Annotated in this window: 85 protein-coding genes (1 of these 85 running past the window's edge); 24 read left to right on the forward strand and 61 right to left on the reverse strand. The window is 40.3% G+C overall.

Annotated features, from left to right (window positions below):
- The first annotated feature begins 503 nt into the window (after positions 1–503).
- The gene (locus tag LV92_RS11295) at positions 504–1,019 is read left to right on the forward strand and encodes a DUF456 domain-containing protein (RefSeq protein ID WP_111624116.1); all 516 of its coding nucleotides are present in this window, start codon (positions 504–506) and stop codon (positions 1,017–1,019) included.
- Positions 1,020–1,028: 9 nt separating this feature from the next.
- On the opposite strand, the gene LV92_RS11300 is transcribed toward LV92_RS11295, so the two are convergent.
- Both LV92_RS11300 and LV92_RS11305 read right to left on the reverse strand, forming a co-directional pair.
- Positions 1,029–1,580, reverse strand: a complete 552-nt coding sequence (locus tag LV92_RS11300) for a nitroreductase family protein (RefSeq protein WP_111623761.1) — start codon at positions 1,578–1,580, stop codon at positions 1,029–1,031.
- A 41-nt stretch (positions 1,581–1,621) separates the two neighbouring features.
- Entirely contained in the window at positions 1,622–2,515 is an 894-nt protein-coding gene (locus LV92_RS11305; RefSeq protein WP_111623762.1) for a LysR family transcriptional regulator, read from the reverse strand.
- A gap of 78 nt (positions 2,516–2,593) precedes the next feature.
- Here LV92_RS11305 and hutH point away from each other — a divergent pair, with 78 nt between their 5' ends.
- Genes hutH through LV92_RS11320 form a run of 3 tightly spaced genes read left to right on the forward strand, consistent with a single transcriptional unit; the run spans position 2,594 to position 7,507 of the window.
- Positions 2,594–4,174: a histidine ammonia-lyase gene (gene hutH, locus LV92_RS11310; RefSeq protein WP_111623763.1), complete on the forward strand. Its 1,581-nt coding sequence runs from the start codon at positions 2,594–2,596 to the stop codon at positions 4,172–4,174.
- A 51-nt stretch (positions 4,175–4,225) separates the two neighbouring features.
- On the forward strand, positions 4,226–5,476 hold the full coding sequence (hutI, locus tag LV92_RS11315; protein WP_111623764.1) for an imidazolonepropionase: 1,251 nt from the start codon (positions 4,226–4,228) through the stop codon (positions 5,474–5,476).
- Between the two features lie 15 nt (positions 5,477–5,491).
- A complete protein-coding gene (locus tag LV92_RS11320; protein ID WP_111623765.1) occupies positions 5,492–7,507 on the forward strand; it encodes a urocanate hydratase in 2,016 nt (671 codons plus the stop codon).
- A 152-nt stretch (positions 7,508–7,659) separates the two neighbouring features.
- Here LV92_RS11320 and LV92_RS11325 read toward each other — a convergent pair whose 3' ends face one another.
- The 3 genes from LV92_RS11325 to LV92_RS11335 all read right to left on the reverse strand — a co-directional run bounded on the left by LV92_RS11325 (position 7,660) and on the right by LV92_RS11335 (position 11,601).
- Positions 7,660–9,714, reverse strand: a complete 2,055-nt coding sequence (locus LV92_RS11325) for a tetratricopeptide repeat protein (protein ID WP_111623766.1) — start codon at positions 9,712–9,714, stop codon at positions 7,660–7,662.
- A 70-nt stretch (positions 9,715–9,784) separates the two neighbouring features.
- Entirely contained in the window at positions 9,785–10,972 is a 1,188-nt protein-coding gene (locus LV92_RS11330; protein WP_111624117.1) for a glycosyltransferase family 2 protein, read from the reverse strand.
- 62 nt (positions 10,973–11,034) lie between these two features.
- Positions 11,035–11,601, reverse strand: a complete 567-nt coding sequence (locus LV92_RS11335) for a class I SAM-dependent methyltransferase (protein WP_111623767.1) — start codon at positions 11,599–11,601, stop codon at positions 11,035–11,037.
- Positions 11,602–12,341: 740 nt separating this feature from the next.
- Between LV92_RS11335 and LV92_RS11345 the strand changes: the two genes are divergently transcribed.
- Both LV92_RS11345 and hutG read left to right on the forward strand, forming a co-directional pair.
- A complete protein-coding gene (locus LV92_RS11345; RefSeq protein WP_111623769.1) occupies positions 12,342–12,530 on the forward strand; it encodes a hypothetical protein in 189 nt (62 codons plus the stop codon).
- A 182-nt stretch (positions 12,531–12,712) separates the two neighbouring features.
- Positions 12,713–13,684, forward strand: coding sequence for a formimidoylglutamase (gene hutG, locus LV92_RS11350; RefSeq protein WP_111623770.1), 972 nt, complete (start codon positions 12,713–12,715; stop codon positions 13,682–13,684).
- A 48-nt stretch (positions 13,685–13,732) separates the two neighbouring features.
- Here the strand turns inward: hutG and LV92_RS11355 are convergent, their stop codons facing one another.
- Together LV92_RS11355 and LV92_RS11365 are read right to left on the reverse strand one after the other, a co-directional pair.
- Positions 13,733–14,890 carry a homogentisate 1,2-dioxygenase gene (locus LV92_RS11355; protein WP_111623771.1) on the reverse strand — a complete coding sequence of 386 codons (1,158 nt, stop codon included), beginning with the start codon at positions 14,888–14,890 and terminating at the stop codon, positions 13,733–13,735.
- A 401-nt stretch (positions 14,891–15,291) separates the two neighbouring features.
- On the reverse strand, positions 15,292–15,996 hold the full coding sequence (locus LV92_RS11365; RefSeq protein ID WP_111623773.1) for an NUDIX hydrolase: 705 nt from the start codon (positions 15,994–15,996) through the stop codon (positions 15,292–15,294).
- A 217-nt stretch (positions 15,997–16,213) separates the two neighbouring features.
- Here LV92_RS11365 and LV92_RS11370 point away from each other — a divergent pair, with 217 nt between their 5' ends.
- Positions 16,214–16,441 carry a hypothetical protein gene (locus LV92_RS11370; protein ID WP_111623774.1) on the forward strand — a complete coding sequence of 76 codons (228 nt, stop codon included), beginning with the start codon at positions 16,214–16,216 and terminating at the stop codon, positions 16,439–16,441.
- On the opposite strand, the gene LV92_RS11375 is transcribed toward LV92_RS11370, so the two are convergent.
- Both LV92_RS11375 and LV92_RS11380 read right to left on the reverse strand, forming a co-directional pair.
- Positions 16,434–17,336, reverse strand: a complete 903-nt coding sequence (locus LV92_RS11375; protein ID WP_111623775.1) for a universal stress protein — start codon at positions 17,334–17,336, stop codon at positions 16,434–16,436. The two genes, LV92_RS11370 and LV92_RS11375, sit on opposite strands and share 8 nt — an antisense overlap.
- A gap of 269 nt (positions 17,337–17,605) precedes the next feature.
- A complete protein-coding gene (locus LV92_RS11380; protein ID WP_245946357.1) occupies positions 17,606–18,292 on the reverse strand; it encodes a Crp/Fnr family transcriptional regulator in 687 nt (228 codons plus the stop codon).
- 122 nt (positions 18,293–18,414) lie between these two features.
- On the opposite strand from LV92_RS11380, the gene LV92_RS11385 reads away from it, so the two are divergent.
- The gene (locus LV92_RS11385; protein WP_111623776.1) at positions 18,415–20,796 is read left to right on the forward strand and encodes a heavy metal translocating P-type ATPase; all 2,382 of its coding nucleotides are present in this window, start codon (positions 18,415–18,417) and stop codon (positions 20,794–20,796) included.
- Between the two features lie 213 nt (positions 20,797–21,009).
- On the opposite strand, the gene LV92_RS11390 is transcribed toward LV92_RS11385, so the two are convergent.
- Complete coding sequence (locus LV92_RS11390) at positions 21,010–23,664, reverse strand: DUF7133 domain-containing protein (protein WP_211322964.1); 2,655 nt, start codon at positions 23,662–23,664, stop codon at positions 21,010–21,012.
- A 367-nt stretch (positions 23,665–24,031) separates the two neighbouring features.
- Here LV92_RS11390 and ccoS point away from each other — a divergent pair, with 367 nt between their 5' ends.
- The 8 genes from ccoS to LV92_RS11430 all read left to right on the forward strand — a co-directional run bounded on the left by ccoS (position 24,032) and on the right by LV92_RS11430 (position 31,288).
- Positions 24,032–24,238, forward strand: a complete 207-nt coding sequence (ccoS, locus tag LV92_RS11395) for a cbb3-type cytochrome oxidase assembly protein CcoS (RefSeq protein ID WP_111623777.1) — start codon at positions 24,032–24,034, stop codon at positions 24,236–24,238.
- Between the two features lie 2 nt (positions 24,239–24,240).
- Entirely contained in the window at positions 24,241–26,442 is a 2,202-nt protein-coding gene (ccoN, locus tag LV92_RS11400) for a cytochrome-c oxidase, cbb3-type subunit I (RefSeq protein WP_111623778.1), read from the forward strand.
- 3 nt (positions 26,443–26,445) lie between these two features.
- Complete coding sequence (locus tag LV92_RS11405) at positions 26,446–26,640, forward strand: CcoQ/FixQ family Cbb3-type cytochrome c oxidase assembly chaperone (protein ID WP_111623779.1); 195 nt, start codon at positions 26,446–26,448, stop codon at positions 26,638–26,640.
- Complete coding sequence (locus LV92_RS11410) at positions 26,637–27,515, forward strand: cbb3-type cytochrome c oxidase N-terminal domain-containing protein (protein ID WP_111623780.1); 879 nt, start codon at positions 26,637–26,639, stop codon at positions 27,513–27,515. The genes LV92_RS11405 and LV92_RS11410 overlap by 4 nt, the downstream gene beginning before the upstream one ends.
- 66 nt (positions 27,516–27,581) lie before the next feature.
- Positions 27,582–29,000: a cytochrome c oxidase accessory protein CcoG gene (gene ccoG / locus LV92_RS11415; protein WP_111623781.1), complete on the forward strand. Its 1,419-nt coding sequence runs from the start codon at positions 27,582–27,584 to the stop codon at positions 28,998–29,000.
- A 79-nt stretch (positions 29,001–29,079) separates the two neighbouring features.
- Complete coding sequence (locus LV92_RS11420; RefSeq protein WP_111623782.1) at positions 29,080–29,538, forward strand: FixH family protein; 459 nt, start codon at positions 29,080–29,082, stop codon at positions 29,536–29,538.
- A gap of 37 nt (positions 29,539–29,575) precedes the next feature.
- The gene (locus LV92_RS11425; RefSeq protein WP_111623783.1) at positions 29,576–30,277 is read left to right on the forward strand and encodes a sulfite exporter TauE/SafE family protein; all 702 of its coding nucleotides are present in this window, start codon (positions 29,576–29,578) and stop codon (positions 30,275–30,277) included.
- A 141-nt stretch (positions 30,278–30,418) separates the two neighbouring features.
- Positions 30,419–31,288: a PIG-L deacetylase family protein gene (locus LV92_RS11430; RefSeq protein WP_111623784.1), complete on the forward strand. Its 870-nt coding sequence runs from the start codon at positions 30,419–30,421 to the stop codon at positions 31,286–31,288.
- Between the two features lie 28 nt (positions 31,289–31,316).
- On the opposite strand, the gene LV92_RS11435 is transcribed toward LV92_RS11430, so the two are convergent.
- From LV92_RS11435 to hemN, 3 genes are all read right to left on the reverse strand, one after another.
- A complete protein-coding gene (locus tag LV92_RS11435) occupies positions 31,317–32,384 on the reverse strand; it encodes an amidohydrolase family protein (RefSeq protein ID WP_111624120.1) in 1,068 nt (355 codons plus the stop codon).
- 152 nt (positions 32,385–32,536) lie between these two features.
- Positions 32,537–33,358, reverse strand: coding sequence for a universal stress protein (locus LV92_RS11440; RefSeq protein ID WP_111623785.1), 822 nt, complete (start codon positions 33,356–33,358; stop codon positions 32,537–32,539).
- 53 nt (positions 33,359–33,411) lie between these two features.
- Positions 33,412–34,773 carry an oxygen-independent coproporphyrinogen III oxidase gene (gene hemN, locus LV92_RS11445; protein ID WP_111623786.1) on the reverse strand — a complete coding sequence of 454 codons (1,362 nt, stop codon included), beginning with the start codon at positions 34,771–34,773 and terminating at the stop codon, positions 33,412–33,414.
- A gap of 274 nt (positions 34,774–35,047) precedes the next feature.
- Here hemN and LV92_RS11450 point away from each other — a divergent pair, with 274 nt between their 5' ends.
- Together LV92_RS11450 and LV92_RS11455 are read left to right on the forward strand one after the other, a co-directional pair.
- The gene (locus LV92_RS11450; protein WP_245946359.1) at positions 35,048–35,938 is read left to right on the forward strand and encodes a nucleotidyltransferase family protein; all 891 of its coding nucleotides are present in this window, start codon (positions 35,048–35,050) and stop codon (positions 35,936–35,938) included.
- A 12-nt stretch (positions 35,939–35,950) separates the two neighbouring features.
- The gene (locus tag LV92_RS11455) at positions 35,951–37,024 is read left to right on the forward strand and encodes a phosphotransferase enzyme family protein (protein WP_111623787.1); all 1,074 of its coding nucleotides are present in this window, start codon (positions 35,951–35,953) and stop codon (positions 37,022–37,024) included.
- A 22-nt stretch (positions 37,025–37,046) separates the two neighbouring features.
- Here the strand turns inward: LV92_RS11455 and LV92_RS11460 are convergent, their stop codons facing one another.
- The 4 genes from LV92_RS11460 to LV92_RS11475 all read right to left on the reverse strand — a co-directional run bounded on the left by LV92_RS11460 (position 37,047) and on the right by LV92_RS11475 (position 41,882).
- Positions 37,047–38,063, reverse strand: a complete 1,017-nt coding sequence (locus LV92_RS11460) for a LacI family DNA-binding transcriptional regulator (protein ID WP_111623788.1) — start codon at positions 38,061–38,063, stop codon at positions 37,047–37,049.
- A 124-nt stretch (positions 38,064–38,187) separates the two neighbouring features.
- The gene (xylA, locus tag LV92_RS11465) at positions 38,188–39,513 is read right to left on the reverse strand and encodes a xylose isomerase (RefSeq protein ID WP_111623789.1); all 1,326 of its coding nucleotides are present in this window, start codon (positions 39,511–39,513) and stop codon (positions 38,188–38,190) included.
- A gap of 10 nt (positions 39,514–39,523) precedes the next feature.
- Positions 39,524–41,002 carry a xylulokinase gene (locus LV92_RS11470; RefSeq protein WP_111623790.1) on the reverse strand — a complete coding sequence of 493 codons (1,479 nt, stop codon included), beginning with the start codon at positions 41,000–41,002 and terminating at the stop codon, positions 39,524–39,526.
- A gap of 295 nt (positions 41,003–41,297) precedes the next feature.
- Positions 41,298–41,882 (reverse strand): precorrin-2 dehydrogenase/sirohydrochlorin ferrochelatase family protein, encoded by a 585-nt coding sequence (locus tag LV92_RS11475; protein ID WP_111624122.1) that lies wholly within the window; start codon positions 41,880–41,882, stop codon positions 41,298–41,300.
- Positions 41,883–42,402: 520 nt separating this feature from the next.
- Between LV92_RS11475 and LV92_RS11480 the strand changes: the two genes are divergently transcribed.
- Positions 42,403–44,670 (forward strand): GH92 family glycosyl hydrolase, encoded by a 2,268-nt coding sequence (locus LV92_RS11480; protein WP_111623791.1) that lies wholly within the window; start codon positions 42,403–42,405, stop codon positions 44,668–44,670.
- Positions 44,671–44,799: 129 nt separating this feature from the next.
- On the opposite strand, the gene LV92_RS11485 is transcribed toward LV92_RS11480, so the two are convergent.
- The 18 genes from LV92_RS11485 to LV92_RS11570 form a co-directional block, all read right to left on the reverse strand.
- Positions 44,800–46,002: a glutamate-5-semialdehyde dehydrogenase gene (locus tag LV92_RS11485; RefSeq protein ID WP_111623792.1), complete on the reverse strand. Its 1,203-nt coding sequence runs from the start codon at positions 46,000–46,002 to the stop codon at positions 44,800–44,802.
- A gap of 25 nt (positions 46,003–46,027) precedes the next feature.
- Positions 46,028–46,798 carry a glutamate 5-kinase gene (gene proB / locus LV92_RS11490; RefSeq protein ID WP_031442237.1) on the reverse strand — a complete coding sequence of 257 codons (771 nt, stop codon included), beginning with the start codon at positions 46,796–46,798 and terminating at the stop codon, positions 46,028–46,030.
- Between the two features lie 3 nt (positions 46,799–46,801).
- Positions 46,802–47,608: a pyrroline-5-carboxylate reductase gene (gene proC, locus LV92_RS11495; protein ID WP_111623793.1), complete on the reverse strand. Its 807-nt coding sequence runs from the start codon at positions 47,606–47,608 to the stop codon at positions 46,802–46,804.
- 400 nt (positions 47,609–48,008) lie between these two features.
- Positions 48,009–48,566: a helix-turn-helix domain-containing protein gene (locus LV92_RS11500; protein WP_111623794.1), complete on the reverse strand. Its 558-nt coding sequence runs from the start codon at positions 48,564–48,566 to the stop codon at positions 48,009–48,011.
- Between the two features lie 250 nt (positions 48,567–48,816).
- Positions 48,817–49,821 (reverse strand): metallophosphoesterase family protein, encoded by a 1,005-nt coding sequence (locus LV92_RS11505; RefSeq protein WP_111623795.1) that lies wholly within the window; start codon positions 49,819–49,821, stop codon positions 48,817–48,819.
- A 19-nt stretch (positions 49,822–49,840) separates the two neighbouring features.
- Complete coding sequence (locus LV92_RS11510) at positions 49,841–51,061, reverse strand: NAD(P)/FAD-dependent oxidoreductase (protein ID WP_111623796.1); 1,221 nt, start codon at positions 51,059–51,061, stop codon at positions 49,841–49,843.
- 112 nt (positions 51,062–51,173) lie between these two features.
- Positions 51,174–52,436 carry an MFS transporter gene (locus LV92_RS11515; protein WP_111623797.1) on the reverse strand — a complete coding sequence of 421 codons (1,263 nt, stop codon included), beginning with the start codon at positions 52,434–52,436 and terminating at the stop codon, positions 51,174–51,176.
- Between the two features lie 76 nt (positions 52,437–52,512).
- On the reverse strand, positions 52,513–53,625 hold the full coding sequence (locus LV92_RS11520; protein ID WP_111623798.1) for a 2-aminoethylphosphonate aminotransferase: 1,113 nt from the start codon (positions 53,623–53,625) through the stop codon (positions 52,513–52,515).
- 62 nt (positions 53,626–53,687) lie between these two features.
- The gene (locus tag LV92_RS11525; protein WP_111623799.1) at positions 53,688–55,115 is read right to left on the reverse strand and encodes an aldehyde dehydrogenase family protein; all 1,428 of its coding nucleotides are present in this window, start codon (positions 55,113–55,115) and stop codon (positions 53,688–53,690) included.
- Between the two features lie 18 nt (positions 55,116–55,133).
- Complete coding sequence (gene phnA, locus LV92_RS11530; protein ID WP_111623800.1) at positions 55,134–56,351, reverse strand: phosphonoacetate hydrolase; 1,218 nt, start codon at positions 56,349–56,351, stop codon at positions 55,134–55,136.
- 321 nt (positions 56,352–56,672) lie between these two features.
- On the reverse strand, positions 56,673–57,983 hold the full coding sequence (locus tag LV92_RS11535) for a TRAP transporter large permease (RefSeq protein ID WP_211322965.1): 1,311 nt from the start codon (positions 57,981–57,983) through the stop codon (positions 56,673–56,675).
- Positions 57,973–58,461: a TRAP transporter small permease gene (locus LV92_RS11540; protein WP_111623801.1), complete on the reverse strand. Its 489-nt coding sequence runs from the start codon at positions 58,459–58,461 to the stop codon at positions 57,973–57,975. The genes LV92_RS11535 and LV92_RS11540 overlap by 11 nt, the downstream gene beginning before the upstream one ends.
- Positions 58,461–59,435, reverse strand: a complete 975-nt coding sequence (locus tag LV92_RS11545; RefSeq protein WP_111624124.1) for a TRAP transporter substrate-binding protein — start codon at positions 59,433–59,435, stop codon at positions 58,461–58,463. Before LV92_RS11545 ends, LV92_RS11540 begins: the two co-directional genes overlap by 1 nt.
- Before the next feature lie 184 nt (positions 59,436–59,619).
- Positions 59,620–60,822 (reverse strand): mannonate dehydratase, encoded by a 1,203-nt coding sequence (uxuA, locus tag LV92_RS11550; protein WP_111623802.1) that lies wholly within the window; start codon positions 60,820–60,822, stop codon positions 59,620–59,622.
- 178 nt (positions 60,823–61,000) lie between these two features.
- On the reverse strand, positions 61,001–61,819 hold the full coding sequence (locus LV92_RS11555; protein ID WP_111623803.1) for an SDR family oxidoreductase: 819 nt from the start codon (positions 61,817–61,819) through the stop codon (positions 61,001–61,003).
- 153 nt (positions 61,820–61,972) lie between these two features.
- The gene (locus tag LV92_RS11560; RefSeq protein ID WP_111623804.1) at positions 61,973–63,349 is read right to left on the reverse strand and encodes a putative oxidoreductase C-terminal domain-containing protein; all 1,377 of its coding nucleotides are present in this window, start codon (positions 63,347–63,349) and stop codon (positions 61,973–61,975) included.
- Positions 63,350–63,450: 101 nt separating this feature from the next.
- The gene (locus LV92_RS11565) at positions 63,451–64,827 is read right to left on the reverse strand and encodes a Gfo/Idh/MocA family protein (RefSeq protein ID WP_111623805.1); all 1,377 of its coding nucleotides are present in this window, start codon (positions 64,825–64,827) and stop codon (positions 63,451–63,453) included.
- Between the two features lie 70 nt (positions 64,828–64,897).
- The gene (locus tag LV92_RS11570) at positions 64,898–66,124 is read right to left on the reverse strand and encodes a DUF6807 domain-containing protein (protein ID WP_111623806.1); all 1,227 of its coding nucleotides are present in this window, start codon (positions 66,122–66,124) and stop codon (positions 64,898–64,900) included.
- A 478-nt stretch (positions 66,125–66,602) separates the two neighbouring features.
- Here LV92_RS11570 and LV92_RS11575 point away from each other — a divergent pair, with 478 nt between their 5' ends.
- Both LV92_RS11575 and LV92_RS11580 read left to right on the forward strand, forming a co-directional pair.
- Complete coding sequence (locus tag LV92_RS11575) at positions 66,603–67,619, forward strand: LacI family DNA-binding transcriptional regulator (protein ID WP_111623807.1); 1,017 nt, start codon at positions 66,603–66,605, stop codon at positions 67,617–67,619.
- A 9-nt stretch (positions 67,620–67,628) separates the two neighbouring features.
- Positions 67,629–68,546, forward strand: coding sequence for a ThuA domain-containing protein (locus tag LV92_RS11580; RefSeq protein WP_111623808.1), 918 nt, complete (start codon positions 67,629–67,631; stop codon positions 68,544–68,546).
- Positions 68,547–68,648: 102 nt separating this feature from the next.
- Here LV92_RS11580 and uxaC read toward each other — a convergent pair whose 3' ends face one another.
- The 5 genes from uxaC to LV92_RS11605 form a co-directional block, all read right to left on the reverse strand.
- On the reverse strand, positions 68,649–70,055 hold the full coding sequence (gene uxaC, locus LV92_RS11585) for a glucuronate isomerase (protein ID WP_111623809.1): 1,407 nt from the start codon (positions 70,053–70,055) through the stop codon (positions 68,649–68,651).
- Between the two features lie 71 nt (positions 70,056–70,126).
- The gene (locus LV92_RS11590; protein WP_111623810.1) at positions 70,127–72,367 is read right to left on the reverse strand and encodes a DUF7133 domain-containing protein; all 2,241 of its coding nucleotides are present in this window, start codon (positions 72,365–72,367) and stop codon (positions 70,127–70,129) included.
- A 236-nt stretch (positions 72,368–72,603) separates the two neighbouring features.
- The gene (locus tag LV92_RS11595; RefSeq protein WP_111623811.1) at positions 72,604–72,999 is read right to left on the reverse strand and encodes a response regulator; all 396 of its coding nucleotides are present in this window, start codon (positions 72,997–72,999) and stop codon (positions 72,604–72,606) included.
- Positions 73,000–73,196: 197 nt separating this feature from the next.
- On the reverse strand, positions 73,197–76,232 hold the full coding sequence (locus LV92_RS11600; protein WP_170126310.1) for a PAS domain S-box protein: 3,036 nt from the start codon (positions 76,230–76,232) through the stop codon (positions 73,197–73,199).
- Between the two features lie 606 nt (positions 76,233–76,838).
- On the reverse strand, positions 76,839–79,385 hold the full coding sequence (locus LV92_RS11605; protein WP_111623813.1) for a phosphoenolpyruvate carboxylase: 2,547 nt from the start codon (positions 79,383–79,385) through the stop codon (positions 76,839–76,841).
- Between the two features lie 511 nt (positions 79,386–79,896).
- On the opposite strand from LV92_RS11605, the gene LV92_RS11610 reads away from it, so the two are divergent.
- Entirely contained in the window at positions 79,897–82,158 is a 2,262-nt protein-coding gene (locus LV92_RS11610) for a GH92 family glycosyl hydrolase (RefSeq protein ID WP_111623814.1), read from the forward strand.
- Positions 82,159–82,263: 105 nt separating this feature from the next.
- Here the strand turns inward: LV92_RS11610 and LV92_RS11615 are convergent, their stop codons facing one another.
- The 21 genes from LV92_RS11615 to LV92_RS11715 form a co-directional block, all read right to left on the reverse strand.
- Entirely contained in the window at positions 82,264–83,061 is a 798-nt protein-coding gene (locus tag LV92_RS11615; RefSeq protein ID WP_146613537.1) for a type 1 glutamine amidotransferase, read from the reverse strand.
- A 2-nt stretch (positions 83,062–83,063) separates the two neighbouring features.
- Complete coding sequence (locus LV92_RS11620; protein WP_111623816.1) at positions 83,064–84,236, reverse strand: iron-containing alcohol dehydrogenase; 1,173 nt, start codon at positions 84,234–84,236, stop codon at positions 83,064–83,066.
- 42 nt (positions 84,237–84,278) lie between these two features.
- Positions 84,279–85,664 carry an aldehyde dehydrogenase family protein gene (locus tag LV92_RS11625; RefSeq protein ID WP_111623817.1) on the reverse strand — a complete coding sequence of 462 codons (1,386 nt, stop codon included), beginning with the start codon at positions 85,662–85,664 and terminating at the stop codon, positions 84,279–84,281.
- Positions 85,665–85,668: 4 nt separating this feature from the next.
- Complete coding sequence (locus tag LV92_RS11630; protein WP_111623818.1) at positions 85,669–87,045, reverse strand: glutamine synthetase family protein; 1,377 nt, start codon at positions 87,043–87,045, stop codon at positions 85,669–85,671.
- A 228-nt stretch (positions 87,046–87,273) separates the two neighbouring features.
- Positions 87,274–88,764, reverse strand: a complete 1,491-nt coding sequence (locus tag LV92_RS11635; RefSeq protein ID WP_111623819.1) for an amino acid permease — start codon at positions 88,762–88,764, stop codon at positions 87,274–87,276.
- 176 nt (positions 88,765–88,940) lie between these two features.
- Positions 88,941–90,521, reverse strand: coding sequence for a SusD/RagB family nutrient-binding outer membrane lipoprotein (locus LV92_RS11640; RefSeq protein ID WP_111623820.1), 1,581 nt, complete (start codon positions 90,519–90,521; stop codon positions 88,941–88,943).
- An 11-nt stretch (positions 90,522–90,532) separates the two neighbouring features.
- Positions 90,533–94,054, reverse strand: a complete 3,522-nt coding sequence (locus tag LV92_RS11645) for a SusC/RagA family TonB-linked outer membrane protein (RefSeq protein ID WP_245946360.1) — start codon at positions 94,052–94,054, stop codon at positions 90,533–90,535.
- 180 nt (positions 94,055–94,234) lie between these two features.
- Positions 94,235–95,377, reverse strand: a complete 1,143-nt coding sequence (locus LV92_RS11650) for a FecR family protein (protein ID WP_170126311.1) — start codon at positions 95,375–95,377, stop codon at positions 94,235–94,237.
- A gap of 63 nt (positions 95,378–95,440) precedes the next feature.
- The gene (locus LV92_RS11655) at positions 95,441–96,025 is read right to left on the reverse strand and encodes an RNA polymerase sigma-70 factor (protein WP_170126312.1); all 585 of its coding nucleotides are present in this window, start codon (positions 96,023–96,025) and stop codon (positions 95,441–95,443) included.
- Positions 96,026–96,313: 288 nt separating this feature from the next.
- On the reverse strand, positions 96,314–97,324 hold the full coding sequence (iolG, locus tag LV92_RS11660) for an inositol 2-dehydrogenase (protein WP_111623823.1): 1,011 nt from the start codon (positions 97,322–97,324) through the stop codon (positions 96,314–96,316).
- 43 nt (positions 97,325–97,367) lie between these two features.
- Positions 97,368–98,273 carry a sugar phosphate isomerase/epimerase family protein gene (locus LV92_RS11665; RefSeq protein ID WP_111623824.1) on the reverse strand — a complete coding sequence of 302 codons (906 nt, stop codon included), beginning with the start codon at positions 98,271–98,273 and terminating at the stop codon, positions 97,368–97,370.
- 12 nt (positions 98,274–98,285) lie between these two features.
- Positions 98,286–99,761 carry a CoA-acylating methylmalonate-semialdehyde dehydrogenase gene (locus LV92_RS11670; RefSeq protein ID WP_111623825.1) on the reverse strand — a complete coding sequence of 492 codons (1,476 nt, stop codon included), beginning with the start codon at positions 99,759–99,761 and terminating at the stop codon, positions 98,286–98,288.
- 35 nt (positions 99,762–99,796) lie between these two features.
- Positions 99,797–101,395: a solute:sodium symporter family transporter gene (locus tag LV92_RS11675; RefSeq protein ID WP_245946361.1), complete on the reverse strand. Its 1,599-nt coding sequence runs from the start codon at positions 101,393–101,395 to the stop codon at positions 99,797–99,799.
- A gap of 19 nt (positions 101,396–101,414) precedes the next feature.
- A complete protein-coding gene (iolD, locus tag LV92_RS11680; protein ID WP_111623826.1) occupies positions 101,415–103,274 on the reverse strand; it encodes a 3D-(3,5/4)-trihydroxycyclohexane-1,2-dione acylhydrolase (decyclizing) in 1,860 nt (619 codons plus the stop codon).
- Positions 103,275–103,389: 115 nt separating this feature from the next.
- The gene (iolC, locus tag LV92_RS11685) at positions 103,390–104,403 is read right to left on the reverse strand and encodes a 5-dehydro-2-deoxygluconokinase (RefSeq protein WP_111623827.1); all 1,014 of its coding nucleotides are present in this window, start codon (positions 104,401–104,403) and stop codon (positions 103,390–103,392) included.
- A 6-nt stretch (positions 104,404–104,409) separates the two neighbouring features.
- Entirely contained in the window at positions 104,410–105,285 is an 876-nt protein-coding gene (iolB, locus tag LV92_RS11690; protein WP_111623828.1) for a 5-deoxy-glucuronate isomerase, read from the reverse strand.
- 9 nt (positions 105,286–105,294) lie between these two features.
- Complete coding sequence (locus LV92_RS11695; RefSeq protein ID WP_111623829.1) at positions 105,295–106,236, reverse strand: class II fructose-bisphosphate aldolase; 942 nt, start codon at positions 106,234–106,236, stop codon at positions 105,295–105,297.
- 141 nt (positions 106,237–106,377) lie between these two features.
- Positions 106,378–107,403 (reverse strand): LacI family DNA-binding transcriptional regulator, encoded by a 1,026-nt coding sequence (locus LV92_RS11700; RefSeq protein WP_111623830.1) that lies wholly within the window; start codon positions 107,401–107,403, stop codon positions 106,378–106,380.
- A 320-nt stretch (positions 107,404–107,723) separates the two neighbouring features.
- Positions 107,724–109,409 carry a RagB/SusD family nutrient uptake outer membrane protein gene (locus LV92_RS11705; protein ID WP_111623831.1) on the reverse strand — a complete coding sequence of 562 codons (1,686 nt, stop codon included), beginning with the start codon at positions 109,407–109,409 and terminating at the stop codon, positions 107,724–107,726.
- A gap of 18 nt (positions 109,410–109,427) precedes the next feature.
- Positions 109,428–112,376 carry a SusC/RagA family TonB-linked outer membrane protein gene (locus LV92_RS11710; protein WP_211322966.1) on the reverse strand — a complete coding sequence of 983 codons (2,949 nt, stop codon included), beginning with the start codon at positions 112,374–112,376 and terminating at the stop codon, positions 109,428–109,430.
- A 693-nt stretch (positions 112,377–113,069) separates the two neighbouring features.
- Positions 113,070–113,570 (reverse strand): hypothetical protein, encoded by a 501-nt coding sequence (locus LV92_RS11715; RefSeq protein WP_111623833.1) that lies wholly within the window; start codon positions 113,568–113,570, stop codon positions 113,070–113,072.
- 272 nt (positions 113,571–113,842) lie between these two features.
- Here LV92_RS11715 and LV92_RS11720 point away from each other — a divergent pair, with 272 nt between their 5' ends.
- Both LV92_RS11720 and LV92_RS11725 read left to right on the forward strand, forming a co-directional pair.
- Positions 113,843–114,967 (forward strand): sialidase family protein, encoded by a 1,125-nt coding sequence (locus tag LV92_RS11720; protein ID WP_245946362.1) that lies wholly within the window; start codon positions 113,843–113,845, stop codon positions 114,965–114,967.
- 18 nt (positions 114,968–114,985) lie between these two features.
- A protein-coding gene (locus LV92_RS11725; protein WP_111623834.1) for a phytanoyl-CoA dioxygenase family protein crosses the window boundary here: on the forward strand, positions 114,986–115,343 show its beginning. The gene runs 524 nt beyond the window's last position; only the first 358 of its 882 coding nucleotides appear in the window; its start codon is at positions 114,986–114,988; its stop codon lies beyond the right edge, outside the window.

Below are 115,343 nucleotides of genomic sequence, written 5' to 3' on the forward strand. Positions count from 1 at the left end.
TTTCGAAAAGCAACTAATAACATAATGACCACCCCTGTCATTTCGAACGACCGCTAGGGAGGAGAAACCGAAGGTTCACGAATACCCCTGAAATAAAATGTCATGAGCTAAATCGCACTAATAGCTCGACTTGAACTTTAATTGTGCACTACAATTCACTCCTAACGGCTATAACGAAAATGCATCCCACCAAAAACCAATATGTGCGACTTCTCGTCGTCCCGAAAAGGGACTCTGTCGAAGTGACTATCCCCTGTCATTTCGACCGACCGACAGGGAGGAGAAACCGAAGGTTCACGAATACCCCTGAAATAAAATGTCATGAGCTAAATCACACTAGATGCTCAACCAAAATTTGAAATATAAACTGGCCAAAACCAAGCATGTGCAACTTTCAATCATTGAGAAAAAGCAACCCATGTCCAAGGGACTGCCCCAGTCCTTTCCAATCCATGTAACAAATCCTTCCTATGTTCGTCAAACTAAGCAATCAAAAGATTCCTATGGATATTGCCTTATTAATTTTTGGGTTCATTTTAATGTTCGTTGGAGTATTGGGTAGTTTTCTCCCAGTCCTGCCAGGAACGCCTATAAGTTGGGTAGGCTTACTCCTACTCTATCTTACAAAGGCGATTCCCGATGATTGGATTTTTTTAGGAATTACCTTGGCCATAGCCATATTGGTTTTTGCCCTCGATTATATTATTCCCGTTTGGGGAACCAAAAAATTCGGGGGAAGTAAGTGGGGAATGATTGGGACCACCGTTGGACTTTTAGTAGCCCTGATTTTTCCGGTTCTTGGATTTTTTGGGATCATAATCTGGCCCTTTTTAGGCGCTTTGATAGGGGAATTGATCAACAAGGCCGATCAAAAAACGGCCCTAAAGGCCGCCTTTGGCTCTTTTTTAGGCTTTTTAACCGGAACCTTCCTGAAATTTATGGTTACTATAATTTACTTAGGCCTATTTATATATAAAGCCTGGGAATATAAATCGGACTTATTTCCCTTTTTTAATTAACCGGCATTGCTACATCCAAGTTACTTTTTCTTGCCAAGGTCTTTTAATGACCTCCGGAATTTCTTCGTCATAATAGCCCATATAGAAAAAGCCTAGGCACACCTCTCCTGAGTTCAGCTCAAAAAAATCGTCCATATATTTAATAAGGCCAGGAGAACTCCAATAACTACCTATGCCCATCTCAGTACAGCAGAGCCACATATTTTGCACTGCCATAGCCGTTGCAGCCACCTCTTCCCATTCGGGCAAACTTTCCAGGGGATCACGTTGCATACAAATGGCTATGACAGCCGCAGCCTTTTTAGGATTCTGTATTAACTTTTCTACCTTGAACTGCTTAGGTTTGGGATCGGTTTCCATATACTTCAACGACAGAAACAAACCCAGTTTTTCCTTGGTCTCCCCTTGTAGCACCCTAAAACGCCAAGGTTCGGTTTTCTTATGGGTAGGCGCAAAATTGGCGGCCTCCAAGACCTTTTCAATGTTCTCCCTACTTATAGGTTTATCATTATATTGGGCAGGAAAAACAGACCGACGCTTCTTAATTATATCAAAAATCATACTTTATCAATTTAAATATTACAAACTAAGGTTTTTAAAGCCTATTTTGTTTCGTTTAACAATAAATTAATACAATGTCGCAGGGCAGGGTTTCTATTGTCCTCCTTCCAACAAACGGACAACACCGCCCTTTGCGGAATGTTCTTGAGTTCAATAAATTTTACTTTCATCTGAAAACCATATTGCAAAGAAGTGGGTATTATAGCTATCCCCAAATTATTCTCCACCAGCTTAAAAATTGTCTGGGCATGTACAGATTTATGCGAAACCTTGGGGGTAAAACCAGCATCCTCACAAATGCTCATGACCGTATCAAAGTACAAGGGACTATAGTCTTGGGCGAACAAAATAAAATTCTCTGCCGCCAATTGCCCTACATCCGTAAATTCCCTGGTCAATAAAGGATACAATTCCGGTAAAACCACGGAAAAAGTATCGGTATAGACCGGTTGAATATTTAATCCATCCGGAACTCTGGCCGTACGTACAAAGCCCATATCCAATTTGTCCTTTAAAATGGCATTGACTTGGGCATTGTTGGACAATTCCTCCAAATTAGTCTGGATTCCAGGGAATTTATCCTTTAACTTAATCAGAAGATTGGGTATCACTTCCTGCATGGCTGAACCCAAAAACCCTATCCGGACCTCCCCAAAATTGCCATCCCTAATATGCCTCAACTGCTTTTTGGTGACTTCCAAATGGTTTAAGATAAACTCTATTTCACTTTTGAGATATTCCCCTGCAGCAGTAAGGCTTACCTTCTTCTTAGTCCTGACAAAAAGCTTTACCTCCAGTATCTCCTCCATTTGTTTAATTTGTCGACTTAAACCTGGTTGGGAGATACAAAGCTTTTCCGCTGCTTTTCTATAGTGCAATTCTTCGGCCACGGCCAAGAAATAATTGAAATGTCTGAGCTCTATTTGATAACCCATGGTTATTAAGTGTGTATATTAATAGTATTGGTGATTATCAAACTTAATCAATAATTTTATATTGATAAAAATAATCCCATGACTACTTCAAAAAAAACCTTTTTTTTCGGGGAAGATCATCTAACGGCAGGCCTAGCTCTGGGCATGACTCGGGGAACGATCCAAGGACAAATCTCAGAAAAAGCAAGAAAAAAAATTCGCGCCAGTTATGAAGTCGTGGCGCGTATTGTGGACATGGGAAAACCTGTTTACGGAATCAATACCGGTTTTGGTCCTTTGTGTACCACCAAGATCTCCAAATCCGAAACCAAAATATTACAAAACAATATACTTCAAAGTCATAGCGTAGGGGTTGGACAACCAATTGAAACCGAAATGGCCAAATTGATGCTCGTTTTAAAGGCCCATTCCCTTGCCAAAGGTTTTTCCGGCATTGCAGAAGCTACCCTGGACCGAATAATTTGGCATATTGATAACGATGCTATTCCAATAGTACCCTCTCAAGGCTCTGTAGGGGCATCCGGTGACCTTGCCCCCTTATCCCATTTATTTTTACCTCTAATAGGATTGGGAAAGGTTAGGTATATAAAAAAGGTGATCACCACAGCGCAACTCTATAAAATTTATGGCTTTGGACCTTTGGAATTAGGGCCTAAAGAGGGCCTGGCCCTAATAAACGGCACCCAATTTATTGCTGCCCATGCCGTAACGGCCATAGACAAAATGCACGCTTGCCTAACACATGCGGACATCATTGGAGCCATGATGATCGAAGGATTACAGGGTAGCGTTAAACCCTTTTATAAAGAGTTGCATGAGCTTCGCCCCTTTAAAGGCAATAGCCATGTAGCTTCAAGAATCCGTTTCCTATTGGAAGATTCCGAAATTATGCAGGACCACATAGATTGTGAACGGGTTCAGGATCCCTATTCCCTAAGATGTATTCCCCAAGTACATGGAGCATCCAGAAACGCTTGGCTGCATTTGAAGGAATTGTTGGAGATAGAATTAAACTCCGTTACGGATAACCCTATCATTATTAATGATGACTTAACCATTAGCGGGGGCAATTTTCATGGACAACCATTGGCCATGGCCCTGGACTATGCGTGCTTAGCCGCTTCCGAGATTGGAAACATCTCGGACCGCCGTATTTATTTGGCCTTGGAAGGCAATAGCCCAGGGGTACCCAAATTGTTGATGAAAGATACCGGAATCAATTCCGGCTATATGATCCTACAATACACTACTGCCGCTTTGGCAAGTGAAAATAAAGGCCTTTGCTTCCCGGCAAGCGCCGATAGCATCCCTACATCCTTAGGGCAGGAAGACCATGTAAGTATGGGATCCATCAGCGGTAGAAAAGCCCTTCAAGTATTGGAAAACGTAGAGAAAATATTGGCCATTGAACTCCTGACCGCAGCCCAGGCCTTTGAATTTAGAAAACCCATGAAATCTGGAGTCTTGCTGGATGAAGTCCATAAAACTATTCGCAAAAAAGTAGCCTTTGCCAATAAAGACAGAGTGTTTTCGGACGATATTGAAAAAGGAATTGAAATGATCAAAGGTCGCACTATAATACTTTCGGTACAACAAACAATGAAGCGCAAAAATCTTAAAATGGAAAGTCCATTTGAAGCGGAATTTGAAAAATATTAGACCATTGCAAAACATTAAGTACCTCCTGTACAATTCAGACATTCGATAAGCATGAAAAACTATACTCTTATAGGCCCCTTTACGCAAATCTTGACCATGGCAGGCCTACCGCTAAAAGGACCCCTATCCGACGAGCAATTACCGATATTGGAAAATGGGGGTATTATTATGATGGATGAAAAAATTCACGCCATAGGACCTTATCCTGAAATACAAGCGGAAGCAAACCTCCTAAATGCCGAAAATATACATATCCAATCCAACATGGTATGCCTTCCTGGCTTAATAGATGCCCATACCCATATTTGCTTTGGCGGAAGCAGGGCCAAGGACTATGCCCTACGCAATTCCGGCAAAACCTATCTCGAAATTGCCAAATCCGGTGGTGGAATCTGGGATACCGTTACCGAAACTAGAAAGGCCACTAAAATCTCCCTAATAGAGGGTGTCAAAAAAAGAGCGGACAGACATTTGACCCATGGAGTGACCACTATAGAAGTAAAAAGTGGCTACGGACTTTCGCTACAGGAGGAACTAAAAATGCTGAGGGCTATTGCACAAGCCAATGAAGAATGCCAGCCCGACCTGATTCCTACCTGCTTGGCGGCACATATGGTCCCCAAAGATTACCAGGGAAGTCCAGCAGATTATCTATCGGAAATCAGCACTTTACTGTTTCCAATTTTAAAAAAGGAAAAGTTAGCCAATAGAATCGATGCCTTTTTGGAGGAAGGGGCCTTTTCCCTTTCTTTGATAGCTCCCTATTTTGAAAAGGCAAGGGAAATGGGATTTGATATTACCGTACATGCCGACCAATTTTCGACAGGTGGTAGTGATGTTGCAGTTAAATATAAGGCAGTAAGTGCAGACCATTTGGAAGCCAGTACAGAAATAGAAATTCAGCTACTGGCCAAAAGCAATACCGTGGCCACTGCCTTGCCCGGTGCCTCTATAGGATTGGGTTGCAACTATGCCCCTTCCCGCCGATTGTTGGATGCTGGAGCAGCCTTGGCTATTGCAAGTGATTGGAATCCAGGTTCCGCCCCAATGGGCAATTTATTGCTTCAGGCCGCTGTTCTGGGCGCCTCTGAAAAACTCTCCAATACCGAGGTGTTGGCCGGGATTACTTTTAGGGCAGCTGCGGCTTTGAACTTAAAGGATCGCGGTATACTACAAACTGGATTATTAGCAGATCTTATTGCATTTCCAACCAAGGATTACAAAGAAATTCTTTACCAGCAAGGAATGATGCCACCTTCCCTTGTCTGCAAAAAGGGAAAATTAGCAGTCGGCAATAACTAAAAAAGGACCCGAACGATGACGAAAGAAAATTTAAAAACTCAAATACTTCAGGGTATTCCACAAGAATTGCCTGCCAAAAAAGTCTATCCCAAGCATGCCAATAGAGCTCCCAAACGTAAGGATATCCTCTCCTTAGAGGAGAAAAAATTGGCCATACGCAATGCCTTGCGCTATTTTCCTCCGGATTGGCATGAAATACTCGCTAAGGAATTTGCAGTGGAATTGAATACTCTGGGGAGGATATACATGTATCGCTTTAAACCAGATTATCCCATTTATGCCAGACCAATTGATCATTATCCCGCCAAAAGTACACAGGCAGCCAGTATAATGCTGATGGTACAAAACAATTTAGACCCCCAAGTAGCACAACATCCCGAAGAACTTATAACCTATGGGGGCAATGGTGCCGTTTTTCAGAATTGGGCGCAGTATCTTTTGACCATGCAGTATCTGGCCAATATGACCAACGAACAAACCCTGCACATTTATTCCGGGCATCCCATGGGGCTATTTCCTTCCTCCAAAGAGGCCCCTAGAGTGGTGGTCACCAACGGAATGATGATCCCCAACTACTCCAAGCAGGATGACTGGGAAAAGTATAATGCCCTAGGGGTTACCCAATACGGACAAATGACGGCAGGGTCCTATATGTATATCGGGCCGCAAGGAATAGTTCATGGCACTACCATTACCGTCCTGAATGCCTTTAGAAAAGTCTTACAAAAAGAGGAATCCTCCAAAGGGAAAATATTCCTCACTTCAGGATTGGGGGGTATGAGCGGAGCCCAGCCCAAGGCGGGAAATATTGCCGGCTGTATAACCATTTGTGCGGAGGTAAACAGAGCTGCTGCACAAAAAAGACACCAGCAAGGCTGGGTAGATGAGCTTTTGGAAGACCTGGACCAATTGGTAAATCGAACCAGACAGGCCATTCAAAAAGAGGAAGTTGTTTCCTTGGCCTACATTGGCAACATTGTTGATGTCTGGGAACGATTTGACCAGGAAAACATATTCATTCATTTGGGTTCCGATCAGACCTCCCTTCATAACCCATGGTCAGGGGGATATTATCCCGCTGGCCTAACGTTTGAAGAATCTAATCAGCTTATGAGGATCAATCCTGAATCTTTTAAGCAAAAAGTACAGGCTTCACTAAGAAGACAGGTTGCCGCCATTAACAAACATACCTCCAAAGGGACTTACTTTTTTGATTATGGCAATGCCTTTCTATTGGAGGCTTCAAGAGCTGGAGCGGAAATAATGGCTGAAAATGGGCAGGAATTTAGATACCCCTCTTACGTGCAAGATATTTTAGGTCCTATGTGTTTCGATTACGGATTTGGACCCTTTAGATGGGTATGCACCTCGGGAGACCCCATGGATTTGCAAAAGACCGATGATATTGCACTGCAAACTTTGGAAGAAATCAAGATTAACGCACCCGCTGAGATTCGACAGCAAATAAAGGACAATATAAAATGGATCCGGGAAGCCTCATCCAATAAATTGGTCGTAGGATCACAGGCCCGAATTTTATATGCAGATGCAGAGGGTAGGGCCGAAATAGCATTAGCCTTCAACGCTGCTATAAACTCCCGAGTAATCAGTGCGCCTATTGTTTTGGGACGGGACCACCATGATGTTGGTGGTACAGATTCTCCCTTTAGGGAAACGAGCAATATTTATGACGGCAGTAAGTTTACTGCAGATATGGCTATTCACAATGTCATAGGCGATAGTTTTAGGGGCGCCACATGGGTATCCATTCACAATGGTGGTGGTGTAGGTTGGGGAGAAGTCATCAACGGTGGTTTCGGTTTAGTCCTGGATGGTTCCGATGACGCCGCGAGGCGCTTAAAAAACATGCTTTTCTACGATGTAAATAATGGGATATCCCGAAGAAGTTGGGCCAGAAATAAAGAAGCATTATTTGCAATAAAACGGGAAATGGCCCGCACACCGGAATTAAAGGTTATTTTACCAAATTTGGTGGAAGATGACTTAATCAATGATTTGTTCAATTACTGATATCATTATCAACAAAAATTTATTATCAATTCCTTCGGAGTAGAAATAGCCTCTTTTGTTGAATTCAGTCCCCAATTATCTTTCTTGACAGTTTTCAAATGCCATATTAATAGCGGCGGGCCAAGGGTGAAACTTTTCTTATAAACTAAACGCTAAGGAGTTTCTAAGGGAAGGTTTTCCTTAACCCATACAAGATTATTTTTGGCTCGTTCAAATGTTGGGTCAATTTGCAATGCTTTGGTTAGAGCCGCTATGGCCTCTTTACGGTTCTTCAAAGCCATATAGGCACTTCCTATATTATTATAGGCAAATTTATTTTCTGAGTCCAATTCCAATGCTTTCTCCGCTGCAAGAATACATTTTTCATATAGCTGAAGATTATAATATTCCAAACTTAAATCAATATAATTTCCCACAGAAGGATTTTTTTCTACCAACTCTTCAGCCGATTTTAACGAATCCTTCTCTGTGTTTTTATTAGTCAGGTAAAAGTTGGCGAATGAATCTCCGGGCGTTATTTTTAAAGTTTCATCAACTAATGCTTCTAAATTTTCATATTCATGCAAACTGTCATATATTTTCATTAATAGATGCCTCGTTTTCAAATCGAGCTTACTTAATGAAAAAGCCATTTTCGCATTGGACAAGGCCTCCTGAAGGCGACCTTTCTTAAAAAGGAATTCAGCATAAAAATGATAACTTCGAGGATACTTGGACCCATATTCAATTGCTTTTTTATAATAGTTTTCAGCTACCTCTGGTTTATTCAGTTCATTGTTAACTATGGCCAGATTTATATATAAAGTTGAATAATACGGGGTATAGATAAGGGCTCTTGTAAAATAATCCAATGCTATATCGTATTTACCTATGGCCATTTGAGTTAAACCATAATTCATTAGTCCCCGTCCGTTTTGTGGGCTCTTTATAGTTACATCTTTCCATAAGCTTTCTTCTGAATGCCAGACTTCGTTACGTTGTCTTGTTCCTGTTATAAAAGCTGAGAGAACAATAACACCTAATAGTAGTACGCCGTATTTATAAATAGGTTTTGTATTTATGGTTGATTGACGGTTGATTATTAAAACTCCGATTGACCAAGCAACACTTAGCGATAATCCTACAAATGGAAAAAACATACGATGATCATTGGTAACCTCAGCAAGCGGTAGAAAACTCGAGGTAGGTATCAGAGAAATAAAAAACCAAATAATTCCAAAAGCTATGGGCTTGGTTTCTGCTTTTTTTGAGGTCTTGAATGCTATTACCATCATGGCAACAATAAAAGCAAGTCCCGCAAAAATTCGTTCATCAAACAAATTTGAAAAAGCTACCCAGTCAGTGTCGGCAGATAAATTAGTTGGAATGAAAAAGGTAAAGAAGTAACGGAATAAAACCCAAGGTTGAGTAATCAAATAATTCAATGTTGAAGTGCCACCTGGTTCAAATGCTGAATTTTGCATTTTTACAACAAAAAGACCCAAAAGGCCACAAACGAGAAAAGCAGGCAATGTTTGAAGAAATGCTTTCTTGATAACAGCCATTCCTTTTTTGCTAAAAATTTCGAACAAAGAATTTTCAGATTCAAATAGCAGCACGTAGAAAAATAAAATCGGAGCAAACATAGTTGCAGGTTCTTTGATAAGAATTCCGATTATTAATGGAACTAAATACAAAAAAAACTTACGCTTTACAGGATAGGCAATGTATACGTAGAATGCTGCAACTACACATAGCGTGGACAAAGAATCGCCCCGTTGATAGATATAATTTATCGTTTCTGCATTTGCAGGATGAAGTCCGTAAATAGCTACGGCGAAAAGTGCAAAATAATCCAACCATTCGCTTTGAGTAATTTTAGATAGTATTTCTCTGAACAGTAAAAACATGATTATCAGTTGAACCAAAAACCAAATAAACGTACTCAAGTGGAAATAAAAAGGGTTGTAACCTTTTCCTATATAATAGTCAATTGCTAAAGATGTCATTGTCAGGGGTCTATATACCTGATGGGTAGCCAAAGTAGAAGAGGTAGTGGCATCTTTGAAAAAAGATGGAATGTTTTTTATGTCTTGAACATATGGATTATCTACTATTTGATTAAAGTCATCAAATACAAAACCATTGTCAAAGTGGTTTGTGTAGGTGAGGGTAACAGCTATTAATATAAGCAACAATAGCAGTAGATTTTGTATTCTTTTATTCATAAGTTTTCATTAGAATTAAGTGGCTATCGATAAACTTCCTTATGGTTAAATACTATAAATGACTTAATTATTATACCCCATCCAAAAATTTAACGTTTTGGATAGTTCCGATAATACTTGAAAGGAAACTCAAAAAAATTGTCTGAATACCTATAATTATCATCACTATCGATGGAATCAAAATTCTGAATGATGCGCTCAGGTCGGTTATCCGGCCATAATCGTCCTGTCTCCAGTTCAAAAATAAATCTAAACTTAAATAAAAACCAACAACGAATATGAATAAGCCTGTAAGCACTCCTTTTTCAAGGTTAAAAAAGCTAAATATATTCAAGAAGCTTTTTTTAATTGGAATCAGACCTTGATTAATTGCATAAATTGTACTGAGATATGAAAAACTTAGCATCTGATAACTTAATACCATTCCGGCCCCACAATAGGTTAGTGTATGTAAATCAAACGTCAATTTATTGGCATGGATAGGATTCATGCTTATTATTACAAATAGAATTGTTGAAATCAAAAACAAGATCAATCCCGGGTAAAAGAATAACCATTTGGGGCTGTACATTAATAAAAATTTCAAATGTCTCCACCCGTCTCTCCATGTTCTTAAATGGGGAGGTCGGCTTCTACCATCTTTCGATAATATTGTTGGTACTTCTGTAATTTTTAATTTAAAAATGCTTGCTTTGACAATCATTTCGGAAGCGAATTCCATTCCTGTTGTCCTTAGTTCAAGTTTTTGAATACTTTCTTTTTTAAATCCTCTTAATCCGCAATGAAAATCCCTTATTTTAATTTTAAAAAAAAGTCGTCCAATGAATGAAAGAACCGGATTACCCAGGTATTTATGTAAAAAAGGCATCGCCCCTTTTTCAATACCCCCTTTGAACCTGTTGCCCATTACTAAATCATCCCCCTCTCTTAATTTTAACACAAATGGCATCAGGTTCGAAAAATCATAGCTGTCATCGGCATCTCCCATAATTATAAATTTGCCTTTTGAAGCTTCGATAGCTCCCATTAACGCCGCCCCGTACCCTTTTTTATCAATATGTACAACCTGAGCCCCGTTTCTCTGGCATATTTCAATAGAGCCATCCGTACTTCCATTATCGCCGACTACAACCTCTCCAGATATATTATTTTCTATTAATGAATTTTTTGCTTTTTTTATACATATTTCTATCGTTTCCGCTTCATTTAAACATGGAATTACTATAGATAATTCAATATTTTTTTTCTGTTCAACCATAGGTTTCATTTTTTGAAAGTTAAATGCAGTACATTTTTGCTACTAAATTTTTTTAGTTCCTTTTATTTGAAATTTTCCGGCTCAAGACGTTCAAATACAAACAAATTATTTAATCCAAATTGAAATTTTCGTTTCTTCACGAGCTTAAAAAACGGAGCCCTAAAAATCTGTTCTGTATGTTCGGGTATAAAGCCGTAATGCTCTTCCAAACTCATGCCATCAATCAATTTCAATTTGAGTAAAATGTCAAGGATGTAATCTACTTGTGGTGAAGGAACCGTAATAATAAGTCGACCATTAGGTTTTAGAAACTTATAGCAGCTTAATGCCATTGGGGTTTGCTGGGAAGATGGAATGTGCTCTAATACTGCCAACATCGTTATAATGTTGAATGTTTCCTCTTGAGGACAAGCTTGCGGAAAATAACCTGGGTATAAAGTATAAAGGTCCTTTTCAATTATTTCCTTTAAAGTTGGATCAACACCTACGCTTTTCCCTATTAATGTTCTAAGTTTTTCAAACATTATTCCATCCGCACTTCCAATATCCAAAATACTATCATTATTCCTAATATAGGCCTTAGCTTTCTTAATACGCATATTTCGTAAATAGCGGTCCAATAACTTCATAGTAAACAAATTTTGTGGTGAATTATTCTATTCGATTGCAAAGCACGTAGTATGTTCAGCTGATTCATAAACTTTGCCCTGTAAATCTGGCCAACGGCCTGTAAATTATCAAGTTTATACAAATAGATACCTATTTGAGCAAGTGGTTGTGACATATTTCCAATTAGCACTAAAATTCATTTAATAGTTGGACTGGTCCAATATTCAATCATCTACAGTCTCATTCAGAAAATGAAGATTCTTATTATCAGTTTCTATATCCATACTTTTTCTCAAACCGAAATATGGAGCCAAAGTTATGTGCGTAAATCCAGTCTTTAAACTTCTGGCCATTATTACCCCAGCTATAATCAAGTTTTGCGAAACTCCAAGACAAAGGATAAATATAGACCTTATTTCAAGTGAAAACCGCATTAAAATTCATTTTCCTTTTGTCCTTATTGAATTGTTCGCCGTGTCCAAAATTCAAAATAACAAATAAATTATCGACATACAAAGCGGGCACAAACAATCATTGATGACAGTGGCTTGCCTAAAAAACATATCGATTCAATTTATTGACCTATTGATATTAGACCAGAAAAGTATATTCCGTTCTAAAAATCCAATTCTGAATTTAGGAGACTAATAGCAATCTAGAGAGTCTCAATTTCGTCTAATAAAAAACCATTGAATCCTTTAAACACTCATATAACCTGGAATCCAGAAGTACATGTACCGATAATTTTTTATGGAGGTATTTGCGGGAGGAACTAAAAAATTTTGGAAAGCAAACGATTGCAGTAGATATTCCATATTACATTACCTCCATAAACACCTTTGCCCCTACAGCTACCAATATGACCGTTACCCTATCCATTATCTTAGGCTTTCAGCTTATCCTTCAGGCCATACAATACGACATAATCAATACCCCGAAAACACATTAAAAGACAAAGACTTTCTTACAAAAAATATTGCGGTTCAGTTGCTCCTGTCCAAGGGAAAAACACTAATATTGATAACGATATTTTCTAGGATAGCGAATAAGTTATTCAACCATACTGTTCAAAGTTCACGGAGTATCGATGAATTGGTCAACTAGGGCATCAACCTTTAAAATTCAGTAAAAATGCATACCTATTCCAAAACGGACCCTTTACTTTGGACAGGACGCAAGTCTGGCCAACAGCTTTATCTTCATGAAAAGGTGATTTGCGTTGATCTTAATTCCGAGGAAATCCCGAGCATAAATGAAAAGTCTTGGGCAATACTGGGATATGCCTGCGATGAGGGCGTAAAAAGAAATGAAGGGAGAATTGGTGCTGCTTTGGGCCCAGATGCCATCCGTAAACAGCTCGCCAAACTCCCAAACCACCTTACGGAAAACACTTTATTGATAGATACGGGAACGGTAGATTGCAAGGATGGCGATTTAAAAAAAACACAGACCGTCTTGTCGCGTACCGTCTCGCAACTGCTTAAGAAAAACACTTTCCCCATTCTTTTGGGAGGAGGACATGACATTGCTTATGGCCATTATAACGGTTTAAAAAAGTATCTCGCCACGGAAGGCAATAGTAAATCCATTGGCATCATTAATTTTGACGCCCATTTCGATTTACGAAGTAATCAAACCAATAATAATTCCGGCACACCCTTTTATCAAATTGCACAAGAATGCGAACTGGACCAGTCAAAATTCCGTTATATGTGTTTGGGAATCCGCGAAGATGCCAATAACAGGACCCTTTATGACACAGCAAAGGACCTAGGCGTCTCCTATTTTGAAAAAACAAACTTCAACCTCCTACATTTTAATAAAATAAAGGATAAAATAGCGCAATTTACCAAGGAGGTGGATTATGTATACACCACAATAGATTTGGACGGATTTTCCTCAGCCTACGCGCCTGGCGTAAGTGCCGCTTCCCCAATGGGTTTCTCCCCGGAAATTGTCCTGGAATGCCTGCAAGTTATAATTGCATCAAAAAAAATGATAAGCCTCGATATCGCTGAAATGAATCCCACTTACGATATTGACCATCAAACGGCAAAATTGGCCGCTTCCCTTGTTCATTTCGTGATCCACCAAAGCCAATAATATTGTATGTTCTTTTAACCCATTATTAATCCCAACAAGGAACAAGCCTTATTCCAACCAAGATTGGAAATACTTGCCATCATCAATAGCCAAGGCCGCCTTTGTAAGTTGCAAGGGCCTAAAAGTATCTATCATTACCGCCAACTCTTCGGTTTTGGATTTTCCAATACTGGCTTCATAAGTACCGGGATGCGGGCCATGAGGAATCCCTGCAGGATGCAACGAAATATATCCTTGGTCTATATTCTTTCTGCTCATAAAATCACCATCCACATAATACAATACCTCGTCCGAATCTATGTTGGAGTGATTGTAAGGTGCCGGTATGGATTGGGGGTGATAATCATACAAACGCGGCACAAAGGAGCAGACAACAAAGGCAGAAGTCTCAAAAGTCTGATGCACTGGAGGTGGTTGATGCACACGCCCGGTAATTGGCTCAAAATTATGAATGGAAAAACCATAAGGATAATTATAACCGTCCCAACCTACTACGTCAAAAGGGTGGGAAGCATAAACCAAATGATGTAACTGACCTTGTTTTTTAATTTTGATCACAAAATCGCCTATCTCATCATAGGTCTGTAAGTTCTGTGGCAATTTAAAGTCGCGCTCACAAAATGGAGAATGCTCCAAATGCTGTCCAAACCAGTTTCTATATCGCTTCGGCGTGTAAATGGGATGATAAGATTCCGCAATCAACAATCTGTTTTCCTGAGTATCAAAAGTAATCTGGTAGATCATTCCTCTTGGAATTACAAGATAATCCCCGTACTCGAACTTAATTTCTCCCAACATCGTTTTTAAAACTCCCGTACCTTTGTGCACAAACAGCAATTCATCCGCATCGGCATTTTTATAAAAATAATCTGTTAGGGATTTTTTGGGTGCCGCAAGCGAGATATGTACATCGGAATTGAACAACATTACACTTCTACTTTCCAAATAATCGTTCATGGGAACTACTTCAAAACCTTTTAGCAATCTGGACTTAATATTATGGGAGACCATAGCTTTTGGGGAAACATCGAATGACTTACCCGCTTCCTTTACCATTGTTGGTCTATGCAAGTGGTACATGAGCGATGACATTCCATCAAAACCAATGGTTCCGAACAATTGCTCATAATGCAGACTGCCGTCCTTTTTTTTGAAAATGGTATGTCTTTTGGGGGGAATTTTACCTAATTTGTGATACAAGGGCATAGTTATATCCTTATTAATGATTCCTTTCTAAAAATACGATAAATTAAGGAGTATCTGAAATATTAAATTTCAATTAATAATGATGCAATGATTGGATTTATGTATTTAATTGACTCATACAATTTTTCGTATTAACCTTGGCAGAAGATCAGAATGAATGATTTAAATCCCCTAAATCATCACTTTGGGAAGAATACAAACAAAAAAAGCCTCCCAAAATGGAAAGCCTTTCATCGGCGCTTGTCGGTCCAAATTTACATCCGGACAAATCGACAAATACAACCTTGCCTCAATTTGCATTGAGACACAACACAACTGGACAAAGATAGTAAAGGTTTTTAGATTTTCATTGTTTGGACACGCTTATTTGGACAATCCTTTTAGGTCCCAATATAGATTGATCAGAGTACAAAGTTAAATCCTGATTCTTCCAACTTTTTGTACTTGTCGTAATCGAACCTATACAAAAAAGCACCTTTTTTAGATGTGGATTTATCCTTCTCGTCCAATTTTATCAGCAAATCGAAGGATAGTAATTTTTTTCTAAAATTGCGATCATCCAATTTGGTCTGGTGGATGGCCTCGTATAATGATTGAAGCTGTGGAATAGTAAATTTTTCAGGGAGAAGCTCAAACCCAATAGGCTTGTGCGTAGTTTTCTGCCTTAGTCGGTCCAAGGCATCTGCGATCATAGCATTATGATCTAGTACCAGTTGGGGAATATCTTCCAAGGCAAACCATTTGGCTCCATGCAATTCCACCTGTTCCCTGTCATAGTCATTAATTCTGATCAATGCATATTGGGCCATGGAAATACATCTTGCGCCAGAATCCCTGTCCACATCACTATACACCCTTAGTTCCTCCAAAAAAATATTCTCCAGGCCAGTAAACTGTAAAAGAACACGGCGCGCAGCATCTGGGACACTCTCCTCTTCATTTACAAAACTGCCGATCAGGGACCACTCCCCTTTAAGAGGATCTATTCTCCTTCTAAAGACCAAGAGCTTCAAAATGCCCTCATCAAAACCAAAAACAATACAATCTGTTGCCACAAGTATTTTGGGCTGCGCAATATAAGGGCTATTATTCTCCAAGGCCGTCATTTAAACTATAATGCACTAAAATATCAAAAATATATATCAAATCATCAAAAGCCCAAATTTTAAACCCCTAAACCCATTCATAAGCAGCAAAAATTTATAGCTATGGCCAAATCCAACTTTCTATTTTCATCCAATTACCTACAATTTCCTCTAACACATTTAGCAGTCATTTAACAATAAACCTCCTTCATTTTGAATAACTTGTAGTAAAAAAAAGATGAAAAATACTGCTATGTTCTGGGTAGCCGCAACAACCATGGTCCTAATTTCCTTGACTATAATGGCGGCTATGAACTTTCCATTTAATTGGGTTTTTTACATTACCGTACTAGGGCAAATAATGCTCGTATATATGGTTTTCAGAGTGCTTACGGATAACTATACTACAGATAAGACATTTAAGGACTTCTATGAGGATTGTCCACTAAGGGGTGAAATTAATTAGAGGCCGATATTTCCTTTCCTTTTTTGCTATTTGGAGGGGTTCCCATACCCAATTCCGGTATTACCAATAAGGGGATTTGAGTGTGAAAGGCCAATCTTTTAATTACGGGTTCACGCGTCATTTTTTCCATATAACTATGCTGATAATTAAGCATGGCCAACAGGTGTATGTCCAATTCATTTGCAAAGACCTCCAAGGTCTGGGAAACCGAATTCAATTCTGAAACCGTATGCACATAATGCTCAACCTCACCAATGTACTTCCGCAACATATTAAGGTTGAATTGCTGGACTTCGGTGAGCGATTTAATTTCGTATTGTACATGTACTATCCTAATAGCGGCCTTAAAGGATTTGGCCATTTCCAATAGGGGCCTCAATTCAGAAGTCGTGTAAAATCTATTGAAATCTGTTGCAAAAGCTATTTCGGAAGGAGTCTTAAATTTAAAGTGTTGGGGAATTGCCAGTACCGGGCAGTTCTTTATAGATTTTATTATTCTAACGGTATTGCTCCCCATGAAAACTTCCTCCAATCCGGATGAACCTTTTGTTCCCGTAATTACCAAACCGATTTGATGGGTCTCTATAATATTCTTTATTTCATCTACCAATAGACTAAAGGAAGAAATAGCAATAAACTTATGTTTGGGATTATGGTACTTTTCCTGGATCTTTGACAAAAGCTGATCCAAACCTTTTTCGGAATTATGCTTCACTACATCTTCACAAGCTTTGCCTCCGGCACCTGTCGCCATAAACCTACTATGGGCTATGGTTGGGGTATATGTATTTAGAATATAAAACTCGCACTCTTCATGCTTATAAAGGGAAATTGCATATTTGGTTGCATTCCAAGCATTGGGAGAAAAATCTGTAGGTAATAATATCTTTTTCAAACTATTTTATATTTTATTAGAACTCTGGTTAGGAGCTAAAACCATGGGGTAAAATTATGGGAAGTCAAAAACCTGAACTATGACATTTATCAGCTTTTTGGGTTGATATTCCAAGGCTAAAAAACTTCGGAAGTAGGGGAATCTTGAAGGTAAGTATTACCCATTATCCGCAAAAAAATGAAGAAATAGAACTCACAAGTATTTGTGGAAATTAGGGAACCGAGCAATGTAGGCTACAATAGAAACAAGAAGAAACAGAATTACTGGAATCAGGACCCCTTGGCAACTTCATTAAGGCCATTTCTGTCAGCTATGGCCACTTTTTTTCCAAAGGCTTTAATCAACCCTAATTTTTTGAAATCTGAAATAATCCGTATGGCAGATTCTGTAGCCGTACCTACTACATTGGCAATATCTTCCCGAGATAATGTTAAGGCCAAATAGCCGTTCTTATCCTTTCCAAAATTTTCCTCTAAATATATAAATGCTTCGGCTATCCTTTGCTTCACGGTTTTTTGCGACATATTTACAATAACATCATCGGCCTCTTTTAAATCGTGGGCTATATGCCTCAATACTTCTACAGCAAAATTGGGATTGCTGTTAAGACTATCCATAATGGCATCTTTGGGAACAAAACAGACCTCCATATCGTTTACTGCAATTGCACTTAGGTTGGCCACTTCTTCGGTAATTACGGAACGCTGTCCCAAGACAGCACCTTTTGTCGCCAGTTTTACTATTTGATCCTTACCGTTTGGACTTAATTTGGACAACTTGGAAACTCCGTCCCTTACACAAAAAACACCATTAAGCTTGTCTCCTTCGCCAAAAATGGTTTCACCTTTTTTTACTAATTTGGTAGTTTTAGTATCTGAAACCCTTTTCAACTCTTCCTTGCTCATTGCCCGCAAGGAATTGAATTGACGAATAATACAATTTTCACATCTGCCCATAACTAAAAATTTACCTGATATGGCAAATTTAAAGGTTCTTGGCAGAGAAAAAACTGACAATTATCATGTTTATAAATGGCAATCATGAGCATCTTTGCATGCAGGTATTAAGCAAATAATCTATGGATAAGGCAACGTGCTATCATTGTGGTGACGATTGCGGGAACAATCCCATAAATCATAACGACAAAAATTTTTGTTGTGTTGGGTGTAAAACCGTTTATGAGATTTTCTCCAACAACGACCTGTCCTACTATTATGACCTGCAGTCTGCCGCAGGTGCATCCCCTAAGGAAGTGGAGGGTAAATATGACTTTCTTGAATCCCAAAGCATTGTAGAAAAACTGATCGAGTTTAACGATAATGGTACCCAGATTATTAATCTATACATTCCCCATATTCATTGCAGTTCCTGTATTTGGATATTGGAAAACCTGAACAAACTTAATAAGGGCATAAATAGTTCACAAGTAGACTTTCCCAAAAAGACCGTGAGGGTCACCTTTAACTCCAACAGGGTTTCACTTAAAGAGTTGGTGGTGCTAATGTCCAGGATCGGTTATGAACCTTATATTTCCTTGGACGATTATGACAAGACCAAAAAAGGAACGGACCGCAGTTTGTCCTATAAATTGGGTATTGCCGGTTTTGCCTTCGGAAATGTAATGTTTCTTTCCTTCCCTGAATATTTTGAGGTAGGGGAATTTTGGCTGGAACAATTTAAAGGGGTTTTTAGATGGCTTATGTTTGCCTTTTCCCTGCCTGTAGTTTTCTATGCGGCCCAAGATTATTTTATATCGGCATACAAGGGACTAAGATCTAGGTTTTTAAATATTGATATCCCAATTGCACTGGGTATTTTGGTTTTATTCCTTCGGAGCACCGTAGAAATCATTTTCGATTGGGGATCGGGTTTTTTCGACAGCCTTACTGGTTTGGTCTTCTTTTTACTACTAGGCAAATTCTTTCAACAAAAAACATATTCCTACCTGTCTTTTGAACGGGATTATAAATCCTACTTCCCTATTGCCGTTACCAGGATAACAAGTAAAAATACCGAAGAGAACACTCAGGTATACGATATTAAAGCTGGGGATAGGCTCCTTATAAGAAATGGGGAACTAATTCCTGTAGATGCTATTTTGATCAACGGAAATGCCAAGATCGACTACAGTTTTGTAACGGGCGAATCGGAACCGGTGGACAAGAAATCGGGAGACAAGGTTTATGCCGGCGGAAGACAGATAAGTAGTGCAATAGAAATTGAAGCTATAAAATCTGTTTCCCAAAGCTATCTTACACAACTATGGAGCAATGCCGTCTTCCAACAGGATAAATCGGGAAGCTTTCAAACCTTGACAGACAGTATCGGCAAAAGATTTACCGTTGCCGTCCTGACCATTGCTTTCGTCTCTGCAATAATATGGTTAATAATAGACCCTAGTAAGACTATAAATGTATTTACCGCCGTGCTCATTATTGCCTGCCCTTGTGCAATTGCTCTGGCAGCCCCTTTTACCTTGGGCAATATGTTGCGGATTTTTGGTCGCCACGGATTTTACCTAAGGGACACCCAGACCATAGAACAATTGGCTCAAATAGACACCGCTATATTCGACAAAACAGGTACTATTACCACTGCCGAAAAGGGAAACGTATACTATGAAGGTTTTGAATTGACCAGCGAAGAGGAGTCTTTGTTAAAAAACACCTTACGCTCCTCCAATCACCCATTGAGCAGAAAACTTTATGATATGTTGGCGGAACAAAACATTGTACCGTTAGAAGAATACGAGGAACATTTGGGCCAGGGAATAAAAGGTTCAACGGTTACGGACAGTGTTAAAATTGGCTCTGCCTCCTTTGTTGGCAATTCCGAAACGAACCATATTGACAGTACCTCGGTGCATTTAAGCTCTAACGACCAATACAAGGGCTGTTTTATTTTTCAGAACCAATACCGGGAAGGGGTTGGAGAAACTTTCAAAACCATGTCGCGCGACATTGAATTGGCAATCCTATCTGGAGATAACGCAGGGGAAAGAGCCAACCTTACCAAATTATTGCCTGAGGGAACACCGCTATATTTTAATCAAAAACCTGACAACAAGCTCCAATTTATAAAGTCGCTCCAAGATCAAAACAAAAAGGTAATGATGGTCGGGGACGGACTAAATGACGCAGGAGCTCTGGCACAAAGTAATGTAGGCATAGCCATTTCGGAAAACGTAAACGTTTTTTCCCCAGCCTGTGACGGCATTCTTGATGCCAAAAATTTCAAATCGCTATACCAGTATATTCTGGCCTCAAGAAAAGCCATTAAGATCATAAAACTTAGTTTCATTCTTTCCTTAATGTATAACGTGGTAGGATTGTACTTTGCGGTAACGGGAGAATTGCAGCCTGTTATTGCGGCCATCCTAATGCCTTTAAGTTCTATCAGTATTGTCATATTCACTACCGTAGCAACAAACCTTCTGGGAAGAAAACTAGCGCAGAAATAGTCATCCCAAAAACAACTTTTGCGGACAGGAATAACTTAGTTATCAAAAAGGCAACTGTTTTGCAACAGTTGCCTTTTTAATTATTTATTGTGCGCTCGAGGTGACAGAATCCTTAACTTTAATTAATTGATAATCATTTATTTGAATTACAATTTAAATCGAAATCACCTTATCAACATCTCAATTACTTTAAGTTAAGGAAGGACCCTTCTCTTATTTCTGTTGCTCTAAATACGCCACCAAGGAAGCCATTTCTTCATAACTCAGGGCATTCACCAAACCAGAAGGCATCATTGAAGTATCCAACTCCTTTCTTTCGGCGATGTCGGATTTTTTTAATTGGGTAGCAATACCTGCAATATTTCTTATGGTCAGGTCCGTGGCCGATTCCTGGGTTACAAAACCAACATAATTATCCCCTCCTTTTGTCTGTATCTGTACCGTTGAAAATCCTTGGGAAATGGAGGCATTGGGCTTCAAGATAGACTCAGCGATCTGTTCCCTGTTCATAATAGAACCTATTTGACCCATAAACGGACCTTTCATTACTTCCCCAGAAGATACACTATGACAGGTAAAACAAGCTTGGGTCTTGAAAATTTCCTTTCCTTTTTCAGGATCACCCTTTATGCTTTTCAAAGCGATCATGATATCCTCAATGGAAGCCTCCCCGATCTGTCCTTTTTTGTTTTTGATCTTTTCTAGGTCAACCGTTGGCATATCCTCTTTGGGAGCCGTAAAATCAACGGTGCCAAAATCATCGATCGCCAATCTGTACTTACTGTTTAATTCTGCGTAAAGTTCCTTTTCATCTTCCGAAGACTTTTCCCATTCCCCCATTAAAAATGAGCGTATCACAGGGGTGTAATCCCATTCTACAGTTTTATAATACGGGCCATGGGTATCCGGGCGGGTGCTCCACCACCAAGAAGTATCATAGGGTGCTTCTTTATGATAAATACGTGCCAAGGTATTGACTATTTTATTCTTGAAAACGGCTTCTTCCGTATTTTCATAGGCCTTTATCATTCCATCAACAGCCTTGGGGCTATGCATATATCGCATTGCCCAAAGTGCCATATCCCTCTGATCGGTACCTAAGGCACTGATGCAGGCGTCCACAGCATCTAATTTAACCAATGCCTTGACAGCCAAATGCGGTACAATAATTTCGGCATTAGGCCTGGCATGAGGCCCTTCAGTCCCCATTTCTGGAGCTGTAAATGAATTTGGAACTGGAATCTCCAGTAATTCATTGGCCGCTTCCTTCTTGCCCAATCTGCCCAAACCAACAATAGCAGCCGCCTTTACCCTATCAGAGTCGGACTTCAATGCATTTAAAAATGGTTCTGTAGGTACTTTTTCTATTGTCCCCAAACGGTCCGACAAGGCCCTTAAGGCAAATTCTTGAACCTGTGGGTCTTCAGTTAATGAAACCAAACGATCAATTCCGCCTTCCCCCGCCAATTGGGCAAAAGTGAATATGGCAGTGGCGCGTACCTCCAGTGGCAAAGAGCTGTCTTGGGCCAATTCCCAAACATTATCGCCCCCTTTCCCTCTTTTTATCAATTCATACTGGGCACTTAAACGAGCCTTGGCATTACCTGCCTTTAGAAGATCCACCAAACTACCTGTCCAGTAGAAATCCTGTGGATTGTGAAATGGCTCATAATTATAGTTTTCAGGTAAAACCCTAACCACATAGCCTTTATCAGGACTTCCGGAATAGCCTGCACCATCCCAAGCAGAAAGATACATGGCACCGGCAGCATCCACATCCACATCGGTTATCTGCGGCAACTGAATAAACTCTTCCTCATCCTGTATAAAACTGGCCTTGTTTTCAGTAAGCCTGTGAAAATATAGATAGCTTCTGCCCCAATCGGCCATCATGGGAACATTGTTGTATTTTTCCGGCCAGCGGTTATCGTTCATATAAAGGGACCCTGTTCCGGAGCCACCTCCAACATCCACTAAGGCAGGAAGGATCTCTTCCGTAAAATGCTTGAATAGGACAGGATATCCATATTCCCCTGATTGTATCTGATGAATAAATCTAATGTTCCAGCCCCCACCATCATTGGTATTGCCCCTGGTGTAAATATTCATAAAAGGGTCAATGGCAACGTCGTAAATATTCCTCAACCCATGGGTATACACTTCCATTTCAGTTCCGTCCGGACGTACGCGCAGGACACCACCGCCCAACATGGTCAATTGTGTTCCATCACGATCTGTGGCATTGTGAAAACCGAAGTCGCCCACGGCAATATATATCCACCCGTCTATACCCATCTGAATGCCATTGGTAGCATGATCTGTTCCTCTATCTGCTAGGTATTTGGAATTACTCAAATTCTTTATTAAAACCTTGGCAGGACCGTCGGCCACTCCATCCTTGTCCTTATCTTCAAATACCACCAAGTCCATATTAAAAGCTTTTCCCGTTTCGGGCGAAAAAGTAGTATGCAAAACAAATACTTCATCCCCAATGGCCAAAATACCCCGAGGGTTATCTACCTGTGCAAATTCCGTATAGGAATCCATTATTCCATCGTGATTACAATCTACCAAACGTTTTATAAACCCTTTGTTCATCTCCTTCCCAAGGGAACCCATCATGTCTACCCCAACAAAGACCTCTCCGGTAGCAGCTACAGACATACAGGCAGGACTTGGCGTTAATTCAGGACCTGAAAACCCAGTAATATTCAAATCTTCGGGCCAATTAAGGACCTGGGCCAAAGAATCGCTGGAAGGATAATTTATTGCCTCAGTACTTGGGGTACACGGGACCTCCCCATGCTTACAACTAAAAAATATAAAACTTGAAAATAAAATAAATCCTGCCTTTTTAAACATAATCATTTCCGTTAAAATTTGTAATTACACCCTAGGGTAGAAAAACCAGTAAAGGTTTACCGGATTTTCAACAAAGTAGCGGCAAAACTAAAAATCTTTCCCATAAATCCATGATTAAATTGAATTATTACGGGCAGGGGAACATTATTTTAGATGAATCCCCATTATAAAAGTTATGCCCAATCTCAAATGAAACCTTTAATTTTTTAAAGATTCCATAGAGGATATCACATTAAAAATCAGGATATTTGAAAGGAGGGCAATTTAAAAATGTATTTGGGGAAAAGAACTTGTAATATTTTATCAAAAGCTGATAAATGTCATATTATTCCATAACCCCCATGTTTAGTTTTACGCCTTAATTCAGATAGGTATGAGTGTAATTTATTTATTGCTGGCATTGAGTATTGTTATAGCCGTCATCTTTTTTGCGGCTTTTATTATTGCTACCAAGAATGGTCAATATGATGATTCCTATACCCCATCCGTTCGTATGCTCTTTGAGGATGAGCTTGTAAAAAGTTCTTCCGAGAAGACCGAAGAAATATCTAACCAAAAAAGTGAAAGTCAAAAATTGTAATTATGGAAGTACAACAGTTTTATTACGATAACAAAATCGTAAAAAAATTCCTTTATGCAACTATGTTTTGGGGAATTGTAGGAATGACAGTGGGCCTTATGCTGGCGTTTATGTTTATGTTCCCAAATTATACCGATGGGATATCGTGGTTGAGTTTTGGCCGTTTAAGGCCCTTACACACCAACGCGGTTATTTTTGCCTTTGTGGGAAATGCCATTTTTGCGGGCGTTTATTATTCTACCCAGCGTTTGTTAAAAGCGAGAATGTACAGCGATGCACTAAGTAAATTTAATTTCTGGGGATGGCAAGCTATCATAGTAGCAGCAGCAATTACCCTGCCCTTGGGCTACTCATCATCCAAAGAATATGCAGAGCTGGAATGGCCTATAGATTTAGCCATTGCGGTGGTCTGGGTAGCCTTTGGCTGGAACCTTATCGGGACAATGCTAAAGAGAAGACAACGTCATTTATACGTGGCTATTTGGTTTTATCTGGCAACCTTTGTAACAGTTGCAGTACTTCATATCTTTAATAGTCTTGCCCTTCCCGTTAGTGCCTTCAAAAGTTATTCTGTATATGCAGGCGTACAGGATGCCTTGGTGCAATGGTGGTACGGACACAATGCCGTAGCATTCTTCCTCACCACACCTTTCTTAGGATTAATGTACTACTTTGTGCCCAAAGCGGCCAATAGGCCTGTATATTCCTACAGACTATCCATTGTACATTTTTGGTCCTTGATATTTATTTACATCTGGGCCGGACCTCACCACTTATTATATTCTACCTTACCTGAATGGGCCCAAAATTTAGGGGTCGCCTTTTCTATAATGCTGATCGCACCATCTTGGGGAGGTATGATCAATGGACTACTGACTTTGCGTGGAGCCTGGGATAAGGTAAGAACAGACCCGGTTTTGAAGTTTATGGTGGTTGCCATTACAGGATACGGTATGGCCACTTTTGAAGGACCCATGCTTTCCCTTAAAAATGTAAATGCCATAGCGCATTTTAGCGATTGGATTATTGCACACGTGCACGTCGGAGCCTTGGCCTGGAACGGATTCCTGACTTTCGGGATGATCTACTGGATGGTTCCAAAAATGTTCAAGACCAGATTGCACTCAATACCCATGGCCAATTTTCATTTCTGGATAGGTACCTTAGGAATAATACTTTATGCCCTTCCAATGTATGTTGCCGGTTTTACCCAAGCCTTAATGTGGAAAGAATTTAACCCGGACGGAACCTTGGCCTACGGTAACTTTTTGGAGACCGTAAATGAAATTATTCCAATGTACTGGATGAGGGCCATTGGTGGCACCATGTATATTATTGGGGCAATTGTTATGATCTACAACGTAGTTGTTACCATTAAGCAGGGCACAAAGGTAGAGGATGAATTGGCAGAGGCGGCAGCATTGACTACCGTATCCAAGAAAAGAACCGCTGGAGAAACTTTCCACACTTGGTTGGAGCGTAAGCCAATTCAATTGACCATTTTGGCTACCATTGCCATTTTAATAGGAGGGATAATCCAAATTGTCCCCACTATTCTGGTGAAGTCGAACATTCCAACAATTACCAGTGTTAAGCCTTATACCCCTCTGGAATTGGAAGGTAGGGATTTGTATATAAGGGAAGGCTGTGTTGGCTGTCACTCCCAAATGGTAAGGCCTTTCAGAAGCGAGGTTGAACGTTATGGCGAGTACTCCAAAGCAGGTGAGTATGTGTACGACCACCCTTTCCTTTGGGGAAGCAAGCGTACCGGGCCCGATCTTTTAAGGGTAGGTGGCAAATATTCGGACAACTGGCACTTGAACCATATGTATGACCCACAAAGTACCTCTTCCGGATCTATTATGCCTTCTTATTCATGGTTGGTGCGCAATAAACACGACAGAGGTAATATTCAGACCAAAATGGAAACCATGGTTACCCTGGGAGTACCATATTCCGATGAGGAGATTGCAAATGCCGAACAATCTATGAACGAGCAAGCTACCAAAATAGAAAAAAATCTATACTCAGATCCGGATTTTGCCAAAGGGTATGAAGAGGACAAAAAATATGCCGCTGAAAACGGGGAAGAATTCATAGAAATGAAGGATAGGGAAATTGTAGCTATGATAGCCTATCTACAACGTCTGGGTACAGATATAAAAATTAAGGAAACGGACGAAATAATTTCACAAAACAAATAAGTCATGCTAAAATTCGTAAAAGGTTATATGGAAAGCATAGATGGCGTTGCCACCTATCCCATGATATCACTGTTAATCTTCTTTTTGTTTTTTACCATTCTTTTCTGGTGGGTCTTTACCGCCTCTAAAGAACATATCAAGGAAGTTAGCGAAATACCATTAGAAACAGAAAACCAACCTAAAGAAGAATCGTTATGAGAAATATGTCACCTTGGTGGATAAGAGTCCCCTTAATCTTTTTCCTAATCTTCGGATTGATGGAGTATTTTATTGACTCCGGGGACAAACCCGCATTTATTGAATATCCTATCACCCTCATGTTTATGTTGATGGTGTTGTTCATATTGGTGGGTATTGAATTGATCCTAAAATCGGTGGAAAATGTAATGTTCCAAACCTTATCCCCTGAAGCGCAAAAGCGATATTTGGAATCCAAATCCAAGCAATGGGAGTGGAAATGGGGCAAAGCCTTCTGGAAGAAAATTACCGGAAACAAACCTGTTGAGGAAGAAAAGGAAATTATCCTGGACCACAATTATGACGGAATCCGTGAATTGGACAACAATCTTCCGCCTTGGTGGGTGTATATGTTCTATGCCACCATTATTTTTGGAGTGGTTTATTTGGCCCGTTTCCACGTCTTTAACGACTATACCCAAGACATGGAATACGAACAGGAAGTGGCGCAGGCCCAGATTGCAATTGAAGAGTATAAAAAGACCGCAAAAGGTTTGGTTGACGCCAATACGGTGGAACTATTGACTGAAGCCTCCGATATTAAGGCTGGTGGGGCCCTATACGGCGCCAATTGTGTAGCTTGCCATATGCCGGACGGCGGTGGTGGTATTGGACCAAATCTAACCGACGAATATTGGATTTTGGGAGGCGGTGTGAAAAACGTTTTCCATACCATTTCCGAAGGCGGAAGGGACGGAAAGGGCATGATAGCGTGGAAACAGACTCTTAAACCAGCCGAAATAGCCCAGGTAGCCAGTTATATCCTCTCGGAAATAAACGGCAAGACACCTGCCAATCCAAAGGCCGCAGAAGGTGAAATCTGGACTGGAGAGTAAACACTTAAAATATTATTAGGCACATTTTTACGCTTACGATTAATTACAATAAAGTAGAAAAAAGAAATGGCACAGGACCAGGACAATTTTAGGGATTCCATAGGAACAATAAATGAGGACGGGAAAAGGGCTTGGATATATCCAAAAAAGCCTAGTGGCAAGTTTTATGAATATCGCAAGTATGTGAGTTATGTGCTTTTGGCATTTCTTTTTCTAGCTCCCTTTGTAAAAGTGAACGGCAACCAGTTCCTAATGTTCAATGTACTGGAAAGGCGTTTCAATATTTTTGGGTTTCCTTTTTGGCCACAGGATTTTCATCTCTTTGTAATTTCGATGATCATCGGGGTAATATTCATAGCCTTATTTACAGTTGCTTTTGGCCGTATTTTTTGTGGCTGGATGTGCCCACAGACAATCTTCATGGAAATGGTATTCAGAAGGATCGAATTTTGGATCGATGGTGACCGAGGAGCCCAAATACGGCTTAGCAAGCAGCCTTGGAACGCGGAGAAAATAAGGAAACGTGCCCTTAAACTGATTATTTTTTTCATTATCTCCTTTTTAATAGCCAATGTATTCCTAGCCTATTTAATTGGAAGTGACCGATTGATTGAATATATCACCGATGGCCCGTTACAACATGTAAGTACCCTGGTATCACTTTTAATTTTTACTGCGGTATTCTATTTTGTGTTTGCCTGGTTCAGGGAACAAGTATGTATCATAGCCTGCCCCTACGGACGTATGCAAGGCGTACTTCTGGACAATAAGTCTATTGTAGTGGCCTACGACCATAAACGTGGAGAGGCTGAAAACGGAAGAAAAAAGTTTAGAAAAGGAGAGGATAGGGCTGCCTTGGGACATGGTGACTGTATTGATTGTTTTCAATGCGTAAACGTCTGCCCTACAGGTATAGACATCAGAAACGGGACCCAATTGGAATGTGTTAACTGTACGGCTTGTATTGACGAATGCGACACCATAATGGAAAAGGTAAACCTGCCCAAAGGACTTATCCGTTATGCCAGTGAAGACAATATCGAGAAAAAGTCCAAGTTCAAGTTTACACCAAGACTAAAAGGCTACACCGCCGTTCTTGTTATTCTTACAGGAATTTTGATCGGAATGCTGTTTTTAAGAAATGAAGTGGAAGCAAATATCCTTAGACTTCCAGGACAACTTTACGAACATAAGGAAGACAATATTATCAGCAACGTTTACACGTATAAATTGGTAAACAAAACCACCAAGGATATTCCGGACGTAAGCTTTAAGCTGATGTCTCACAAAGGAACCATCAACCTGGTTAGACATCAACTTTTTAAGGTACCTGCACAGGGATTGGCGGAAGGCACCCTATTTGTAGAAATAAACAATTCGGCTTTGGAAGGTGACAAGAACAAATTGAGTATTGGAGTCTATAGTGGGGATAAATTAATTGAAACGGCAACGGCCAGATTCTTAGCTCCTAGAAGCTATAAGTAAATTAAAAAGGGTAGGTTAAAAACCTAAAAAACGAATAGATTTTCCTGTCAATAGGAAATCGAAACTAAAAGGAAAAGCCATGAAAATTAATTGGGGAACCGGAATTGTACTAGCCTTCATAGGGTTTATAAGTTTTATACTCTTTTTTGTAGTTCGCATGAGTATGGACAATAAGGCCAATCACGATTTGGTAATCGAGAATTACTATGGGGCAGAATTGGGATATCAAAAAGAAATTGATGCACAAAATAATTCACGCGCCAAAGAAGTTGACCTTACAATGGAAACAACCGATAAAGGTATAAAAGTGGTCTTCCCAAATAACCTGAATATAGAAGATATCAAAGGTACAGTGTCCCTTTACAGGCCATCTAACAAGCACTTGGATTTTGACTTACCTATAAGTCTATCCCAAGACTATTTGCTCATACCTGACAATCGTTTGTTGGATGGTCGCTGGGACATTAAAGTATCCTGGGAATACAATGATGAAGTCTATTTGTTTAAGAAAAAAATAACCTATCACCAAGTTAAATAAGGACTGTAAATATCACAAAGGTCAATACCTTTAAACTATGTTGTTATCTGCCGTAATATTGGGTCTAATGGGAAGCTTCCACTGTGTTGGAATGTGCGGTCCTATTGCCTTTATGTTACCAGTAGACCATAACAAACCGGCCAAAAAACTATTCCAGGTCTTTCTTTATCATATGGGCAGGCTTACCTCCTATAGCCTAATAGGTATCATTTTTGGATTTTTAGGCAAAGGACTTTATGTCTTTGGCCTACAGCAAAGGCTTTCCATCATCATCGGAGTCCTGATGATCGTCATAATCCTAATTCCGTACAAAACTTTTAGCAAATACAATTTCTCCAAACCCATATATTCTTTCTTGACCAAAATAAAAAGTCAACTTGGCAAGGAATTGCAAAAAAAGAGTCCGGACACCTTTCTCACCATTGGCTTTCTAAACGGATTACTGCCCTGTGGATTAGTTTATATGGCCCTTTTCGGGAGTATTGCGACCGCTAACCCGTGGCTTGGGGCACTGTTCATGGCCTTATTTGGACTAGGCACCATCCCTTTAATGACCACTGCCGTCTACTTTGGGAGTATGTTAAAAGGCTCGGCCAAAAAATCGGTGCAGAGATTGATCCCGGTATTCGTGATCCTTGTTGGATTACTGTTTATATTAAGAGGAATGGGACTAGGTATTCCCTATATTTCGCCCGAACCTGTCATGGAGGTTGTTGACAGCAATCTGGAATGCCACTAATAAGCCATTACCCCATCATTTTAGACTTGTCGTATATATGAAATTAATGTAAATTTCAAGCATATTGGAAATCAGCTTTCGTAAGCATGCCCAATCGATTTTTAGCATAATACATATTCACCCAACTACAAACATACTCCAATGAAGAAAATTATACTTCTATGTTACCTCCTTTTGAATTGGACGGTATTATTTTCACAGAACGAAAAAATAAACGTCATCGTTTTTGGCGCACATCCCGATGATTGCGATATCGACACTGGAGGTACGGCCATTTTACTGGCCAAGTTGGGGCATAATGTAAAGTTTGTTTCCCTCACCAATGGCGATGCCGGCCATTATGCCATGGGCGGAGGGGAGCTTGCCAAAGTAAGGATTGCGGAGGCCAAGGAAGCAGGTAAAAGATTTGGAGTAGAATATACGGTTTTGGATAACCATGATGGGGAATTGATGCCTACTTTGGAAAATCGACTTAAGGTGATACGTGAAATCAGAAAATGGAATGCCGATGTGGTCATTGCCCCCAGACCCAATGATTATCATCCGGACCACAGGTATACCGGGGTTTTGGTACAGGACGCCGCCTATATGGTAATAGTTCCAAATGTAGCCCCAGAAGTGCCCCCGCTACAAAAAAATCCAGTCTTTCTTTACTCGGAAGATGGTTTTCAAAAACCCAGCCCGTTCGAACCGGACATTGCCGTGATCATCGATAGTGTTTTTGATCAAAAAGTGTATTCCATGTCGGCACACAAATCCCAGTTCTTTGAATGGCTTCCATGGACAGCCGGAAATTTGGACAAGGTGCCCAAGGATGATAAGGGAAGATTGGAAATGTTGGCCAATTGGAGATCACAACCTCCCAAGGAGGTCCTCCTTAAATGTGCGGAAAAATGGTACGGTCCAAAAGCTTCCAGCGCCAAACATATAGAGGGTTTTGAAATATGTGAGTACGGCAAGCAGCCTACAGATGAAGAAATTGGGATACTTTTCCCCATGCTCCAAAAATAACCCCATCTAAGACTAAAGACAATATTGTCTAGTCCAGGATTTTTTTGGCATTTTCGCTATATAATTTCTTCAAAACCTCATCGCTAAGGCCCAACCCGTTGAACGACCAATGATAGGAAGATATATTCTTGTCATAAAAATGTTCATCCTCGCTTTCAAGGATGCGAAATGTTAATTCGTACATTTCCGGATCGGTACCCATATCAGTACCATAAACCAATTTATCCTGATACTTTTCATAAAAGCGCTTTGTGTAACGGGGAACGGCCGCTGTTTCCGCATATCTGGCCGAAATATCGGCAAACATATTATCGTATTTGTCCAAAAGTCTCCCAAGAATATCCAGATCATAACTACAATTAGCAAAATGACAGGCAATAAAAGTGGTTTTTGGATTTTCCCTAACTGCATTTTCCAAGGTAGTAATTAGTTCGGCATGCGTTAATAGCCCTTCCCGTGTAGTATCTATTCTCCATTTGTAGGCATTCATCAGCCCATCATTATGAACATCCATTGGTTCGTACATCCACATGGGATCCGCAACATGAATACTCACCGGCATGCCCAATTCACCACATTTTTCCCATAGTGGCCTCATCCTCTCATCATCCGCATGCATGCCTTCTGCCGGTGTTGGTTTAGAGTAAAAAAAACCAAAACCTTTGTCGCCCAATTCACCAACCCCTTTTGCTCCCATCTTAAAACATCTTTCCAACTCCTTTACGGCACGTTTGCTCCAGCCTTTTTCTTCGGAACCGGTAAAATCGAAGCCGCACCAAAGCTCAAAACGGTCCCCGTATTTGGAATAAAGATTAACAATACTATCAAAGGACTTCCCCGTCTGATAAGTGAGTACAATAGATTTGGCAACCCCTACCCGGTCCATTATCTTCACCCATTCGCTTATTTCCTGTTCCGATTTTGGATACAGATGTGAATGAAAATCCACCAAGGGAAATTTAGCTTTGGATATCTTGGTACTAGGGGTATTATAAATGGATACTGGATCGTAATCCTTAAGTAGAATGTCTTCCTGTGCTCTTACTGAAGTAGAAATAAAAGCAACGAATAAAAAAATGTGGTAGTAATTTTTCATATCGAGTTTCATGGGAATTAGACCGTGATGGTTGTCCCATGTATCTCAAATATAGCGATTTAAACATTACTTATTACAAGCAATTTAACCAATACTTGACCTAGACTATGATGGCCAGGTCGGGTTCCTGGCCTTATTGACTTCCAAGTCCTCTAAATTTTAAAAGTGATAACGGGTATTTTGGAATGATTGGCCACATCCTCCCCAATACTGCCCATTAGAAAGTGTGAAAGCCCTTTTCTCCCGTGGGTAGGCAAACCTATTAAATCGGCATTCCTGCTTTCACTAAATGCAAGTATTCCCCTCTCTACACCATAATCGTTATATATCTCGACTTCCAAACTCGCCTTGGCCAAATGCAGAAACTTATTAATTTTCTTAAAAGCATCCTTAGTGCTCAGAAAATTATCTCCAGGAGTATTGATATTTACCAAAATCAATTCAGCAGCAAGCTTATCCGCCAATTTCTTGGCCCTTTGGAATGCTTCCAGATTTTCCTCCTCAAAATCACAGGCAAAAACAAATCGTTTTACCTCAAAACCTTCAATATAATCCTTAATTACCAAAACCGGTATGTTGGAATTCCTTACCATTTTCTCAGCATTGGAACCCACAAAAATTTCTGCGATGCCATCTGTTCCGTGAGACCCCATAATAATTAGATCTGCCTGGTGCTTTTCTGCAACCTCATTAACTTCGCTGTACACTTTATGATGCTTTACAATAGGAGTAATCTTGATTCCCTTTAGATATGGCTTCTCCAAAAATGTCTCAAACCTTTTTTCTGCCAATTTTATTAAAAAGACGGCTTGCTGATAATGTGCCTGCTCATTGGCGGAAACAAGGGCCTCCGACAATTCCAGCATATGTAGGACAAAAATCTCAGATCCGTATTTTGTAGCAATGGAAGCGGCCGTTTTTAGGGCATTTTCAGATTGTTCTGAAAAATCGACGGGTACAATAATTTTTTTCATAGATTTATTTTTAATGATTATATTATCAAGAGGTTAAAAAATAGAAGGCACAATTAAATAGTCATCGAAAACAATCTAGTATCCGGTGCCTTGCGATGCAGGAACAAATCGAACGCCATACACACATTGCGTACAAAAGGCCTTCCTTTTTCGGTTACGTGAATTCCATTTGAAACAAATTCCACCAAACCGTCCAAAGCCATTTCCTTTAGTTTGTCCTTGACCTCATCCAATTCGACCAACCTTTCATTTTCATTCTCCCAGCTAGTCTTAAATTTACACATTAAATTTAAGATATGCTTGCGAATAACCCTGTCTTCTTCAGTTAAAATGTGACCTCTATAAATAGGAATAATGTTACTTTCCACCAAGTGGCGATACTCTTCCAGACTTTTTACATTTTGCGCAAAGCTATCCCAACTATCACTTATACTGGAAATTCCCAAACCTACCATAACCCTGGTCTTAGAGGCCGTATAGCCCATAAAATTCCTATGCAAGGTTCCATTCTCCATAGCCTTATAGAGCGAATCGGTCTTTAGTGAAAAATGATCCATTCCTATTTCAGAATAGCCCACCTCGGCCAACAAAGTCTTGCCCATCTCATACTGCTCCCGCTTCTCCTCCGCCGTTGGCAAATCTGAATCTTTATACCCTCTTTGTCCATTTCCTTTTAACCAAGGAACATGAGCATAACTGTAGAAGGCCAATCTATCTGGCATTAATTCCTTGGTCTTTAAAATTGTTTCGGCAACATCTTCCTTCGTTTGAAAGGGCAAGCCAAAAATAATATCATGACCTACAGAAGTATATCCTATTTCCCTGGCCCATTGGGTAACATTTTTTACATTTTCAAAGGGTTGCAGCCTATGAATAGCAAGCTGAACTTTCTTGTTATAATCCTGAACCCCATAACTTACCCTTCTAAATCCAACATCATAAAGCGCTTTTAAATGTTCTTTGGTGGTGTTATTGGGATGACCTTCAAAACTAAACTCGTAATTCTCCGCACGGGTGGCAGAGGTAAAAATACCATTGATAAGCCTTGTTAAATTCTCTGGCGAGAAAAAAGTAGGGGTTCCTCCCCCCAGATGAAGCTCCTTTATTCTTGGTTTTGTTTCAAACAAATCACAATAGAGTTTCCACTCTTTCAGGACATCGCTGATATATGGGTTTTCAACTTCATGCCGTTTCGTAATTCTTTTATGACACCCGCAAAAAGTACAGAGGCTTTCACAGAAAGGCAGGTGGATATATAGACTAATACCCTCCTCCCCGTTACTTTCATTAAAATTTTTTATCAAAGTATTTTGCCATTGTCGGCCAGAAAAAGATTCCAAATCCCAATAGGGCACCGTAGGGTAACTGGTATATCTGGGACCGGGGATATTGTATTTTTGAACTAAATTGGTCATATGCCATTGTTGTTTGCAATAGCCACAAAAATACCATGACGCAACCTTTAAAAATATGACACTTATCAGGTTTCACTATCGTCCAATAACTAAGGACCACAATTCCATAACCTTTAATTCCCGAAAAAATCTTTCTCCTCGAGGATTTGAAGTCGGACTTAATTTAAATAATCGTTAAAAACAGTACAATTAGAAACTAATTTTTTAATTAATCCGTTCTAGAGGCCCCTTTATGATAAAAACTATATTTTTGTAAACTTAAAAATAACCAATTATGACATTACTTTTAATGGCGGCCGGTAGCGGTAGCCGATATGGCAAGCTTAAACAATTTGATGACTTGGGTCCTAAAGACGAGTTCTTAATGGAATTCAGTATTTATGATGCCTTAAAAAATGGTTTTGACCACATAGTTGCTATTACAAAAAAAGAAAATGTAGATTTTTTGAAGGAGCACTTATCCAGCAGATTACCAAAAAATATTAAACTGGATGTTTTGGCCCAGGAAGTAAACGATCTTCCGGAAGGTGTAACTTATACTGGCGAAAGGGCTAAACCTTGGGGCACGGCACATGCTGTTTGGACCGCTAGGAATGTAATTGATAGACCGTTCGCCATAATTAATGCAGATGATTATTACGGCAAAAGTGCTTTTGAAAGTGCAGCCGACTTTATTAAGAACAATGGTAACAAAGAGACATTCGGTCTTATTGCCTATATACTAAAAAACACCCTATCCGAACACGGATCGGTTTCCAGGGGAGTTTGTAAATCGGAGGGCGGAAAATTGACTTCCATTCACGAGCATACCAAAATAGAAGCGCTGGATAATGTTATTATTGATTCCGATTCTGGAACCAAATTTACCGGGGAAGAATTGGTCAGCATGAACTTCTGGGTTTGTCAGCCTTCCATATTTCCTTTTATCACAGAGTACCTTAAAGACTTTATCGGAAATAAGGAGAACCATGCCAAAGGGGAAATATATCTTCCGTTTGCCATCAAGGAGATGATCGCAAAAAATCTGATAGATGCAGATGTAATTCCTTCTACAAGTCAATGGTTTGGAGTTACCTACGCCAGCGATAAAGATGTGGCCGTTACAGAATTACAGCGTATGACAGATAATAATGGGTATACCTCTCCGCTTTGGGACAATGTTTAGAACAGCCTTTCCATGATTGAAAATAAAAATGTTGAGCTCAACGAGCTGTTGAAAAACTTCTCTATAGATAGGAAAACCTATGAGTTTCAAGGAATAAATCAGGGTTATATCAATGACACCTATTTGGTCCTGGACAACCAGTACCCCTTGTATATTCTTCAAAGGGTAAACCATAATGTCTTTAAGGACGTACATGGCCTAATGGGCAATATTGCCAACGCATTTCAACATTTACAGGACCAAAATTACACGCCCATAGAACTCTTAAAAACGGAATGGGACAATTCCTATTTTAAGGATGAAAAAACAGGATATTGGAGATTGATGACCTATATCAACAACACTACCGCCTATGACAATGCCACGGATACGGACATTGCTTATGAAGCCGGTAGGGTGGTCGGAAAATTCCATCAACTTCTTGCAGAGGCACCCTTGGACAATTATGTGGATACCATTCCGCAATTCCATAATCTCCCTTTAAGGGAAAATCAATTTGAGGAATCCCTTCTATCCGCGAAAACAGAAAAGTTGGAAACGGCTAAAATGGCCATAAGCTTTGCCAAGGAAACCTTGGAAAAACTGAGAATTTTGGATAATTCCAAGTTGCCTTTACGGGTTTGCCACAATGACACCAAATTAAACAATATCCTTTTCTCGAAAGAAAACAACAAAGCCCTTTGCCTTATAGACTTGGATACGATTATGAAAGGGTATTTTTATTTTGATTTTGGTGATGCCATAAGAACCGTTGCCAATACCGCTGCGGAGGACGAACAGGATCACGGGAAGATTACTTTTGAGAAACCTTTATTCGAGGCCTTCATAAAGGGTCTAGAGAGTAACGGCCCCTTTTTATACAAAGAAGAAATAGACCTTCTGTCTTGGGGAGCTGTATTTATGCCCTTCATCCACGGTTTAAGGGCGCTTACGGACTATTTGAACGATAACATCTATTACAAGGTATCTTACGAAAACCAGAATTTGGACCGCTGTTTAAGCTTGTTCGACTTCACCAATAAAGCCCTTCAAGAAGTAGGGTATATGACCCAAGTAGTAAAAAAGGGGCTAACCCCTAAGGTTTAATTTTTTTGGGTGCAGGTAGCGATTAAACCCTCTTGGTGGAATCCCTAACAATTAGGCTGGTTTTAATTACCTTGGTGGTGCAATCCATATATTCCTTGCTCTCTATCCTTTCAATTAGGACCTTGGCCGCCGTTTCCCCTATATAAGTACCGTGCTGACTTACTGCGGTAAGAGCCGGACTTACGTAGCGCGATAATTTACCATTGGTAAACCCTATAACGGAAATGTCTTCCGGCACTCTATACCCCCAGGCCTTGATCAGTCTCAAGACTTCTACCGCCGTAATTTCATCCAAAGCCATAATACCCTCAATAGACTTATAATTTAACAAAAAAGTTATTAGAACTTCCAAATCATCATCCTTGCTTATTCTTAATATTAATTTATCATCAAAAGGAATATTAGCCTCTTCCAAGGCTTTTTTATATCCTTCCACCCGCAATTTACCTACACTGGAATGATCTATAGCGGTAACCAGGGCAACCGTTCTGCAACCGAGATTTATAAAATATTTGGTGGTTTTATAACCGGCCTCAAAATCATCAACCACTACCTTGTCACATATAATTACATCCGAAACCCTATCGAACATTACCAAGGGAATTTGCTCGTCCAGGATGTTTTGAAAATGTTCCAGTTTGTTCTTAAACTGTGTTTCTTCCGCCATGGACACAATTAATCCATCAACGGTACCACCTCCTAGAAACTCAAGGGTGGCAACCTCCTTTTCATAGGATTCATCACTGATACAGCTAAGTAGAATATACCCGCGTTCATTAGCTACTTTTTCAATCCCTGAAAATACCTGTGTAAAAAAATAATTGAGAATATTGGGAACTACAACTCCTATGGTCTTTGTCTTCCGCTGCAATAAACTAAGGGCCACTTTATTAGGCCTATATTTATTGTCCTTGGCAAACTGCCGTATTTTAGCCTTTAGTCCATCGCTGATTTCATGGCTATCATTAATGGCCTTGGAAACCGTTGAAATGGAAACACCAAAATATTGGGCAATCTCCTTTAGGGTTATTTTTTTCATAGAATTATCTTATCCCGAATTTCGGTAAAATAACTCCCTTTATAATATTATTAAAAGATTTTTTGTAAAAATCTTTAGATTAACCCAAGTCGATTGCCCAATAGCTTAGTGCTATTTATGCCTCTTATATGTATTGATTGATGATGTTCTCGAACAACTCCTGTTTCCCGCTCTGCAACTTCAATTCCCCATTTTCTTGGGCAATTTTGTAAAGGGCTTCCAAGTTCAACTTACCATTCTCAAAGTCCTTCCCTTTCCCTGAATCGAAGGAACTGTATCTTTGCGCAAGCATCTTCTCATAGGCAGAGGAAGAAATAATCCTATCTGCAGTAAGTAAGGCACGGGCAAAGGTGTCCGCACCACCAATATGGGCATGGAAAACATCATCCAAATCAGTAGAATTTCTTCTTATTTTGGCATCAAAGTTTACGCCACCACCTTGCAGTCCACCTGCTTTAAGGAATACCAACATTGCCTCGGTAGTTTCTTGAATATTGTTCGGGAACTGATCGGTATCCCATCCATTTTGGTAATCCCCCCTATTGGCATCTATACTACCCAACATTCCGGCCTTGGCTGCCACTGCCAATTCATGTTGAAAAGTATGCTGGGCCAAGGTGGCGTGATTCACCTCTATGTTTATTTTAAAATCTTTCTCCAATCCGTATTCACGAAGGAATCCTATAGCAGTTGCGGTATCAAAATCGTATTGATGCTTGGAAGGTTCCATAGGCTTGGGTTCTATAAAAAAGGTCCCCTTAAATCCTTGGGCCCTGGCATAATCCCTGGCCATCCCTAAGAATTGGGCCATATGATCCAGTTCGCGTCCCATATCGGTATTTAAAAGGGACATATAACCTTCCCTTCCGCCCCAGAAAACATAATTCTCGCCACCAAGGGCAATAGTTGCATCCAAGGCCAATTTTATCTGGCCCCCTGCCCTTGCCACTACATTAAAATCAGGGTTGGTAGCAGCCCCGTTCATATAACGTGGATTGGAGAAACAATTGGCAGTTCCCCACAATAATTTGATTCCTGAGTCGGCCTTTTTTTCCTTCAGATAATCGGTAATTATTGACAAACGTTTCTCAGATTCAGCAAAAGTGGCTCCTTCCTGGATAAGATCGAAATCATGGAAGCAAAAATAATCAAACCCCATTTTACTGATAAACTCAAAAGCCGCATCTGCCTTGTCTTTGGCCGCCTGCACAGGGTCCGAAGACTGGTCCCAAGCAAAATTCTGGGTACCTGGACCGAACGGATCCGCTCCCTGTCCGCAGAAGGTATGCCAATAGGCTATGGCAAACTTAAAATGCTCGCGCATGGTTTTCCCAGCAACCACTTGGTCTGGATTGTAATATTTGAATGCCAAAGGATTATCGGATTCCTTGCCTTCAAATTTAATATCACCTATTCCTTTAAAGTATTCTTTGTTTCCAATTATTGCCATCTCTTATTTATTATTTAATGATTAGTTCCAATTCTTTTTTCCAATTTTCATAGGCCAATTTATAAGCACTTTTATCGCTCAAAGGCTTAAAAGTCTTTACATGGTCGTTATTGGTAATATAGGTTCCAAATTTCTCAAACCCTCCTTCATTGATTCCTGCTGCCCTGGCCGCACCAATGGCCCCAGTGGTATTATAAATTTCAATGTCCTGCGACACTAAGGTAGATATAGTATCGGAAAAAATTTCCGACCTAAACAGATTGTCATTCCCGGCACGCATTACCTCAATGGATATTCCGTCCGATTTTAAGATTTCCATACCGTATACAAAGGAAAAGGCTATTCCTTCCAAAGCTGCCCTACAAACATGTGCCTTGGTGTGATTATTAAGGTTGATGTTGACCAGTCTGGTTCCAATATCCTTATTGTTGAGCATACGCTCTGCTCCGTTTCCAAATGGAATAAGACATACACCGTCCGAACCCACTGGAATTTCCGAAGCCAGGGAATTCATTTCCTCGTAAGAATCCACAGCCAGATTATTTAAAAGCCAGCGGTACTGAATTCCTGCACCATTGATATTCAACAATTTACCTACTCTTGGAGTCTGTTTACTGTAATTGACGTGGGCAAAATTATTTACCCTTGTACTTTCCTTTCCCGATAAACTATCGGTAACCGCATAGACCACCCCAGAGGTGCCTCCCGTGGCAGCAACTTCCCCGGGATTGAAGACGTTCAGTGCCAAGGCATTATTGGGTTGATCCCCCGCCCTGTAGAGTATAGGCGTACCAATGGCCAAACCACTTTCTTGGGCCCCCTTAGCATCCACTGCGGATTGAAGTCCAAAAGTATCCACAATATCTGGAATAAAGGACTTGGGAATGCCATAATGCTCCATGAGTAAATCTGCCTCCGTGTCTTCCTTGAAATCCCAGAGGATTCCTTCCGATAATCCGGAAATAGTGGTATTGATCACATTGGAAAAACGAAAAGCTATATAATCTCCAGGAAGCATTAGCTTGTCTGCCGTCTTATAAAGTTTTGGTTCGTTTTCCTTGACCCATTTTAATTTAGAAGCGGTAAAGTTTGCAGGGGAATTCAATAAATGGGCCTTACAGATGTCCTCCCCAATATCGCTATAAGCCTTCCGCCCTATTTCCACTGCACGACTATCGCACCAAATAATGGATTTCCTTACTGGCTCTCCCTGCTTGTCCACCAATACCAACCCATGCATCTGATAAGCAATTCCAATCCCCTTGATTTGATCTTGGTCAACAGCAAACTTCTGCTTAATTTTTTTTATTCCCTGACAAACATACCTCCACCATTCCTTGGGGTCTTGTTCTGCCCAACCATTTTTCAAGGCCAGCATTTCCATTTCCGTTTCCGGTTCCTGTACCACCCCAACACTTTTTCCAGTAGCCACCTCAACCAAAGCCACTTTAATTGAAGAGCTGCCAATATCCAATCCCAAATAATACATATGTCTTAAAATTTTATGGAATAAATTCCCAATATGAAAATTCTTGAAGAACCAATCAAATATATTAAAATCTATATCACGACAAGCATATTAAGGCACAAGGCATAAATAAATACAAAAATGGCAGACCCCAAATATTGATACCTTATCTTCGTAAGTAATTATAAATTAGATAGTTATAAATTAATCGTGATGGTACGAAACTTTTCGAAAACGCTTTCGTAGAAATAGACTCTTATAACTAGTGGCCCTCAAAATATGGACAAGGCTATTTAGCCAATACCCATGGTTTCATTTATTCCTTTTTCTTGCTCACCAGGCCTTTGGTAAACTCGTTCAAGGTATCTACTTTTTCTTCAAAATCACCTTTTATGGTTTTTCGGAATTCGTTTAAATTTTTCACCAGATCATCAATATTCTCTGGAATTACATCCTCAAAAAACTGTCGCAGGCGTTTTGCGGTTGTGGGCGATTTACCATTGGTAGAGATGGCTACCTTTACATTGCCCTTGGTGACGATACCTCCCATGAAAAAATCACAAAAAGGTGGGTTATCGGCTACGTTTACGAGGATATGCTTTTCCCTGCAGTCGTGATACACCTGTTCGTTTACAGCCACCTTATCTGTAGTAGCAATAACCATATGGCGACCTTCCAAGTAACTTTTCTTATATACGTCCTTGGTTATTTTTACTTGATGCTTTTTGGCAAGTTCCAATGTTTCGTCCAAGAATTCCGGCGCCACCATTTCTACTTGGGCATGGGGACTGGATTTAAGCATAAAGGTCAGTTTTTCCAAACCAACGTTGCCTCCCCCTACAATGAGGATATTAAGCTGTGATACCTTTAAAAAAATAGGGTACAATTCATTCCTTTCCATATTTCCCTCCATGTTATTTATAAGTTCATACATAATTATCATCTAGTAGATTACCCCATTTATTTACAAGGATTCTATACCTCCGCTGATAGAAGGGACTTTCTAAAATAATGTATTTCAAGCCATTAACCTTCATTAAGATCTCTCTTGATAGCTATCTGGATGCGCTCCACCGGACAATGTTTAATCAATTCCAACATGTCTCCTCGAGCGCAGTCGAGAGGTCATCGGTCTTGCCCTTTCCGTTAAATTTTTCGGAAAAAAAATCAATCTATTCAAAGATAAGGTACAAAATCCATGTCCATATTATAATTTTAAAGCATTTTACACCCCGTTTCTCGTCACTTTTTAAATGTTGGGAATATCCTTGGATTTTTTTTCAATGGGAATGACAAAAGTGCTATTTTCGAATTCTATAAAATAATTGCAGCGGATAATACGATTTTGCTTTAACTCAACTAAAATTCATGGCCAGTTCCATGTAGATTCCATTACCTAGATTATGATCAACTACAACCCTATGAAAAATCCAATTTTATCCCTTTTGTTTCTTTGTTCCTGTATATTGAGCGGACAAGAACCAGTAGACTACGTTAATCCTTTGGTAGGCACAGATTCCAAGCCTAGCATGTCTAACGGAAATACCTATCCGGCCATAGCTATGCCATGGGGAATGAACTTTTGGACCCCACAAACGGGAAAAATGGGTGATGGATGGGCATATTCTTACGCTGCCGATAAATTAAGGGGATTTAAACAAACCCATCAGCCTTCCCCATGGATGAACGATTATGGCCAGTTTGCCATTATGCCACTTACCGGAAAATTACGCTTCACGGAAGACGACAGGGCCAGTTGGTATTCGCATAAATCAGAAATTGTAAAGCCTCATTACTACAGTGTATATTTGGCCGATCATGATATAACCACCGAAATTACCCCCACGGAAAGAGCTGCCATGTTCAGGTTCACCTTTCCTGAAAATGAAAATTCACATGTAGTGCTCGATGCTTTGGACAAGGGTTCCTATGTAAAAATTATTCCAGGCGAGCGAAAAATTATTGGATATACCACCAAGAACAGTGGTGGGGTCCCTGATAATTTTAAAAATTACTTTGTGATGGTCTTTGATAAGGATTTCGAATCTGCCAAGACTTTTAGCGGAGAGCAACTATTGGAAGGCCAGGAGATTGAAACCGACCACGCCGGTGCCATTGTCAGCTTTAAAACAAAGAGAGGCGAGGTCGTGATTGCCAAAGTAGCCTCCTCTTTTATTAGCTATGACCAAGCCGAATTGAATTTAAAGGAGCTTGGTACCGATGATTTTGAGGCCATAAAACAAAATGGTAGGACAGCTTGGAACAAGGAACTAGGAAGAATTAAGGTAGAAGGCGGTAGTGTAGATCAATTTAGGACCTTCTATTCCTGTCTTTATAGATCCTTATTGTTCCCAAGAAAGTTCTTTGAATATGACGCTAACGGAAATGTAGTGCATTACAGCCCTTATAATGGTGAAGTACTTCCTGGCTATATGTTTACAGATACGGGATTTTGGGACACTTTTAGGGCGCTTTTTCCTTTCCTAAACCTTATGTACCCCGAACTTAATTCCCAGATACAAGAAGGTCTTGCCAATGCCTATAAAGAAGGTGGCTGGTTACCCGAATGGGGAAGTCCCGGTCTTAGAAACGTCATGGTAGGCAACAATTCCGCTTCCGTTGTAGCGGATGCCTATTTAAAAAATGGAAACAATCAAAATTATGACATTGCTACATTATATGAAGCCTTGATCCATGGTGCCAATAACGCAGGTCCCTTAACGGCAGTAGGACGTGCCGGAGTCGATTATTACAACAAACTTGGATATGTCCCCTATGATGTGGATATCAATGAAAATGCGGCCAGAACCTTGGAGTATGCCTATGACGATTTCACCATTTATCAGTTGGCAAAAGCCTTGAACAAACCTAAAAAGGAAATCAACCTATATAAAAAACGAAGTCTGAATTATAAAAACTTGTTCGACCCAGAGACCAAATTAATGCGCGGAAAGAATGAGAACGGCGAATTTATGACTCCCTTTAACCCCTTTAAATGGGGCGATGCCTTTACCGAAGGCAATAGCTGGCATTACACCTGGTCCGTTTTTCACGACATCCAAGGCTTAGCAAATTTAATGGGTGGAAACGAAGCCTTTGCTGCCAAGTTGGATGAAGTATTTTCATTGCCGCCAGTTTTTGACGAGAGTTATTATGGCTTTATAATCCATGAGATACGGGAAATGCAGGTGGCCAATATGGGACAATATGCCCATGGCAACCAACCAATACAGCACATGCCCTATTTATACAATTTTGCCGGTCAACCATGGAAAACACAATATTGGGTAAGGGAAACCATGGACAGGATGTACACCCCCGCACCAGACGGCTATTGCGGGGATGAGGACAACGGACAAACCTCAGCATGGTATGTATTCTCTGCCATGGGATTCTATCCGGTTTGCCCAGGGACAGATCAATATGTATTGGGAGCACCATTGTTCCAAAAAACAACGCTTACGCTTCAAAATGGAAAGGAAATCAGCATTAACGCCCCCAAGAACAGTGATACCAACAAATATGTGAATGAACTGACCTTAAACGGAAAGACCTATTCCAAAAATTGGTTGAGTCATAAGGAATTGATGCAGGGGGCTGTTTTGAATTTTGAAATGACAGACACTCCCAACAAGGCCAGGGGAACTAAAAGCGAGGATTTTCCTTTTTCACTTTCCAATGAAAAATAAGAACTATTAATGAAGGCATAATCAAACTCCTAACCTTATCCAAATCAATAAGCGGCGGCCCATAAAAGCAAGAAATTACTTTAGGACCGCCGCACCGATATTTGTCCCCTTTAAGGGATTATGGAATTTTTAGGACATTCTTACTTGCCCGTCCCCATAAACGTAATATTTATTGGTTACCAACTGCTCCAGTCCCAGTGGACCCCTATGGTGCAGTTTGTCCGTACTGATTGCCAGTTCCGCGCCAACACCCATTTGTCCACCATCGGTAAATCTAGTAGAGGCATTGTGGTATACAGCGGCACTATCCACTTGATCCATGAACTCCATGGCCAGTTCCTTATTCTGGGTCATAATAGTTGCGGAATGCCCTCCTGAATAGTTGTTGATCTTTTTTACAGCCGCTTCCAAATCCTCTACAGCCCCAACCACACACTTCATGGACAAGAATTCTTCATACCAAATAGAGTCTTCTTGCACAACGGTATTTTCAGGCAGCAGCTCGGCCACCTTACTATCTACTACAACTGAGACTCCCTGGTTGTTTAAGATAGCATTGAGCTCCTTTATCTTGTTGGAATAATCGTCAATATTTACATCGACCAAGATTTTATCCAGGGCATTACAGGCCGAAATCTTTTGGGTCTTCGCATTTAGGATTACCTCTAAACTTTTTGCCCAATCCGCATCCTTGTCTACAAAAAGGAAATTATTGCCCCTTCCGCTGACCAATACCGCACATTTGGCGTGTTCTTTTACAAAAGCGATTAAACGCTCCCCTCCCCGGGGTACGATCAAGTCCAGCTTTTCGGTAGGATTCCTCAAAAATGCCTGGGTCTCCTCCCTATTCATATGAAGAAGTTGGATCCATTGGGTATCCAGACCATTTTCCTCCAGCGCTAGGTGCCAGCATTTCTCCAAGATAATATTACTGTTTACGGCTTCCTTTCCACCCTTCAACAAAATTTTATTGTTGGCTTTAAAGGCTAAAACAGCCGCTTCTATGGTAACATCCGGTCTGGATTCATAAATAATCATTATGGTCCCAAAAGGCGCAGTTTTATTTTCAATTTTCAATCCGTTTTCCAGGGCCTGTTCCGATTTTATTTTGCCCACTGGATCTTGCTGTTGCAGCACCTCTCTGATAGCTGCAATCATTCCGTCTACCTTTTTATCATCCACAATGAGCCTATCGTACATGGCCCTATCCTTCTTATCAAAAAGATCAAGATCTTTCTGATTGGCAGCTATTATTTCGTTCCTTTTGCTATCCAAAATCTGCATCATGGAATGCAATACTTTATTTTTAATATCTGTATTTAATAATTTCATTCGTTTTATTTTTCGTTAGCTTCTGTTATACCGAAATCTTAGTACCCACGCTCTTCCCTTCCACGATATCCAGAATAACCCGCTTTCTTTTACCATTGGCAATATAGGTCGGGATATTCTTGGAGGCGGTCTGCTTGGCGATGTTTAACTTGGAGCCCATACCTCCCCTGCCTTCTGCTTCACCTTTATCTATGGTCTTTATATATTTCTCCACATTCTGGTCTACGCTCACATTCTGAATTACCTCGGTATCCTTATCATCTGGATGTCCCGTAAACAAACCATCCGTATCGGTAAGAATAATCAATTTATCCGCTTTGGTAAGTTCCGCCACTAGACTTGCCAACTCATCGTTGTCCGAGAACATGGAATTGGTCAAGGAAACAGCATCATCCTCATTGGCAATTGGCACCACACCTTCTGCCAATAGACCTTCATAACAATTAATCATATTATCGCGATGGCTTCCAGGGTTAAAATCCCTTTTGGTTGCCAATACCTGGGCACACTTCATTCCATAATCTTGAAATATATTATAGTAATGGCGCATCATCCTTGGTTGCCCAATGGCCGAATACACTTGTCGCCTTGTGGCCTTGTCCGTAATCTGACTCTCCCCCATCACCTCCATGCCTGCTATAACCGATCCCGAAGAGACCAGAACAGACATGATATTGCGTTCGTACAATTCTGCTATCTGTTGTACTAAATGATCAAGGACAGGTTTTACAATCCTGTTGTCCTTATTGGTCATTACATTGGTACCTACTTTTATAACTACTCTCTGTTTATACATATCTTATTTATCTTGTCCTAGTTCAACAGCGCGATTGAAAGCAGAGTAGGCAGCCTCCTTAATAAGCTCCTTTACATTATTGTCTTCCATGGAATCCAATGCCGCCCTGGTAGTGCCTCCTTTGGATGCCACTCTTTCCATCCAAGAATTGGGAGAAAGATCGGATTGATTAAACAAGTCTACGGCACCTTCGAAGGTGTGACTAACCAACATCTTGCTGTCATTGGCCGAAAAGCCCATTTTTAAAGCCGCCTCCATCATACTTTGCATAAAATAGAAAACATAGGCAGGGCCGCTACCAGAAATACCTGTGGAGGCATCGATAAACTTTTCGGAGCTTACCAAAATTGATTTTCCTGTTGTATCCAATAAATTCTCTATGGTCAATAATTCTATTCTTGACACTTCCTTAGAAGCCGTATATGAAGTTACCCCCTTACCTATTTGGGCCGGAAGGTTTGGCATGGCACGGACAATTTTTTGTAGTCCCAATTGGTCTTGCATCGATTTTATAGTTACCCCTGCCATTATTGAAATAACAATTTGCCCCTCATTGACAAGGGTTTTCATCTTCTTAAATAAATCCTCGCTATGGAAAGGTTTAACGGCAATAAAGATTAAATCTGCCTTAGGAACACAATCCTCCAAATGTTCATATACTTCAAAATGTAAAATCTTTTTTAAGGACAAAGTCTTTTCCTGTGAACTGTCCAAAATCATAAGATTTCTTTTCTTTAACAATTTTGATTTTGACATGGATTCTGCGTAGGTCAATCCCATATTCCCCGCCCCAATTACTAATACTTTCATGTATTGTTTTTAAGTTAATACTTTAATTTACAATCCCATTTGCACAATAACCATGCGATACCCCAGTATTCCATATAGAGTTTAACTGTTGATATGATTTTACCATAGACAAAACCTATACATTGCCCTTAGCCTATACTATTGTTGCAATTCGATTTTTAATCTGGATTGGAAAATTTTTGCTTCAAGGCCTTCAAGCGTAGAATAAATTATTGCAAAACCTGACAAAATGGTGTTTGCCCATAAGAATTGGCAAGAATGAACCATGCCAATCCACCCTTTCAAATAATATCAATTGTAGTAAATTGACCCTGTAATGGGTTAGATGTATGAAACAGTCCTATCCTTGCATAGAAGAACCGGCAAGTAATAATAAAAAGGGATATGGATTTACCCTTCCTTAATGTAAAAAGTAAATTTTCAACATGATGGCCTCCTCATTAAACTCATTGGACACTCCATGGGGTATAGACCCATCAAAATAAAGAAGATCCCCTTTTTCAATAAGTACCTTATCTTTCTTGAGTAAGTAGTTTACCTTACCTCCCAACACATATATCAATTCATTGGCATTGGTAGAGATAGGCTTCCTATAAGCTCCAGCTGCAACATTAACGATATACACCCTGATACTGCTATCCGAAGAAGGACTGGACAAGAGGTGAGTATATTCAAGGTTGACGGAATCTTCCCGGTCTTCCTTGGTGCCCGTTCCGTTTTTGATTACTATATAATCTCCAGTAACATTTGAGGATAGGTCCAACTCGGACAAATCTATACTCAAGGTCTGCATTATTTTTAAAAGTACTGGTAGGGATGGAGTGGTTCTTAAATTTTCAATCTTAGAAATAAGTCCGGCACTAACACCGGTCCTTTTTGCCACTTGTTGTAGGGTCAGGTCTCTTTTTTGACGGGCCAATTTCAATTGGCGCCCTATATTGATAAGAATGTCATCCATTTATTTACTATTGGTCATGTGCTTGCAAAGAGCTTGCTGCAAAGACGTTATAACAGCAAAAATAGGCATTTATTTTAATTGAAAAATACTAAAAACTACAGCATGATTTAAAGAGGACTCAATACATGGAACGTCGATTGAATTTAATTCTATTGGATTCCACCATTTTTTATAAAAACAACCTCCAAACATGTAAAGTACCCAATATCAATATGATATGTACTTTTTTTTTAAAGGCCTTGGTCTTGTGCTATCCTCTCTGTTTAAATTCCACATTTCTATCACTAATTGATGCCGAGAGCCTTGGAGCATCGGGGTGGCCTTTTTCCATAGGAGTGGGCTGCACGAATTGACTTTGTTTCCCTTCGATTGAAATTTGACCAGAGGGGTCCAAGCTTAGAAAGGCAAAAATGGAATCCTCGTACATAGCCCTACTACCATCGGAGCCATAACCCTCTCCTACATAAAAATATGAGGCACTGTTCATCTGAAAATAATGTACGTTGTTAATAAAACTGTGGTCATCTACATGATGGTGCCCACAAAAACAGGCAATTACTTTTTGATAATCCGTCCTGTTATTGGCATCATCAATAACTTTTCTAACCGCAAACCTACTTGGAGAGGACCAACCATCCCAAATTTCGTCGAAGGCCTGATGGGAAATAATAATGGTCTGTTTATCGGTTTTTTCCAAATCCTGTTTTAACCATTCAATTTGTTCAGGGTTGACCAAACTTCTATTTTGCTGTTCAATATAGAAATTGGCGTTACCGTAATCTTCATATTTCCCATTTTTCATAATATAGTTCCCGTCCATTACCACAAAATGAAAGTCACCTTTATCGAAAGAATAATAGTTCTTTTCCATTCCGAAAAAATCCATAGCTTCTTTTTTGGTCACCTTGTCCATATCATGGTTTCCCAACACATGATATTTTTCTCCCTTGTAGGTGTTCCAAAGGTCCATACATTCCTGTGCTTCTTCCGTTGCATAGCAAAAATCGCCCCCTTGAACAATAAAATCCAATTTGCGGGAGGAAGCCTCTTTGATAAAAACATCCAAGCGATCCAAAGCATCTGAACAATAGCCATGGTGGATATCGGTTATAAAACCAATATTGATCGAATTATTTTTGGTGATCTTATTTTTAGGTGCGAATGCGTAAGCCCCAGCATTTCCAAGTCCCAGGGCCAAAGTTCCCAATCCCATTTTGGCCATAAACTTGCGACGCCCTTTTGCTTTATTTTGCATGATATTCTTTCTTAATTGTTTAACCACTTACTTTGTTAGATCTGGCTGAAGCACATTTGTTAAGCCATTCTTCGCTAAAGGGATTTATATTTCCAAACCGCGAAATTTCAAACTCTGAAAAATCCATAGGATTGGACCTCCCAGAAGCCATTTCTGCAATTCCCAAGCCTACTCCCCCTGCAACCGAAATCCCGGCCCCGCAACATCCTGAAGCCACTAGAAAACCCTCAGTTCCTGGAACCCCTCCCAATACCAATTGGGAGTCTGGGGTGTAACCTGAAAATCCTGCTACATAATACTTAATCCCCATATCATAAAATGCTGGAAAAAAACGCGCAAGTCGCTCGCCATTTTCAAATAGATCGTCCATACCTTCATCGGCACTAAAAACAAAATCCGCAATATCCTTGGGCACATCTTGTGGCGAAGCTACCAGAGATTTCTTTTCGCGTATCCCAAATAACAAACTTCCTCCTTCAGGGCGTGCATAGGCCTGGGCGTCCGGCAAAAGGACCATGGGCGAATTTGTGGGAAAAATATCGGCGCGCTCCGTTATCCAATATTGACTTCGAACTGGAGCCATGGGAAGTCCGACTCCCATTTCCTTGGCAAGTATGGGAGCCCAAACACCTGCCGCATCCACAACGGTTTGTGCATATATCTCCCCCTCTGTGGTCCTTATCCCTTTAACGTTTTTGCCCTCATGTATCAAGCCCAAAACTTCAACTCCTTGACGAATTTTTGCTCCATGTTTTCTAGCACATCTAGCAAAGAATGTCCCCAACATATAAGGATCACAATAGGCCTCATTGGGAACAAATCCTATTTTCAATGCTTCGTCCAACTTTAGCCAAGGTGCTTTTTTCTTGGCCTCTTCCTTGCTAATGTAATATGCTTCCTGAGCGTACTCCTTGGCGATGCCCATTAGTTCCTCAAGATCTTTCACCTTGGCATCAGTGGCCGCTACATGCATCATGCCTACCACCTTAAAATCCAAGCTTTCTCCTAGCTCCTCCTCCATTTCCTTGGCTACCCTAAAAGTTTCAATAGTAAGCGGAATATAGGATCGCTTGGAGCGGACCATGGTCATTAGGGCAGCGGCTCTACTGGTAGCCGCGTTATTAAGTTCGTTGCGTTCAACCAGAATTACTTGTTTCCCTGGATTATTCTTACTGTAGTAATAGGCTATGGCACAACCAAATACTCCGCCCCCAATTATTACTAAATCGGTCTTTTTCACTGAATTGTATTTCTTTTATTGCGTATTATTTGTAGCCAAATTATTTTTATTCTCCATTGTAATTGGAATAAAATAAAATTGAAAATAACAGATTATATAACGCTCGTTTGATTTAATCCGAACTTTTAAGATTCCACTTTATGGCTGCCAATCCTCCACCAATGAACGACATGATTACGAAAAAGTAAAATAGATTGTCCCAGCCGTAATACTCATTGATGGCCACCACAATAAAACCGGAGAACATCTGTCCCACGGATCCCATTCCATTAATAATGCCAGCAGCCATTGCTGCACCCTTAGTACCTCCAACATCCATGGAGCCGGCAGTACAGATAAGGGAATCCGGCCCGTAAGTGGCTATCCCTATAAGGGCGATACTGATTATAGTCGCAATTTTCCCGTAGGGAACCATAAAGGGATGGGCCAGGCAGGCAAGCCCCAGTCCTATCATCATCAGGGACACCGTACTAAACCTATTGGACTTAAAGAGCTTGTCCGAACTATATCCTGCCAAAATAACCCCAAAAAAGCCGATCAATTCATATACAGATGACATATAACCTGCATCGCTGACCCCATAGTTTAAGGCTTTTTCCAAATAAACGGGCAACCAAAAAAGAAAGGCATATCTAGTCATTTTTAAGATCATATAGCAGCTGGAATAAATCCAAAGCGAACTATTCCTTAATAATAGACCCAATATTTTAAGCTTTTCGGCCTTGGCCCCACCTTCAAATTCGTACTTATTTTCAACGATTTTGGGAAGCCCAACATCTTGGGGATCGTTCCTAGTAAATAAGAGGTAGAGGATGGCTATAACAAAAAGAATAAGAGAGGGGAAAATAAAACCTCTTTTCCAACCCAGCTCCGAAAGGAACTCCATATCAAAAGCTGCATAGGTAGCAAAGATAGTCGCCAGGAAGCCTCCTGTAACATAACAGGTAGACCACCAGGACATCACTATACCGCGCTCGGTCCGTCTGAACCAAGGGGTCATATTCTTTATCAACCCACTCCAACCGGTAGATTGCCCATAGCCATTAACTGCTATCAAAAAAACAATTACCCCTGCAGAAAATGTCATTCCAAGAAATAAGTTTCCAATTGCGGCCAAAAACAAACCAACTGTAACCACCTTCCTGGGTCCAAAAGTATCGGACAGGTACCCATTAACAAATTGGCCAATGGTATATATCAAACTATATACAAAAATGATGGAAGCGTAGTCCGAGTTGTCCAGCCCCAAATCCTGCTCCATAGAACTCCATGTAACCGATAAGTTCTTCCTGCCAAAATAAAAGCCTGCATAGGCAAGCCAAGTGAGAATAAATATTCTTTTCCTCCAATACTTCTGATCTACGGTTAAACTCATGGTGGGACTTTACTCTAAATTAGGTAATATAAACAAGCTTGGACATCAGCGATAGGTAATTTATTTTCGAAAAAAATTAAGCGCTTATGAACCCAATTTTTAAAAGGTATTCCTTTAATACTTGTAGAAAATTCTGAATATCGGTATAATCTATCTGTCCTATATTGGAAATCCTGAACGTATCATAGTTATTTACCTTACCTGGGTATATAGTAAACCCTCTTTCGAAGAAAAAATCGTGCATTTCATCAAAATCATATTTATCATTCTTTGGCTCAATAATTGAGGTTATAATCTTAGAGTGATGTTCCTTATCTATTAAATATTCCAATCCCATTTCCTCAATACCGCTTAATAATGTTTCCCATGACTTGGCATATCTGTCATAACGCTTGGCAATGGTTTCTTCTTTGGTCTCGATAATGGCCTGCTTTAAGGCATAGAAGGTTTGTACTGGAGGGGTAAACCTAGTTTGATGTGTTTTTTCAAAATAGGCATACTGTGCATATAAGTTTAAATACAGGTTCCGCATGGGAATGGATTCTGTTTCCAACAAAGCTTTTTTATTACATATGGCAAAACCAATTCCTGCCATTCCCTGAATATTCTTATTGGAACTAGCTGCCAAATAATCAATATTCATAGCCTTCATGTCCACTGGAATAGCAGCAAAACCACTCATGGAGTCTACTATAAAACTAATATCATAGTTCGCACATAATTTCCCAACCGCTGTAATATCATTCAAAAGTCCTGTAGTGGTTTCATGATGTATCATGGCCAAGTGCGTTAATCCCTTTTCACGTTTGATTACTTCTTCCAGAGCCTTTAAATCAATAGGTTCTATGGAAGAAGATTCAAAAACCACGGTATCCAACTTATATATTTTGGTGATCTGACACATACGCTTACCATAGGCTCCATTATCTATTATAAGAATACGGCCATTGTCAGGGACTACGGAACTTAATATAGCCTCTACAGTAGCCGTCCCGGAACCACCGAACAAAACAGTGGCATAGTCCTTAGGGTCTCCTACAAATTTGGTAATCTCAGTGGCACAGTACTCCATAAGGTCTCCGAACTCCTTTTCCCTAGGACAAATATCGGTAACGACCTGGGCCAATTTTACGGAATCAGTGGTAGTTGCCGGACCAGGATTGAGCAACACATTTCTTTTTATTTGCATTTTGTATTTTCGATTAAGATTTTTGAATTACTTAAATTGGTTTAAAAATTATAAATACCTACTTAGGCTATATCCCATGGCAGGGAATAGGTCTTGACATAGGTATATCCTTTCATGGTCTCTATGACCCCTTCCTTGTACCCCAAGCCTGAATCCTTAACTCCTCCAAAGGGTGTCCATTCCAATCGGTAACTTGGTGCTTCGTTTACATTTACGGTACCAGTGTCCAATTCGGTAATAACCCTTTGAATGGATGGCCAGTGATTACTTACTACTCCCCCGGATAAACCATAAGGCGTGTCATTGGCAATATCTATGGCTTCATCCAACGTTTTAAAACGGATTATTGGAGCCACAGGTCCAAAGGTCTCCTTGGCCACCACCTCATGCGCATTTTGAACATGATCCAAAACCGTTGGGGCATATAACGCACCATCCCTTTTATGTCCGGCCAATAGCACCGCGCCATTGTCTATGGCATCTTGAACACGAGATTCCATCTCCTTGGCGGATTCTTCGGTAATAACAGTACCCATATCGTTTTCGGCATCATAAGGATCCCCATATTTCAAGGCTTTTACCCGTGTAGCCAATTTGGCAGCATAGGTATCCGCAATACTCTCATGGACCAAAATCCTTCTAATAGCGGTACAACGCTGGGCGGAATTTTTAAAGGTTCCGGACATAGTTACCTCTACGGCCTCATCTATATCGGCATCTTCTAGAACCAATAACGCGGAACTACCTCCTAGCTCCAGAACCAATTTTTTATAGCCTGCTTTGGAAGCAATTATTTTACCCACCTTGCTGCCTCCGGTAAAGGAAACCATGGTTATTTCTGGATGTATGGTCATCATTTCTGCCGTTGCCTGCACATCTGCACCATTAATTACATTCAACATATTGGGCGGCAGACCACAGTCCAAAGCCAATTGTGCAAAATAATAGGCGGATAAGGGAGTTTTCTCAGATGGCTTCAAGACCACCGTATTGTTGGTGGCAATTGCTGGGGCTATTTTGTGCACCACTTGGTTCATAGGATGGTTAAAAGGTGTTATACAACTAATGAGTCCCAAGGGAACACGAGTAGTGTAAATCCTTCTGGGTTTTCCATTTTTGGAAACATCACAGGGAAACACCTGGGAGTCATCGTCCAATGCCTTCATAGCGGAAAATCGCAACACATCGGAAACCCTACTGGCTTCATAGCGGGTATCCTTTAAACAAAGTCCGGTCTCATCGGTAATCATTTTACTAACCTCATCCACCCGCTCTTCAAGGGCATTGGCAATTTTGTTAAGTATATCATAGCGCTCATAGCGCGTAAGGGTCATCTTGGTATTTTTGGTATCCGTTAAAACCTTGTCCAAGGTTTTTGTATCCAAGGAAGCTACCCTGCCCACCTGCTTTTTGGTGTATGGATTATAAATATCTATCCATTCCCCACTTGTAACCTGCTTTCCATTAATTATACTTCCAAACTCGATCATAGTATTGTTTTAAATGGTTTAGTTGGAGAATCCGTTGCTCAAAAAGTGGAACAAATCGAAGTTCCTACTAGCGCCGGACGCCAATTTTTCACTGTATTCGGCGTTCAATTTCTTATTGAAAATCATGGGCACCACTTGACAATGCTCTCCCCCATGTGAGCGCAAGCCTTCCTTAACCTTATCCAATTCGTGCCAATCAGGTGTCCTACCAATGGTAGTGGCCGAATCTGCCAATACAACCAAATCTCCAATTCTATCTCCCGGAAGTTCGTATTCCTTAACGGCTTCGGAATTGGTAAGTACCTTTTCTATTCCGTCCAGGGACAACAAATAGTCCTTGGCGGCCTGCAACTGGGATTTATCTTCCAAATACAATGTGCCATAACCTCCCAAGGCCCCATGATGAACAACATAGGGATCAGTGATAGGCAAAATCACCCTCGATTTTATATTCTGGGCATCCAAAAGTTGTTCTATAAACTGCACTTTAGGACTGCCATCTGGATTGGTCTTGGCCTGCATACCATGATCGGCGGTAACCCCGATAATGGCACCCAACTTGTCCAATTCCCCTAACCAAAAGTCTATTTTAGATAAGAAATCGTTCGCATCCGGACTTCCGGGAGCATATTTATGCTGCACGAAATCGGTTGTTGTTAAATACATTACATCAAAATGTTCGCGCTTTAACAATTTGGCACCGGCCTCAATGCAGTACACAGAAATATAGGGATCATAGATACCTGGTCTTTCCTTGCCCATTAATCCTTGCTCCACGTTTTCAATACCGTTTTCCTCCAAAGTGGCCTGATTGGCAAATTCTGCCGAAAAGCAGATACCATCCAAATTGTGGGCAAGCATTTTTCGCAACTTATCCTTGGCGGTAACCACTGCCACTTTTCTTCCATTTTTACTTAACTCTGATAAAATGGTTGGCACCTTTAGATACTTAGGGTCGTTCATCATTACCTCTTCCTGAAGCTCGGTATCCCAATAAAAATTCCCGCAAATTCCGTTCACCTTAGGTGTAACCCCTGTAACAATGGCCATATTGTTCGGATTTGTAAAGGATGGGATCACACTTTTTACCATTCCCATGGAACCTTCCTTAATAAACCTTTGCAAATTGGGCATTACCTCCTTGGCTCCTTCATAATATGGATAAGAAGTTCCATCCATACATATTCCTATAATGGTCTGCTTTTGCTTAGGGTAATTTCTGTCGTTAATCTTCATGTTTTAAAAAGTCTTTGAGTTTCTCATTAAATTTGCACTAAAGTACAAAATATTTACTAATAGGATAATTTTTGTGATTAAAAATAAATGATACTTAAGCAAGGACAAGATGAGTGTAATTGCCTAACAAAAATCAATTTAATATGAAGTAAACCAGCTAATTTGAAATTAATTTATCGTTAGCTAAACACTAAATTCTTGGTATAAAACTGCCATTCTTTTCCAATAAAAATAGGACAGTCCTAGACCAACAAGGCCTAAAAAAAATCCCCATTTCATTTAAGAAATAGGGACTTGCAAAATTTTATACATGTATCCTTATTAATCGATCAACCCAAAAGCTCTGGGAAGCCACAAAGAAAGTTCCGGAACATAAGTTAGGATCAACAATACAGCAGTCATTGCTCCCAAAAGGGGCAATAATGGTTTGATCACTTTTGTGACCGGCACCTTGGCAACACCACTACCCACAAACAATAAGGTTCCCACAGGAGGAGTACAGACCCCTATACACAAATTGAGAACGATTACCATCCCAAATTGAACTGGATGCATTCCCAATGCCATAACTACGGGTAAAAATATAGGTGTAAAAATAAGTACCGCGGGGGTCATATCCATAAACGTACCTACCACAAGCAAAGTGATATTGATAAAGAGCAATACCAATAAAGGGTTTTTAACCGATTCCAAAAGGAAGCCTGTCAACGACTGCGGAATCGACTCGAACGAGAACAACCAGGACATGGCCATGGAAGTTGAAATTAAAAACATAACAATAGCGGTGGTCTTGGCACTCCTTAGCAGGATTGGCCTAAAATCACTAAACTTAAGCTCTTTGTTAACAAATCCGAGTAAAATGGCATAAACTACGGCAATTGCCGCGGCCTCAGTTGCTGTGAATATTCCGGCTACAATTCCACCAACCACGATAACCAATAAGGTCAAACTTAATATGGCGTTCTTGAAATCGTGGAACAGCTTTTTAAAACTTACCCTTTCTTCTTTGGGCAAACCCTTTTTTCTAGCATAAAAATAGACCATCAACATAATTGCAAGACCTACCAAAATTCCGGGTATATATCCTGCAATAAACAGTGCAGCTACCGATGCGGTGCCTCCACTGGCCAGGGCGAAAATTATTAAGACGTTACTGGGCGGAATCAAAAGACCCGTTGTTGAGGCACTGATATTTACGGCAGCACTAAACTCCCTAGGATACCCATCTTTCGCCATTTTTTCGGTTAAGGTACTGCCAATGGCCGATGCCGCTGCAATAGCAGACCCTGATATGGCCCCGAACAACATAGCGGAAATTATATTTACATATGCCAACCCACCCGGTAAACTTCCGATAAGCGATTTTGCAAAGTCGATCAAACGATTGGCAATGCCGCCCCGGTTCATTATTTCCCCAGCAAGTATAAAGAAGGGAATGGCCAATAACGCAAAATTATCGATACCCGTTGTCATTCTCTGGCTAACAGTTGTTGTAGCGGGCATATAGGCTATATTGATCAATAAGGTGATAGTTGTAGATATTCCGATGGCATATGCCACAGGAACGCCATAGGCCAATAAGCCCATAAAACTAATAAACAATACTATGATACTTATGGTTTCAATACTCATTGTTATTGGCGTTAAAGGTTATTTTAATGTGATACACGGAAAAGAAAATGATCATAAGACCACAAATAGGCACTATGGCGTAAACATAGCCCAGCGGCACCAATAAAGCCGGGGATAACTGCCCCAACTTTAAGGTGGTATACACCAAATTACCTCCGCCAATAACCATAATGACCAAGGCGAAAACAGCCATCACTATCTGTATTATTCTATGTCTCCTTTTTTGTTTGTCTGCCGTAAGTTTGGACAATAAAAAATCCATGGACAGATGTCCTTCCTTCTGTCCGTTGATATAAGCGGCTCCCAAAACCGTTAACCAGATCAATGAAAATCTGGCAAACTCCTCGGTAAAGGAGCTGGATTGGCCCACCACATATCGGGAAACTACCTGCCAAACAACGTCCAGTACCAATAAACTAAATATTAGTACCAACAATCCTTCAATGGCCTTATTCAATATTCTGTAAGTCGTATGCATTATTGATTGTTAATTTGGTCGATTATTTTTTTCATCTTTGGGTCCTGCATCAATTCCTCCAAAATAGGCTTGGTCTTTTCTACGAAGGGACTTTTATCAGGATTATAAATTTGCACATTGGCCTTTTCCAAGATTTCCATGCCTTCTTTTACGGTTTCCTGCCAATATATTTTTTGTTTTTTCACACTATCGTCCGCCGCATCCTGTAACCAACCCTTTTCTAAATCACTCAAAGTATCCCAAAACTTGGTGCCTACCACAACAACATCGGGTACCATACTGTGTTGGTCAAGCGTATAAAATTTACACACCTCATAGTGATTTGAAGTCACAAATGAAGGAACATTGTTCTCCGCACCATCCACCACTCGTTGTTGCAAAGCGGTATATAGCTCACCATAGGCCATAGGGGTGGCAGAGCCACCTAGGTCGTTTACCATATTAACGGCCATTTGGTCGTTCATTACCCTAATCTTTTTACCCTTTAAATCCTCTGGCGTCTTTATAAATCCGTCCAAGGTATAGAAGCTTCTACTCCCGGCATCATAAAAACAGAGACCGCGAAGCAGGTATTCGCTGCCCCCTTCCAAAAGTTCCTTGCCTATAGGCCCTTCCAATACCCCGAACATATGTTCACTGTCCCTAAACAAGTAAGGAACTCCCAAGACCCTATATTCCGGTGAAAAACTGGACATGGAGGCCGCACTTACCTTGGTCATTGCCACACTGCCTATCTGCAATAATTCCAAGACCTCCCTTTCTGTTCCCAACTGGCCATCGGGAAATATCTTGATCTGCAACTTTCCGCCCGATTTTTCATAAAGGGCCTCTTGCATGGCCAATATTCCTTTATGTACCGGATGGGTTATTGGCAGGGAGTGGGCAAAGAATAAGGTTTTGTGATCTGTAATTTCTGAACAAGAATATAAACCTAAACATGCCAAAACACCAATTGTAACAACTAATTTTCTCATTAGGGATTTATAAACTTGCATATACATTTTTTTAATTGGACGTTAACGTTAACGCAATTGACTTTTATATTTTATTTCCAAACCTTAAAAATACTCTTTTTTTAAAATTCAACAACAATTCACAACAATAATAGCAAATTACTTGCATCTTTATCAACAATTACACCTCTGTTTTACAGATTTACTAATCTGGCATTAACAACATTTCCCTAATGCCCTTTTCCAGGCCATAGAGTTCGGCCATACCAATAGCCCTTCCAATTAGCGAATATCCTGAGTAGAACTCGTCTTTTCTTTTTTTATCATCCAACAAAACATGTCCGTGATCTGGCCTGATGGGAATGGCTACCTCCCCAAATCCACTTTCATTTCTCCTTAATTGTTCCTTAACAATCTCCAGCATTATCTTGGGCATAGGTATGGACCCATCCAAATGGGCAGCTTCATAAAATCTACCGTCTTCTTCCCTAGACACATTTCTTAGATGTAAAAAATGAATTTGGGGTCCAAAATCCCTGATAATTTTAAGAAGGTCGTTGGAGTCTACCGCACCCAAAGAACCGGAGCAAAAGGTTAATCCGTTACTGGGTGAAGGAAAACAATCCAAAATATACTTTAAATCCTCATAGGTAGAGGCTATCCGGGGTATTCCAAATACGGGAAATGGTGGGTCATCCGGATGAAGGGCCAGTTTTATACCCAGCTTTTCGGCCTCCGGAATAACCGCTTTTAAAAAATAAGCCAAATTTTCCCTAAGCACGGACTTTTCTATCTTACTAACCTCTTCCAAGGTGGTCTTAAAATCGCCAAGTGGAATGGCCACTTTGGAACCAGGCATCCCTGCCAATATAGCACTTTTTAGCAGCTCACGTCCCTGCTGGTCCAATGCATTATAATACTTTTCGGCCTTATGGAGCATTTCACCACCATAGACCTCAGCCGCCTTATCCCTTTGCAGGATATACAAATCAAAAGCAGCAATAGCCACAGGGTCGTACAATAAACTTATAGCCCCTGTTGGAAGTACAAAATCCAAATGTGTACGGGTCCAATCTATCAATTGCATAAAATTATAGCAGACCACCCTAATGTTGTTTTCTGCTAAATTTTGGAGGGTTTCAATATAATTCCTAATATACAAATCCCTTTCCGGAAGGCCGTATTTAATAGCTTTGTGTATATTAACACTTTCCACAACGGACCATTCCAGGCCATTGGACTCTATTTCTTTTTGGACACCTCTAATGACTTCAGAAGACCAAACCTCTCCAATGGGCACTTGGTGACATGCCGTGACCACGCCGTCCACACCTAGTTCCTTGATATCCTTTAGGGACACTCCAAAACTGGGCCCGAACCACCTTAGTGTTTTTTTTAAATATTTCAATTATATGCCTTATTAAAAAGTTATTTCTTTGTAATAATGAAGACTTGCGGACAGTATTCTTAACATAACAAAATACTCAAGGCAATCCCTCCATGTGTGAATACACACCCCTAACCCTCTAATGAGGGGAATTTGATCTACCTTCTAATATATAGTGTTGTGTTTTAACTTGCAAAAATCATACCCCTGAGAAGGAACTAAAACCTCCGTCGATATCATAAATGGTACCAGTCACAAAGGAAGAGGCGTCACTGAGAAGATAATGCACCATTCCATTAAGTTCAGATGCATCCCCAAAACGGCCCATAGGGGTATTGGTAATAATTTTTTCTCCCCTATCTGTAAAGGAACCGTCTTCATTGGTCAAAAGTCTTCTGTTCTGATTTCCGATGAAAAAACCGGGTGCAATGGCATTCACCCTTATCTTATCACTAAACTTAGACGCCAGTTCATTGGCCATCCATTTAGTAAAGATATCCACTCCTGCTTTGGCCATGGAATATCCCAACACTCGTGAAATGGTCTGTTTGGCTGCCATTGAAGATATATTTACTATAGATCCAAAGCCTTGTTTTGCCATTATTTCACTTAGCACTATGGTTGGGATTACGGTACCGAACAGATTTATGTCCACTACTTTTTGGGTATCTCCAAGCTCAATATCGTAAATTGTCTGATCAGGTTTTAAAGTAGCCCCAGGGATGTTTCCTCCTGCCAAATTCACCAGTCCGTCCAATCTTTCAAACTTGGAAACAATAGTGTCCTTAAGTTCTGCTAATTGCTTTTCGTCCATCACATCCAAAACGAACAAATGTGAACTATTGGAAGCAATTGCATTCAATTCCTTGCACTTTTCCTCCAGTTTATCCAAGGACCTGCCCAAGAGCAACACCTTGGCCCCGTTTTCTACTAGATACTTGGCAATTGACCCTCCTAAAGTGCCAGTTGCACCGGATAAGGCATAAATTTTATTTTCAATCGAAAAAAGTTCACTCATCAATTCTATTTTTATAATTCTATTTTAGCAAAACCCAAATATAACACAAGGGCCAATAATAAACATAATATCCAATATTTACCCTTGGCCAATTGCGCAAAGATTTGCCTAGTTCAGCAAATACCTTTACGTCTTAATAAATATTTCAGGGTCTTATTTTTTTGCCATTTTATAACCTTCAATGGTTGTGTAATACTTGGTAATCATATTGGGCACCTCCCAAGCGGGCAATTTACCCTCTTCCAAATACCGTAAATAATTTTGGGTTACTTGGGCAAAATGTGCCTCATGACCAATTTTAAATTCATCGGGAATATTGATTTTCCACATATCCTCAGATACTTTTTCCGCTTTGGTACCCGCAAACTTCGAGTCTATATGCTGTTCTATTGCCTCGGTAATGACATTATCAAAATTTTCCCCATCCTTGGATTTGATATATAAAGTAGGCTTATAATTTTCTTCCTCCCCCTGTTTAATGATAAGGTCACTTTTAGTCCCTCTCATAATACTATAATGGGTATCCCCTGTTCCTTCGGGCGCCTCATAATTCCATATCACAGAAACCTTGGCATACTTGCCTTTAATTTTATACAACATTTCCCCATTGCAGTACACCTTAAGTTTATCTCCATCCAAATCCTTTTGAAGGTAATCCGGGTAACTCTCCAAGCCGGTAACCCTTTTAAATTCCTCTAGGGTCAAGACTGTTGGCCAACGCTTTGCCTGAACCATTTCTATGTCCGTGCGATTAATAATCTCATCCGGAAAAAGCTCCCATTGCACCAAATCTACCAAGTGGGTGGTTACATCCACAATTCCTTCACCCTCTTCATTCACATCAAAAAACCATGCCGGTCTAACCAGTGGCTGTCCTGAAACGTACTTGAAGAAATGATGCACACTTTCCTTTATGATGGCCGGTTCTTCCGAGCTTCCCTCCAAGACTTGACCAAAGACCTCCGGCAAAATGGAAAACTGCCTTTGCATTCCAGTGGTAACCTCAAAACGCTCTGTCATAATATCATAGATCATTACCCCTTTTTCTTCTGCAATTTTGAAGGCCTCCTCCAATTTCTGGAATCCCTCTGGGTTGATTACCAAAGGCTTATCGGCATAAACGTTCAACCCAGCCTTCACAGCTGCCAAAATATAGTCTATCTTTTTGGAGTTCTTACCTGCGACAACCATGACATTGCCCGGTTTTTGGGCAATCATTTTTTCTAAATAATCAGCTCCAAAATAACTATCCACCTTCCAATGTGTGGGGTTATCGGACCTTGTATTGTAGGATTCAATTTTATTCAAAAAATCGTTTACCTCTGGCCCTTCGGGTGCAAAAACATAGATGGCGGAGTCTACTCCCTTATACATCGTTTTTTGGACCAAGGCCGCATGAAAATGCCCTGGATCCAAGGTCATTAATCTAACCTGATCAGGATTAGCGTCCATAGTTGATTTCACCTCCTTTTTACTTTCCCCGCAACCTAGACATAAGACTACCAATAGGGCTAATACGTTATACTTCATTTTTTAAATTTATTATGGATAACAACAAGCCCTCCATTGTTCAACCTATTTTTGACCAAAGGAGGGATTATTTTCACATCATTAAATATATAACATGTTTCCTAAACTTTCACAAAGTCGGTCCCATAAGGTTTTCTCTGGTCCCTATGCAACATGGCATTAGCTTCATCATCGTTAATAAACATTTCTTTCGCGTTGTCCCACTCCAGTTTTCTATCGAATTGCATGGCGATATCACTGATCAAACAAGTTACACAGGCCTTATGTCCTTTTTCAATTGGTGAAATAGGTGCTTTTCTTGTTTTAATACAATCCAACCAGTTACCGTGCTGATCATCGATCTTCTCCAAATGAATTTCGTTATCTGCAATTACCGATTCCAATATTTTAGGGTCGGAGGCATTAAGGGCTTTACTGCTCTTTTCCTGATCTACAGGATCGGAGGCTGAAGCTTGATAAGCCCCGCGAGACACGAAGATCCAACCGTCCGTACCCTCATAACGTATTCCGTTGGTATAACCACCACTGGTATAAACTGTAATTCCGTTGTCATATTGGTGTTTCACAAAGAAATCGCCATGTACGTTCCACAGGCCTGATTTTGGAAACTCTGCCAAAGCCTCTACAGATTTCGGCCCTGAAAGTTCGGTATCCATTCCCCATGCCGCGGAATCATAATGGTGTTGTCCCCAACCGGTGATCATTCCTGCACCGTAGCTTCTTAGTCGAAGCCAACCCGGTCTACTGTAATCCTGTTGCGGGTGAACTCCGATTTCGGTGTAGGGAACTTCTGGGGTTGACCCCAACCACATATCAAAATTCAAATTTTTAGGCACTGACATTGCAGGCGCATCCGGTCCGGCCGGATCACCTGGAAGCCCTATCTTAACGGTATGTATTTTACCTATGCGTCCATTTCTGACCAACTCGGCCGCGACCCTAAATTGGGGCATTGCCCTTTGCTGGGTTCCTACCTGAAGTATTACGCCCGTTTTCTGAACGGCTTGACGCAACTGTTGGCCTTCCCTTACCGTAAGCGATGTAGGCTTTTGAAGGTATATATCCTTTCCTGCCAGGGCTGCCTCCATGGCCGGCTGGGAATGCCAGTGGTCCGGAGTACTGATTACTACCGCATCAATGTCCTTATTAAGTAACATTTCGCGATAATCATCGTAGATTTTGGTGTCCATATATTTGTCCTTCCCAGTTTTTTCCTTGTAGAATTTATCTACCAAAACCTTAGCGTCGGCAGCCCTTTTGGAATCCAGATCACAGACAGCGACATAGCGGGATTGATCAAATCTAATGGTATCGTGAATATCATGGTCGCGGGCAATACGTCCACAACCAATTTGCCCTATATTGATCTTGTTACTGGGAGCATTTTTTCCAAATACACTAGCAGGAACTATGGTTGGAAATCCAACCACGGCTGCAGTGGTCAATAGGGAGTTATTAATGAACTTTCTTCTTTGCATCTTTTTTGATTTTAATTTAATTCACAAATTATTTGGTTGAAAACACGGGTATTCCCCCCTGTCCCCATATTTAATTATTAACAATTCTGGGCATCTCCGCAAAACTCTTCCAATAAGATTCCGCTTCCTCAGCCGTAAGTTCGCCATCAAAAACCACCATCCTATATTTTAGACTGTAGTCTGTATTGGGCTCAATTTTCCATTCCTCATGACGTATCGGGCAAAATTCGAAAAACATATCTCCCCTGCCCCCATTTCCATCAATGGGCCATATACGCATTGGCTCTGGGTGGGACCTATTTTCCGGATAACTTAAAAACAAAACACCATTGGTTCCCTTACCATCTGCAGACTCCCCGGTTACCATACACCAGCGGGCGTTGGTACCATCAGCGGTGAGGCGATCGTTGCCTTCCGAAGTAAGCACGGAACAATTATCCTTATGCCAGCGTTCCGTAAAACGCATTCCTAAACCTCCTCCATAGCGATAGGCTTCAAAAAGAATACCGTTCTTTAAGGGGGAAGAAAAATTAGATGTGTAATCTACCATATACCTATCCGGGCGATCCAAGTCCCACACCTTAACGTCCAAATCTTCGTTCAAGGCTATTCGGTTATCCTCGGAAGCTTTTAAATTAATATGTTCTTGACGGGCATTGAAACCTCCATATACGACTCCAGAATAAGTATCATTAAAATCCTTAAAAAGGACCGTCCCTTGTCGTTCCACCAAATTCCAAAAGTCGACGCGTTCCCCCTCAATCTGGGTATGTGTCCACGGCCCCCATATGCCATAATGATGGTAATGGTCCGGAGGTTGAATTCGGCTAAGGGTATCTCCCGAGGGAGAAAGCAAAGGATGGAGGTATCCGGATTTCCGAAAGATGGAATCCACACCTTCTGGAGGATAGGTCATTCCATATCTATAGGTTAGCAACGGAACGGAACCTTTCAACAATTGAAGGTTTCCATTGTTTTTGTTGACTTTTATTAAAGTAGTATCCGCTGTGTCCCCCTCGGCTTTTTCAAGTTTATATTCAGCGGTATTTTGAGGTGCATGTAAAATCCAAAGGGATTTCCCATTTTCATCCAATTGGAAGGGAACTTTACGGCCTTCATAGGTCAAAGACATATTACCCAAAGTAGCCCAATCAACGTTACCTAAACTTTCCAACGGTACTGAGACAGGTGAGGCCTGTGAAATACCATCCTTTTCCGCTATATTAAACCTATATGATTCACTATGGTTACATGACTGCAACAGTAATAAAACATAACCAAAAAATACATACTTCATTTAAAATAGGTTTAAAGGATGGAATTTACAAAATCAAATTAACTCCATTAAACTAATATCAATTAGATATAGCGACAAGGACTTTGGATGAACCCGACCTCCCGGAGCCCCTTTCCAATTACCGGTAATACATCTTACAAAAAATCACTTTGGGTTAAATCACTTACAAAGCTATGACCCAACCTGTTCACTAATATTCAATACAGAAATTTCTGAAATTGATTGATCATATAATGATTGTAACAAGTAATAAATCTATAAAATGGTTCCAATTCAGACAAATCTAAATAATAGCAAGGTATTACGCAACCGATTGCATAACTATAATTATCAATTTTCGTTAAAAATGCCAATTATATTCAACTTTTTCCTTTTAAAACCTAAATTTATACATAATATTATTCCTATTTCTTTTAGGTGATTTGATAATTATATTTTATTCGTATTATTGTTGCATTTTTGAGCAACAAATAACGCTATGGACAAAAGAATAACTATTTACGATTTGGCAAAAACACTAGGTGTTTCCGCCGGAACCGTAAGCAGGAGTCTAAACGACCATCCATCCATAAGCCAAAAAACCAAGGATCGTGTAATTTCAAAAGCCAATGAACTGGGCTACAAAACCAATAAATTTGCAGTAAACCTCAGCAAACAGAAGTCCAATACCATTGGAGTCATTGTCCCCAAGCTCAATTCCATCTTTATGTCCACCGTTCTTGCGGGGATTGAAAAAATAGCCAATGAGGCCGGCTATAATTTGATTATAAGTCAGTCTTTAGAGTCCATGGAGAAAGAAAAAATAAATGCAAAAACCCTCTACGACAGTGGAGTTGATGCCCTTTTGGTATCATTGGCCTACGACACTTCCAATTTTGATCATTTTGCAAATTATATTAAAAACAAAATACCCCTTATATTTATTGATAGGGTAACCAATTTACCCAATTGTTCCACCATAATAATCGACAACAAATTGGCTGGATTTGTGGCCACCGAGCATTTGATAGCCCAAGGCTGCAAAAATCTTCTTTATATTAGCGGAAACCTTAAACAAAACGTTTATTCAGAACGATTAAAAGGGTTTCAGGAAGCGGTGGCAAAACACAATTTAATATTTAACAATGCCAACTTACTGGAATCCGACCTTAGTCCCGGTAGTGTTAAACAAGCTATAACCCATATTAAAGATACCGGCATACCTTTTGACGGTCTGTTCGTGGCCAACGATTCCTTTGCAGCACACTGTTTAAAAGAATTAAAAAAAGAGAATTATAAAATTCCACAGGACATAAAAATAGTCGGCTTTAACAATGACCCAATATCGGATTTAGTTACCCCCACTTTATCCACCATTAATTACCCTGGTTACGAAATGGGAATTTTAGCAGGACAAAGTGTAATAAGTCAGTTGAACGGGAGTATCGACTTTCAGGCCGCCAACTCGATTACCCTAAGGCATGAATTAATAATCAGAGAATCATCACTTAAATAAATATTATCAATGAACAAAGTAGCTTACACCCTAATCACCCTTCTTTTTGTTGGAACAATTTCCGCCCAAGGAATTCAAGAATTTCCAATAACGGAACAATGGCTTGCCAAAATAGAATCTTTGGCACCGTCCGCCCCAAGAGTTAAGACGGAGGTAAAAAAAATATTGGTTTTTTCACAACACACGGGATTTTACCATTGGACCATTCCCCACAATGATGAAATGCTAAAAATTTTAGCGACAAAATCCAGCGCCTTTGAGGTTACCATTGCCAGGGATATTGACAGTTTTGAGAAAAAAAATTTAAAACAATTCGATGCCGTAATCCTAAACAATTCCAATCCGGCAGGTCCTAAACGCGATTTATTTTGGGACCTTCTCAAGAAAAATTCTAACCTTGATGACCAAAGGATTACCGAATTATCGACACAATATGAAAAGAACCTGATGGATTATGTATCCAAAGGTGGAGGCCTAATGATTCTGCATGGAGCAATTACGGTACAAAACAACTCCAAGGAGTTCAGTAAAATGACAGGGGGCAGTTTTGACTACCACCCCAAACAACAGGAAATGCATTTGAAGGAGGTAAATCCGAACCACCCTATGGTACAAGCCTTTAAGGGAAATGGGTTTACCCATGTGGACGAGCCCTATTTCTTCAACAATGCCTATTCCGATTATAATTTTAGACCACTGCTGTACATTGAAGCCGACAAGCTTGAAGGTGTCAAGAAAGAAGTCAGTGACAATACAATATATGTTTCCTGGATAAAAAGACATGGTAAGGGCAGGGTATTTTACACCTCGCCGTCCCACAATGCCCAAAGTATGGATAATCCGGAACTGCTCCAGTTCTTCTTGGATGGCATGCAATATGTAGTAGGAGATCTGGAATGTGACGATAGTCCTATTGGAAAACCTTGATAAATTCCCCATCCTTAATATTCAAAAAAAAATGCGCAACTTTAAAAGTTGCGCATTTTTTTTCTTCCCAATATCTAATCGCTAGACCTTTTTTAAATCTTCTTATTTATTAAAATCGAAAAAGTTTTTGGCGTTGTAATAGGAAATATCACCCACAATTTTTCCCAATAATTTTTCATCTTTAGGCAACTCGCCATTTACAACATCATTCCCAATTAGGTTGCACAAGATCCTTCTAAAATATTCATGTCTTGGAAAGGATAAAAAGCTCCTGGAATCGGTCAGCATTCCAACAAAACAACTTAAGAGTCCCATATTGGATAAGACATTCATTTGTTTCTCCATTCCGTCTTTCTGATCTAGAAACCACCATCCAGAGCCAAACTGCACCTTTCCCTTAACGCTTCCGTCATTAAAATTACCTACCATGGTAGCTATTACTTCATTGTCGGCAGGATTCAGGTTATAGATAATGGTTTTTGCCAATTGATCTGTTCCATCCAGTTCGTTCAAGAAACCGCTCAATGCACGTGCCTGTGAAAAATCGCCTATAGAATCGAACCCGGTATCAGGCCCCAATTTGGACAACAGTCTTTTGTTATTGTCCCGGATAGCTCCAATATGAAATTGTTGCACCCAACCTTTTTTGTGATAACTCCTTCCCAAAAACAACAACACCTGAGCCTTAAAATATTGGACCTCTTGCTCAGAAATAACTGTCCCGTCCATTACTTTTTTAAATATACTTTCCGCATTATAGGTGCCTTCCTTGAAATAATACAACTGTTCCAACCCATGATCGGCCAGCCTACCCCCCTGCTCATGAAAATAGTCGACACGATTTTCCAAAGCTGCCAACAAATCCATATAAGAAGTAATGTTAATGTTCGCGGACCGGCCCAATTTTTCCATATAGGCCACATAGGCAGCCCCCTGTTCTATGGCAAATGTCTTATCCGGGCGGAAGGTTGGAAACACTTTTGGAGAAAGCCCTTTTTGCTTAATGCTTTTATGAAATTGAAGGGAATCTATAGATTCGTCAGTAGTACATAGAGACTCTACTTTTTGTTGTTGCAACAATCCTATGGTATGATGGGAACTTTGCTGTAGCATTGCCGAAGTACGATCATATATTTCCTCGGCATTCCCAGGCCCCAGCAACTCCTGCACCCCAAAATAACGCTGCAGTTCCAAATGGGTCCAATGATATAAAGGGTTTCTTACCGTATAGGGTACCGTATCTGCCCATTTAAGAAACTTTTCTTTGTCCGTGGCATTGCCGGTTATATAATGTTCATCTATCCCAAAAGCGCGCATGGCCCTCCATTTATAGTGATCTCCGGCCAACCAAGCTTGACTTATATTTTCAAAAACCCGGTTCCCATCAATTTCTTGGGGCGGTAAGTGATTGTGATAATCAATTATGGGCAATTCCTTTGCATAATTGTGATATAAAGTTTTGGCAAAGTCGCTCTGCAATAAAAAATCATCATTAATAAAAGTCTTCATTTTACTACCGAATTTATTTTTAATTCTAAATCTACCTACTTTATCCTAGAATACAGATAAATTTTCCAAGGTTATTTTCCAATCTGTTCGTACAATTCCTTTTCGGTATATTCCATACCGTCTTTGGACGTAACCTCCCTTAATTCCTTTATTTTGTCTGGTTTCAACCCTTTAGGGTTAACAGAAAATGCATTGGTCACATAGGATATTATATCCGATATGTCCTTATCGGAAAGATTTTTATTATACTTAAGGCCCGGCATTTGATGGTTGTTATCATACAATTCCCCATTTATTAGCAATGGTCCTTTTAGCCCATGAAGAATAATAAGCCCCAATTGTTCAAGATGGTTGGAAATATATTCGGATCCCACTAATGGCGGTGCCAATCCGTGGATACCTTCTCCACTAGTGGAATGGCAGGAAGCACATATCTGTCGAAAAAGTACAGCTCCATTAGTTCTGGAATCTGCCCTGGCAACCTGGGTTGAATAAATATAATTAGGCCTATTATTCTCTTGCCGTTCCAAACTTGTGGCCGTCATTACATTTAGGTCCGTATTTTTCAAATTATCCATCTGATCCAACTGTATCTTCAATGCCGGCATTACCCCTTCGGAACCACTTAGGATAGCCTCTTGAACTATAACATTATCTGTATACTTATTGGACAAATCATAAATAAAAGGGAAAAACACATCTTGATCATACTTGGCCCAAATTCCCAATGTTGTAGACAGATATAGATCCAGCATGGGTTCATTCCTTCTCAACAGCTCGGCAAAAAGAACTTTTGCTTTGGGCACATTTTTTTCAGAGGCATATTCCTCCATTAGGACAATAGCATGTGACGCAGCTTCCGGACCACCACTTTGGGCCAATTGTTGCAAGAAGTCGTAGGAAAGTGCATTAAAACCTTTTAAGACATAGAGAGCGTGCAATTGCGCCAAAGGGCTTTTATTGTCCAAAGCCATTTTTTTGAGCTCAGGCAAAACTCGTTTATCATTTGTGTGGATCAAATATTGCTGGGCCCTATCACGTATCCAACCATTGGAATCCTTCAACGAAGCCAACAATTGGGATACAGATAAAGTCTCCAGGTCAGGAATTTCCCTTGCCTGCTTGTCCTTGGCCCGAACCCTTAATATCCTTCCATAATCCAATATGGTATCCAATTTTTTCTCTGCCGATATTTTCTTTAAATAAGGGCTCAAAAATGCATAATGCTGAATTACACCCCGGTGCATATCCACAACATACATATTCCCATCCGGCCCAGTGGATAAATTTACTGGCCGGAAACCTTCGTCCGTAGAGGCTAAAAACTCTTTTCCCTGCCAGGCTTGTTTGGCCTCAACACGATCTCCGTAAAAGGATAGGATATTTCTTTTTATCAAATTGGCCTCAGGTACGCAAACAAAGACATTTTGATCATAATCAGCCGGGAACATTCCTCCCCTGTAGACCAATGGTCCGCAGGCCGCCGTAACATTGACCAATAGACTATCCTGGTCTAAAACCCCTTCTTCATATCCCCTATTCACAGAGGCAGCATGAAGCGGATAAACACGTTGATCTTTGGTCAAAGTTTCATCAACCCCTTTTCTGGGAACAAAATATTTATTGCGGACCAACCTATTTGGAAGTACATGATCGCCCAATAATTGGGTAGAATTGTTGTTGTAATAAAGCCTTCCAAAATTATCATGGGAAATACCCCACTGCCCTCTGTTGGTTGTAGGTTCCTTTTTCCACACTCCATCTTTACGCTGGTACCTGAAATTAGATTTGGCATTGTAGATCCAATTATCCAAATTCATCAATAAACCATTGGGTTGATGTTCAGGGTTGCCCACAGTAGCATAAAGAGAATCTACCAGTACCCTGTTTCCCGGCTTATCATTCTCAATTTCAACAAACCAAAGATTAGGGGATTCTGCGTATAGTAACCCGCCATACACAAGGGCAAGCGCCCTTGGCATTACCAGACTGTCCAAAAACGTTTTGGCATGGTCCATAGTTCCATCATTATCAAGATCTTCCAGAATTTTAATGGATCCACTGGGTAGATTTTCACCATCCCCTTCCAAATTAACCATAAATCCCGTCATTTCAGCGACCCAGATCCTGCCTTTGGAATCGAAATCTAGAGCTACGGGAGCCGTCAAAAGAGGTTCGGAAGCAACCATTTCCAGTTCAAAACCTTCTTCTACCCTGTAATCCTCCAGGGAAATTTGGGGTTCATGGAAAGACGGTTTACATGAAATAACGATGAGCGAAAGAGAAAGAAATAAACAAAAGGATAATCTCATTAATATTGGCGGTTTGTATTCTGAAATTTTGACAAGGCCACTAAATTAATACAGAGGCATTTAAAATACTAATGGATTAATATATATTTGGCAAAAAACGGACCAACAGAACAATCCTTTATTTATTTGGAGAATATTACAATTATAACACTAACAGAACCAAGCCAAAAATTAAAGACCAGCAAAATGTGGAATGCCCGGGATGGTGTGGTGAAACTGAAAGGCAAGAGGAATCCCTACCCTGCAATTTCTTGAGCCAATTCCTTAATTTTGGCATCGGTCAGGGGCTTGGCTATAAAACCATTGACCATACCATATTTTTTGGCGCGCTCCATGTCCCTAGAATCTACTGATGAGCTTAAAATATATATCCTAATGTCTTTTTCCTCGGATAATTTACCAAACTCGTCCAAAAACTCCCACCCGTCCATTATGGGCATATTCAAGTCCAAAAAAATAACCTCCGGCAATCCTTCTTCTGATTCAATTAGAGGTGCTATTACATCCAAAGCTTCTTTCCCATTTTGACAGACAAGAAAATCGGATGCGAAACTATTATTCTTTAAAAGAATTTTAGAACCAAAAACAAATATAGGATCGTCATCAATAATGCATATGGTATTAATCGTCATTCCTTATGTATATTAATTATTCATGCACCTAAAAAACGTATAATCCCCATACTCTATAGAATACGTTGGTTACTAATATAAATCATTTTTCTAAACTAGGACCTTTAATATTTATTAACAAAAAGTTAAATACCAAATAAAATTGCTTTAACGATGGGTCACAATCACGATTCCCCTGCGGCCTAATCGATTAGATGTTATAATACAATCCTGAAATATGCTGTGAATTTCGTGCCTTTATTTATTTCACTTTCTACCTCGATCTTACCTCCCATAGCTTCGATTTGATTCTTACTGATAAAAAGTCCGATGCCACGTGCTTCCGCGTGACTGTGAAATGTTTTGTACATCCCAAAAAGCTTGGAGCCATGCCGATCCAAATCGATCCCAAGGCCGTTATCTTCAAAACTCAAAAAAGCATATTCCCCCTTTATTCCACCGGTTATTTTCAATTCTGGAAGTCGTTCTGGAGATCTATATTTTATAGCATTGGTAATCAGGTTTAATATAATGCTCTCCATATAGGCATGTACTGCCAATACATTAATATCGGTTTCAACCTTCAAATGGATTTTAGCATTGTTTTTCTTGATTATTGGATCAACTGTCTTTATAGACTTCTGTACACTTTTTAATAAGTTTTGAGAGGTTAAGGTTGAACTCACTTTTGAATTTATCTCCACAATCTCGCTTAGCTGGTGGATAGTTTCGTTCATGTTATCCGAGACTAGTTTAATTTTTCGATAATATTCATTTTTAACCATATTGGGATCTTCCTGCAGGGCAAGGTCCAAAAGCATGGAAATGTTGCTTGTATGCGACCTTAAGTTATGGGAAACAATATGGGCAAAATTGATTAGGCGGTTGTTATGTTCCGTTAAGTTCTCGGTCAACTGCTTCTTATCCGAAATATCTTGGATTTGGGCCACGAAATGCATGAGTTCCCCCTTATCATTCTTTACAGCGGCTACAGCCTCATAAATCCAAATATAGCTTCCGTTCCTATGCCTGCAGCGCTTCTCCATTTTAAATCCTACATGTGTAGCAATGGTCCTTTCAAATTGCACTCTAGCTGTTTCCGCATCCTCAGGGTGAACAAAATCCAATACCGTTTTTTCAAGAATTTCCTTTTCCCCATAACCCAATATCTCACAGATTTTTGGATTGGCCTTTCGCAATCTTCCATTCAAATCTATGACAATCATACCTATTGCGGCATGCTCAAAGGTTTGCCTTAACTCCTCCTCCTTTATGGCCAATTCCCTAGTAGTCCTGGTTGCTTCGTCAATATCTTGAAAAAACCCGTAAAGCCTAACACATTCTCCATTCACGACTTCAGGAATGGCGATGGTCCTAGACCAAAATACCTTATTCGTTTTGGTAACTACTTTTAATTCACGATCAAAACCCTTTCCTTCATCCATTGCCAACCTTAAAGACTCAATGATGATTTCACGATGTTCCCCTTCCAGAAAAAACGGATAAACCTCCTCCAAAGTTGGAACATAATCTTCCGCCACCCCAACCATCTTTTTTATAGTAGGACTCCAGTAAACGGTTTTATCCGCTAAATCGAGCTCCCAAATACCTATCCGCACGGCCTCATTAATGCGTTGCATGATGTCGGCGTTATGAGCCAATAACAGTTCGTTGTGTTTGCGGTCTGTTATATCCTGAACTTGGGATACAAAATGAATTACATCCCCTTTATCATTATGTATGGCGGACATAGATATGTTTGCCCAAATTACCGATCCATTTTTGTGTATAAACCTATGCTCTAGCTTAATAAATTTATGGATGCCATGGAACAGTTCCTCAATATACTTTCTGTTGACTTTTAGGTCGTCCTGATGGGCTATGTTCACAAGATCCATTACCCGTAATTCTACCTCGTCATAACCGAAAATTTGACAAAAACTTTTATTTGCCCTTAATAATTTATTCTCATTATTTATCAAGGCCATACCGATGGCAGAATGATTAAAGGTTTGCCTAAATTGCTCTTCCCTAAATCTAATTTCCAATTGGACTTTTTTAATTTCATCAATATCCTGGATAAGTCCGTACAACTTTGCACGCGCATTGCCCCTATGTTCGGAGACACCTATTACCCTTACCCATTTTATGTGTCCGTCTTGAGTTTTTAATTGTAACTGCTCATCAAACTCCATGGGTGCCAATAGAGCCTTATCCACAATCAACTTTAAACGATCCCGATGCTTGCCTTCCAAATAAGAATCCAAACCTTTTTCCAGTGTTGGACTAAATTCCTCGGACACCCCGTGAATTTGTCTGGCAACCTTACTCCAGAATATAGTTCTTTCCTCTTGATCAACTTCCCAATATCCAATTTTTGCCGCTTCACTTGACCTTTCAAAGAGATTCTTATACTTTTTCAGCAATATTTCATTGGTTTTGCGACCGGTTATATCGTAATGAATACCGGACACAATTTCAGGAAGCCCGTTTAATCTATATTGGGTAACCTCTCCACGACTTAGTACCCAGACCCAATGCCCCATTTTATGAAGCATTCTAAATTCTATCTCATAAATGCCTTTCGCCCTAACATGTTTTTCCAGGGTTCCGTTTATTTGATCAACATCTTCTGGATGGACCAATCTCATAAAATCGGCGCGTGTAAGAGGTTGAAGCTCCGACAAGGTATATCCCACTATATCCGCCCATCTTTCATTGCATTTAACCATTCCCGTAACAAGGTTACCTTCCCAAACCCCTATATTGGCGCCCTTGATCACATTTTTGTAATAATTCTTGTTGACCTTTAATTGCTTTTCGCTTTCTATGTACTTGTGTATACATAATGCAGCCCCAATAAGCACTTGGAAATCCGGGGATTCGTCAGCAACAATGTTGCCCCTGAGGTTTAACCAAATATAATGTCCGTCCTCATGTTTCAATCGGATATCAATATTCAAAGGTTTTTTACAGGAATTGGTTAAAAGGCTTTGGCAAGAACTTTGCATCCGATCCAAATCCTCGACATGAACCAAGGATAAAAAATCTATCTCAATGGCGATATTTGAGCTTGAAGTGCAACCGAGTAATTGTGAAAATTTACCATTGATATAACCTCTTTCGGGATGTAGCAAATTCCAGCACCATAGGCCATCCACTAAACTATCCCCCGCAAAATTGAAAAAATCATTTTCCTTTTTTAATAGATCATTAAATGTTTTCTTGAGTGCAGTGATGTTGTTTTTTGGCATAAAATAATCCTTAAAATAATACATACAATCCTCTCATCATTCCAAGGAAGATGGAACTGCATTTTAATATATTGCGCAGAAATCCAATGAATTATTATAATGCACACTAAAACTGACAATGCACAGCCTCGTGGGGCGCATTATTAGCGACATTAAATTGCTACTTGAAAGGAAAGGGGGAGTACCTTGTAGTCGTAACAGATTTCCCTATTGCATTGGCCAATTACTATTATTGCGCTTTAACCAATTATAGTCAAAGATAAACAAAGTTAACATTAGTACATTAACGATTGAAAAAAGGACAAATTACATTTTAACATAAGATTTTAGCCAACAATCTGAATACCTGTCATTTTACAAAAGAATTCATAGCCAAAAATAGCCACTAACTTATAATAATAAAAATGGGATCTATGACCCCAGTAACATAGATTACGTACAAATTTTACAGGCACAAGCGCCGCCAATCCACCATAGATTAACTAGGCTAAAAAAAGATCCAACATATATGGTACCTCAATGTATAAAACACCAGTAAGATTTTATTCCCTGAATCCTCCCCTGATTTGGCTTTGATCAATAGAAATATCCCTTGGTGTTTTACCCTTAGGCGGAATTCCTACTTGCGTTAATGTTACCGTACAGAGACCTGATAACTATTTTCTCATACAATTCTTTATATTCCGTTTCCCTACTCATTTGCTGAAGGGCAAATTGTTGTATTACCAATAAAGGCAACACTATATTTTCCCTAATTTTAACAGATTCACGTGAAACCGACTCTTTCTCCATCAAAATCTTGGAATCTGAAATAAGTAAAAGCATTTCCTTGGAAAGCAAATATTCCTCATAAAGAATGTTCCAGAATTCACCATATTCCTCATCATCCTTCATGTAGCTGGTCAGTTCAAAATAACATTTAGCCAAGGACATCATACTATTGAGCATCAGCGCTTTAAATAACGGAACTTCTTTGAACAACCTTTTCAGATCCTCCAATTTTCCTTGGTCCTTTAGAATTTTAATAGCTGTTCCGATACCGAAATAGCCAGGGACATTCTGTTTAAGCTGGCTCCATGAACCTACAAAGGAAATGGCTCTCAAATCCGTGAGTTCCAGTTTTTTCTTGTGCCCTCTTTTACCTGGCCTACTCCCAATATTTGCCTTTTGGTAGTATTTTAATGTACTCTTGTTTTCCAAATAGGCAATAAACTTGTCGTGATTCTTTAAAGCATCGTATTTCTCGAAACTCAGATCGGACAACTCCTCCAACAATTGTCTTGACTCCTTGGAAATAACATTTTCTTTGCCAAAAAAGTTATTGGAAAGACCTGCTGTCAATAATTGTTCAGAATTATGAATAAACTGCTCCTTAGTTCCATAGGTACTGGTTATGGTCTGCCCCTGAATAGTTAATTGTATTTCATTATTGGCAATATCCTTAGTCTGTGCAGCATAAAATCTATGGGTTTTTCCTCCTCCACGGGCCGGTGGTCCACCACGTCCATCAAAAAATATGGCCTTTATATTGTTCCGATCGCATACGGCGGACAATTTTTCCTTGGTTTTAAAAATTTCCCAATTTGCTTTCACATATCCACCGTCCTTGGTGCCATCGGAAAAACCGAGCATTATGGTTTGCTTATTATGGCGTTGGGCCAAATGTTTTTTATACTCTGCAAGATCAAACAATTCGTTCATTGTATTTTCGGAGCTTTCCATGCCCTTCATGGTTTCGAACAACGGAATAATATCGAAAGTAATCTTATCCGATTCCCAACCACACCATCTAAAAAGTCCATATACAAAAAGTACAGAAAAAATATTCTCGGAATTACTTATAACATATCGGTTACAACCTTCCTCGCCATTTTTCTCCTGAATCCCCCTTAATTGTAAAATATTCTGTATGGTTTCCTTAACAATATCCTCCTCATAATTCTGCACTTGTAAATCAATATTCTTATGTATTAAAATATCTATTAATTCCTGCTTATTCAATTCCCCAATATTCTCGGAAATTAATCCGTTGGCCTTTAGTATAGCCTCTACAACTTGGATATGAACACTGTGGTCCTGCCTAATATCCAAGGTGGCAAAATGTGTCCTGAAGATCTTAACCTTATCTATAAGGTGATCCAAATCCTTTAGGTAAAGCTTATTATATTTTCCAATTAGCATCGACCTTATTTCAAGAAGGGGTTCAATAATCTCGTCATAGTGCATAACCGTACTGGCATCGAACATGGTCTTGTACAAGCGTCCCCTTAAATTGGAAATTACATCTTGAAGATCCCTAAAGGTCAGTTTTTGCTGTAATTTTTTTATATCGTGATAATAACATTTCATTAAGGTAATGCGCAACTCATCGGCAACATCTTTGGTGATACTGGATGTTACAAAAGGATTCCCATCCCTATCCCCACCGGGCCAAAATCCCAATTTCATGATATTGTGATTGTTGAAATCCATATCACCAATATTATCCTTGATGTAAGCATAAAGTTCCCCAACAGCATCATAATATACATTTCTAAGAATATAGATTATGTTTTTTGCCTCATCCAAGGGAGTGGGTTTTTTGGCATTTATTAAAGATGTAAGTCCTAATTGTTGAAGCACCAAATCAATATCATTGATTTTGTTTTCCAAAATAAGACTCCTTAAATTACCTATGATGTCCAAGACCGCCGGAGTATAAAACTGGGTAGGGTGAGCCGTTAAAACTATACGTGCACTGAAGGTCGAAAGTTTTTCCGATATCTGGTCCCAACTTTTATTTTTGTCCACTAATTGAAAATAATCCCCAATTGTTAGGGAACTACTATGTTTTTGAAGCTTTGGGAATGCAGCATCCTCAACACTGTCATACAATACCACCTGTCTTTCCACATACTGTATGATCCGGAACATAAAATCTATCCTATCCTTTTCCGAGTCAATATTCGCGTAGTTTTGAAAAAAAGCATCCAAAATTTCTTGGGGATTTTTCCCGGATTTCAATCCCGTTTCGGCCTGATGCAGTAATAAAGGTATCAGCATCCCTACATTTTCAATATCTTGGTATGGCAAATTAAGAAACAAGCTATTATAAATATTGAACTTGTTCTGGACCGATTTTTTAAATTCGTCTAATCTCTCTGATTGAAGCATACGTCTTTAATTACATTCTACATAATCATACTCCTTATTAATTGGAACATGAATTTCAAACATTAAATATCGGTATATTTTTAGATTTGAAGGAGGAATTATATGTCAAACATCAAAATTTAATAGGGACACCTCAAAATCAATGGACTTGACAACAATAATTTTCACAACGCAGGGTAACAAGTTAAATTTACATTGTAATAATAAAAAAGTAATTTTTTCATTTTCATATAGTGTTCTCGTAAAAGAGCTTTGTCTGACCGGCAAGGCTCTTTTTGGTTTGGGAAAATTGTAACCGCTATAAGTCAATAAATAGATCTTAATAAATTACCATCATAACATAATTGACCTTATGCAATGGTGCCTAACTATTACCAAAACAATGCAAACCTTTGCATGATTAATATTCACCTATCTTTCGTATTATCAATATTTTATCGTTTTTTTGATTAGTATGTTCTCCAACTATCCCTTATGATTGCCTAAAAGTTTAAGCTTATTAATCTATTACATGAAAACCAATAAAAAATTCCTCTACACCATATCAACGCTATTAATTTGGATATCTCTCTTACCTGCCCAAAATAAAATGGAAATCGATTATGTAAATCCGCTAATTGGAACTCCCACTGCCGGTTTTATGGAAGGTAGGGATGGTGGTGGTACCATGCCCTGCGTTGGCACCCCTTTCGCCATGACCAATTTTGTGGCTCAGACACGAGAAAATAAGATCAGTGAAATGCCATATGTTTTTGAAGACAAAACCATTCAGGGTTTTATGGCAACACACCAGCCCACGGTCTGGATGGGAGATTACGGCTACGTATCCATAATGCCACAGCTAGGCAAACTAAAGCTTCTTCCTAAAGACAGAGCCTTGTCCTTTAACCATACGGAGGAGATTTCGAAACCCAATTACTACAGTGTTTCCATGGGTGATAAGGGACAAAAAATTAAAGGAGAAATAGCGGCTGCCTCCCGCTGTGGCATCTTTCAATTCACCTTTCCAAAATCGGATGAATCCCATATCGTGATCCAAGGGATCAATATTACCGAGAACAAGAAGGCATTCCATGGCTACATCCGTATAGATGAAAAGAAAAAAGAGATTACGGGGTATAACCCAGAGCGAATGTCTTCCCATTTGGGACCTGAACTTAAAAACTTTAAGGGCTATTTTATAATTCAATTCGATAAATCCTTTGAACGCTTTGGAACATGGAATTCCTTTAGAACTGAACCGGATATCAATGAAATGGGTAGAGAGCAGACCGGTGCTAGAATGGGCGGATATATTAGTTTTAAAACCATTAAAAATGAAACGGTCAAGGTGAAAATTGCCACTTCCTTTATAAGTTTGGAACAGGCCAGAGAAAATTTATCCAAGGAAATACCGGATTGGGATTTTGACAAAGTGGTAGAAGATACAGGAGATATCTGGCAGGAAAACCTTTCCAGAATTAAGGTAGATGGGGCCACCGAAGACCAAAAAAGCATTTTCTATACCGCCCTCTTCCATACCATGTTGTTTCCTCGGGAGTTTTCAGAGTACGGACGCTATTACAGTCCGTTCGATGACAAGATCCACGAAGGGGTTTCTTATAACGATTACTCCCTTTGGGATACTTTTAGGGCCCTGCATCCCCTACTGCATTTTACACATCCTGAACGGGTAAGCCCCATGGTTCAGTCCTTATTGCAGATGTACCAAGAAGGCGGCTGGTTGCCAAAATGGCCCAATCCTACCTATACCAATATCATGACCGGTACTCATGCCGATGCCGTAATTGCTGATGCCTATGTAAAAGGATTTAGGGATTACGACCTAGATCTGGCCTATGAGGCCGTAAGGAAAAATGCCATGCACCCGCCATACAGGGATACGGAAAAGCCTTGGGGAGACAGGGACGAAGGTACTTTATACGAAGCAAGGGGCGGACTAACCTATTACCACTCCCTGGGATATGTAGCTTCGGATAAGACCAGGGAATCCGTAACCAGAACTATAGAGTTCGGAATAGATGATTATAGTATTGCCCAGATGGCCAAGGATATGGGTAAAATGGAAGACTATGAACGATTAATGGGATGGAGCAAGAATTACAAAAACCTCTACAACAAGGAAACGGGGTTCCTTAATGCCCGACTTTATAATGGTGATTGGGACAAAAACGAACAGGAAGGTTTTACGGAAGGTGGGAGATGGACCTATTTATTCGGCGCTATGCACGATATACAGGGAAGCATTGAACTCTTTGGCGGAAAGGAAAAGTTTGCTGCCAAATTAAATGAAAACTTTGATGGGCAGCATTATAGGCACGATAACGAACCTGGGCATCACTATGCATACCTATTTAACTATGCCGGGCAACCTTGGAAAACCCAAGAGCTTATCCGCAAGCACACCTCAACCATTAATTACAGAAATCACCCTCTAGGAATCAACGGAAACGATGATTGCGGACAGATGTCGGCCTGGTATGTTTTTGGAGTTATGGGATTTTATCCTGTTACCCCCGGAACTGAAACTTTTGCCATTGGAGCACCGCAATTTCCCGAATTTACCCTAAGGTTAATCAAGGATGGAGCACCAAAATCCTTTAAAATAATTGCCAACAACCTTTCCGAGACCAATAAGTACATCCAATCGCTTACTTTGGATGGAAAGGTGGTGGAGGAACCCTTTATTACCTACACCCAAATAATGAACGGCAATGTGCTCGAATTTGAAATGGGAAACAGTCCCAACCGCACTGCCTTCAAAAATAATTAAAAAAGCAAGCAAGTTAGTTTCAATTTTTCGATATTCCCAAAAGAACAAAGAGGATGGTTTCCGCATTTTAAAACCATCCTCTTTATATTTTATAAATTATGCCATTTATTCTCCAGTTATATGCGTTAACCAAGCCATTATTTCTTGGGTGTGGAGAGGATAATCACTAATTTCTGGTGGGAGTCCTTTTTGTTCCCTCAAAAGGTAACAGAAATCCTGTACTTCTTCCAAGGAGTCAAAAGCATCGCTCTTAACCAATTTTTCGGATAAAAATGATGCTATCAAAGCCATTTCCGAAGGCTTGAATTCAGGATGGTATTGAACCCCAAAAAATGATCCATTTTTATAGTCGAATGTCATACCCTGTACCTTGGAATGTGCATTACTTGCCAAAATAATGGCATTTTCAGGGACTTCTGCAACTTCATCAAAATGAATACACAGGGCGGTAAACGGCGTTTTTCGATGCTTAAAAAATGGACTTTCCTTTCCATATGCAGTTACTTCAATGGGCTTGGATATCCCAAACTCTAATCCATTGTCACTTAGTGCCACCTTTCCCCCTGCAACTACAGTGGCCACCTGCATCCCCCAACAACTGCCGTAGAACGGTACGCCACTTTCAAAAACCTCATCGGCAAAATTCAATTGCCCATGAACATCCGGAATATCATCAAGAACACTTAGGGAACTTCCTGTCCATAAAACACCATCATACTGCTTTAATTCGGCCACTGTCGGCAATCCGCTCGTACTATCTGCAGGAAAAGCAAAATCTGTCTGTGCCTTTGGAAGCAATGTCCTTAGCATTTCCTGAAACGTAAGATGATAGGGCTTTATTCCAAAAGCTCCCCGCTGCAAACGTGTTTGTTCGTTATTACCTTCTACAATTAATAGTTTCACGTTTACAGTCCATTTATATCTCCAGATACCGCGGCTTTAAAAAGCTGTTCCAAATCCTTTGCGTTAACGGGTTTGGCATTGGAAGGAGTGGAAGGGTCCTTATAGGCCATTTCCCCAATCTCCTTGGCATTATCCAAATTAATATCTATTTCTTTTAATGTATGCGGAATATTCAATTCTTTCCTAAGGCCAATTATATAAGCGATAATGGCATCGGTACCTTCCTTTTCCAGCCCCAACACCTTGCTTAAATGTACCATTCTGTCCTCAATTGCGGATTTGTTCTGTTTTAGGGCATAGGGCAATATTATAGCGTTTAGCAGACCATGCTGTTTGTTGTAAATAGCGCCCAATTGATGGGCCACGGAATGCACGGATCCAAGTCCTTTTTGAAAGGCAGTTGCACCCATGGATGCCGCTACCAACATTTGTCCCCTGGCCTCCAAATTTTTTCCGTCCTTAACTGCTATTGGTAAATACTTGGCAATAATTCGGATAGCCTCAATGGCAATACCATCGGCCATAGGGTGGTACCCTGGGGCGCAATAGGCCTCAATAGCATGCACCATGGCATCTACGCCGGTCCAAGCCGTAATATGTGGCGGCAAGCCCAAGGTAAGTTCTGGATCCGATATCACGATTGCCGGTAACATTTTTGGGTGAAAAATAATTTTCTTGGTATGCAGCTTTTCATCCAATATTACCGAAGCCCTACCTACCTCCGAACCAGTACCGGAAGTAGTAGGGATGGCGACTATAGGTGCAATTCCAGCAGGATTGGCATAACTCCAATTATCGCCCACGTCTTCAAAATCCCATAAGGACTTCGTTTGTCCCGACATAAATGCGATGGTCTTGGCCGCATCAATAGCAGATCCACCTCCAAAGGCAATAACCCCATCATGTTTGTTCTTCTTATAATGGGCCACCCCATCAACCACATTTTTTTCTGTTGGATTTCCCTGCACATCACTATATACCGTAAACTTCAATCCATTCCTTTTTAGAATGTTTATGGTGTTCTCAACTATATCCAGTTTTACCAAGCCTTCATCGGTGACAAATAAAGGGTTGTTGATTCCCAATTTTTTGCAAGCCTGCGATATTTCGTTTATTCTACCATTTCCAAACCAGATAGTGGTAGGATAATTCCAATTTGTATTTGCTAATTGCATTAATTCTTATTTTTTAAATTCAATAAATTGATTTATAATTTCTTATTTCCCTTTTCGAAAATTGAACGATTTAACCCGGGTAACATGGTCGTATCCAATTTTTGATAATGTAACACCCTTGCCGGAATTTTTAACTCCCGTCCAAGCCAAGGCGGGATCTAAATAATCGCAACGGTTCATAAAAACGGTACCAGTTTCAATTTTTCGCCCCAGATCAATAGCTCTATCCATATCCTTTGCCCACAGGGAAGCGGTAAGTCCATATTGGGAATCATTCATTAACCTCAATGCCTCCTCATCGTTCTTTACCTTCATAATCCCAACCACCGGTCCAAAACTCTCCTCGGTCATTACCTCCATACTATGATCCACATTGACCAGCACATGCGGAGATAAATAAGGCGTATCTTTTTTGGATGCTGCAAACAAAGATTCGGCCACCAAAGATTTTGCCCCTTTACCCAAGGCTTGCTCTATTTGTTTTCTTACGTAATTGGCCGCATCGGTCTTCACCATAGGCCCCAAATTGGTTTCGGCATCCAATGGATTCCCTAATTTGTACTGCTTTGTAAGCGCTACAAATCCATCAACAAACTTGTCGTAAAGCGTTTCATGAACATAAATTCGTTCAATACCACAACAAGACTGACCGCTGTTAAAAAATGCCCCATCCACCAAATTTTCAACGCTATTTTCCAAATGGGCATCGGCCATGACATAAGCGGGATCCTTTCCTCCCAATTCCAAGCCGCAGGGTATAAACTTGTTCATCAAGGAATTTTGAACCGCTACCCCACCCTGTACTGAACCTGTAAAGTACACCCCGTCAATTCTGGAATCGGCAATTAATTGGGCCGTATTTTTATGGTTCAGGTGCAGTATCTGAAATACCCCTTTTGGTAATCCGGCCTTGGCAGCTGCCTTGGCATAACGTTCCGCCACTAGAGGCGTCTGGAACGAATGCTTTAATATAACCACATTTCCTGCCATTAAGGCGGGAACAATAGCATTTACAGATGTCAAGAAAGGATAGTTCCAAGGGCTCAACACACTAACGACCCCAATTGGTACACGTTCTACCCATCTTTTATCCGGATTCGCGGCATCTTCAACTTTATAGTCGCCCAAAGCCTCTTCCGCCACTCCTATCATATAATGGGCGCGGTCCCCAAATCCCTTTATTTCTCCAGGGGACTGACCCAATGGTCTCCCCATTTGCCAGGTAATTTCGAGGGCAATTTCATTTTTATCTTCAACAATGGCATCCACGAATGCTGTTATATATTTAGCACGCTCGGCAATAGAAAGATTGGACCAAAGAGGAAAAGCACTTTCAGCCAAATGTAAGGCCTGTTCAATATCTTTTGGGCCATGTTCTTCGGCAGTATAATAAATAGTGCCGTCTATAGGTGATATGGTATTTATCATTTTTTTAAATTATTTCGAAATAACGTTTTAATTGCCAGTCGGTTATAGCTCCCAGCTGTTGTTGGTCTTCCCAAAGTCGGGTATACGCATAATGATCCACAAATATATCACCAAACAGGTCCCTTGCAATTTTTGAATTCTTAAATTTTTCGGCGGCATGGGACAAGGTCCTGGGCAACTGAAGTTCCTGTGAAAAATCTACATCGTAGGCGTTTCCTTCGACCGCTTTTGTAGGTTCAATTTTATTCTCTATGCCCCACAATCCTGAACCAATAGCGGCTGCCAGTGCCAAGTATGGATTTATATCGGCTGCCGACACCCTATATTCCACTCTTTGGGATTTTTCAGAACCTGGAATGGCCCTAAGGGCACAGGTTCTATTATCTACACCCCATGAGGCTGCAGTGGGGGCCCAAAAACCGGGAATAAGTCGAGTATAGCTGTTACATGTAGAGGCTACCATGGCCAAAAATTCGGGCATTAACTTTTGCTGCCCTCCAATAAACCAGCGCATCACATCGGACATGCCATCGGTCTTATTTTTATCGTAGAATGCAGAGGAACCATCCTTATTTTGCAAGGATATATGGATATGACCGGATTGTCCTGGAAAGCTTGAAGACCACTTGGCCATAAAACAGGCCATCAAATTGTTCTGTTGTGCCCAAACCTTTATGAAGTTTTTAAACAAAGCCCCATTATCGGCCGCCCTTAACGCTTCGGAATATTCAAGGGCCCCTTCGAGCACCCCTGCACCAGTCTCTGTATGCAATCCTTCCAAAGGCATGTCCATCTCCTTGGAGAGTTCCATTATTTCGTGATAAAAACTGGCATGGGTAGAACTGCGCAATATAGAATACCCAAAGTTGCCTGGCGTCATTGGTTCCAGGTTGTGATAATTCTTATCCCGAACGGATTTAGGGGATTCATTAAAAAGGAAAAATTCGAACTCAAAAGAGGCACTTGCCTTAAGCCCCAATTTTCCCAATCTATCCAAGGTTTTGCGCAGAATAGATCTTGGACAAACACTTGCTGCACTACTCTCGGAAAAATCTACCAAAAAAATAACGGACTTGAAATCTTCCGTTGGCAACATTCTCATACTCGATGCATCAATCGTAGCATTTGCATCGGTAAAACCATCCGCCCAGCCGGTAAAGGAATCATTCTTATATAATACATCATTGGAATCCCAACCAAAGATTACACTGCAAAAACCAAATCCCTTGTCCAAAGCGGATAGGAACTTTTTGGAATTTACGTATTTCCCACGGAGAACGCCATCAACATCAACAACGGCCAACTTTATATTTTCAATTTGATGTTCGTGTATATAACTTCTGACCGATTCTATGGTCATTTTTGGTACTTCCTTTTTCATCTATTTAAAATTTTTTATTAATCTATAAGTCCCCTGTCATAGACATTAAGATTATATTTTCTGATTTTTTTAGTTGATTATTGGTTTATTATTCCAATATTCAGTGATATGCCTTAGATATAGTTAAAAACAATTTGATGGACATTTATCCCTGTTACCATTGTTCGCATCCCTTCATAAAAATCTTTCATAAAATTATTGAATAATGCCCAGCTAGAGATATAAAATTTAGTTTTTTACACCTGCTTTTTTAGCATCGTGTTCCAACGCAAATTCTTCTTCCGGCGAGAGTATCAATCGATGCCTTCCTTGTAGCCCAAAGTACAGCAAACCAATTATCAAATACCCCATCGATATAAACACTGCCGTCCTATAGGACTGATCCTGTAACTGAAAATAAATGATTACACTGGCCAAGAAAATTGTGGACCAAGCACCTAGTTTTCCAAAAGGACTAACATAAGGTCTTTCAAGATCGGGCTTATTCTTCCTCAATAATAAAAAGGAACCACATTGTAAAATATAGGATAGCATGGCACTAAAAACAGCGATGTTGAGCAAAGCTCCCCCTATAAAAACCTCACTTTCATTACCGGCCAAAAATTTGGTAACCATTAAAACCACAAAACCAATCAGAGAGCCTAGTATCAATGCGGTATAGGGTGTTTTTCTTTTGCTATGGGTCAAGGACAATATTACCGGGAAATACCCCGCCCTGGACAAGGAATAAATCTGTCTGCCAAACGCAAAAATTATGGTATGGAAAGATGCCAACAGGCCAATGGATGCCACCAAGGCCAAGAGCTTGGCTATATTGTCCCCGTACAGCACCTTAAATCCGTCCAGCAAGGGCTCCCCGGATTGGGAAAGGGCATAAGAACCCAAAGGTATGGAGGCATTGAGCCATAGGATTAAAAATGCCGAAATAATCAAGGTGATGATACCATAGGTCAACCCTTTGGGCATATCTTTTTTGGGATCTACGGATTCCTCCGCTGCCAATGGCAACTGTTCAATTGCCAAAAACAACCAAACCGCAAAGGGCATAGCCTTAAGCGCTCCTTCCCATCCCATCGGGAAAAGGGAACCTCCCCCTCCTTCCAGATGTTCTGCACTCCCATCGGCGCCCACCTTTATATCCAGGGCATAAGTCATAAAATCGACACTTCCTATAGAAGACACCCAAAATATGCCCAAACATCCCAAAGCCAACAAAGTTAAAGCCACTGTAAAGCGAAAAGATAGTTCTACCCCTACAATATTTAAAAGGGTAAAAATGGTATAAAATCCGAACCACCAAAAAGGCAACATTTCCGGTGCCGTTTCAAAGATGCCCTGCATATAATTACTGAGAAAAAAAACAATAACCGCCGGGGTAAGTATAAATTCCAAGTTTTCTACCAAGCCTGTAAAGAATCCTCCCCAAGGTCCCATGGCCGATCTGGCAAAAGAATATGCTCCTCCAGTGTGTGGTAGGGCAGGAGACATTTCCGCAACACTCTGGGTAAGTCCAACATACATTATAGCTACGATACAAGTGGCGACGAACATACCGCCCCATCCCCCAGAAGCCAAGCCTAAATTCCATCCTGAAAAATGTCCTGAAATCACTGCTCCAACGCCCAGGGCCCACAAAGACCAAACACCTGCATGGCGTTTCAGTTCCCTGGATTCAAAATAGGATTTATCCATTTTCTTGTACTTAACGCCTTTGCTCATATCTATTCTCTTGGTTTTTGGTTTGATTATGTGTTTCTAAGCTGGTAACTAATATACCATGAAATAGGAAAAATATAACTCTTAAAACTTGAAGGATTTATATTACCAATAAAAAGACCATGGGGAAGAATCCCCATGGTCCATAAGATTCATAAAAAAAATTATTTATTGCACATTTAATTGTTAGTGGCAACATCCCACCAAAGTCGGGTGTTTAAATCATCCCCTCCCATGCGGGTCACCGCCTGCTGGTAGTTGGCATTATTTGTTGATTTCACGGCATTGGGATACTGAAACCTTACCGGAACCTTTTTATCATTTACGGCATCCGGACCTGGTATAACTTCCGGCATTCCGGTACGCCTCCAATCGGACCAGCCTTCCAAACCGGTATAAAAGAGGGCTATCCATTTTTGCAAGGCTACTTTTTCCAGCTTTTCGGTGGTTGTTCCTGTATAGGCCACTGCCGTCTGTGCAATATAGCCATCCAAGTCAAAGGCTTGTAGATCGGCAGCGATCTCGTTCCATCCCCCGGCAATTATCCTATCCAAATAATACGAAAAGGAAGCTCGTATCCCATTTTCATAGTAAGTGGCGGCATCGCCTACGGTTATGAAATTTCTTTCCCTAGCCTCTGCCAGGATAAACTGAAGCTCCGAATAATCCATTATAATGGTCTGGGAAGCCGTAGGAGAGGCAAGCTCAACGTTACAGGCCCTACAAGCCAATAAAATACCAATTCTTGAGATGAAATTGGACCCCACTTCATTGGGGTTTCCGGTAGGGCTATACCCTAAAGCCGCCTCATCGTCCAAGCCGTTGGGCATACCTACATAATCATCCAAATTATCGGAATAAATTCCTTTTCCGGAATTGGAAGTAGGTTGCGCATAAACAATGAGCCTTCTATCATTTAGATCCTTTAATCTGGTCTCCAAAGTAAGGCTTAACCTAACCTCGTCAAAACTACCAGATCGGGTATTATATTTTGGTTGGGGATTATCTGAATTCCATTGTAATAGCGCTGCATCCCCGTTGCTTTGAAATATGGGGTAGGTTGTTGGGTCGCCCATAATCTCAGCCATACCGGCTGTAGCTTTGGCTTGATCCACATCACTGATCCTCATTAACAACCGAAGCCTGAGCGAGTTGGCAAACTTCCTCCATTTCAATACATCGCCACCGTACAATATATCCCCGGATATATTTTGTGTACCTGTCAATGCGGCGTTGGCAGCTTTTAGGTCGGCCAAAAGACCGTCATAAATTTCCTGTTGCGGCGTAAACTCTGGCGTAATATTATCATCGCTGATTCCCTTTACGGCATCTGTGTAAGGGACATCACCATAAGAATCCGTGAGGTAGGAATAGATCCACGATTTTACGATGAGTCCAACACCATAATAATTTTGGCGATCTGGATTTTCCTGGGTATCGCGGATTATATTCTCAATATCACGTAGACCGTCATAGGCATCGTTGTATGGATTGTCCGTTGGGGACCACTGGTAAATATCCCCGGAGGTAAACTGCAGTCGGGCCCCATATTGGACTACTGTAAAGCCTTCTTCCCATCCTTGATTCCCCCAATTATAGGCCATCTGTCTTAAAACCCCTGGCAAAAGCAGTTCCGAGGAAGCCTGCTCGGGAAAGTTGGGGTTTTGATTTATTTCTTCAAAATCTTCCGTACAACCCATAAAAGCTGCCAAAAGAAACATCACGAAGAAACCCTTTTTTATATTATGTATGTTTTTCATCTTTTATGCAATTAAAAATCGATTTGTAAATTCAGAGTGTATGTTTTGGTACTGGGATAGGACATATTCTCTATACCGGGCTGCAGGGTACCACCAGCGACCGAGACCGTTTCCGGATCAAAATGGGGATTGTCCGTCCATAGTGCCAAATTTCTGCCTGTCAAGGATAATCTTGCCTTACTTATGGGAAGTTTATCTATAATTTTCTTGGAAAGGCTATAGCCCAAAGTAACCTCACGCAATTTCGTATAGGAAGCATCGTATTTGGCCGCCTCCACATTATCACGCTCATAATAACGGTTGTTGTAGGTCCTAACATCCACATTTATGGTGTTGGGCGTATATACACCAGGAGATGTCTCCAATACACCTTCGGCAACAATTCCGGTTTCCCTTCCTTCCAAGGTCTCCTTTAACTGCCCGGAAGTGGAACCTATCGTTTTGGTCCTGGATACTACTATTCCGCCTTGCCTTATATCGAACATAAATCCAAAATCCAAAGACTTATACTTAAAACTGTTCAGTATTCCCAGTGTATAATCAGGGGCATAATCGCCTTGGTACACCAAATCGTCCGTCCTGATGGGGATACCACTGTTATTAACTATCATTTGACCAAAATACTGACTGTTCTCATCTTCTACACGTTGAAATCCCCTACCGTAAATGGCACTAATGGAACCCCCTTCCCTAGCTTGGATAAAGACACTGTTCCTCTCGGTAAGCGTATAATCTATGCCTCCCAGGTCGGTAACCTCGCTCCTGTTTCTGGAATAGTTGAACATGGTATTCCACGTAAAGTTTTCCGTTTTTATAGGAACTACATTCAACATGGCCTCAAACCCATAATTCCTGACTTCACCGGCGTTGATCAACTTACTGGTATACCCACTGGAAATATCCGTACTTATAGGTATGATCTGGTTCTTGGTACGACCATCATAATACGTCGCATCCAAATTCAACCTACTTTGGAACAAACGGATATCGGCACCAATCTCATAAGATGATGTAATTTCAGGTTTCAGATCGGCATTGGGAATCAAGGAAGATTCCGTTAAAATAGGATTATCCCCAAAAGGTGTTTCATTGGTAAAGAAACTGGACAGTTTATAGGGGTCCGTATCATTACCCACCTCGGCATATGCCGCCCTTAATTTTGCAAAGGACACGAATTCCGGCATTTTAAACATGTCACTGGCAATGGCACTCAGGGTGACCGAAGGATAGAAATAGGAATTGTTATCCGTTGGCAAAGTACTTGACCAATCGTTACGTCCTGTTACATCCAAGAAAAGTAAATTATCATAGGCAAACCTGGCAAAGCCGTAGAGACTATTGATCCGCTTTTGTTCATTGTTGCTACTTACCTCCAATGGCCTTCTAGTGTTATTAAAGGAATAGACCCCTGGATTGATCAACTGCGGGGCAACCGTTTGGGTATACTCTTGTCTTTGGCGAAATTGGTTTCCACCAGCGGATACATTTATGTTCCATTTTTCGTTGTAAGTTTTATCGTAGGACAAAAGGAAGTCCGTGTTGGACTCTTCAAAAAACACATTGTCCTCCCTGTAATATCCAAGTGGAAAACGCTGGGTACTAAAGGCCCTCTTTTTCCCCCTTAGGTCGCGATAAAAATCCCTTCCGGTACGTACTATTAAACTCCAATTATCGTTTATTTCATAGTTGGCACTAATATTCCCGTAGACCCTGTCCTTGTTCTGTGAATTGGTATTTTCATACACATTAAAGAATGGGTTATCATGATAATTGTAATTATAGTTGAACTGCTGTAGATCTTCCCTGCCCGGCATCCAATAATCCCGCATACTATTGGTATTCAATTGCCTACCGTACCATATAAACAGGTACATGATACTTTCCGTTCCATAACTTAGGGAAGGCCTATTGCCACTATCCGATTTAATATAGTTGACATTAGTGTTAATAGTAAGTTTATCGGTCAGGTTAAGACCAGCACTTAAGTTAAAGGTATTCCTCTTAAGATCGGTATTGGGAACAATGCCTTCCTGATCCAAGTTTTGGTAGGAGAACCTAATATTTCCCAAGTCCCCTGATTTTGAAATGGCAATGCTATTGGTCTTGGTATACCCGGTATTGAAAAAATCCAGGGTATTATCCGGCATGGACACCCAAGGAGTTGGAATAATAGGGGAATTGCTTACTAAATAATCCCCACCTCTGGTACCGTCCTCCCGTGGCGAATCGAACTGTGGAATCATTAGCCCGGTATCCAATCTGGGACCCCAGCTTTCATCAACACCATCGGCAATTCCGCTACCGCTTCCATCAACAAAAGCAAATTGTTGGTTGTTACCTTGGCCGTATTCATTTTGCCAATCGGGCAATAGCAATACACTCTCCATGGTTATACCAGAATTAATGGAAATACCTAACTGACCTTTTTTGGAACTTCCCTTCTTGGTGGTTATAATAATGGCCCCGTTAGCTGCTCTAGCACCGTATAAAGCCGCAGCAGCAGGTCCTTTTAGCACGTTGATGGATTCTATATTCTCCGGATTAATTTCCGAAGCCCCGTTTCCATAATCCACATCCTGTGTTCCAGAACCGCTAGACCCTACAATTTCATTGCTGATGGGAGTACCATCCACAATAAACAAAGGAGAGTTGCCATTGATGTTCAAGGAAGCATCACCCCTTATGGACACCCTAGCAGAACCTCCAAGGCCCGAGGGGCTGTTGGTAATCTGTAGACCGGCCACCTTTCCGGAAATGCCATTTAAAAGATTGGGTTCCCTGGCCGCAGATACCTGCTCGCCATCCAGCTCCTGGGATGCATATCCCAAAGATTTCTTTTCCCTCTTAATACCCAAGGCGGTTACTACCACCTCACTTAGACCTGTAGCACTCTCCTCCAAGGTTATAGAGACATCGGTCTGGCCATTCAGTGCCATTTCCGTGGTAGTAAACCCTACATAAGAAACCACCAGAACTGCGTTTGGTCCATTTACATCCAAGGAAAAATTACCGTCAAAATCGGACTGGGTACCGTTGGTGGTTCCTTTTTCCAGTACGTTCGCTCCCGGCAATGGACTACCATCACTGTCCAGAATAGTACCATTTACCTTAAACGGCTGATACAACTCCACCTTTTTTTCTTCCTCCATAGTTGAAGGAGGAATATTTTTTTCCGGCCTAAGCACTATCTGTTTATCCAATACCTCATAGGTAATGTTCATCTTAGAAAAAATTCTATCAAGAATTGTAGTTACCAATTCTTTATCAGCGTTTACAGAGACAATTTTTTTATAATTTACCTCCTTATCATTATACATGAATTTGAATTCTGTAAGCGACTCAATTCTGTTCAATACACTTTCGATGCTTACATTTTCGAGGTTCAAGGTAACTTTGGTCTTTTGACCATAAGTTTCGTTGGCATGAATTTGAAAAAGCGAAACAGTCAATAGCAAGAATGTAGTTAGCTTCATTTTCAAATCATATTGTAGCTGAAAATGGGATTCCCTCCCCAGCCTAATTAGGTTTTTCATATTTTTGCAGTGTTTTTTAAGTGGTTAATTAATTTAATCACGTTTCATCGGGAAGTGTTGGCTCACTTTCCGATTTTTTTTTTTGCTCGTAGGCCTTATAATTTAGTTGTAAGGCGAAAATTGTGATCTGTCTAAATTTTAGGAAGTTTAATTCATTGGCTGTTGTTTTTGTCTAGTTAGTTAGTTGATAATTATTTGTCTGTTGTTGATTTTGTATTCCATTTCGTAGGTGACGTTGAAGGTTTTAAACACTTGATCGATGCTTTCAACATCAAAACTTGCCGTAAACATTTCTTCATCAAGTTCCGGATTATTGTTCACGATATCCACATTATAATGCCGCTCCAATTTCTTTACTATGTTCTTAAAGGGCACATGCCTTAAAATGATTTTCCCATTCAACCAATCGGTATGCATAGCTATATCCGCTTCTTCTACTAAAATTTGTTTATTGTATTTGTTCCATTCCGCTTTAAATCCAGGTTCCAGTAAAGAAACATTGGAAGAATCAAAAGTGTCCTGTTTATTGTAAACAGCAACCGACCCTTCTAAAAGCGTTGTATTGACAAATTGATCTTCCGGATAGGAGGATAAATTAAATTTTGTCCCCAGTACGCGCACATTAAGCTCATTAGTATTAACTATAAATGGATTTTCCGTGTCCTTAGCTACACTAAAAAAAGCCTCCCCATCCAAAAAAACCTGCCTGTTTTTTGTTTTTAAGAATTGCACTGGATATTTGAGGGATGTTCCAGAATTAAGAGTTACCTGTGTTCCATCCGAAAGCATTAAATCAAATCTCTTACCATAGGGAACCGTGAGCGTATTGTAGATCAATTCCTCTTTTGAAGTCCCATTGTTTTTATAGACTAATTGCGACCCTTGTTGTGCCCCCAGTACATTGCCTTCAGAATCTACAACCTTAGCCTCTCCATCTTCGGAAATCACCTCAATATTTCCATTTTCCAATTGCAGAATTATGGCATCCTCTGGAATAATTGGTGCAGTACGGGAATCAACAATAGCATCCCTAAATATAAAACCTAGCCCTACAAGAATTGCCAAAACAGCAGCGGATTTCAAAATTGTAATTGGAATGCGACGTCTATTTCTGGAGGTAGGGTTATTGGTATTGAGCAAACCTTGGAAGGAAGCATCTAAATCTACATCCGTTTCATCCAAGGTAGATGCCACATATTTGGCCTTGGTTTCAAAGAATTTTTTGGCATTTTGATTCGAAGAAACAATCCAATCCTGAACTTCCTTTTCCTCCTTTGAAGTTGCAGTACCCCTTAAGTATTTATATATTCTTTGATCTAGCATCGTCATGTGTTACATTATATAGACGATTCAAAAAAGATTTACACCTAGTACAGGATGGTAATTTTATTGGGAAATTGATATAAATTCCCTTAAATGAAACCTCATATGCCTCAGGGCAGTGGTAATATGGTTATCTACCGTTTTGTGTGAAATGCCCAACTGTGCAGCTATTTCACCATGCTTCAAGCCCTCTAATCGGCTTTTTTTGAAAATATTTTTACATTTTTCAGGTAATAATTCTATACTCTGAATAATTTTGCCTTCCAATTCGTTTTCAAGCAACAACGAGGCCGCTTCATCATGAATAAATTTATATTGAATTTCAGATTTTATGCGATAACTATTATCTATGTAGTTCCTTTTAACCTTTTCGTGCTTCAATTGGTCCAAGCACAAATTCTTGGTCATGGTATATAAATAATTATTGATATTGGACACATCGCCCAAAGATTCTTTATTTTCCCATATTTTAAGAAATACGTTCTGTACTATACTTTCTGCCTCCTGTTGGTAAACTAGGTATCCTTTTGCAATTTGTAAGAGTTTCGTATAATAGAGTCTGAACAAGGTCTCAAATGCACACTTCTCTCCCTTTTCCAAAAGGGAAAGAAAAAGCTCGTTGTTGATATTAGGCTGACCTTTTTTCAACTTATAAATGGGTTTAAATATCCGGCTCTATGAATTTACCAACCTAGAAAACAACTTCTTCCCATTAATATGGCCTACTGATCCATCTAAATTTTCCCCTTCATCATCCCGATCAATATAAATTTACATGTAATGCCATCTAATTCGTTTCCTTTCTCCAGCAGCATCCCAAACATTGATAAATACAAATTCCCCACAATTTAACAAAAAATTATATTTTAACCAAGAATCAAATTTCTTTACTCTACCTATAAAAATTGATTTTAGATTTTCGTAGTTTTCCGGATGCTAATTGCCTATTTCCGTAATTTTTACAGGTCTTTTTTCCCGTAATGATTTTATGGCAGCTAGGCCAATTTGCAGCGACCGCAGTCCATCGGTGCCGTCTACCTCCATGGCATTACCATTTTTTAGACTTGTTACGTAGCTGGCCATTTCGGATTTATACGCCTCGGCATACCTTTCCAAGAAGAAGTGCAGCGGTAGTGAACTTTGTATTCCCTTGTTGGTATATAGTCGATGTGAATCTTCATAATTATTGTCGGCCTGTGCCATTCCTTTGGATCCGAACACCTCTATTCTTTGGTCATAGCCATAAGCGGCTTCCCTACTATTGTCTATTACGGCCATGGTACCGTCCGTATAGGTCAGGGTAACCACAGCAGTATCTATATCCCCGGCCTCGCCAATAGCAGGATCTACAAGGACTGCCCCTTTGGCGTAAACTTCCTCCACTTCCTTGCCCACTACAAATCTGGCCATATCAAAATCATGTATGGTCATATCCAAAAACAGACCTCCGGATTGTTTAATATAGCTTACCGGTGGTGCTCCTGGATCCCGACTGGTAATTTTCACCAAGTGGGGCTGCCCTACGGCACCCTGCTTTACCAAATCATGAACCTTTCTAAATTCCTTGTCGAACCGGCGATTGAAACCCAACATCAATTTAACATTGGCTTCTTTGACCACTTTTAAAACCTCAACAACCCGCTGCATGCATAGATCCAAAGGTTTCTCGCAAAAAATATGAACACCGGCTTTGGCCGCCATTTCAACATAATCGGCATGGGTATCGGTTGGTGAACAGATCACCACAGAATCGAATGGGGCAATATTCAACAACTCCTCAAAGGTGTCGGTGATATGGGGTATCTTCTTTTCCTGCGCATATTTCCTACATTCTTCCATGGGATCCATTACGGCTACCACTTCCACATTGTCCATCTGAAGTAGGTTTTCCAAATGGATCTTCCCTATCCTTCCCAATCCTGCTACGGCGAATTTAACTTTAGTCATAGATGTGTATTTCTTTATAATTTTTTCATGAATATTGAATTGTCTATAACCCTAGGGATTTTATATAGTCCCTATTGGCCTGTGCGCATATTTTGGGGTTTCCCATGCCTGGTAAAATATCCTGCTCCACCACGATCCAATCATTGTATCTCATTTCTTCCAATATTTTTACAATGGACTGAAAATCTACCGCACCTTTCCCTAGTTCACAGAATACACCCCTTTTAATGGCATCAAAATAATCCCCGTTCACCGCACGGGAGTCCTTGGCCGCTTCTGGACTATAATCCTTAAAATGGACATGCCATATTCTTTTACTAAACTTTTTAAGGGCCTTTACTGGATCACCTCCTCCAAAGGCATAATGCCCCATATCAAGACACAGACCCAATAAATTTGGATCGGTCAAGGCCATAAGCTTATCTATTTCTTCAGGGGTTTCTACATATCCAGCACAATGGTGGTGAAATACCGTCCTAATACCATATGCATCCTTCACGGCTTTCGCTATCTTTTCTGCACCAGCGGCATATACTTTCCACTGTTCTTCCGTGAGTCCCATGGCCCTAGTAATTCTCCCCGCATTTTTGGTACGTTCCGGAACGGAACCATTATCATCTGCCAATACAATAAACGAATTCTTGTAGCCGGCATTGAACATAAGCTCCGCTACTTTTAAGGCGGAGACCATCCCAGCATCGTGGTTGGACTCCTTGACCAAGGCTACAGGAACAAAAGCGCCCAATAGATCCAAATGTCTTTTATCCAATTCCACTTTTAGCAGGCTGGGGGTGGTGGGCATGTATCCCCAATCACCCAATTCCGTACCTATATATCCCGTTTCTTTAATTTCATCCAACACCTGTTCAAAACCTATCTCTTCGGATTTTTCTTCCAGATCAAATTCCAAGGCGCCCCAAGAACAAGGAGCATTAGCAATTTTCATCATTCCCTTTTCCTATTAAAATTTTCTTGACCAAATGTTCGGCCATCTTTCTATTATTACCTTGGTCTGTGTAAAGAATTCTATGGCATGCTTACCCTGACCGTGCAAATCCCCAAAAAAACTATCCTTCCAACCACTAAATGGAAATTGGGCCATAGGTGCCGCCACACCTATATTTATACCAATATTTCCAGCATCGGCCTCATTTCTAAACCTTCTGGCATTGGCACCGCTACCGGTAAATAAACAAGCCATATTTCCATAGTTCCCACTATTAACAAATTTTAGGGCATCATCTATATTTTTCATGGAAATCAGACTCATTACGGGTCCAAAAATTTCTGTTCTAATAAGTTCCTTATCCAAGGCTACGTTCTCTAAAATAGTAGGGTTTAGGAAGTTTCCCTTCTCATATCCGGCAATGGAAGCATTTCGGCCATCCAAAAGCACTTTTGCACCTTCATCTATTCCTTTTTGGATCAATCCTGTTATTCTAGCCTTACTCGCTGCAGTAATCACCGGTCCCATATTTATTTCCCTATCCAAGCCGTAACCAGTAGTTCGGGATTTAACGGTTTCATAAAGGGCATCCTTTATTTGTCTTTTTTGGTCATCCACAGTGATGATTGTAGACGCCGCCAAACATCTTTGTCCTGCACAACCATAAACGGAATCCGCTATGATTTTGGTGGACATTTCAATATCCGCATCGGGTAAAATAACCACTGGGTTTTTTGCGCCTCCTTGCGCCTGTACCCTCTTGCCATTGGCTGTGCCTTTAGAATAAATATATCTAGCCACAGGGGTACTGCCCACAAAACTTACCGCCTTTATGCTAGGGTGTTCCAAAATAGCATCTACGGAATCCTTACCTCCGTGCACGAGGCTCACAAGTCCCTTTGGAATATCCAATTGATCAAGAAACTCAAAAATCTTCATCATGGTCATAGGTACCTTCTCGGATGGCTTCACCACAAAGGCATTACCAGTAGCAATGGCATAGGGCAAGAACCAAAAAACGATCATACTTGGAAAGTTGAAAGGCGTTATGCAAGCTGCTACACCTAAAGGTTGCCTAATCATCATCTCGTCTACTCCCGTAGCAATATCTTCAATAACATCTCCCGCCATTAACATGGGTGTCCCACACGCAACTTCAATATTCTCGATTGCCCGTTGTATTTCCCCAACAGATTCCCCATAGGTTTTACCAGACTCCTTAGTAATAATCTCTGCAAGGACTTCGGTGTTTTCTTCCATCAGGGTCTTTAAGCGATATAGTACTTGAACCCGTTTTAGCACCGGAACCTTACTCCACTCCAGATATGCCTTGGATGCAGAAGCTACCGCTAAATCAACATCCTTTTGGGTGCCTTTGCCAAAAGGCACTTTTGCCAGAACTTCTTGGGTAGCCGGGTTTACAATGTCTATTGTTTCTTTAGATGTGCTTGGGATCCAAACACCGTCGATATAATTTTTTAGTATTTCCATTTTTTAATTATTTAATATTGTTGATCATAGTAGTGCTACTGGTTGTTCCAGAGCAAAACATAAATTAATACAGTAACAGCGCATAACCCAATGGACATGGGTATGGTATATTTCCAAGTAGTCAGATTTACCGCTCCTACATCGGTAATTTCGTAGTTGTTCTTATTGGGATAGAAATGGGACACCGAATACATTATGGCTACATTCAGCAAGAATTCTATTCCCCATAAATGCACAAAATGAATGCCATGACTAGTATAGCCCCAAGTCATAAAAATATAAAAACTAAGTCCGAACATCAGGGCCACTTTAGCCCCCATTGCCGAGACTTTTTTCATAAAGAACCCTGCCAATAAAATGGACGCGATGGGAATGAAAAATATCCCGTTAAGCTCCTGTAGTAACTGATACAAGCCATCAGAAGCATTGGCTACCATTGGGGCTGCAAATATGGCTACAACGGCTAAAATTGCGGAGGTCACCTTTCCAATCTTCACCAATTTGGTATCGCTGACATTTTTCGCAATATGTTTCTTATAAATATCTATGCTGAACAAGGTAGCCACAGAATTCAATACCGAATTAAAGGTACTCAAAACGGCCCCCATAATGACCGCAGCAAAAAAGCCTATCAACCAAACAGGTAAAACCTTCTTGACCAATTGTGGGTAAACGGTGTCCTGTTGGTCAAAATAAGTGTCCTGAAAATAATAATAGCAAATAACGCCAGGCAGCACAATTATCAAGGGAATCAATATCTTAAAAAGCCCGGTTATTAAAAGTCCTTTTTGGGCTTCCTTCAAATTTTTTGCTCCCAAGGCCCTTTGGATTATGGTCTGGTTCATTCCCCAGAAATAGAGCTGATTAATGATCAAGCCCGTAAACAAAACTTCGAAAGGCAATACAGAGTCCCTTGCCCCTACCACATTAAATTTCTCGGGGGCATAATCATATACCTTTACCAATCCATCCCAGATGTTGTTATCTCCTATGGCCAACAGCGCCAATACTGGTATTAACAAACCACCGATCAAAAGTCCAAAGCCATTTATGGTATCGGAATAAGCTACAGCCTTTAAGCCACCAAAGATGGCATATATAGAGCCTATGACCCCTATAATGACTACCGTAATCCACAGCCCTTCGGATTTACTGACCCCAAGAGCCTCCGAAACACCAAACAGACTTTCAATACCTATTGCCCCGGAATACAAAACGATTGGCAATAAGGTAACTACAAATGAAAAGATGAGAATAGCAGCAACCATGGTCCTTGTCAATCCATCAAATCTATTTTCCAAAAACTGGGGTATGGTGGTCAATCCCATTTTTAAATACTTGGGAACAAAGAAAATGGCCGCAATCACCAGCGCAATCGAGGAAGTAACTTCCCAGGCTATAACAATAAAACCATTGACATAGGAATTACCGTTCATCCCTATAAGGTGCTCAGAGGAAATATTGGTCAATAACATGGAACCCGCAATAACGGTTCCAGTTAAACTTCTACCTCCCAAGAAATAACCGTCGGACGATGTTAAGTTTGTTTTTCTAAGACTGTACCAAGTAAAAAAAGCAACTCCTCCGGTAAAAACCAGGAATGAAGCTAAAATAATGATTAGTTCGGAATTCATAAGGTTGGTTGGTTATGGTCTATAAATAATATTTCTGGGTCTTCTTGTTTTCAATAGAGGTCTTCAAAGAACTCTTCACGCTATCTTTCTCGGATACTTCGGCTACGGCCACATCCCACCAGGCAAATCCTGGGACAGCCTTTTTACGGTCTACCTCAATATAGATTACGGTAGTCTTGTCTATGGTTTTGGCTTTTTCAAGTGCCGCATTCAATTCCTTTACATTGGCAGCTTTAATTACATGGGCTCCCATACTCGCGGCATTGGCTGCATAATCTATGGGCAACTTTCCTCCGTCCAATTGGTCTGTCTCATCATTTCTATAACGGTAGTATGTGCCAAAGCCTTCGCTTCCAAGAGAACTGGACAAGCTACCAATACTGGAATAACCATCATTATTCAATAAAATAATGGTCATTTTTTGTTTTTCTTGGATCGATGTTACAATCTCCTGGGACATCATTAGGTAACTTCCATCGCCCACCATTACATATATTTCACTTTCAGGGCGTGCCATTTTGGCCCCCAATCCACCAGCAATCTCATAACCCATACAGGAATAACCATATTCCAAATGGAAGCCTTTCGGGTTTCGGGTACGCCACAATTTATGAAGGTCTCCTGGCAGGCTACCGGCGGCACAAAGCACAATGTCATTAGGGTTGGAAAAGGAATTCACGGCGCCGATCACCTCTCCTTGAAATGCGGGTACCTCATTCTTTTCCGCATAGATATTCTCTACAAATTGGTCCCAGCTCTTATTAAGGTTTTCTACTTTTTTACGATAATTCAGATTTACTTCATAATTCGAAAGCTCCTTGTCCAAGGTTTCCAAAATGGCCTTGGCATCCCCTACCAAAGGAAGGGCACCGTGTTTAAAGGAATCGAATTCCGTAACATTTATATTGATAAAACGCACCTTGGGATCTTGAAACGCAGATTTGGAGATGGTAGTAAAATCACTATATCTGGTACCTACCCCTATTACTAGGTCGGCCTCCTTTGCCATCTCTATGGCTCCTGGTGTTCCTGTTACCCCTGCCGCGCCCAAGTTCTGTGGTTCATTATAATCCAAGGAGCCTTTTCCTGCAAAGGTTTCGGCCACGGGAATCCCCGTTCTATTGACCATTTTTTTTAATATTTCAGTTGCATCGCTATAAATAGCGCCGCCTCCTGCTATGATTATTGGCCTCTTACTTTCCTTGATTTGAGCTATTGCCCTGGATAAAAGTGTTTGGTCCGGCATAGTTCTGCCCACGTACCAAACCCGTTTCTGGAACATTTCCTCGGGAAAATCATAAGCTTCTGCCTGTACATCCTGCGGAATACAAAGAGTAACCGCTCCTGTTTCGGCCTGAGATGTCAATACACGCATTACTTCTGGCAGGGAGGTAATTAATTGTTCCGGCCTATTGATCCTGTCCCAATATTTGGAAACAGGCTTAAAGCAATCATTAACGGATATATCCTGGGTTACGTTAGATTCTAACTGCTGCAATACCGGGGCGACCTGTCTGGTAGCAAATATATCTCCAGGAATCAAAAGGACAGGAATCCTATTGATGGTGGCCGCTGCCGCTCCGGTGAGCATATTGGTAGCCCCTGGCCCAATGGAGGACGTACAAACAAAGGTCTGCAACCTATTCTTTACTCTGGCAAAGGCCGCTGCCGTATGAACCATTCCCTGCTCGTTCCTAGCTACATAAAAGGGGAAGTCGAGATTTTGGTGTAATGCCTGTCCTATTCCCGCTACGTTTCCATGTCCCAATATCCCCAAACAACCGGCAAAAAATTTGTTCTGCTTGCCATCGCGTTCTACATATTGATTCTTAAGGTATGCAATTGTGGCCTGGGCCACTGTAAGTCTTTTTGTTTTCATCTGTTCTTCTTTGTTTGTTTTAATAGGTCAGATGGAATGCCCTGAGAACATATCGTCCCGATAGCTATCGGGAGGCTTGATAAAGCCGTTAATGGGCATTTCATCGCTTTTAGAATTAAAATCCGCCCTTTTGAGCTATAAAATCCATGGATTCTTCCAAGGTTGGCATAAAGTTGGCACAACCCTTTTTAGTAACCACTTGCGCACCACTGGCATTACCCATTCGGCAGGCCTTTTTCAAATCCCACCCTTGTAGTATTCCATATAAAAATCCACTGGCGAAGGCATCACCTGCACCCAGCACATTCAATACCTCTACTGGAAATCCTGGAACATCCTCTCTGGAACCATCCTTTTGGTAAATACTGGCACCCTTCTCTCCCCGTTTTACGATAAGTGTCTCTATGCCCGAGGAAAGCAGTTGTTTAATGGATACATCTATATCACCTTTAATTTCCGGGGCGGAAATCTGTTGTTCCTTAATGGTTACTTGGGAGGAATCGATCAGCGTGGCCGCAAGAATTTCCTCTTCCGTACCAATGGCCATTTTAACCCTGGGCAAAATAGCCCTTACTGTCAGCCCAAAGGCCCTGTAATCGTGCCATTGGTCAGCCCTAAAATCCAGATCAAGCACTACATCCACATCATTTCTGTTGGCGATTTCCGTGGCATAAAAAGTAGCACTCCTAGTCGGTTCTATATTTAATGCAGTACCATTGATCAATAATATTTTATAGTCCGGAATATTGGCTTTGTCCACGTCATCAATATCAACCTGACTATCTGCCGCATTATCCCTGTAATAGACCAAGGGAAACTTATCCGGGGGCTCTATCCCCAATACCACCGCACTACTCCTAGTGCCATTTTTTACAGGGATGCAATGGGTATTTACCCCTTCCCCTTTCAAGAAATTGAGGATAAACTCGCCCACTTTATCGTTACCTACCGCAGTTAAAAGACTGGCATTAACACCCAATCTCGCACATCCCACTGCTATATTCAAGGGAGACCCTCCCACAAAGGCATCAAACCCCTTAATATCATTAAATGGCGAACCAATATTCTGTGAATAAAGATCGATACTAGATCTTCCAAACGTGATTACGTCAAATTTTTTATCGCTCATTTCTACTTATTGTTTATTCATTTCAGCCGTTACCAAGGGCAATCTTTTATCCTTTGATGTCCAGGAATCGTAAATCCATTCATGATCGGGATCTGTTGTATTGGCCAGGCACTGGTCCGTACCGGCCAAGAAATTAAGGTAATAACAATGAAAACCATGTTCCGCTACCACAGGATGAAAACCTTTGGGTATCAGCACCACATCGTTATGCCTAGGCCTAACTATCTCGTCCAAGGACCTGTCCTTGGTATAGACCTGTTGTATGGCATATGCCTCCGGTTTTTGAAATTTATAGAAATACGTCTCCTCTTGTATTGGTTCCAAAACCGTACCTTCAGCGTCTACAATGCGTTCATCATGTTTGTGGGCCGGAAAAGAACTCCAATTGCCGGAAGGTGTATATACCTCACGCACCACTATTTTGCTACAACCAAAACCCGGTGGCACCAGATCATTGAACTGTCTTGTGGCATTGTCACCTCCAAAAATAACTACAGGCGTGTCCTCTGGGGTCACAAATTTTGCAGGGAAATCCTCCTCGACCTTGCACCAACCATATCCAATATCCAAACTATCACTCATTGCCGTTAAGGTGAACGAACTGTTACGCGATAGGTATAGTGTATGGGCCACCCCACTAAAGACGTCCTTTCTGCCATTTTTTGTTTCCCAGTTTCCCTTATCGCTCTCCACTTTAAAATTACCGCTAAGCAACACTATCACCATTTCGTTATCCTGGGTTTCGTGTTGCCAAGTTTCACCTTTGGTCATTAGCCTAGCCTCAAAATTGAGGTATTCCCAGTTAGCCGATTCTGGAGTTATCCGGTGATATATCCCTGTTTTTGATTTTGGTTTGATCTGCAAATGCGATTTATGTTCCATAGTTTTATCTTAAAATCTCAAGTCGCTTACTTTACCTGTAGCTCCTAAAAGATCGAATTTTTCCAGCATAAATTTTTCGTACTCCGCCATATATGTTTTCCCCGGAATTACGGGATCGAAAAGCTCAGGGGTATCCCTGAAGAATTCCCTATGTACTCTCGTCCACAATAGTCTGGTATCTGTTGCTATATTGATCTTACAAACTCCGTATGCAATAGATTTAACAATCTCATCTGGTGCAACTCCGGAGGCACCTTCATTCAAATGCCCTCCTGCCCTGTTAATCCGTTCTATTTCTTCAAAATTAACGGCAGAGCCACCATGCAACACTATAGGGAATTTAGGCAATCTCCGCTGAATTTCCGCTAATATTTTAAACTGAATACCGTCTCCACCAGAAAACTTATAAGCTCCATGACTGGTACCTACCGCTACCGCCAAACTATCACAGCCGGTTAATTCCACAAATTCCTGCACTTCTGAAGGCTGAGTGTATTTGGCATGTTTTTCGTCTATAGACAGATCATCTTCAACACCGCTCAGCACTCCCAGTTCTGCCTCTACAACAATATTTTTTTTATGTGCCTCCACTACCACTGCTTTGGTCCTTTTTACGTTCCCATTAAAATTATCATGGGAGGCATCGATCATTATTGAGTCATAATCGTTGGATTGTATTGCATTAAAAGCATGTTCCTCGTTCCCATGATCCATATGAACGGAGTACACCGCTTTTGGGTATATTTTGGAAGCAGCCCGAATCATCCCAATGAGCATTTCGGGATGGGCATAATTCCTTGCCGCTGGTGTAATTTGGACCAGAAAAGGGGCATTTGCCCTTTCTCCCGCACTAAAAAGCCCGAGAACCTGTTCCATGGTAAAAACATTGACCGCTGCTATGGCATATTTGCCATAACAGTGTTCAAAAAAAATTTTAGATGAAACTTGCATGCAAAATTTTGATATAATTATTTATACCCTTAATATTTTATACAAATAACAATAAATAATTAATCTTTCGAAGAATTTCGTATTAAATGTCTATGCAAAGGTTTGCATTATGAAGAAGCTCAGCCTTCGCATTATAATTCCTTATTTCTCCTTGGAAGAGGCCCTTATAACTAGTTCTGGCTTAAAGACCTCCTTTCGAAAATCCAGTATATTATTCTTGTTGTTCAAATGACTTAATAAAATTCTGGCTGAAAGCATTCCCATACTATAAACCGGTTGCCAAACGGTAGATAAAGAGGGGGTAATAAAAGACGAATGGGGCTCATCATCGAACCCTAGGACGGAAACCTCATCGGGAATTTGCAAACCCATTTTTTTTACGATATGCATGGCAGATATGGCTATCTTATCGTTGTAGGCGAAAATTGCATCAGGATGCTTTTGGAGTTCCAATAACTTTTTAGTGGCCTTTACGGCGTCTTTATGCGAAAACCCTGGAACATGTACAATATAATCCCTATTCACGGGAACCTTATTTTTTTCGAGAGCATCCATATACCCCTGTAGCCTTTGCTCTGTAGTACTAAGGTTTAATGGACCTCCTAGGTGCGCTATGTTTTTACAGCCTGTGCCAATTAGGTACTCCACTGCCTGGAATGCCCCAAAATAATCATCTACCAATACTTTATCTGCCTCCAATCCCGGACAGTCCCTGTCAAAAACTACCACGGGAATACCACTTTTTTGAAGCCTACGGAAATGATCAAAATTCTTGGTCTCTGATGACGGTGCTACTAAGACCCCATCTATCTGGATCTTGGATAATCTCTTTACAATGGTCAACTCTTCCTCATAGGATTCGTTGGACAAGCAAATCATAATATTGTATTCGGAATCAACGATTACGTCCTGTATCCCGGTAATTATTGCGGAAAAAAAATGTCCCGTAATTTCTGGCACAATCACCCCAATAGTATTGGATTTTTTTTGCAAAAGGTTCAACGCCAAAAGATTAGGCTGATAATCCAATGCTTCCGCCAGTGCCTTTACAGCGTCCTTGGTTTCTTTTTTTAAAGCCGGATGATCGTTCAAGGCCCTGGACACTGTTGATGGAGCTATGTTCAGCTCGCGCGCGATGTCTTTAATGGTAACACGGCCCTTCTTCATAATAAATTGTTATTTCCAATTCTAACTATCCTTTTCATATTCCCATTTATTACAAATTGTCAACCTTATAAAACCAAAAATTGCTATCTAACCAATTATAGTCCCAAATTAACGAATTGCACATTGTAACCAAATTACAACAAAATTTCTAAATGAACGTCCTAAGTTAAGCCCATGAAAAATAATAAATCAATATAAAATGAAGCATCTCTAAATAGAATATCTTCAGAATTATCTTGATATCCTAAATAACCCTACAAGCAATAAGGGTGGGCAAAAAATTGCCCACCCTTATCACAAGTTAATACTTATTTATCTATCTAATATCCAGCATTTTGAACCAAATATCCATCAAGTATGGATGCACCATCCACTGCACTTTGAGGAATTGGCATAAGACGTTTCTGTGGATCGGAATTTGTTTTTTCGGTATAAGAGTCCTCATACTTTCCAAAACGAATCATATCCGTACGTCTTTGAAATTCCCAATAAAATTCAAAACCACGCTCACGATACAATAAATCAAGATCCATGGCATCCAGTGCCGGTGCAATATGCCTAGCGGTTCTAGATGCTCTAACTAAATTAACATCAGCAAGTGCCGCACCGGCATCGCCCTTTCTTAACATTGCTTCTGCACGCATCAGGTACATATCGGCTAAGCGCAGAACCACAAGATCGGCTTGACCTTTGTTTCTACCGGAATCGGAAGTTTTACTAAATTCATACTTCAACACCCTATAACCATTACTATGTGAACTATTGGTAGTAAAATCGATCTCCAATGAATGAAAAACTGGATCACCCACCTCGGACCTACGGTTTACAACCAAGTCCACTACATAATTGTCACCATCGCATCGCTCAAAGGGATCTCCACCTTGATCGTGTTGCAAACCATACAAAAGGCCTCTATAAATTCCCCTATCCACTTCAAAATCCGCAGCACTCACACAACCCGGTTCATTGATCAGATTATCTTTATGAAATCTGGGATCGGCCTCAGCTGGATCTACATCGCCATAAGCATCTACCCAAGTTTGATAAAAATCTGGAGTAATTGCCGCGGCATCCGTTCCGTTAGCACTAGGAAATTCTGGAAGAGGGTAAAAGTCACCTGACATGGAGAAATAAGCCATACGATTATGACCATCCAAATCTGGACGTTGATCTAAAGCAAAGATTAATTCCGTATTGGTATGGTTTTCATCATCGAATATTTCAAAATATTCTGCAGAAAGTGCATGCTCACCAGAATTAATTACCTGGTTGGTATATTGGATTACCGCATCCATATCTGCAGGACTGAAATTAGGTGTTCCATAAGGATCCCTATAAACTGCAGCATTTAAATAAATCCTTGCCAATAAAGCCTGAACACCTGTCTTTGTCATTCTACCTGGCCCTACTGCCGTAGTAGTTGACAGGTCGGGTTCAGCAGCCTTCAGTTCACTTATTAAATAGTCGACCGCCTCACTACCTCTTAATATTACCGATTGATCATCAATATTATCCTTTACGAATACTAAACCAAATGCGTCCAATAAAATATGGTTGAACCAAGCCCTCATAGCCTTGGCTTCTGCCAAATAAACCACCGCTTGAGGATTTGTTTCAGTCAATGGCTCCAAGGCATTAATAGCACTTACGGATCTGGCTATATGTTTGGTAACCCCGTTCCAAACGTCTTTCATAATGGCATTTCCCGGAGTCATTGCATGACGGTATAAATCCGAAAATTTTCCTCCATCGCCCCAGTCCGTACCACCTCTATAAGGCAATATGGCCTCATCCGTAGAGATTTCCTGCATGGCAAAATATATGGTGTGCCTATAAATGTCATTATTTGCATTTGCATACACAGGAGCTATAGCTGCTACAGCTTCATCAATACCTTCTGTACTAGGATTCAAAGATTCGTCCAAAACATTCTCTTCAAGATCCGTACAATTCCAATTCAATAACATGCTGACGAACAACAGTGCTAATTTTATCTTGTTTTTCATATCTAATTATATTTTTTATTAAAAGGATACATTCACACCAAAAACAAATGTTCTTGCCTTTGGATAGGCGAACTTATCTATACCAAAGGATTGAATTCCGTTGGTTGAACTATCAGTATTCACCTCAGGGTCATACCCATCGTAATCTGTAATTACAAATAGATTTTGGCCCGTAAAGCTTAACCTAAATTCTTGAAGCCAGTTTGAGGCCCACGACATGGATTTAGTGTCGAACGAATATCCAAAGGTCATATTATTCAATCTTAAATAAGAACCGTCCTTTAAATATCGTGTGGAAACGGCAGCTGAATTAATAATACTTTCTTCTGGATATTCAATCGCAGCAGCCGTAGTATTATTGGATTTGCTCAATAAGGTTTTATAGAAACTTCCCATAGCCGTATGGTCATAAATTTCATTTCCGGATACTCCATTAAAATTCACATTGAAATCGAACCCTTTATACTTGAAATTTGCATAAAAATTATAGGTCATGTCCGGTAAAGCACTTCCAACAATAGTTCGATCCTTTTCGGTTATCTCACCATCCCCATCAGTGTCAGCAAACTCTGAAAGTCCGTCCGGGCCAATTCCAGTAAATGTTTGCATATAAAAAGCGCCAATGGCCTCTCCGCTTACAAATCCATTAATGGTAGCATCCGTAAGGCCTTGGCCAGATGCGGATCCGGTAGTTACAATAGTAAAGGGAGAATCCTCCACTAAATTATCAATAAAAGTGGCATTTCCTCCAAATCCGTAAGACAAACCATCAGGATTACGTTTTGAATAATCAAGTGCAACTTCAAGTCCTTTGTTGGTAATGGTCATGTCGGGAACATTGGTCCAATACGTTGGTGCCGGAACAATAGGGTCTACTGGGACAACCTCCAATAATATATTGTCCGACACTTTATGGAAATAATCTACAGTACCTGTTAAACTACCATCAAATAATCCGAAATCAACACCCACATTGGATTGGGTTGAAACCTCCCATTGAATGTCCGGGTTGGCAAATCGGGTATATTCAGATCCCACTGGATAAGCACCATTTTGATCTATTGGATAACTTACATTACTAGAGTTACTAACTCTAAAGGAGGCTTTTGTAATTTTCCCTGGAATTTCCTGATTTCCAGTTTGCCCCCATCCCGCTCTTAATTTTAAATCGCTAAAGATGGACCCCTCCATAAAATCTTCTTCAATAATTCTCCAAGATCCTGCAAAGGACGAGAACACTCCATATTTGTTGTTTTTACCAAATTTTGAGGAACCATCAGCTCTTACCGTTGCGGTAAATAGATACCTATCCATAAAACTCCAATTGGCCCTGCCAAAATATGACTGTAATTCGTCTTCATAGGTACTTCCAGTAGGTCTATGGTCAGTTATATTGGTATCCCCTCCCAGTCCTGGGTTATTACGAGGGTCTATACCAGTATCTGATGGAAATTCGTCAATGGACCAACTACTATTTCTTGCAAATGTCTTTTGATAGGAGTGACCCCCTAAAATACTTAGATTGTGTTCTCCTACATCAAAAGTATATGTCAAGTAGTTTTCAATAAGGTTATTTTCATATTTTCCAAAGGACTGTCTTAAAAAACCTAAATCATTTCTATCACTATTGGCGATAGTTTGCTGATCCCTATCTGACGATCTATTTTCATAGCCATAATTTAGTTTGTATACCAGACCATCCAAAATTTCGAAAGAAGGTGCTATGTTAATCAATATTCTTCTAGATTCGGAAAAATCCCCATTATACTTATTGGACAATAAAGGATTGTTCCAATTAAGAGGATTGTTAATTTCTCCATCCGCTGTATATGCGTTAAATGTAGGGTTGGTAGAATACCCCAAATTATTATTTCTGGATTGATCGGTAAGCGTCGTATTTAAATTATAATCAATTCTTAATCGATTATCCAATAATTTTTGGGTTACGTTAATCCTGGCACTTGTTCTTTTTAGGTCGGAATTATAAACAATACCTTCCTGATCCTGTAGCCCTAATGAAGCGTAATAATTTAATTTATCGGTACCCCCGGATAAAACCAGATTGTAATTTTGCGTAATTGCGGCCCGGGTCAGTTCTTCTTGCCAATCGGTAGAACCTCCTCCATCTATCAGTTCACTCCCAGGAATTGCTGCCACTTCCCTTCGAAATTCATCAGCACTGAATACATCCAATTTACGTGCCAGTGTAGAAACACCTACATCGGTAGAAAGTGATATTTTTGAAACACCGGCCTTTCCGCTTTTAGTCGTAATAATAACCACTCCATTAGCACCTCTTGAACCATAGATTGCCGTTGCCGATGCATCTTTTAGCACATCAATGGATTCTATGTCGTCTGGATTTATAAAATTCAAAGGACTTTCACTTGAACCCGTACCTGCCAAGCCAAGAGGAAAACCATCCAAAACAAATAATGGCCCTGACCCTGAACGGATAGTCCCTTGTCCACGAATTACTATGCGTTGTCCACTACCAGGCTCACCACTTGAAGAGGTGACATTTACACCCGCAGCCTTACCCTGTATAAGTTGACCTGCATTGTTTACAACTCCTTTATTGAAGTCTTCACTGGTAACCCTTTTAACCGCACCTGTTACGTCCTTAATTTTTTGAGTTCCATAGCCAACTACGACCACCTCGTCCAATAATGAGGAGTCTTCCTGTAACGATATGCTTACATTGCTTTGACCATTTAGCGGTATTTCTGAGGTTGCATACCCTAAAAAAGACACCGCGAGAATTGCGCTTTCATCCGATACTTGAATGGTAAAATTCCCATCAAAATCGGTGGTAGTTCCATTCTTAGTTCCTTTTTCCAGCACTGTTGCACCTGGCAAGGGAACATTCTGTTCATCGGACACCGTACCGGTAATAGTGGTCTGTGCCCATGATGTCATAGATGTGCCTATCACAAAGACAAACATCAAAAATTTCAGTTTCTTCATATTTTCATGGTTTAAATTAGTTTTGTCATAACCAATTTAACACTAATTTAACGATATCGGAATTTTAAGGACTTTAAAAACTATGCAAAGGTTTGCATTGCTTTGGTTGGGCAGAAATTTCTTACGGACATATATCCCTTAATGCCTAGTAAAAAATCACAAGAGTCCATTGTCAAAGACCTTTAATTACGCTACCGATTAATCAACACTTGGTTATTCTCGGCAAAACTATATAAATGCAAGTACGAAAATGAAGCGGTATTGTGATTTTACCTTGGCTTTACAGTTTAATAACAAAGACCTGGTTTTGTTGTACAAACATTTATAAGCACATCATATATAGGTATGTGCCGGCAATGAATTTACACAGTAGTTGCTGACGAAATCTATAAATTTCATCACTAATGGATTCACTGAACTGTAGTTATAGTGATGTTTTCCCAGCTAGTAGTTTGGTTGTAATCCCAATGAAGTGCCAAATACCCATATTTTTAACAGGGTAACCATAACTTAACATTATAGTACCATGTTCAGGCTATTATGATGAAGTGTAAAATCGCTAAATTAAATTTAGCGAGCAATCAAGGAATATTTCTATTAAGATTAAGGGTAAAAAAATACCCCTTTTGGATCAGCGATAATTTTTCCTGAAATACTATATAACCCCATTGAGCTGTCTATAAATACAAGCTTTTAAAAATCGAAAGTATAAAGCACCCCAAGAGTAAGGGTGGACCAAGTAGCACCGTCCAATTCTATACCTGTATAAGAAATATTGACTTCTGTCTGGGCCCCCATTAAATAAGCTATTGTTGGCCTATAGTACAATCCGCCGTCATTGCCGTCGTTTATTCCTATAGCCTGACCAACATCACCACCAATGGAGAATGAATTTGATGTCCAAAATCTAATAGATGCGGCGAGTGGCATAAATTGAATATTGGGCAAATCCTCGGCAAAAAGGTCCCTATCATATTTTTCCGGAAATCCATTTACGAAACCTACCATAACCCCAAGGTCTATAATTTCACTTAAACCCCATCTATATCCAAGATCCACTCCGGCAACTAGACTAAGCTGATCTTGGAATTCATCCAGGGGCAACCCTCCATGAATTCCTATTTTCATCCCTTTTTGGGCATACAAGCCCGTCCCTAGAAGTGCAAAAACAAAGGTTATAAGTACCGTTTTCATAAATGTTAGTTTTTATTGGTCGGTATAAATCTAGGGTCTTCCTTAGACCAGACCACATTTTTGTTGTAAAAGCGGCAAAAATGGTTGTGGGAAAACTGATTTTTAAAATATTCCATTATTTTCGGTCTCAATGAAGAAATGGTTATCTGCACAAAGAACATGTAAAAACGAATATGCAATAACCTAATTAGTAAATGTGATATTTTAAAAATATCTTTAAATAATGAATTATTAATCTATTTAAAATTGCATAAAAAAAAGTGATGCTACTCTTGAAAAAAACATTCACTATTATTTACCTACTTATGGTCACCACTTTATTTGGGCAGAACAAAAACTTCCAAATTGCAGACGGAGTTATAAATTACCTGGATTTGTTTAACTCTTCAGATAACCCCAATGTTTCCTGCTACCGTATTCCAGCCATGGCCACCGCTGCCAACGGCGACCTGATCGTGGCCATAGATGAACGGGTACCATCCTGTGATGATTTAAAATGGAGCAAGGATATCAATATTGTGATTCGAAGAAGTTCCGATAACGGTAAAACATGGTCCCCAATAGAAAAAATAGTGGATTTCCCACTAGGGAAATCAGCTTCCGACCCCTCTATGATCGTGGACAATATCACCAAGGAAATATTTCTGTTTTATAATTTTATGGATTTGGACAATGAGAAAGACGTATATTACTTACATGTCATAAAAAGTAAAGACAACGGAAAGACCTGGAGCCAGCCTGAAGATATTACCCCTCAAATTACGAAACAGGAATGGCACAACGATTTTAAGTTTATCACCTCCGGTCGTGGCATACAGACCAGATCTGGTGCCCTTCTCCACTGCATGGTAAATCTAAATAACGGGCTACGAGTTTTTGGCAGTAATGACCATGGTAAAACTTGGTTTTTTAGAGATACCCCACTTTTCCCTGCAGATGAATCCAAAATAGTGGAACTTGCTGATGGCAGCTGGATGGTAAATTCAAGGTCAAACAACACTGGTATTCGTCATATCCACATGTCCCAGGACGAAGGCAAATCCTGGAAAACAATTGAGGAACCTCTTTTGATCGATCCCGGATGCAACGCCAGTATTATTCGCTTTACTGCCAAGGCAGATGGTTATAACAAAAATAGATTGTTGTTCTCCAATGCCAAAAGTGATAAAGATCGTGTTAACATGACTGTTAGAATAAGTTATGACGAGGGCAAAACCTGGTCCGAGGGTAAAACGATTTATGAGGGTGATTCCGCCTATTCCTCTATGACCATTATGGACAATGGCGATATTGGTCTGTTTTTTGAAAAGGACGACCATACCGAAAATGCCTTTGTAAGCTTTTCTTTGAATTGGTTGACCGATGGAAAAGACACATACAAAAAACCGAATAAATAACATTTAAAATCCGTATTTATGTCAGCAGTAAAAGATTTAGCAGATAGGCATAGTCCTGTCTCGGAAATGTTTCAACAGCCCAAAACAGCTGAGGAATGGGAACAATACAAATTATCCGATGAACAGCTAGCCCACTTTCACGAATTCGGCTATGTTTCCGGCATAAAACTTTTGGAGGAATGGCAGGTAGATTTGTTAAACCGGGAATTGGCAGAAATAATGGATCCAGATCATCCTGCACATGATTTGTTCTATGAATTTCACAGTAACGAATCCCAAGACCCAAACTCAGTTTTATTCCATTCCCTAGGACATTGGCGGATAACCCCCGGGTTTCATGATGTATTGTGGAATCCAGCTTTTACTATGGCCGCAC

The sequence above is a fragment of the Arenibacter echinorum genome (assembly GCF_003259375.1).
GTDB lineage: Bacteria > Bacteroidota > Bacteroidia > Flavobacteriales > Flavobacteriaceae > Arenibacter > Arenibacter echinorum.

Coding starts and splice junctions, on each gene's coding strand:
- LV92_RS11625 (WP_111623817.1), bottom strand. CDS start 85,664: ATGATAAATACCATATCACCTATAGACGGCACTATTTATTATACTGCC.
- LV92_RS11565 (WP_111623805.1), bottom strand. CDS start 64,827: ATGCAAAGAAGAAAGTTCATTAATAACTCCCTATTGACCACTGCAGCC.
- LV92_RS11635 (WP_111623819.1), bottom strand. CDS start 88,764: ATGAGCAAAGGCGTTAAGTACAAGAAAATGGATAAATCCTATTTTGAA.
- xylA (WP_111623789.1), bottom strand. CDS start 39,513: ATGGCAATAATTGGAAACAAAGAATACTTTAAAGGAATAGGTGATATT.
- LV92_RS11525 (WP_111623799.1), bottom strand. CDS start 55,115: ATGATCGAGTTTGGAAGTATAATTAATGGAAAGCAGGTTACAAGTGGG.
- LV92_RS11605 (WP_111623813.1), bottom strand. CDS start 79,385: ATGCTTCAATCAGAGAGATTAGACGAATTTAAAAAATCGGTCCAGAAC.
- LV92_RS11500 (WP_111623794.1), bottom strand. CDS start 48,566: ATGGATGACATTCTTATCAATATAGGGCGCCAATTGAAATTGGCCCGT.
- LV92_RS11475 (WP_111624122.1), bottom strand. CDS start 41,882: ATGGAAAGGAATGAATTGTACCCTATTTTTTTAAAGGTATCACAGCTT.
- LV92_RS11675 (WP_245946361.1), bottom strand. CDS start 101,395: ATGAATTCCGAACTAATCATTATTTTAGCTTCATTCCTGGTTTTTACC.
- LV92_RS11440 (WP_111623785.1), bottom strand. CDS start 33,358: ATGAAAAAAATTATTGTACCCGTCGATTTTTCAGAACAATCTGAAAAT.
- LV92_RS11580 (WP_111623808.1), top strand. CDS start 67,629: ATGAACAAAGTAGCTTACACCCTAATCACCCTTCTTTTTGTTGGAACA.
- LV92_RS11670 (WP_111623825.1), bottom strand. CDS start 99,761: ATGGAAATACTAAAAAATTATATCGACGGTGTTTGGATCCCAAGCACA.
- LV92_RS11370 (WP_111623774.1), top strand. CDS start 16,214: ATGAAAAATACTGCTATGTTCTGGGTAGCCGCAACAACCATGGTCCTA.
- ccoS (WP_111623777.1), top strand. CDS start 24,032: ATGAGTGTAATTTATTTATTGCTGGCATTGAGTATTGTTATAGCCGTC.
- LV92_RS11715 (WP_111623833.1), bottom strand. CDS start 113,570: ATGAAAACGGTACTTATAACCTTTGTTTTTGCACTTCTAGGGACGGGC.
- LV92_RS11320 (WP_111623765.1), top strand. CDS start 5,492: ATGACGAAAGAAAATTTAAAAACTCAAATACTTCAGGGTATTCCACAA.
- LV92_RS11385 (WP_111623776.1), top strand. CDS start 18,415: ATGGATAAGGCAACGTGCTATCATTGTGGTGACGATTGCGGGAACAAT.
- LV92_RS11460 (WP_111623788.1), bottom strand. CDS start 38,063: ATGAAAAAAATAACCCTAAAGGAGATTGCCCAATATTTTGGTGTTTCC.
- LV92_RS11355 (WP_111623771.1), bottom strand. CDS start 14,890: ATGCCCTTGTATCACAAATTAGGTAAAATTCCCCCCAAAAGACATACC.
- hutG (WP_111623770.1), top strand. CDS start 12,713: ATGCATACCTATTCCAAAACGGACCCTTTACTTTGGACAGGACGCAAG.
- LV92_RS11485 (WP_111623792.1), bottom strand. CDS start 46,002: ATGAAATTATTAAATACAGATATTAAAAATAAAGTATTGCATTCCATG.
- LV92_RS11710 (WP_211322966.1), bottom strand. CDS start 112,376: ATGAAGAAACTGAAATTTTTGATGTTTGTCTTTGTGATAGGCACATCT.
- LV92_RS11545 (WP_111624124.1), bottom strand. CDS start 59,435: ATGAGAAAATTAGTTGTTACAATTGGTGTTTTGGCATGTTTAGGTTTA.
- LV92_RS11620 (WP_111623816.1), bottom strand. CDS start 84,236: ATGCAATTAGCAAATACAAATTGGAATTATCCTACCACTATCTGGTTT.
- proB (WP_031442237.1), bottom strand. CDS start 46,798: ATGTATAAACAGAGAGTAGTTATAAAAGTAGGTACCAATGTAATGACC.
- LV92_RS11335 (WP_111623767.1), bottom strand. CDS start 11,601: ATGAAGTTATTGGACCGCTATTTACGAAATATGCGTATTAAGAAAGCT.
- LV92_RS11665 (WP_111623824.1), bottom strand. CDS start 98,273: ATGATGAAAATTGCTAATGCTCCTTGTTCTTGGGGCGCCTTGGAATTT.
- LV92_RS11705 (WP_111623831.1), bottom strand. CDS start 109,409: ATGAAAAACAAGATAAAATTAGCACTGTTGTTCGTCAGCATGTTATTG.
- hutH (WP_111623763.1), top strand. CDS start 2,594: ATGACTACTTCAAAAAAAACCTTTTTTTTCGGGGAAGATCATCTAACG.
- LV92_RS11330 (WP_111624117.1), bottom strand. CDS start 10,972: ATGGTTGAACAGAAAAAAAATATTGAATTATCTATAGTAATTCCATGT.
- LV92_RS11650 (WP_170126311.1), bottom strand. CDS start 95,377: ATGCTAGATCAAAGAATATATAAATACTTAAGGGGTACTGCAACTTCA.
- LV92_RS11595 (WP_111623811.1), bottom strand. CDS start 72,999: ATGACGATTAATACCATATGCATTATTGATGACGATCCTATATTTGTT.
- LV92_RS11305 (WP_111623762.1), bottom strand. CDS start 2,515: ATGGGTTATCAAATAGAGCTCAGACATTTCAATTATTTCTTGGCCGTG.
- LV92_RS11405 (WP_111623779.1), top strand. CDS start 26,446: ATGCTAAAATTCGTAAAAGGTTATATGGAAAGCATAGATGGCGTTGCC.
- LV92_RS11325 (WP_111623766.1), bottom strand. CDS start 9,714: ATGAATAAAAGAATACAAAATCTACTGCTATTGTTGCTTATATTAATA.
- LV92_RS11645 (WP_245946360.1), bottom strand. CDS start 94,054: ATGAAAAACCTAATTAGGCTGGGGAGGGAATCCCATTTTCAGCTACAA.
- proC (WP_111623793.1), bottom strand. CDS start 47,608: ATGAAAGTATTAGTAATTGGGGCGGGGAATATGGGATTGACCTACGCA.
- LV92_RS11535 (WP_211322965.1), bottom strand. CDS start 57,983: ATGAGTATTGAAACCATAAGTATCATAGTATTGTTTATTAGTTTTATG.
- LV92_RS11380 (WP_245946357.1), bottom strand. CDS start 18,292: ATGGGCAGATGTGAAAATTGTATTATTCGTCAATTCAATTCCTTGCGG.
- LV92_RS11430 (WP_111623784.1), top strand. CDS start 30,419: ATGAAGAAAATTATACTTCTATGTTACCTCCTTTTGAATTGGACGGTA.
- LV92_RS11365 (WP_111623773.1), bottom strand. CDS start 15,996: ATGACGGCCTTGGAGAATAATAGCCCTTATATTGCGCAGCCCAAAATA.
- LV92_RS11470 (WP_111623790.1), bottom strand. CDS start 41,002: ATGTATTATTTGGGATTGGATATTGGCAGCTCTTCAATTAAAGTGGCT.
- LV92_RS11555 (WP_111623803.1), bottom strand. CDS start 61,819: ATGAGTGAACTTTTTTCGATTGAAAATAAAATTTATGCCTTATCCGGT.
- ccoN (WP_111623778.1), top strand. CDS start 24,241: ATGGAAGTACAACAGTTTTATTACGATAACAAAATCGTAAAAAAATTC.
- LV92_RS11700 (WP_111623830.1), bottom strand. CDS start 107,403: ATGAAGAAGGGCCGTGTTACCATTAAAGACATCGCGCGCGAGCTGAAC.
- LV92_RS11420 (WP_111623782.1), top strand. CDS start 29,080: ATGAAAATTAATTGGGGAACCGGAATTGTACTAGCCTTCATAGGGTTT.
- LV92_RS11450 (WP_245946359.1), top strand. CDS start 35,048: ATGACATTACTTTTAATGGCGGCCGGTAGCGGTAGCCGATATGGCAAG.
- LV92_RS11590 (WP_111623810.1), bottom strand. CDS start 72,367: ATGAGATTATCCTTTTGTTTATTTCTTTCTCTTTCGCTCATCGTTATT.
- LV92_RS11410 (WP_111623780.1), top strand. CDS start 26,637: ATGAGAAATATGTCACCTTGGTGGATAAGAGTCCCCTTAATCTTTTTC.
- LV92_RS11295 (WP_111624116.1), top strand. CDS start 504: ATGGATATTGCCTTATTAATTTTTGGGTTCATTTTAATGTTCGTTGGA.
- LV92_RS11630 (WP_111623818.1), bottom strand. CDS start 87,045: ATGAAAAAGGAAGTACCAAAAATGACCATAGAATCGGTCAGAAGTTAT.
- LV92_RS11425 (WP_111623783.1), top strand. CDS start 29,576: ATGTTGTTATCTGCCGTAATATTGGGTCTAATGGGAAGCTTCCACTGT.
- LV92_RS11640 (WP_111623820.1), bottom strand. CDS start 90,521: ATGAAAAACATACATAATATAAAAAAGGGTTTCTTCGTGATGTTTCTT.
- LV92_RS11600 (WP_170126310.1), bottom strand. CDS start 76,232: ATGCCAAAAAACAACATCACTGCACTCAAGAAAACATTTAATGATCTA.
- LV92_RS11515 (WP_111623797.1), bottom strand. CDS start 52,436: ATGAGTTTAACCGTAGATCAGAAGTATTGGAGGAAAAGAATATTTATT.
- iolD (WP_111623826.1), bottom strand. CDS start 103,274: ATGAAAACAAAAAGACTTACAGTGGCCCAGGCCACAATTGCATACCTT.
- LV92_RS11300 (WP_111623761.1), bottom strand. CDS start 1,580: ATGATTTTTGATATAATTAAGAAGCGTCGGTCTGTTTTTCCTGCCCAA.
- LV92_RS11695 (WP_111623829.1), bottom strand. CDS start 106,236: ATGCAAGTTTCATCTAAAATTTTTTTTGAACACTGTTATGGCAAATAT.
- LV92_RS11390 (WP_211322964.1), bottom strand. CDS start 23,664: ATGATTATGTTTAAAAAGGCAGGATTTATTTTATTTTCAAGTTTTATA.
- phnA (WP_111623800.1), bottom strand. CDS start 56,351: ATGAAGATTAACGACAGAAATTACCCTAAGCAAAAGCAGACCATTATA.
- uxaC (WP_111623809.1), bottom strand. CDS start 70,055: ATGAAGACTTTTATTAATGATGATTTTTTATTGCAGAGCGACTTTGCC.
- LV92_RS11560 (WP_111623804.1), bottom strand. CDS start 63,349: ATGAAGTATAACGTATTAGCCCTATTGGTAGTCTTATGTCTAGGTTGC.
- ccoG (WP_111623781.1), top strand. CDS start 27,582: ATGGCACAGGACCAGGACAATTTTAGGGATTCCATAGGAACAATAAAT.
- LV92_RS11520 (WP_111623798.1), bottom strand. CDS start 53,625: ATGCAAATAAAAAGAAATGTGTTGCTCAATCCTGGTCCGGCAACTACC.
- hemN (WP_111623786.1), bottom strand. CDS start 34,773: ATGACCAATTTAGTTCAAAAATACAATATCCCCGGTCCCAGATATACC.
- iolG (WP_111623823.1), bottom strand. CDS start 97,324: ATGACTAAAGTTAAATTCGCCGTAGCAGGATTGGGAAGGATAGGGAAG.
- LV92_RS11435 (WP_111624120.1), bottom strand. CDS start 32,384: ATGAAAAATTACTACCACATTTTTTTATTCGTTGCTTTTATTTCTACT.
- iolC (WP_111623827.1), bottom strand. CDS start 104,403: ATGAGCGATAAAAAATTTGACGTAATCACGTTTGGAAGATCTAGTATC.
- LV92_RS11480 (WP_111623791.1), top strand. CDS start 42,403: ATGAAAAATCCAATTTTATCCCTTTTGTTTCTTTGTTCCTGTATATTG.
- iolB (WP_111623828.1), bottom strand. CDS start 105,285: ATGGAACATAAATCGCATTTGCAGATCAAACCAAAATCAAAAACAGGG.
- LV92_RS11610 (WP_111623814.1), top strand. CDS start 79,897: ATGAAAACCAATAAAAAATTCCTCTACACCATATCAACGCTATTAATT.
- LV92_RS11505 (WP_111623795.1), bottom strand. CDS start 49,821: ATGCAAAATAAAGCAAAAGGGCGTCGCAAGTTTATGGCCAAAATGGGA.
- LV92_RS11570 (WP_111623806.1), bottom strand. CDS start 66,124: ATGAAGTATGTATTTTTTGGTTATGTTTTATTACTGTTGCAGTCATGT.
- LV92_RS11455 (WP_111623787.1), top strand. CDS start 35,951: ATGATTGAAAATAAAAATGTTGAGCTCAACGAGCTGTTGAAAAACTTC.
- hutI (WP_111623764.1), top strand. CDS start 4,226: ATGAAAAACTATACTCTTATAGGCCCCTTTACGCAAATCTTGACCATG.
- LV92_RS11540 (WP_111623801.1), bottom strand. CDS start 58,461: ATGCATACGACTTACAGAATATTGAATAAGGCCATTGAAGGATTGTTG.
- LV92_RS11575 (WP_111623807.1), top strand. CDS start 66,603: ATGGACAAAAGAATAACTATTTACGATTTGGCAAAAACACTAGGTGTT.